Source organism: Nocardia asteroides, assembly GCF_021183625.1.
Lineage (GTDB): Bacteria > Actinomycetota > Actinomycetes > Mycobacteriales > Mycobacteriaceae > Nocardia > Nocardia asteroides_A.
On sequence record NZ_CP089214.1, the window covers coordinates 4,508,625 to 4,622,770 of the forward strand.

A 114,146-nucleotide genomic window follows, 5' to 3' on the forward strand; every position below is an offset into this window, starting at 1 on the left:
AGCGGGGCTGGGCCGTCGAACTGAACGCCACCCTCGCCGCCCGCCGGACGCGGCTCGCCGCCGCCCTCGCCGACACCGGCTTCGCCGTGCGGCGCAGCGACGGAGGCTATTTCGTCTGCGCCGACGTCACCCCGTTCGGCACCGCCGACGGCCTCGCCTTCTGCCGCGAGCTGCCCGCGAAGCTCGGCGTCGCCGCGGTGCCGGTGAGCGTCTTCGCCGACGATGCCGCCGCCTGGAACCACCTCGTCCGGTTCACCTTCTGCAAACGGGACGAGACGCTGGACGAGGGGGTCAAGCGGCTGCGCGCGGGCGTCGGAGCGACTTCTCGATAACACTGACGCTCCCTGTCAGGGTTACCGGGGAGCCTTACCGCATGACAACGACCAGGTTCTACACCGCCACCAGCCTCGACGGCTACATCGCCGACCCGGACAACAGCCTGGAGTGGCTCTTCGCCGTCCCCGGCGCGAGCACCGCGGAGGAGGACACAGCCGAGCTGGTCGCGCAGACCGGCGCGATGTGCATGGGGGCGACCACCTACGAGTGGATGCTCGCGCACGACGAGCCCGGGCAGTGGGAGCAAAACTATGGCGAACGGCCGTGCTGGGTCTTCACGCACCGCACGCTGCCCGCGCTCCCCGGCGCGAACCTGCACTTCGTCGCCGACGATGTGCGCACCGTGCACGCCGCGATGGTGAAAGCGGCCGGAGGCCGGGACATCTGGGTGATCGGCGGCGGCGACCTCGCCGGTCAGTTCGCCGACGCCGGGCTGCTCGACGAGGTGGTTGCCGCGGTCGCGCCGGTCACGCTCGGCGGGGGCGCGCCGCTGCTGCCGCGCCGCCTGCTCAGCGACCGGCTCACGCTCACCGAGGTGCGGCAGATCGAACAGTTCGCCATGCTCACCTACCGGGTGGGCTGACCGTCAGGCTGGAACCGGCCGGGCCCGGTCGGTGGCGAGCAGCACCGCGATCGCGCCGAGCATGGTCCCCATGACGTAGCGCTGCGCCCGCAGCCACAGTGGCCGCCCGGCCAGGAACCCGGCGATCCCGCCCGCGCCGAGCACGATCAGCCCGTTCACCGTCAGCGCGACCGCGATCTGCACCGCGCCGAGGGTCAGGCTCTGCGCCCACACCCCGCCCGCGCCCGGCTCCACGAACTGCGGGATCAGCGCCATGTACATGATCGCGATCTTCGGGTTCAGCAGGTTGGTCAGCAGCCCCATGGCGAACAGCCTGCGCGCCGGGTCGGCGGGCAGGGTGCTCGGCGCGAACACCGACACCCCGCCCGGCCGGACCGCCTGCCACGCCAGCCACAGCAGATACAGCGCCCCCGCCACCTTCATCCCCAGGTACAGCCCCGGGACCACCGCGAATACCGCCGTGATCCCCGCCGTAGCCGCCGCCAGGTACACCCCGAACCCGGCCGCCACCCCGCCCAGCGAGATCAGCCCCGCCGCCCGCCCCTGCGAGACGGTCCGCGACACCAGATACATCATGTTCGGCCCCGGGGTCAGCACCATTCCGAGTGCCGCCAGCGCCACTCCCACCACCGCCGTCGTCGTCACCATGTCTCGATGGTGGCGCGGTTCTGCGGGTGTTGTCGCGGGCCAGTGGGAAGGTGCTGGACGGGCTACTCCGGCGCTCGGACGAAGTACGGCTTCGTCAGTCCGGGGTCAGGCTGGACGGAGAGCAAGCGCGAATCCGGGGTCAGGACGACGTCACTGGGCACACTACGGATCAGTTCGGAGCCGGGAGTCTCCGTGACCACCTGCCGAGGCGTGTTGCCGAGGAGGAAAAGGCGGTAGCGCTCGGCTGTCCGATCAGAATAGAACTCCGGCAGGTTCTCCCAGCAGAATCCGGCCGGGGTGCCCGCTACGGCGTCGAGCCGTTCCCGCTGAACTCCGGAGGCCACCAGCACGAGGCGATCCCAGCCGGTGTTGTCCCACGCCGCGTTCGCGGTGAGTTCGCCCAGTGCAATCGTGCGCGGCTCTTTCGCCGCGGCTGCCATTGTTTTCTCGAGCGTGGTCTCGGAACCAAGCGGCTCGTCTCGCGAACGGAAATCGAAGCTGCCGGCACAGTCCGCCCGGTCATCGGGGGTACCGCACGCGATGACCGCGAGCCCGATGCAGATCGTCAGCACTAGTCGAACGACTTTTTGCATGTCAGGCACCGCCGGGCAGTGGTATCTCGACATTCACGGGGTGTCCGTTCTCGCCTACTCCGACGCGATTACTCCATTCGATCTGACCCTGCTGGTCAAGGACGATCGCGTCACCGGCACGAATTCGATCGCTGATCAGGTTCTGCAGTTCGGCGGGCGAGGCATCCGGTTTGGCGAGTGCCACCTCCCTGCCGATCGAATTATTGTGCAGGTCCATCGCCTCCCTGGTCGGCGGGCTCGCGCCCAGTTGCTCGTGCGCGGTCCCGTAGCGGTCGTTCCAGTCCTCGCCGTACCGCTGGGTCATGAGCGCATTCCAGTACATGTGCCGGAAGGCGTCGCCGTGGCCGTCGGACAGTGCGGTGGAATCGGGATAGGTCGCGTTCGCGGCGGTCTCCGCCTGGGCCTTGATATCGAAGAAATCGGAGATATCGCGGACCGCGAGCGGGCCGGAGGTCCCCATTCGCGCGGTGAGCAGGTCGATCTCGCCCGGCGTCATCAGAATCGGCTGGAAATCGGGGCTGATCGCCCGGATCCGGTCGAGCACGATTCCGCTCGGCCACAGCTCGGCCGGTTCCGCGGAGGCCGCGGTCTGGTATTTGCGCAGAATGTCCGCGAGTACGGGGTCGGAGGGCATCGGCGTCGCCCCGTACTTGACCTCGGGGGCGAGATTCTCCAGGTGGCGCTTGATCTTCTCCGCACCCTCCAGATCGACCTGCTGGATCGCGGTCAGCGCCGTCCGGATCTGCGAAGTCAGGAAGTATTCGTACCCCTCCTTCTCGGCCAGCCCGGTCGGGCCGAACTTCAGCAGCACCTCCGCGTTCGACATGCGGGAGTCGACCGCGCCGTCGTCGCGGACGAACAGGTCGAAGCCGGAGGACTCGGCCTCCGCCTTCGTCTCGCGCAGCAGCGCCACGTAGTTCGACATCGCGTCGAGCTGGGTATAGATCTCCTGCTGGATATCGGTGAAGACGTCAGCCGATCGCCTGGCGATGACGCGGTCGGCGGCGGCCCGCTCGCGGACCGCATCGCCTGCGGCGCCGACGAAGTACTCGTGCGTGGCCTCGGCCACCCGGGCGATAGCTTCGCTGTGCGTGTCGATCGTGGTCCCCGCCTCCTGGAAATTCTTCGCGACGGCGATCGTCGCGGCCGGATTCCAGGACAGGACGGTGGAGACCGTCAGCGGCGTGGTGTAGCTGCCGCCGCTCATCGGGGGCCGGAGCCTTCGAGTTGCTGGGCCGAGCGGGACTCCTGACTCAGCGCTTCAGCGAGCGCGCGGTCCACCACACCGGCGAAATCGCCGAACCGCGCGGCGTGGTAGCGAACGACGCTGTCGAGCGCCTCGGCAATGCCCTTCGTGACGTCTGCGATCTGCGAGTCCGGCATCGTGCCGTCTATCGTGGAACCGTCCGCGACCGGCTCGATCGCGCCGATCGACTCCGCTTCGGCGCGGACCGTTCTTGCCAGCGCGGCAACGCGCTCGGGATCGAATCCGGGATTCCCCACCCTGCCCCCTTCCTCCGGAGGGGACCTTACCGCGCCACCCCGCACGCGACGCTGGGACAATGGAGAGCAAACCGAGGGCGAGGAGGGACTGTGACCGACGGTCCGCTGATTGTGCAGAGCGACAAAACGCTGCTGCTCGAGGTCGACCACGAGTCGGCGGGTATGGCGCGGATGGCGATCGCGCCGTTCGCGGAGCTGGAGCGCGCGCCGGAGCACGTGCACACCTACCGCATCACCCCGCTGGCGCTGTGGAACGCGCGGGCGGCGGGGCACGACGCGGAGCAGGTGGTGGACGCGCTGGTGCGGTTCTCCCGGTACGCGGTGCCGCAGCCGCTGCTGGTCGACATCGTCGACACCATGGCCAGGTACGGGCGGCTGCAGCTGGTGAAGCATCCGGCGCACGGGCTGATGCTGCTGAGCAAGGATCGCGCGGTGCTGGAGGAGGTGCTGCGGCACAAGAAGCTGGCGCCGATGCTCGGCACGCGGATCGATGACGACACCGTGCAGGTGCATCCGTCCGAGCGCGGGCGGATCAAGCAGATGCTGCTGAAAATCGGCTGGCCGGCCGAGGACCTGGCCGGGTACGTGGACGGCGAGGCGCACCCGATCGAGCTGGACACCGCGACGAACGCCTGGCACCTGCGCGACTACCAGGAGATGGCGGCCGACTCGTTCTGGGCGGGCGGCTCCGGGGTGGTGGTGCTGCCGTGCGGCGCGGGCAAGACCATGGTCGGCGCGGCGGCGATGGCGAAGGCGAAGGCGACGACGCTGATCCTGGTCACCAACACCGTGGCGGGCAGGCAGTGGCGCCGCGAGCTGCTGGCGCGCACCAGCCTCACCGAGGACGAGATCGGCGAGTACTCCGGCGAGCGCAAGGAGATCCGCCCGGTCACCATCGCGACCTACCAGGTGATCACCAGGCGGACCAAGGGCGAGTACCGGCACCTGGAGCTCTTCGACAGCAGGGACTGGGGGCTGGTGATCTACGACGAGGTGCACCTGCTGCCCGCGCCGGTCTTCCGGATGACGGCGGATCTGCAGTCCCGGCGCAGGCTCGGGCTGACCGCGACGCTGGTCCGCGAGGACGGCCGGGAGGGCGATGTCTTCTCGCTGATCGGCCCGAAGCGCTACGACGCGCCGTGGAAGGACATCGAGGCGCAGGGCTGGATCGCGCCCGCCGACTGCGTCGAGGTGCGGGTGACGCTCACCGACGCCGAGCGCATGGCCTACGCCGTCGCCGAGCCGGAGGAGCGCTACAAGCTCTGCTCGACCGCGCACACGAAGGTGGCGGTGGTGCGCTCGATCCTGGCGCGGCACGCCGGGTCCCAGTGCCTGGTGATCGGCGCCTACCTGGACCAGCTCGACGAGCTCGGCGCCGAGCTGAACGCGCCGGTCATCCAGGGCGCGACCAAGGTCAAGGAGCGCGAGGCGCTGTTCGACGCGTTCCGGCGCGGCGAGATCCCGGTGCTGGTGGTGAGCAAGGTCGCGAACTTCTCCGTCGACCTGCCGGAAGCCTCGGTGGCGGTACAGGTCTCGGGTACCTTCGGGTCGAGGCAGGAGGAGGCGCAGCGGCTCGGCAGGCTGCTGCGGCCCAAGAAGGACGGCGGGCAGGCGCACTTCTACTCGGTGGTCGCGCGCGACACGCTCGACGCCGAGTACGCCGCGCACCGCCAGCGTTTCCTGGCCGAACAGGGGTATGCCTACCGCATCACCGACGCGGACGACCTGCTCGGCCCGGCGATCGGCGACCAGAGCCAATAAGTGGAGGCGCGTCCTCCGATAGCTGTGCTAGGAATGACGACGTGCGACGCTTCGAATTCGCGGTGGACCACCGGCACGCGCACGCGGTGAACGAAGTCGCGGCCGAGCTACGCAGGCGGCGGGTGCTCGCCGCGATCGGCGCCGTGCTCGCCGGTGCGGCGACGGCCTGGCTGGTGTGGCTGAACCACCCCTGGTCCTACCTGCTCGCGGTGGCCTTCGCGCTCGGTTTCGTGGTCGCCGTGTGGGTGGTGCTGTGGAGCGCGCGGCTCGGCACCGTCGACCGGCTGTACGAGGGCGAGCTGGTGCCCGCCGTCGTCTCCGCGACGCTCACCTCGGGGCTGGTGCTGCTCGCACTGGTGAACGTCGCCGGGCCGGAGGCGCCCGGCCCGCGGTACGCCCTGGTCACCCGCAAGGTGCGGGTGCTACCGGGGCACCGCGCCGCCGAGGGCGAGCGGGTGCCCGCCATCGCGGTGCGCACCGACGGCGCGCCGCGCCAGGTGGGGCAGCGCTGGTCGATCGTGAGCGTCATGCCGATCGCCTGGGGCACCGGCGACACCGCCGTGCTCGAGCGCGCCCGCGACGCCATCGGCGAGGCCGAGTGGCGGCTGCTCACCGACAACCTCGAGCTGGCCGCCAAGGTGCGCAGCAGCACCTTCAAGCGGCTGCTGCTCGACCCGCAGCAGCTGCCGGACGAGCTCGGCGCCTGAGCCGGAAATCGCTCGGCGCGTGAGCCGGAAATCGCTCGCCGCCCGCTCGGGCCGAACCTAGACTGCCGCCATGATCCCGGCCGCCAACCTGCTCGCCTTCCTCGCCGCCGCCACCCTGATCGTCGTGGTGCCCGGTCCGGGGGTGCTGTTCACCATCGGCCGGGCGCTGACGCTCGGCCGCCGCGCCGCGCTGATCTCGGTGTTCGGGCACGCGCTCGGCGTGCAGGTCGCGCTGGTCTTCGTCGCGGTCGGGCTCGGCGCGGTGCTCGCCGCCTCGGCGACGGCGATGGCGGTGGTGAAGCTGGCGGGCGCGCTCTACCTGATCCACCTGGGGATCCAGGCCATCCGGGAGCGCAGGGCGCTGCGCGAGGTGCTCGGCGCGCGGCCCCCCGCCGCCTCCGGCACGCGGGTGTTCCGGCAGAGCCTGCTGGTCGGGGTGACCAACCCCAAGGCGATCGTGTTCTTCGCGGCGGTGCTGCCGCACTTCACCGACCCGGCGGCGGGCGGGCTCGTGCTGCAGCTGCTGGTGCTCGGCTCGATCTTCCTGGTGATCGCGCTCGTCTGCGACAGCGTCTGGGCGCTGCTCGCGGTCTCGGCGCGGGGCTGGTTCGCGCGCTCGCCGAAGCGGCTGGAGGCGGTCGGCGGGGCGGGCGGGGTGCTCATCGTCGGGCTCGGCGCCTCGGTCGCGGTGGAGCAGGGGCTCGCCGCGCGCTGAACCGCGTACGCTCGGCAACATCACGGCGGGCGGAGGAGGGGTATGCGGTCGACGGGCGCGGCACTGCTGGCGGTGACGCTGTGTGTGCTGGTCACGGCCGGTCCGGCGGCCGCGCAGCCGGACCCCTTCGCCGGCGCCCCCGGCCTCGGCGACCCGTACTACCCGCTGGACGGCAACGGCGGCTACGACGCGGTGCACTACGAGGTCGAGCTCGGCTACGATCCGCCGAGCCGGGTCCTGGACGGCACCACCACCATCGACGCCACCGCCACCCAGCCGCTGCGCGCCTTCCACCTGGACTACACCGGCCCCCCGGTGCGGATGGTGACGGTGAACGGCCTGCCAGCCGCCTTCCGGAGCCAGGACGAGCAGGAGCTGGTGGTCACCCCGCTGCTCCCGCTGCTGCCCGGGCTCCCGTTCCGGGTGATCGTCGACTACGGCGGCCCGATGCCGGACACCGAGGGCGAGGGCTGGACCTACGCGCCCGGCGGCGGCGCCTTCGCCGCGGGCGAGCCGCACTCGGCGCGCACCTGGTACCCGCTCAACGACACCCCGCTGGACAAGGCCACCTTCACCCTGCGCGCCACCGTCCCGGCCGAGTGGCAGGTGATGGGCAACGGCGTGCGCACCAGGGACGAGGTGATCGCCGGGCAGCGCCACGTGGACTGGGAGAACCGGCACCCCACCATCGGCTACCTGACCACGGTCGCCATCGACCGCTTCGAGTTCCTGGAGCAGACCGCGTCGGACGGCACCCCGATCCTGAGCGGTTTCGCCCCCGGCGCGCTCCGGCACCGGGAGCTGGAGCAGCGGCTGCCGGAGATCCTCGACTTCTCGGCCGGCCTCTTCGGCCCGTACCCGTTCGAGGCGGTCGGCGGCATCTACCTGGACACCGAGCTGCCCTTCTCGCTGGAGACCCAGACCAGGCCGACCTACGCCGAGTGGGTCGACCTGAACACCGTCGTGCACGAGATCGCGCACCAGTGGTGGGGCGACTCGGTCTCCATCAGCTCCTGGGCCGACATCTGCCTGAACGAGTGCTTCGCCTCCTACACCGCCGACTACCTGTGGCCGGAGCGGGTCGACGGCACCGACGTGGACGCCGAGTACCGCGACACCGTGCAGCGCTTCCGGGACGAGCCGCGGTTCTGGCAGGTCCCGCTCGGAAATCCGGGCGCCGGAGCCGAATTCACCTCCGTCTACTACCGTGGCCCGCTGTTCCTGCACGCCCTGCGCCGCACCGTCGGGGACGAGGTCTTCTTCGCCGCGCTGCGCGACTTCCCGTCCGCCTACGCGGGCGGCAATGCCTCGATGGCGGACTGGCGGACCTTCGTGCAGCGCCGCGCGCAGTTCCCGCTGGACGGCTTCTTCGACGCCTGGCTCGGCGGCGAGACCCCGCCGCCGGACGAGTACCTCTTCCCCGGCGGCCTGCGCGGCTAGCGCGGGGCTATTCGCACCGGCGCCCGCCCGCGCTGGCATGATCTCCGCAAACGAGTTGTCTCCGCTGATGGGAAGTGGCCGTGTCGTTCGCTGGTGGTCTGCGGAAGATGCTCTGGTATCAGGTGGGGGAGCGCCCCTCGGTGCTGCTCGCGCACGGGGATCCGACGCAGGCGGGCAGCACCCCCGCGCTGACTCCGATCGCCGCGCCGCGCCCGCCCGCGGGCCCGGCGCAGACCGCGGTGACCTGCGCCCGGTGCGGACAGGCGGTCCGGGTGGAGATCGCGGGCGCCGCCGCGGCCAGGCGCCGGGTCGCCGTCTGGCAAGTGCTGATGTGGATCTTCAGCGTGGCACTGGCCGCCTTCCTCACCTACATGGTCGTCGGCACGTTCACCCGCCCGCGGGACGAACGGCCCAGCGAAGCACTGTGGTTCGCCTACCTGCCGCTGTTCATCGGGTTCGTCGCCGTGGTCTCGCGGTTCGAACGGGCCGACGGGGTGCGGCTGCTCGACCGGCAGGATCACGAGCTGTTCCCCGCTCCCGACGCGGTGCCCGGCGGCCCGCCGACCGGCACGCAGAAGCTGGCGGCGGCGCTGCTCGTCGGCGCCGGGCTGCTGCTGGCGGGCGCCGGGATCGCGGCGATCGCGCACGAGGTGACCTCGGTGGACGAGGTGCTGTGCGGCGAGCGGGTGATGGCGCCGGGGACCACCTGCGCCGCCGACGCCGCCGCCGCGAAGCTGAAGGTCGGTAAGCCCTATCGGGAGGTCGAACTCGAGCAGATCGCCAACCGGGAGAGCCTCTACAACGTCGCCGGTGCGTTCGTGCTGGTGTGCGGGATCGGGACGGCCGGGGTGGGTGGTTACCGGCTGCGAAAGATGGCGGGCTCGACCGTCGCTCCGCCGGTGGCCGCTCCGAGCGGGCCGCGGCGGGGTCAGGATGCGCTGATGCGCATCGACCTCACCCTGGCCGAGTGCGGCACCGGCGCGGTGGTGCCCGTCACCGTCGACACCGCGGTGGCCTGCACGGCCTGCGGCGGCACCGGCGGGGCCTGCGCGCCGTGCGCCGGTGACGGCCGCGTGCGCGCGCGGCGCACGGTGCAGGCCCGGATTCCGCCCGGAGTCGCTGCGGGGCAGCGGATCCGGCTGGCCGGACAGGGCGAGAAGGGTCCGGCGGGCGGCGATTTCGGCGACCTCTACCTGGAGGTGGCCGAGCGCCCGCACCCCGGGTTCACCCGGGAGGGCGCCGATCTGCGCACGGGCTTCGGGATCTCCCAGGCGAACGCCGTGCAGGGCGGCCCGATCACCGTGTCGACGCTGCTCGACGGGGAGGTGCCCGCGATCGTGGCGCCGAACACCGCGCCGGGCACGGTCATCACTCTCGCCGGCCTCGGCATGCCGGTGCTCGGCTCGGCGCAGCGCGGCAACCTGCACGTACGCCTGCACACCTACTGAATAGAGCTGTCCCGCGCCTTCGCCAGCCTGCGACGGGCCCGCTCGACCTCGGTCTCGGCGGCGCGCAGCGTCTCCCGCGCCGCCTTCTCGGCGGTGCGGGCGAAACGGTGCCGCTCCTCGGCGGCGGTCAGCTCCCCGCGCAGCTCCTCGATGCGGGCGGCGGTGGCGCGCACGGTCTCCGCCGCTGCGGCCGCGGCCTTTTCGGCCGAGCTCCGCTCGGAATCCGCGGTGCCGAGTTCGGCCTCGGCTTCGGTGATTCGCCGCTCCGTCGCTCGCTTGCGTTCGGCCGCCGCGTCCTGTTTCCGCGTCTTCGCGGAATCGCGCTGCGGGGCAGCTTTTTTCGGGACGGCCCTTTTCGGGGCGGGAACGGCGGCGAGCTCCGGCGCGGCGGGGCCGAAGCCGTCGTAGCTCGTGGCACTGGAGAGGGTGCCGAGGCGGACCTTTTCGGCCACCTCCGGATCGGCCAGTGCTGCGGTCAGGGAGTTGCCGACCTCCCGGAGCACCGCGTCGCCGACCGGTCTGCCCCGCTCGGCGGCGAGCTCGGCGGCCCGCCTGGCCAGGGCGTTCACCACCTGCCCGCGCTGCGCGGTGAGCGTGCGCAGCTGCGCCCCGGCGAGCTCGCGCTGGGCCGTGCGCAGCGCATCGCCGAGCGCGAGCAGCGCGCTGACCTCATCCGATGCCGAACGTGCCAGCAGGTTCACCACCCACGCGGCCACCGTCGGCCTGCGCAGCGCCCCGATCGCGGCCGCCAGCTCCCTATCGCCGGCCGCCTTGGCGGCGGCCACCCGCTCGGCCCTGGCTGCCACGAATTCGCCGGGGGCGAGATCGTACAGCTCGACGGCGACGTCGCTGAGGCTCATACTTCTCGAGCGTAACGACCGGATTCCCCGGTTCGACACGAATCACGAATTGCTCGATTGCTCGACCTGAGCTCTGCGGAAGGTATGCCCTGTGGAAACCCCTTACTCGTCCCTGGCCCTGCTCGGACAGCTTCTCCCGAATATTCTCCGCAGCAGCATGCTCGCGCTCTGGGCCCTGGGCTGACCCCGCCTCCACGTTCGATTCCCGGCCGGAGATGTCGTTAATGCGCGGCTCCGAGCCTGACGATAGTCTCACCGAGTTCGCGAACAGCGCGAACATTCGGTGAGAGAGGTCTATTCCGTGAAGTTCCCTGCGACGAGGCGGTCGGCACGTGTCGTGCTCGCACTCGTGTCGGCGGCCGTTGCCGCGGTTGCCGTTGTCGGTTGTTCGTTCATCGAGGACGCGGGCAAGTCCGACACCGCCAAGGCGGCGGTCGGCGACTGCATCAACGTGATCGAGGGCTCGGCCGTCGACTCCAAGACGGAGCCGATCGACTGCTCCTCGGACAAGGCCGTCTACAAGGTCGTCCAGACCTATGACACCAAGACCGAGTGCGCGGCCGACTACACCTCCTACGAGGAGACCCTCGGCGACAGCACAACGGCCTTCCTGTGCCTCGCGCCGAACTTCAAGGAGGGCAGCTGCTACGTGGACAGCATGCTCACCGGGTACAAGTTCGCGGACTGCGCCTCCACCGAGGCCACCTTCAAGGTGGTCAAGCGGATCGACGGCCAGGTCGACGAGCTGCTGTGCGGCGAGGACGCCGACAAGTTCATTACCGTGAACGACCCGAAGGTGACCTTCTGCCTCGGCTCGCCCACGGCGGCCTAGTCACTCCAGGAGTGCGACGTCACTCCAGGAGTGCGACCGACGCGATCCGGTGCAGCGTGAACTGCCGGACCGCGCCGGTCACCGGGTCCAGCGCGTCGAGCTGACCGTTGCCGACCTTCAGGGGTTCGACCACCCGCTGGGTGGCGACCCCCGCGGCGTCGACATAGCCGATATTCACCGAACGCCGCACTCGCGCGGCCAGCTGCAGCAGCGCGAGGGTGGCGGCGGTGCTCGTTCTGGTGCCGTCGGTGCGCACCGAGCGCCCCGACCTGGCCCCCGCCGCGCGTTCCCCGGCCCTGAGCTCGGCCACCAGCTGCTCCAGCTGGTCGGTGTTGGGCGGGGTCGGGCGGTAGCCCTGCCTGCCGTTGCTCCGCGCCGGGACGCGCGCCCCGCGCGGGCGCAGGTCGAGCACCGCGCCGGCGGAATCCTCGCCCGCGGGTGCGAAACCCGCCGCGCGCAGCCGCTCCAGCACCTCGCCGAGCGGAGCCTGTGCGATCGCCACGGTCGGGGCGAGTCCGCGCAGCGCGAGATCGGCTGCCACCGGTGCGGCGAGCACCTGCGCGAGCAGCGCCGGATCGTCGCTGCGCAGGAAGGACTGCGCCATGCCCGCACGAAGCCTGCCGTGTCTGCGCGCGACATCGTCGATGAGGTAGGTGAGCGCCTGCGGCACCGGCGTGCGTGAGTGCGTGCCGAAGAGCGCGTGCAGCTCGGCCGCGGTCAGCCCGGCGTCCAGCGCGCGCCGCACCGACGCCTCGCCGACCCGGTAGACGGTGGCGGCGCCCGCCGACTCCACGTCCGCGGTGAGCGCGATGCGCTGCTCCAGCTCGGGCAGCAGCGGCCCCGGCGCGACCACCGTCAGGTCGGCCTGCACCAGCACGTGGTCGACCGGTGCCGGCAGCGCGGCCGCCATCTCGGCCTCGGCGTCGCCGTCGGCGCTGCCGTGCAGCAGCGCCCGCCCTGCCGAGCTCAGCGCACCGCGGCCGATCACACCGAGCGCGGCGGCCTCCGCCAGCGTGCGGGCGACCGCCTCCGGGCGGTACTGCCTGCGCCGCCGCGGCTCCCGCCAGGCCAGGATCCGGGAGATGTCGGCGGCCGGGATCGCGGTGCCGGGCGGGAACTCGGCGAGCAGCCCGAGGATCGCGCGCCGGTCGCGCACCGCGTGCGGGCTGCGCAGCTCGAGGGCCAGCGCGGGCAGCGGCTTGTCGGCGGCGTCCCTGCTGCCGATCAGCCACGGCATCCGGTCCAGCTCCAGCCAGGCCCTGGCCAGCACGGCCCAGCGGCGGGCAGGCGACGCCTCGCCCCAGCCGTCGGCCTGCGGGGTCGGGCCCCAGAAGTCGTCGGTGGCGTCGAGCTCGGGGGCCGGGTCGGGCAGCCCCTTCTCCAGCAGCTTGGCTGCGGCGAGCACCTCGACCAGCAGCCCGGCCCTCGGCTCGTTCATCCCGGCCTGCTTGCAGACCCGGCGCAGCTCGCGTACCCCGAGCCCGCCCGCCCGCAGCGCGGGGGCGGGCATCGTGCCGAGCGCGGCGAGCACCGCGGCCGCGTGCCGCAGGAACTCGCCTGCCTCGCCGGCGGCGGCGGCGTTGGCCTCGGCGGGGGTGTACTCGGTGCGCGCGGGCACCGGCGGGACCAGCACGTGCGGCCGGGTGACGGCCTCGTTGCGGAGCAGCTGGCCGACGGTGAGCGGGATCTCGACGGTCTCGTCGTCCACCCGGTGCAGCAGCCCGGCGGCGAGCAGCCGGGGCACGGGCCGGTCCGGGTCGGCGCCGGGGGCGGCGTCCCTGGTCCGCCCGCGCGGGCCGGTGCTCGCCAGCTTCTCCAGCAGGCCGCGCTCCGGCTCGCCGAGCCGGGCCAGTGCCGCGGTGACCTCGGGTTCGGTGAGCTCGTCCGGGATCTCGGTGGCGCTGCCGATCGGCCAGGGCAGCCCGTCGGCGGCGGCCGGGACCAGGTACAGGTCGTCGCCCTCGTCCCGGACCAGGGCGCGGGCGGTGAGCCGGGCCAGCGCCGCGTCGATCGCGGCGGCGCCGACGCGGTCGCGCAGCCGCTCGTGCAGGGCGGTGCGGGTGAGCGGGGTGTGGTCGCCGGGGGCGCGCTCGGTGCCGTGCCTGGCCAGCACCTCGACGATCGCGAACTCGAGCGTGTTCAGCTCCTCGGTGGCGCGCAGCACCGAGGCGCGCTGCTCCACCCGTGCGGCGAGCACCGTCATGGACGAGGGCAGCGGCACGGCCAGATCCGGGCGCAGCTCCAGCAGCTTGACCAGCGTGGCGTCGTCCCTGGCCGAGAGCCAGCCGGTGAGCGAGTCGATCGTGGACATCCGATTCAGCCTACGGGTGCGGCGATGCGGTGTCCGCACTCCGATGTCGCCGGGAATCTGCCAGAATGGGACGCGTGGTGAACAAATCGAAGAAACCGTATGTCGACAACGGCTGGCCCCAGGTCGCCGACGGCGAGCACGCCGTGACCGAACTCGCCGCGGCCCGATCCGGCAACCTTTCGCCGTTCGGTGAGGACACCGAGTTCCCGCTCCCCGTCGAGGACCTGCCCTACGTGCACCCGCACACGGTGGTCAATCGCTGATCAGGGTTCGGCAGCCCGCACCGGGCAGCCGAACGAGAACGGGCCCCGCATCCGAGGATGCGGGGCCCGTGAACGTTTGCGGCTCAGGAGGGCAGCATGCCCTTGTTCGCCTCGTAGAAGCCGACGAGCGCCGGGTCGAGCTGAGTGTTCTGCGCCTTCGCGGCGTTGAAGAGATCGAGCGCCTGCTGCGGAATCTGCACGCCCTGCGCCTGCACCACGGCGACCGCCCGGTCGACGGCGGTGAAGATCTCCTGGCTCGGGTCGGCCTGCGCCTGCGCCTGCTGCTGCGGCGCGACCTGCTGGGCCCAGCCCTGGGACTCCACCGGGGCCGAACGCTGGCTCGGCGCGCTGCTCAGCCCGAGCTTGGACGAGCAGGACGGCCAGGCGCCCCAGCCCTGGGAGGCGAGCACCCGCTCGGCCACCACGATCTGCTCTTCGCGCGAGGCATTGTGCGCGGACGCGGCGTACTCGCCGCCACCGTGCGCCTTCCAGGTGCTCGGCGAGAACTGCAGCCCACCCTGGAAACCGTTGCCGGTGTTGATGCCCCAGTTGCCGCCCGCCTCACACGTCGCCAGGCGATCCCAGTCGGAATCTGGCGCGGCGGCGGCGTTGCCCGCGAGGGCCACACCCGCGCTGCCGATAACGGCGCCGGTCAGGGCCACCTTGGCAACGGTGCGCCCCGTGGAGGTCGGCTTGCGATGGCGTCCACTCATGTCCGGTGTCTTCCTCTCGTCCGCACCTGTGGGCCGGTGCCTGGCGAACTGCTGGAGTCCGTCGGTCCGATCGCCTGCGAACTTCGCCCCTGAGCTTGGGTCGGCTTGTTCCGTTCCCGCGGGGCGAAGCTCGGTGCGGCGGGTCCGGCACTGCCGGAATGTCTTCCGGCTGTGCGACAAACGGTACGACGGATTCGGGGAAAAATCACTATTTGGTAACCGCCGCGCGTCGGGGGTCTCGAAGCCGCATCGCGTCCGTGCTCGCGCGTCCGCCCAGGTGATCGGCGTTAATAGGGAGCCGGTACCGATCGTCACCGCTTCGTTATCCCGCCGTTATGTGACGAGGATCACAGCGCTTGGCGGGTAACGAAAAACGGACCGCCCCGGTTATCGCGCCCGGCGCCCGGAGCGGAGCGCGTAGACCAGCGCGAGCAGGAAGCCGAGCGGGGCCAGCATCGCGAGCAGGTAGAGCGGGAGCCCCGGCTCCGCGTCGCTGACGATCGGGGTGAGGAAGATCGCGATGATCGCCAGCAGCCCGATGCCGAAGAGCGCGAGCGCGACGTGCAGCAGCCGATCGCCCGGCCTGCGCGGGCTGGAGGGGGAGGTCACGCCGTCGACCGTAGAACTCGGGTGCTGGGGGCACCCGCACCGGGGTAGACTCGGCGGAACGGTCGCGTCCCACGGGTGTGGGGCGCGTATTTTTCGCACCGGGGCGTCCCCCGGCAATTCCGAACATGAACGGGTGAGCACAGTGCCGACCGGCAAGGTGAAGTGGTACGACGTCGAAAAGGGCTTCGGCTTCCTCTCGCAGGACGAGGGTGAGGACGTGTACGTCCGCTCGTCCGCGCTGCCCGACGGTATCGATGGGCTCAAGCCCGGCCAGCGGGTCGAGTTCGGTATGGCCGCCGGTCGGCGCGGCCCGCAGGCGCTGAGCCTGAAGCTGCTGGAGGCGCCGCCCTCGGTACGGCAGGGTCAGGAGCGCGCGGGCCGGAGCGAGCGGCGCGAGCCGGTCGCCCGCAAGCACACCCCGGACGAGCTGCACGGCATGGTCGAGGACATGATCACGCTGCTCGAGGCGACCGTGCAGCCGGACCTGCGCAAGGGCCGCTACCCGGATCGCAAGACCGCGCAGCGGATCTCCGAGGTCGTGCGCGCGGTGGCCCGCGAGCTCGACTCCTGAGCCCGCCTCACTCCGCGGGCCGCCCGCGCTCGTCCGGCGCCGTGTTGATCGACCAGGCGGCGTGCGGCACGTAGAACTCCCTCCCGGTCTCGTCCCTGGCCAGGATCGGCAGCTGGATCTCGACCCCGACCAGTCGCAGGTTCGGCTCCGGCCGGGAATCCAGCGTGACCGCGAGCGCCTCGTCGCCGAAGTCGTCGTGGGCGACCAGCCGGTCCACCTGCTCGCCGTCCGGCCGCTCGTAGATCAGCTGGGCCAGCCACGGCGCCTCGGCGATCTGCGGCGGCAGCGAGAGCTGTAGCGGGTAGCCGGCCGGGACGGCGAGGTCGACGGTCTCGCCGTAGCGGCAGTCCGCCATCGAGACCGAGCAGTAGAGGAACGGCGCGACGGTCACGGTGCGGCCGTGCGCGTACGCGGTGACCGCCGGGTCCTTGCGCGGGGCGTCCCGGATCAGCACGGCGAGCACGCCCGCGTAGGCGGTGACCGCCACCAGCAGGGCGACGGCGGAGATCGCGACGACGGTACGGGTTCTGGTCGACACCAGCGGGGCTCTCCTCAGCGAGTGGGTGGCGGGCCGGGATCGACCCTGGTGGCGTGCGGCACTTCCTGCTCCGCGTGCTGCGGCCGGTTGCCGCCGAGGCCGGGCAGCAGCGAGTGGCCGCGGTGGCTGAGCACGGTCTGGACCAGCCCGAGCAGGACAACGCCGGACACCACGGCGAAACCCTTCCACCACTCGGTCGGCAGCAGCACACCGCCCGCCCCGCCGATCACCCAGCTCAGCTGTAGCACCGTCTCCGACCTGCCGAAACCGGAGGCGATGGACTCCGGCGGCAGGTCGTCCTGGATCGCGGCGTCCAGCGAGACCTTGGCCAGCGCGCTGGCGGCCGAGGCGATCAGCGCGGCGATCGCCGCGCCGAGCAGGTTGTTCAGCAGGATGGCGAGCACCGCCACCACCGTGCACGCGGTGGCGCAGTACACGACGATCAGCGCGGGCTTGCCGAGCTGGATCCTGGCGCCGCTGGCATTGCCGGTGAAGTTGCCGATCGCGGCGGCCGCGCCGACCGCGCCGAGCATGGCCGCCTGCCGCACCGGGCTCTCCCCGCTGCCCTTCGCCACGAACGCCACGTAGAAGGTCAGGAAGCCGGTCAGCACCCGGATGGCGCTGTTGCCCCAGAGCCCGGTGACCACCGAGCGGCCGAGCGGCTGCCTGCGCTTGCGCGCGGGGACGGCGGCGGCGGCGTCCGGCGCGAGCACCTCGGTGGTGGCGTCGGCGCCGTGGTAGCCGAGCGTCGCGGGCACCTCGCCCTCGGTGACCTCCACCCAGGACGGGATGCGCAGGCTCAGGTAGACGCCCGCGGCGGCGATCAGCGTGGCGAGCACCAGCGCGCCGTTCGAGCCGAAGATCGCCGCGGTGCCGCCCGCCACCGCGCCCGCGCCGAGCGTCCCGCCGACCAGCCCGAAGACCGTGAGCCGGGAGTTGGTGCGGACCAGGTCGATCTCCGGTGGCAGCACCCGCGGCGTCACCGCGCTCTTCAGCACCGCGAACGACTTGCTGCCGATCAGCATGCAGAGCGCGAGCGGGTAGAGCCCCCAGGTGTCGAACTCCAGGATGAGCAGTACCGCGATCACCGCGCGGAAGGCGAACGAGGAGGCGAGCGCGAGCCTGCGCCCGCGCTGCAGCCGGTCCAGCAGCGGGCCGATGAGCGGGGCGATCACCGCGAACGGGGCGATCGTGATCAGCAGGTAGAGCGCCACGTTGGTCTTGCTCTCCGCGGTGGCGCTGGCGAAGAACAGGGTGTTGGCCAGCGCGACCGCGATCGCCGCGTCCAGCGCGAAGTTCGCCATGGTGGCGTAGGTGAGCGCGGTCAGCCCGGACTCGTCGGCGCCGTTCGCCTTCGCCGCGCGCTGGAAGGTCGCGATGCCGCGCTCGGTGAGCTGACGGCCGCGCATGGCGGCGACCCGGGTGACGGTGAGTTTGCGCGGGGTCCGCCGCGGCTCGTCGCCGGGCGGTTGCTGCTCCGGCGGCGCGGCGTCGGTCTCGAACGGGATGGTGGTCGGGCGGGTCGTGCCGGGGCGGTCCACCCGCGGGCCGGTGCGCGGGGCGCGCTTGCGGATGAACGGGCGGGTGCGCGGCGCCGCGTCCACCCGGCGGCGCGGGGGCAGCGGTCCGCGGGAATCGTTCGGCGGGGGATACCGGTCGAAGCCGGGGTGGCCCGGGGTCGTCTCGTCGTCGCCGTCCCAGCGACCGCGGTTGGCACCGGTGGGTTCGCGGGGAGTGGTCACGCCCTCAATTCTGGCGCATCCGCGCCGGTGCCGTTCACCGGCGGCGTGCTCACCCCTCCTGGACGAACCGGACCTCGAAGACCGACGGCCAGTATTTGCCGGTGATCAGGAAGCGATCGGTGCCGGGCAGGTGCGCGATGCCGTTCAGCACATCGGCGCCTGCGCGCTGGGTGGCGGAGAGCAGCCCGGAGCCGTCGATGGCGGCGAGCACCGCGCCGGAGCCGGGGTCGATGCGCAGGATCTCGTTCGTCGGCCAGTTGTTGGCGTACACCGAACCGTCCGGCGCGCAGTCGAGTTCGTTCAGCCGGGCCTCGTTGTGGCCGGTCAGCCTGGTGCTGCCGATGATGTCGAAGGTGGCCGGGTCGCGCAGGGTCAGGGTGTCCGAGCCGTTGCTCATGACCAGCGTCCCCTCCCTTGCGCAGAGCCCCCAGCCCTCGCCCTCGTAGCGCACCCGGCGGCGCTCGGCCAGGGTGCCGGGGTCGCGCTCGACGGCGACGCCGTCCTGCCAGGTGAGCTGCCACACGGAGTCGTGCACGGCGGCCACCCCCTCGCCGAAGAGCGGGGCGGGGAGGTCGGCGCGCGCGAGCTCGGCGCCGGTCTCGAGATCGGTGGCGCGGACCCAGGACTGCCCCGGTTTGCCGGTGCCCTCGTAGAGCACCGGCCCGGCCACATCGAGGCCCTGGGTGAAGGCGCCGGGGTCGTGCGGACGGGTGCCGACGACCTCGATCCGCCAGCGTGGCGTTTCCTCACCCGCGCCTCCACACGCGGCCATGGCGAGCAGAGCGAGCGCGAGCAGGGCAGCCGACGTACGCCGGTTGGGGTTCATGCGGCAAAATGTAGGCCGTGAGCGCAGTTTCTGTTACGGAGGCCGGCGTACGGCCCCTCCTGGCCGACGCCGTCGAGCTGGCTCGACGTGCGCTCGTGGAGCTGGAATCGACCGGCGTCGGGCAGCACCTCGGCGTCAGTTCCGAGGACGAGGCCGCGGCGACGCACCGCTTCGAGGCCACCCTCCCCGGGTACCGGGGCTGGCAGTGGGCCGTCGTCGTGGCCGCGGCGCCCGGCGACGACCGGGTGACGGTGAGCGAGTCCGCCCTGCTGCCGGGGCCGGACGCGCTGGTCGCGCCGGACTTCGTGCCGTGGGACCAGCGGGTCCGCCCCGGTGATCTCGGGCCGGGTGATCTGCTGCCGTCCATCGAGAACGACCCGCGGCTGGTGCCGGGGTACGTGCTGAACGGTGACCCGGCCGTCGACGAGGTGGCGCGGGACATCGGGCTCGGGCGCCCGAGGGTTTTGAGCCTGGAGGGGCGCGAGGAGGCGGCCGAGCGCTGGTTCGGCGAGTTCGGGCCCGGCGCCGACATGGCCAAGGCGGCGCCGTCGACCTGCGGGCTCTGCGGGTTCTTCCTGCCGCTGGCCGGGGCCATGCGGGCCGCGTTCGGGGTCTGCGGGAACGCCATGGGGGCGGACGGGCGGGTCGTGCACACCGGGTACGGGTGCGGGGCGCACTCGGACATCGAGTTCCCCTCCGGTGGCGGGTCGGCGCGGTACGAGGCGTACGACGACGCCGCGGTCGAGTTCGTCTCCATCGCGCCGCCTGCCGCGGCTCCCGTGGCCGAGGGCGAGTCGATCGCGGCCGACGGGTCGGCGGTGGCGCCCGCGCTGACGCCGGACGAGGCGGAACGGGCGGCCGAGCCGGGATCGTGGAGCTGACCGGGGACGACCCGTTCGGCACGGCGGCACTGCGCGCGGCGGTCCTCGCGGCCTGGCGGGATTCGCCGACCCGGCTACGCGAGGACGCCGCCTCGGAGGCCGACCTGGTGGTCGCCGGCTACCGCGACCGGCTGCTCACCGAGCTGGCGCAGAACGCGGCGGACGCCGCCGCGAAGGCAGGCGCCGACGGTGTGCTCACGGTGTGGCTGGACGGCCGTTCCCTGCACGTGGCGAATACCGGTGCGCCGCTCGACATCACCGGGGTCCGCGCGCTGACGGCGCTGCGGGCCTCGGACAAGGCGGACGAGAGCGTCGGGCGGTTCGGCGTCGGCTTCACCGCGGTGCGCGCGGTCGCCGACGAGATCGAGGTGCGCTCGCGCACCGGCGGCGTGCGCTTCTCGCTGGCCGAGACCCGTGCGGCTACCGCGGCCACCGCCCCCGGGCACCTCGCCGAGCTGGCCGGGGTGCCCGTGCCGGTGTTGCGCCTGGCCTGGCCGGTCGATACCGCGCCCGCGACCGGTGACACCGAGGTCGTGCTCACCCTGCGCGCGGATGTCGACCCCGCCGCGCTGCTCGCCGGGTTCGCCGCCGAGGCGGCCGAGCTGCTGCTCGAACTGCCCGCGCTCGCGGTGCTGGAGATCGCGGGCGTCGGGTACGCCCGCACCGAGCGCCCGGCCGGGCCGGGGCTCACCGAGCTCACCATCACCGGCGGCGCCGAGACCGGGCGCTGGTGGGAGTACCGCACCGCGCGCGGCCGCTGGCTGGTCCCGCTCCGGGACGGCCGCCCGCGCCCCGCCGCGCCCGACGTGCTGCGCGCCCCCACCCGCTCCGACGAGGAGCTCTCGCTCCCCGCACTACTCATCGCCGATATCCCCATGCAGCCGGACCGGCGCCGCCTGCTGCCCGGCGTCGCGCTCGCCGAGTACGCCGCGGGGTACGCCGACTTCGCGGCCGCGCTGCCGCCGCGCGACCGGCTGGTGCTGGTTCCCGAGCCCGGGTTTCCGCTCGGCGAGGTGGATGCCGTGCTCCGCGAGGCCGTCGTGCGCGAACTCCGCACGCGGCCGTGGTTGCCGGTGGTCGCCGTTCCCGACGAGTTGGCAGGGCCGGGCGAGGGTTCGACCTCCGCCTACGCTCCGGCGCCGACGGAGTCGCTGGTCGTCGACCCGTGGGACCTGCCCGAGCCGGAGCCGTCCGTCGCGGCCGCACCGCCGAGCGGGGCCACCGAGCCCGCGGCCCTGTGGCCGGGCACCCCGGTACCCGCTGATCCAGCCGCCGATCGCGCCCCCGCGCAGATCCCCTCGCGGACCCGGGTCCTCCCCGACCTCACCCGGGAACTGGCCGACCTCCTCGCCGGTTTCGCCGGCCCCCTGGTGATCCCGGAGCTCTCCGACACCGCCGCCGTCCGCGCGCTCGCCACGCTCGACGTCCCGCTGCTCACCCCGGCGCTGATCGCCGAGCACAGCTCCGGCCTGGAGCGCCCGGCGCGCTGGTGGCACCGGCTCTACGCCGCGCTCGAGCCCTACGTCACCGACCCGCGCACGGCCGAGGAGCTGGGCGCGCTCGCGGTTCCGCTCGCCGACGGCAGGCTGGTGACCGGGCCGCGCACCACCGTGCTGGACGAGGAACTCACCGTGGTGGTCCCGGTGCACTGGTCCCGGCTGGTGCACCCGGAGGCGGCGCACCCGCTGCTCACCCGGCTCGGCGCGCGCCAGGCCGACGCGCTCGACCTGCTCACCGACCCCGCCCTGCGCGCCGAGCTCGACGACACCCCGGACGACGAGGACCTGGTCGACGCGGTGCTCCGGCTGGCCGAGCTCACCACGGTCCCGCTCCCGCGCTGGATCGGCCTGCTCGAGGTGCCGGACGAGACCGGCGACCCGCGCCCCGCCGACGAACTCCTGCTGCCCGGCGCCCCCCTGCGCGAGGTCCTGGTCGAGGACGCCCCGTTCGGCACGGTGGCCGCCGCGGTGGTCGAGGGGTACGGCCCGACGGCCCTGCGCGCGGTCGGCGTGAGCTGGGACTTCTCCGTCATCACCGAGCCCGACCCGACCGGCCCCGACCACGACCTCGACGACGAGGACACCTGGTGGGACGGGCTCGCCGAGGACCCCCCGCTGCTCGCCGCGGTCCGCGACCTGGACCTGGTCGCGGACGACGCCTGGCCGCGCGCGCTCACCCTGCTGCTCGACGGCGAGCGCACCTGCCCGCTGCTCGCCGACCGCGACGGTTACACCGCCTGGTGGCTGCGCACCAACGCGCGCTGGCGGGGCACCCCGCTCGGCCTGCACCGGCACCCCGCCGACCCCGCCTTCGCCGGGCTGCTCCCGGTCTTCGACCCGCCGGAGCTCGCGACCCGTCGCGACGCCCTGCGACCCCTGCTCGCCGACCCCGCCGCGCTGAACCCCGAGCTGGCGAGCGCCCTGCTCGCCGCACTGGCCGACCCGGAGCGCACCCCGCTGCCCGCCGTGATCGCGCGAACCCACCGCCTGCTCGCGGCCGCGGTGGCCGCGGAGACCCTCGACATCGAAGACATCGAGCTGCCCGAACGGGTACGCGCACTCTCCGGCGCGGTGCTGGAGCCGAGCGCGGCGCTCGTGCTCGACCTGCCCTGGTTCGGCTTCGCGCTTCCCGCCGACCGCATCGTCGCGGGCGACCCGGCGCAGGCCGAAGCCCTGGCGAACCTGCTCGACCTGCCGCTCGCCTCGGTTGCCGTGACGGCCGAGGTGCTCGGCGCCGGCCGCGCGGCCGAGTGGGACACCGAACCCTTCGCGACCCTGGCGAGCAGCCTCTACGCCCTGCCGGAGCGCACCGGTCCGCTGGTCCTGCACGAGGACGACCTGCGGGTCCGGCTCACCGGCGCGCTCGAGGCCGAGGCGTCGGTGCCGTGGTGGTACGACGGCGCCACCACGCACCTGCGCGCCCCGCGCTGACGCTCACACCAGATCGCGCGGAATCCGGCGCTGCCAGTTCTGTGAGTACACCCGGGTGCGCACGGTGCGCGGGTCGTCGCCCGCGTCCGCCAGCTCGTAGGCGTCCAGTTGGGCGTCGATGACGAAGGCCGTCGCATCGCAGCGCAATATCGTGCTGGTGGTCACCTCGGTGCGCCACTCGTCCCGCTCCAGGCGGCGCACCGTCCTGGTCTCGCCGCGCACCGAGCCGACGTCGTTGCCGCGGAAGCTGAACCACTCGGTGGTGGCGCGGCGGACCACGGTGCCGACGTCGTCCAGCCGGATGGTGCCCTGATCGTCCTCGATCTCCAGCGTGGAGACCCCGCTGGCCAGGTCGCGCTCGACCTTCCAGTGATGCCTGCCCGGTCGCAGCCGGGTGGCCGGCGCCTCCGGCGCGGTCTCCGGCGGCTCGAATCCGCGCAGCGCGGAGTCGGATTCGCGGGCCGGGCGGTACGGCAGCGTGAGCGCGCTCGCCCCGGTGGTGACGGTGAGCATGGCCGGTTCCGGAGCGGGCCAGGCCAGCGGCCAGTACGACGAGGAGAGCGAGAGCCGGATGCGGTGCCCCGGCGGGAAGGAGTGCGCGATCCCGTTGAGCGGCAGCCGCACCCGGTACGGCCGCCCCGGCTCCAGCGGGCTCGGCGTGCTGCTGCCGTCCCGGTGCGTGAGGTTGAGCAGCCCGTAGGTGACCCGGGTGGCCTCGCCGTTCGGCGCGACGTCGGAGATCCGCGCCGCCACCATCGCCACCGGGCGGTCGGCGGCGATCTCCAGCTCCACCGCGGGCAGCCCGAGCACCTCGAAGGTGCCGGTCAGCGCCTCGGTCTCGAAGACCAGCGAGCCGCCGTCCTCCTCGCGCTGGTCCGATGGCAGGTCGGGGGTGGCGGCGTAGGAGGCCCACTTGCCGGCGAACATCCCGACGCTCAGCGGTGACTGCACCCGCACCTCGTGCCGCACCGGGTCGGCGACGTCTTCCTCGAGGGCGTAGCGGGTCAGGGTGAAGCGGCGCTCGGTGATCTCCGGCGCCGGCCAGCTGTGCTCGCCGACCCAGCGGCCGGGGCGGTCGGCGTAGGAGGGCTGCGGCGAGATGCTGTCCTGCATCCAGGCCCGCAGCACGGGCTCGTCCAGGATCCCGGTGTCCCGCCCCTTGAGCCAGTGGTCCCACCAGCGCACGACCTCCTGCAGGAAGCCGATGGCCGGGCCGGGGACGCCGAGGTGCGGGTACTTGTGCCCCCACGGGCCGATCAGCCCGCGCCGCGGCACCTCGAGGTGCTCGAGCAGCCGGAACACGGCGTTGGTGTAGCCGTCGGCCCAGCCGCCGACCGCGAGCACCGGGCAGCCGACGGCGCCGTAGTCCTCGTTCACCGAGGCGCGCTTCCAGTAGTCGTCCCGGTGCTGGTGCTCCAGCCACCGCTCGATCCACAGCCCGCTGCCCGCGAGCCGCTCGTGCCACATGTCCCGCCAGCGGTCGCCGACGATCGCCGGGTCCGGCGGCAGGCTGTTGAAGGCGAACATGACGGTGGCCTCGGAGAGGTTGTCCGAGAGCAGGCAGCCGCCCATGTAGTGCATGTTGTCGACGTAGAGGTCCTCGGTGGCCGATGCGCTCACGATCGCCTTGAGCGCGGGCGGGCGGCGCGCCGCCACCTGGAGGCTGTTGAAACCGCCCCAGGAGATCCCCATCATGCCGACGTTCCCGTCGCACCACGGCTGCTCGGCGAGCCAGGCGATGACGTCGCAGGCGTCGTCGTGCTCGGCGCGCAGGTACTCGTCGGCGAGCACGCCGTCCGAGTCGCCGCTGCCGCGCAGGTCGACCCGCACCGCGACGTAGCCGTGGCCGGCCAGGTAGGGATGGTTCAGCGCGTCCCGCGCACGGGTGAGATCGCGTTTGCGGTAGGGGATGTACTCGAAGACCGCGGGCAGCGGCTCGTCGGTCACCGGCCGCCAGATCCGCGCCGCCAGCCGGGCGCCGTCTCGCATCGGCACGAAGACGTTCTCGATCTCCTCGACCCGGTACGGGAACTCTGCCACCGTCCGCACTCAGCCGACCTCCTCGAATTCGAACGGCAGCAGCTCGAGGCACTCCCGGTACCGCCGCTCGAGTTCATCGTGGTCACCGGCGCCGAGGTAGAGGGTGGCGAGCTTGTAGCGGTAGGAGTCCTGGTTGGGCAGCTCGGAGAGCCGGTCGCCCACCCGCACGTCCACCTTCACCACGGTGTCGGGGAAGCGCCGCCGCAGCGCGGCGACCTCATCCCCGTCGGGTACCCGCGTGACGATGCCGTCCTCGTACCGCGGCACCATGCACTGCGCCGCCACCGCGAACGGCCCGTCACCGTGCGGGAACCGGGGCGGCACACCGAGCGCGACATCGATCGCGACGGCATGGTTGGAGACCCCGTCGACCTTGGCGAACAGGTCGCTGTGCGACTGCGAGATCCGGGTGTTCACCTCGATCAGCCAGAGCCGGTCGGTCTCGGCGTCCCACATCCACTCCGAGTTGAAACAGCCGTTGTCGAAGCCGACGTGCCGCAGGTAGCGCTCGGTCAGGTCGACCATCCGCTGCCGCACCCGGTCGGGCACGGTCCGCGCGGGGTAGTCGAGGTGGTCGAAGCTGCGCCCGGCCTCGTCCTTGCGCATGTCGAAGACGCCGTGCACCCGGTACTCGCCGCGGAACATCGAGCCCTCCGGCGCCGCCTGCACGCCGGTGACGATCTGCTCGGCCAGGCAGGTGCGCCCGCCGGCCACCCGCACCCGATCGGGCACCTCGACCCGGCTCAACGCCTGGTCGAAGGGGTCGGCGATGCGGCCGATCTCGGCCCGGATCCGCTCGACGGCCGCCGTGAAATCCGCGGCACCGCGCACCTCGAAGCCCAGCTGCGACGAGTGCGACTTGATCGGCTTCACCCAGAACGGGAACGGCAGGTCGATCGCGGCGAGCGCGTCCGGGTCGAACGGGTCGAAGGCCGCGAAGGCGGGCACGCACTCCGGCACCGACTCGCGCTGCAGCACCCGGCTCCACAGCTTGTGCTCGGTGGCGAGCACGCTCTCCAGGCTCGGCGTCGGCAGCCCGCGCTCGGCCGCCAGGATCGGCACCAGCACGCTGGTGGGGAAGTCCCAGTGCGCGATCAGCGCGTCCACCTCGCCGATCGCGTCCAGCTCGGTGCGCGCCCGCGTCAGCAGCGCGTCGAAGTCGTACTCCTCGGCCGCGATGAGGGTGGCGTAATCGAGCAGGCCGTGCACGCGCAGACCACCGGGTACCTCGACGGTGCCCAGCTCTTCGCGCTGCAGGTCGGTCAGGGCGGGAACAACAACACTCTTGGTCACCCGGCCCGGCTTTCCAGCCGGGACGGGCCGAAACCTCGCGCCGGCTACTCGGCCTTGCTCGCCACCAGCTCCGCCAGCAGGTCGAGCTGGGTGCGCGCGGCGGCGCTGTCGCCGTCCACCAGCCAGCGCAGCACGAGGCCGTCGATCAGGTTCAGGGTGAAGCGGCTGAGCGAGGTGACCGGGGTGGTCCAGCGGGTGCCGGTGGCCTCGCGGGCGTTCTCCAGCACCGCGCCGACGGTCGCGTCGTTGAAGGTGTACTGCTCGCGGGCGATGATCAGCTTGGCCGGGGTCTGCTCGCCCTCGCGCAGCGCGTAGGTGGTGGTCTCGTAGCTGAGCATCTGCCGCTCCGGCGTCGACTCCACGTTCTGCCAGAGCAGCTCGAGCCCGGCCCTGACCAGTTCGCGCAGCGCCCCGGTACCGGAGCCCGCGCCGTTCCAGATGGCGGCATTGGTGTCGATGGAGTCGCGCAGCTCGGTGGAGAGCGCCTTGACCAGCTCGGTCATCAGCGCGTCCTTGTTCTCGAAGCAGTAGTGCACCACCCCGAGCGAGACCCCGGCGGCCTGCGCGACATCCCGCGTCGTCACTCCCGCCACGCCCTTCTTCTCGGCGAGACCGATGGCGGCCTCGATGAGATGGGCCCGTCGTTCTTCGACGCTCAATCGGGAGGACACACCGGCAAGCAAACCTGCCGCGGCGGTCCCAGTCAATTTCACCGCGCTGTCCGTACCCCCTGGACGGTTGTCCAGTTGTATGGTTCCCTCGCAGGACAGCGAAGGGAGACGTGGATGTCGGTGGCACGCAGGACCGTTCTGCACGGCGCGGCGGCGCTGCCCGTCGCGGGGCTGGCGGCGGGGGTGCTCGCCGGGCGCGCCCCGGCCCGCGCCGAGCCGGGCGGATACCTGGTGGGCGCGGGCATCTCCGATATCACCGGCCCCGCCGCGGAGTGCGGCATGATGGGCTACTCGCAGCAGGACCAGCAGACCGCTGGCATCCACCTGCGGCCGCGCGCCCGCGCCTTCGCGCTCGCGCACGGCGGGCGCCGGGTGGTCTTCGTGGTGGCCGAGAACGGCATGATCTTCCAGTCCGTGCACCGCGGCGTGCTGACCGAACTCGCCCGCCGCTTCGGCGATCTGTACACCGAGCAGAACGTCGTGCTCACCTCGACGCACTCGCACGCGACCTGCGGCGGGTCGAGCAACGACTACGCCTACAACCTCTCCGTCCTCGGTTTCCAGCAGCAGGTCTACGACGCCGAGGTGAACGGCATCGTCGAGGCGATCGCCGCCGCGCACGACGATCTCGCTCCGGGCACACTGGAATTCGGCCGCGCCGAGCTGCGCGACGCCAGCGTGAACCGCTCCCGCGTCGCCTTCGAGCGCAACCCCGAACCCGACCGGGCCGAGTTCCCGGACGCCATCGACCCGGCGGTCACCGCGCTGGCGCTGGTCCGCGGCGGCAGGCGGATCGGGGTGATCACCTGGTTCGCCACGCACAACACCTCGATGACCAACAGCAACCGGCTGATCAGCTCGGACAACAAGGGCTACGCCGCCTACACCTTCGAGCACGACCACAACGGCGTGCGCTACCTGGACGGCGCCCCCGATTTCGTGGCCGCCTTCGCGCAGACCAACGCGGGCGACATGTCGCCGAACCTGAACCTGCGCCCCGGCTCCGGCCCCACCGAGGACGAGTTCGACAACACCAGGATCCTCGGCGAGCGGCAGTATGCGGCCGCCGAGCGCGCGCTGGCCGCCGCGGCGCCGTTCGGCGGCACGGTGGACTCGCTGCTCTGCTACATCGATCTCGCCGACACCGCCGTCGACGGCCGCTTCACCCCGGACGGCCTGCCGCACCGCACCGCGCCGGCCGCGGTCGGGGTCTCGCTCTTCGCGGGCAGCGTGGAGGACGGGCCGGGGCTGCCCGGCGGGCCGGTGCCGGAGGGGGTGCGCAATCCGCTCGCCGACGCGCTCGGCGGCGCCGACACCCCCGTCCCGGCCTGGCTGGCCGACGCCCAGGCGCCCAAGCTGATCGCGGCCCCGCTCGGGCTGATGCCGCCGGTGCCGTGGGTGCCGAATGTGCTTCCGGTGCAGGTCGTCCGGCTCGGCGAGCTGTACCTGGCGGCGGCGGGTGCGGAGTTCACCATCGTCTCCGGGCTGCGGATCAGGCGCACGGTGGCCGCCGCGCTCGGCGTCGACCCGGCGCTGGTGCTGATGCAGGGCTACGCGAATGCCTACGCGCAGTACGTGGCGACGCCGGAGGAGTACGACGCGCAGCAGTACGAGGGCGGCTCGACGCTCTTCGGCCGCTACACGCTCTGCGCCTACCAGCAGGAATTCGACCGGGTGGCGCGGGCGCTCGCGGCGAGGCAGTCGGTGGGGCGCGGCCCGGCCCCGCGCGACGTCTCGAACCTGCAGCCCAATCTTCAGGTCGGTGCGGGCCCTGACCCGCTGCCGGCCGGGCTCGGCTTCGGCGATGTGCTGGTGCAGCCGGCGCCGAGCTATCCGGCCGGAACGCGGGCCGAGGTGGAGTTCGTCTCCGCGCACCCGAAGCACAATCCGCGGCGCAACGGCACCTTCCTCGAGGTGCAGCGGCTGGGCGCCGACGGCTCCTGGCGGCGGGCGGCCAACGAGGGGGAGTGGGAGGTGCGGTTCCACTGGCGGCGCGGGCCCTCCGGCGAGTCGGTGGCGCGGTTCCTCTGGGATATCCCCGCCGGCACCAGCGGGCGGTTCCGCTTCGTGCACTTCGCCGACGCGCTCGCGCCGGACGGCACGATCAGCCCGTTCACCGGCACGAGCACCGAATTCGACGTCGGCTGAGTGACTTTCGGAGGCCCAACCGCCCCGCGGGCCGACCTGGCCAACGCCGGTGGCCGCCGCCGAACACGGCCGCGGCTCCCGGCTACCGTCCGGTCGGCACCGGCTACAGCCCGGTCTGGGCGCCCTTGTCCCCGCGCCGCGCCCCGCGCAGCTGGATCAGGTAGATCCCGAGCGCGAGCGCGCCGACCAGCAGCCCCATCAGGCAGAGCGGCCGCGCCTCGGCCCACCGCCCACCGCCCGCCCACACCACGATCGTCGCGACCAGCCACAGCGCACTGCCGACGGCGAGCACCGGCCTCGGGTCGGTGAGCCGCTGCGGGATGGCGGGGACCTGCTGCGTCACGGCTCCACAGTAGCCGTCCGGCGAAACCGGCAGCGGCCCCCGCCGGTCACGTATCGTTCACCACTGTGACAACGCCAACGGACGTCCGCGCCCTGGCCGGCGAGCTCTCGCTGGCGGTGGTCCGGCTGACGCGGCACCTGCGGGGCAGGCGCGCCGACTCGCAGATCTCGCTGACCCAGCTCTCCGCGATCGCCACCCTGCTGCGCGACGGCGCCATGACCCCGGGCGCGCTCGCCGCCAGGGAGCGGGTGCAGCCGCCGTCGATGACCAGGGTGATCGCCTCGCTCACCGAGCTCGGGCTGGTCGAGCGGAAGCCGCACCCCACCGACGGCAGGCAAATCATCGTCTCGCTCTCGCCCGCCGGGCAGGCGCTGCTCGCCGACGAGGCGAGCGCCCGCGAGGCGTGGATGACCGAGCAGCTCTCCGGCCTCGGCGGCGACGAGATCGACGTGCTGCACCGCGCCGTCGGGATCATGAAGAAGATCGTCGCGGAAAGTGATTAGCGGGTCGCGGGGGTGAATGCGCCCGCTCCGCGGGCGCCGAACGGCTGGTCGCTGTCGACGATGTCGCGCCCGAGCGGGAACAGCGAGAGCGGGATGAGCTTGAGATTGGCCCAGCCGAACGGGATTCCGATGATCGACACGAACAGCGGAATGCTGGTCAGCAGGTGCCCGAGCGCCAGCCACCAGCCCGCGACGACGAACCAGATGACGTTGCCGATCAGCGACCCGGCGCCCGCCCCCGGCTTCTCCACCGTGGTCCGCCCGAACGGCCACAGCACGTACACCGCGATCCGCAGCGAGGCGACGCCGAACGGAATCGGCACCACCAGGAAGAAGAGCAGGAAGCAGAGCAGCGCCGCGGCCAGGTAGCCGAGCGCCAGCCAGAATCCGCTGAACACGAGCCACAGGATATTGAGCACCAGCTGAATCGGCTTCATAGCACCAGAATGCCAGAATCGGACATGGGTGGTCAGAATCCCCAGCCGAGCACGGCGTCCAGGGGCCAGGCGAAGGCCCGTTCCAGCGCGCGCAGCGCGCCGGGCGCACCCCGCAGCCTGCCCGCCGCCGCGAAGGCGCGGGCCGGATGGGCGCCCAGATAGATCGCGCCGAGTACATCCAGCCCCATGGACAGCTCCGGCTCGGCCGTCGTCGGCGCGCACTCGGCGACCCCGCCGGAGATCCGCAGCGCGAAGGTGCCGCCCGCGTCGAGGAGGGGATCGTCGACCGCGACAACGGTTTCCAGGTCGGCGTCGTAGCGGCGGCCGGTGAGCGCGGCGGGCACGTCCATGATCCGCAGCCAGAGGGTGTCGTAGCCGCTCACCGTGCGCACCTGCCTTGGGTCGGTGAGCAGGTAGGGGAGCGGGTCGTCGGCCGGGAGCCCGGCGACCAGGTCGTGGCTGAGGTCGCGGCCGCAGAGCGCGCGCCAGAGCGCCGCGTGCGCGTCGGCTGTGCGCGTGCGCAGCTCCTTGACCTCGATCGAGCGGTCGCCGTGGTGCCGGTAGAGCGCGTAGCCGTCCGGGTGCAGGAAGGCGAAGAGGTCGCCGCCGCCACCGCGCATCCGCACCGGGTCGGCGAAGCGCAGCGCCCAGGCGGCGTCCGGCCGCTCCTGGGCACCGGGGGTCACCCGGCGCCAGGTCTCGTAGATCCGGCGGATCTCGGGTTCGGCCTCGGGCACCGGCACCTGGTGCACACCGCCGGGATCGGGCGCGGTCGGCAGGAAGCGCGCGAACCGGCGGTCCAGCCTGATCTGGTTCTCGCGCACCGACGAGCCGTAGCCGAAGCGGCCGTAGATGCCGCCCTCGCTGGCGGTGAGCGCGGCCAGCGGAACGCCGTCGGCCGCGATCTGCCGGTGCTGCTCCAGGCACAGCGCGCGGAGCACGCCGCGGCGGCGCTGCGGGGCGGCCACCGCGACCCCCGAGATGCCGATGGCTGGCAGCTCGCCGCCGGGAACGGTGATCGTCATGGGCCCGGAGTGCGTGTGGCCGACCACCCGGCCATCGGCCTCGGCGACCAACGCCCGGTCCAGCGGGAAGAGCGTCCAGATGTGCTCCGGCTCGCCCGCCTCGAAGCGGGTGCCGAAGGCGGTCTCGATCAGCAGCCGGATCGCGGCCAGATCGGCCTGCTCCGCCGGGCGGATACGCGCTGCGGGATGCGACGTCATGCCTCGACCCTCGCACGCCGCGCTGCCGCGCCGCATCGGATTTTCGCCCGCCCCGCCGAGCGGGCAGGATGGTGCGGTGGCCGAAGTGATCGACCTCGCGGACCCCGCCGACCCCAGGCTGGACGACTTCCGCGATCTCAAGGACGCCGACCGCCGCCCGGATCTGCCCGGCCGCAAGGGGCTGGTGATCGCGGAGGGCACCATCGTGGTGCGGCGCATGCTCGGCTCGCGGTTCGCGCCGAGCGCGCTGCTCGGCGTCGCCAGGCGCTTCGAGGAGCTGGCGGGCGACCTGGCCGGGGTCGAGGTGCCCTGCTACCGCACCTCGGCCGAGGTGATGGCGGAGGTGGTCGGGTTCCACCTGAACCGCGGGGTGCTCGCGGTGGCGCGCAGACCCGCCCCGTTCTCCATGGCGGAGCTGCTGGACGGCGCGCGGACCGTCGCGGTGCTCGAGGGCGTGAACGACCACGAGAACCTGGGTTCGATCTTCCGCAACGCGGCCGGGCTCGGGGCGGACGCGGTGCTCTTCGGCGACCGCTGCGCCGATCCGCTCTACCGGCGCTCGGTGCGGGTCTCCATGGGGCACGCGCTGCGGGTGCCGTTCGCGCCGGTTCCCGAGTGGCCGCACGGCCTGGCCGAGCTGCGCCGCCGCGGTTTCCGGACCATCGCGCTCACCCCCGACCCCGCCGCCGCGAACCTCGCCGCCGCCATGTCCGGGGAGCGGGTGGCGCTGCTGCTCGGCGCGGAGGGGCCGGGGCTCACGCCGGATGCCATGGACGCCTGCGATGTCAGGGCCCGCATCCCCATGTCGGCCGGGACCGACTCGCTGAACGTCGCCACGGCCGCCGCCATGGCCTTCTACGAGCGGGTGCGGACCCGATGATCGAGCCGCCGCCCTACCGGCCCCCGACCCCGTTGGCCGCGGGCGTCGCGGTCGGCGCCCTGGTCGGGGCGCTCACCGCGGTCGCCGTCTTCGCCTTCGGCGCCGCGCTCGGCGCCGTGCACCCGCTGCTCGCCGTCGCGGTGAACCTGATCGCCGCCGGCGGCGCCGCGCCCACCGCCTGGCGCTGGCGGCACGCCCCGGTCACCCGCTGGGTGCTCGGCGGCGGCGCGGTCGGCGTCGTCCTCGGCTGGATAGCCCTTCTCCTCGCCGCACTCGGCAGTTGACCCCCGTGGTGCTCTCTCGGCGGGTTGACCCGGTGTTGCTCTCGGGCGGTCGACCCCGCGCCGCGCTCGGGCGGTCGACCCCGCGCCGCGCTCGGCCGGTCGGCCGCTGCTTGCGGCCGCGCCCGGACTCGCGGAGCCGATTCAACGGGGGTGCTGCCCGCGCAGCCGGTCGAGAAGACCGCGCCCGCGCGGCCGGGCGGAGGCGGCGACGGGCTGCGCCGGCGCCTCCCCGCGCGGGAAGAGCGTGAAACCGCAGAGGGTGACGTCGACCGAGGTCAAGGCTCCTTCCGCGGGCGCGGAGCGGTAGTGGAACCCGAGCCACTCGTTGTTGGCGGCATCGGCGAAGTCCGGCGGGTCGAAGGGGAGCGACCCCGGGTCGGGTAGCTCGCCCGCGCGCCAGCGCACCGGGTGCTCACCGGCCCAGTACGGCCGCTCCCAGACCAGCGGCAGCCCCTCGTCCTCCAGGATGTGCAGCCTGCTGGAGCTGAACGAGCGGCGGAACTCCCCGCGCTCCCAGTGCGCGAAGGCGCCCCAGCCGTGCGCGCTGTCGAACGACACCAGGTAGGTGTGCTCGGAGGCGAGCGGGCGGACCAGCAGCTCGGGCAGCGCGGTCGGCCGGATCAGCGCGGCCCGCGCGGTGCAGAGCACGGTGACCCCGGGCAGGGAGGCGATGAAGACCTCGTTCGCCGCTGGCCCCGCCGACCCGGCCAGGGTGCCGTCCAGGTGCGGCACCACGTCGCAATCGGCGTAGAGCAGCCGGGCCAGCGCGAGCGCGGCGGCCCGGTCGGGTTCGTGCCCGGCGCGCAGCACCGCGAGCGGGTCGGCGGCGTCGATGTACCAGAGCGTCGACGCCTTCCCGGACGACGGCGGTTCCAGCGCGGCGGCTCGGCTCGGCTCGGCGACCCTCTTCAGCTCGGACACCAACCGATGGTGGCACGAAACGGCCGTCCGAACCCCTGAGCAACTCCGATGCGCGCCGAAAGAGTTCCGCCCTGCGGTGGTGAAACCCGCGCGCTACGCCGGTCAGTGGCCGGAGCTGCGCACTCCGAGCAACACGTCCTCCCAGGACGGCATGGGCGCCTTGCCACGCTTGGTCCTGGCGGGCTTGGCGGGCGGCTTCGGCGCCTGCTTGGCGGCGGGCTCCGACTTCTCCTCCGGCGCAACCGGTTCGGCGGGCTCCTCGGTGACCTCCGGCTCCGCGACGGGCGCGGTGGCGGCCTGCGCCTGGCGGCGGGCCGGTGGCCTGCGCCGGGCGGGCTGCTGCGGCGCCTCGGCGGCCGGGGCCGCCTCGGCCGCGGCGGGCTCCGGTGCGGGCGCCTCAGCGGTGATCTCCGCCTCGGCCGCCTCGGCCGCCTCGGCGGCGGGCTGCTGCTCCGGCGCCGGCTGCTCGACCGGCTCCTCGGCCTCGGCGCGCTGCTCGAAGAACTCGGTGTCCCGCGCGGTGGCCGCCTGCTCCCGCGGCGCGGGCTCGTGCCGCGGCTCGGGGACCGGCTCCGGCTCGGGCTCGCTCGGCAGGATGGAGGCGAGCCCGCGCAGCGCGCGGCCGAAGTCCGGATCGATGAGGTCCGAGGCCGGGTCGTCCAGCGGCGAGACCGAGCCGCCGTGCGCATCCGGCTGATACCGCCAATGCGCCGCGATCTCGGAGCGGCCGTTCTGCCACTGCAGCTGGGCGACCCAGAAGCCCTTCTCGTCCTTCCAGGCATCCCAGACGGCATGGTCGAGGGTGTGCCCGCGGGCGGTGAAGGCGGCGGTGACGATATCGATGAGGTTCTCGACGGCGGGGCCGTCGGCGCGCACCGGGTGCGCCTTCTGCGCGAGCTCGGCGGCCCGTGCGCGCTCCAGCAGCACCGGGTAGGCGAAGCGATCGACCTTGCTCGCGGGCATGCCGGATTCCAGAGTGACCTGTTCGACGGAGGCACCGGCGCGGATACGGGCCTGGATATCGCGAGGACGCATGGAAGCTTCCATTTCGATCTCGATCTGGCCGAATCGTGCAAGGTCGCCGCGCGCCGCCGCACGCAGTTTGTCGTCCGCGGGCAGCCGGAATTTCTGACCGGACTCGGTATCGACGCAGACGATGTGGGTGGAGTCGGGCGTCACCCCGATCACTCGAAGTTCACGCACCGGTTGCCTCCTCACCGCGTCGACTCGCGACAGCGCCCACTTTCCGAAACAGTAGTGCACTCCTGGGGTTCTCGAGGCCAGACACGCGGGGCGGAAACCTGGACGAGGATTCCCGCCCCCCGATAATCTGCTCTGTTCGCCGCACTCAGCCGAGCTGCTGAACGACCCAGTCGATACTCTTCGTGAGCTGGGTGACGTCCTCCGGATCGATGGCGGGGAACATGCCGACGCGCAGCTGGTTGCGGCCGAGCTTGCGGTACGGCTCGGTGTCCACGATGCCATTGGCCCGCAGAATTTTCGCGACCTGCGCGGCGTCCACCGATTCGGCGAAATCGATGGTGCCGACCACCTGCGAGCGGTGCGCCGGATCGGTGACGAACGGGGTCGCGAATTCACTCGACTCGGCCCAGGCGTAGAGCCGCGAGGAGGAATCGAGGGTGCGCTTGACGGCCCAGTCCAGGCCGCCGTTGCTGTTCAGCCATTCGATCTGGTCGGCGAAGAGCAGCAGCGTGCCGACCGCGGGGGTGTTGTAGGTCTGGTCCTTGACGCTGTTGTCGATCGCGATCGGCAGCGAGAGGAATTCGGGGGTCCAGCGCCCGCTCTCCTTGATCTCGGCGACCCGCTGCAGCGCGGCCGGGCTCATCAGCGCGACCCACAGCCCGCCGTCGGCGGCGAAGCACTTCTGCGGGGCGAAGTAGTAGACGTCGGCGTCCGCGGTGTTCACCGGGAGCCCGCCCGCGCCGGAGGTGGCGTCGATCGCGACCAGCGCGTGCTCCGAGCCCGCCGGGCGGCTCACCGGAATGGCGACACCGGTCGAGGTCTCGTTGTGCGCCCAGCCGATCAGGTCGGCCTCGGGGTCCGAGGTCGGCTCCGGCGCGCTGCCCGGCTCCGACTTCACCACGATCGGGTCGCCGATGAACGGGTTGCCCTTGGCGACCGCCGCGAATTTGCTGGAGAACTCGCCGTTGCTCAGGTGCAGCGAGCGCTCGCGGATCAGGCCGAAGGCGGCCGCGTCCCAGAAGGCGGTGGTGCCGCCGTTGCCGAGCACCACCTCGTACCCCTCAGGAAGGGCGAAGAGCTCGCGCAGGCCGGAGCGCACCCTGGCCACCACGTCCTTGACCGGCTTCTGCCGGTGCGACGTTCCGAATACCGAACCGCCGACCTCGACCAGGTTGCGCAGCTGCTCGGGCCGCACCTTGGACGGACCGCATCCGAAGCGACCGTCGGCGGGCTTGAGATCGTCGGGAATCGTCGGGAACGCAGTGGTCATGGGCAACAGGGTAGACGGTGGTACTGCTGTGTCCGGGACCACACTCCGGCTAATCTGACCGCCATGACGGCGTGGTCGGCGAATTCGGGGTGGCGGGTGCGCGGGCGGCGTACGGGGGCTTTCGGGCTACCGGTGGGGCCGCTGCCGGAGGCGGCCCGCACGGAGCTGCACCGCCGCGGCGTGCGCGGCACCGCGACGGTGCTCGGCGTGCGGCCGCGGCGCGGCGAGCCCGGCCACGTGTTCTGGGTGCGGGTGGCGATCGAGGGCGAGCAGAGCTACGAGGTGCGGATTCGCCAGTGGGTGTCCGACACCGAGCTGCACTGGATGAGCCCGGGCGACGTGGTCGGCTGCCGGGTCGATCCGGGCGACCGGGAGCGGCTGGTGCTCTTCGTCCCCGACCCGGTCGAGTCCGGGCGGGTCGGGCAGGCCGCGATCCTCTCCGACGGCCGCCGCGCCGAGGCGACGGTGCTCTCCGCGGCTCCGGTCGCCGCCGACTACGCGGGCCGGGACGACCCGGTGCTCCGGCTCGACCTGGAGCTCATCGCCTGGGACGAGCCGAAGCCGTGGTGCGTCCGGCTGGTGACGCCGGTACCGCTGGCCGCGATCGGCGCGGTCGACCTCGGGGCCCGGCTCCGGGTCGGGTTCTTCGAGGTCGACCGCGGCGAATCGGTCGCGGTGGACTGGGCCGCCTCGCTCGACGGGGGCTGAACCCCGCGCGCTCAGCGGTGCTGGATGGTGCTCCAGCCGGGGACGTCAGCGGGCTGCCTCGGGTCGGGGCCGGTGTAGATGGCGGCCGGGCGCACCAGCTTGCCGAGCTGCTTCTGCTCCAGCACGTGCGCGCACCAGCCCGCGGTCCGGCCGCAGGTGAACATGGCGGGCATCATGTGCGCGGGCACCTCGGCGAAGTCGAGGATGACCGCGGCCCAGAACTCGACGTTGGTCTCGATGGCGCGGTCCGGGCGGCGCTCGCGCAGTTCGGCGAGCGCGGCCTGCTCCAGCGCGGCCGCCACCTCGTAGCGCGGCGCGGCGAGCCGCTGCGCGGTGGCGCGCAGCACGCGGGCGCGCGGGTCCTCGGCCCGGTACACCCGGTGGCCGAAGCCCATCAGCTTCTCCTTGCGGTCCAGGATGCCCTTGACCAGCGCCCGCGCGTCGCCGGTCCGCTCGACCTCCTCGATCATCGGGAGGACGCGGGCCGGGGCGCCGCCGTGCAGCGGGCCGGACATGGCGCCGATCGCGCCGGACAGCGCGGCGGCCACGTCGGCGCCGGTGGAGGCGATCACCCTGGCGGTGAAGGTGGAGGCGTTCATGCCGTGCTCGGCGGCGGAGACCCAGTAGGCGTCGATCGCCTCGGTGTGCTTCGGGTCCGGCTCGCCCTTCCAGCGGGTCATGAACCGCTCGGTGACGGTGGTGCACTGGTCGATCAGCTTCTGCGGCACGGCGGGCTGGTAGATCCCGCGCGCGGACTGCGCGACGTAGGAGAGCGCCATCACCGAGGCGCGCGCCAGGTTGTCCCGCGCGGTCTCGTCGTCGATGTCGAGCAGCGGCTGGTAGCCCCAGATCGGGGCGAGCATGGCCAGCCCGGCCTGCACGTCGACCCGCACGTCGCCGGTGTGCACCGGGAGCGGGAACGGCTCGGCGGGCGGCAGCCCGCGCCCGAACTCCCCGTCGACCAGCAGTGCCCACACGTCGCCGAAGGTCACCCGGCCACCGACCAGGTCCTCGATGTCGACGCCGCGGTAGCGCAGCGCGCCGCCGTCCTTGTCCGGTTCCGCGATGTCGGTGGTGAAGGCGACGACGCCCTCGAGGCCACTCACGAAGTCGCTGGGTACCGCGGGGCTGGTAGTCATGGTGTGACTCTCCTTGCACTTCGGGTCGCAGGCCGGCGCCGGGTGACGCGCCGAGCACAGACGGATCAGCAGCACCTTAGCCCTCGGCTACCGCGGAGTAACGTCTGACCCATGCCCGACCAGCAGAATGTCGACGAACTCGCCGCCATGCGAGTCGAATACGCCGCCTCGCAGGCCGACGGCGCCGGTGACCTGGACGAGACCTGGGTCGCCGACGGCTGGGCCCCGCTGCTCCGCCGCTGGATCGACGAGGCGCGCGCGGCCGGTGCGGTCGACCCCAACGCCATGGTGCTCGCCACCGTGCGCGAGGTCGACGGCACGCCGCGCCCGGTCGCCCGCACCGTGCTGTGCAAGGGGCTCTCGCCGGAGGGGATCGACTTCTATACCAACTACGAATCGGCCAAGGGCAGGCAGCTCGCCGCGGTGCCGTTCGCCGCGGCGACCTTCCTCTGGCAGCCGGTGTCGCGGCAGGTGCACCTGCGCGGCCCGGTCGAGCGGGTGGCGTCCGAGGTGACCGAGGCGTACTGGCGGTCCCGGCCGCGCGATTCCCGGCTCGGCGCCTGGGCCTCGGCGCAGTCCGAGCCGATCGCGTCGCGCGCCGCGCTGGACGCGCGGCTCGCCGAGGTCACCGCCCGCTTCGCCGGCACCGACGACGTCCCGCTCCCGCCGTTCTGGGGCGGCTTCCGGCTGCGCCCGGAGGAGGTCGAGTTCTGGCAGGGCAGGCGGGGCAGGCTGCACAACCGGATCGTGGTCCGGCTCGGTGCGGAGCCGCAGGTCGGCCGGGTACAGCCGTAATCGTCCTACCTTTAAGCTCTGCTCGGTGAGACTGCTCGCCGATACCACCCCGCTGCGCACCCCCGCCTACCGGCGGCTCTGGACCTCGAACGTGGTCACCGTGATCGGCGCGCAGCTCTCGGTCGTCGCCGTTCCGCAGCAGATCTTCGAGATCACCGGCAGCTCCGGCTACGTCGGGCTCGCCGGGCTCTTCGGGCTGGTGCCGCTGGTGGTGTTCGGGCTGTGGGGCGGCGCGCTCGCCGACGTCATGGACCGGCGGCTGCTGCTACTGATCACCACCGCGGGCACCGGGCTGACCGCGCTCGCCTTCTGGGCGCAGGCCGCCGCCGGGCTCGGCAACGTCTGGGTGGTGCTGCTGCTCTTCTCGGTGCAGCAGGCATTCTTCGCGGTCAACCAGCCGACCCGCAACGCCGCCATCTCCCGGCTGCTCCCGCCCGAGCAGATGGCCGCGGCCAGCTCGCTGAACATGACCGTCATGCAGACCGGCGCGATCGCGGGGCCGGTGCTGGCGGGCATGTTCATCCCGGTGGTCGGGCTCGCCACGCTCTACCTGATCGACGCCGTCGCGCTGCTCGCCACGCTCTGGGCGGTCTGGCGGCTGCCGGCCATCCCGCCGACCGGGGCCGTGCGCAGCGCCGGATTCCGCACGGTGCTCGAGGGTTTCGGCTACCTGGCCGGGCAGAAGATCCTGCTCGCCTCGTTCGTCGTCGACATCATCGCCATGGTCTTCGGCATGCCGCGCGCGCTCTTCCCGCAGATCGCGCACGAGACCTTCGGCGACCCGGCCTCCGGCGGGGTCGCGCTCGGGCTGCTCTTCGCCGCGCTCTCCGCCGGTGCGGTGCTCGGCGGGGTCTTCTCCGGCTGGATACCGCGGATTCGGCGGCAGGGGCTGGCGGTGATCGTCTGCATCGTGCTGTGGGGCGTCGCCATGCTCGGCTTCGGGCTGGCGGTCGGGTTCGCCGGGCACGTGTTCGGGCTCGGCGTCTGGCTCTGGATCGCGCTCGGCTTCCTCGCCTTCGGCGGCGCGGTCGACATGGTCTCCGCCGCACTGCGCACCGCGATGTTGCTGACGGTCGCCACCGACGAGATGCGCGGGCGGCTGCAGGGCGTGTTCATCGTGGTCGTGGCCGGTGGGCCGCGGATCGGTGACGTTGCCCACGGTTTCGCCGCCGCCTCCCTGGGTACCGCTGTGGCGGCCGCGGGCGGCGGTGTTCTGGTGGTGCTCGCGACGGTGCTCGCCGCGCTCGCCTTCCCCGCCTTCATCCGCTACCGGATCACCCGGTCCGCGCAGGTACCCGCCACCGGCTGAGCCGGAGAACCCTCACGTGACGATCCTCGGAATGTGAGGTCGGTGCCCGGGCACCCTCGTGCGCCGCAGTCGGCGGAGTGCGACTAGCGTCTAGGTGATCGCACCGACGTGCCGAGGCGCACTCCGATGCCGACGGTCCTAGCCTGAGAGGGATCCTGCCGTGCCCGTTGAGAACAACTCCAAGGTCGACAACGACGCCAAGCCGGTACTCGAGTACCCCGGCGGTCAGTTCCCCATGACGGTCACCCCGGCCGCCGAGGGCAACGACGGCATCGATCTGGGAAAGCTGCTGGCCAGCACCGGGTATGTCACCTACGACCCCGGGTTCATGAACACCGCGCCGACCAAGTCGGCGATCACCTACATCGACGGCGCGGAGGGCATCCTGCGCTACCGCGGGTACCCGATCGAGCAGCTGGCCGAGACCTCGAACTTCATCGAGGTCAGCTACCTGCTCATCTACGGTGAGCTGCCGACGCAGGCCCAGCTGGACGACTTCACCGACAAGATCCGCAGGCACACCCTGCTGCACGAGGATCTCAAGCGCTTCTTCGACGGCTTCCCGCGCAACGCGCACCCGATGCCGGTGCTCTCCTCGGCGGTCAACGCGCTCTCCGCGTACTACCAGGACTCGCTGGATCCGCGCGACCCCGAGCAGGTCGAGCTCTCCACCATCCGGCTGCTGGCCAAGCTGCCCACCATCGCCGCGTACTCCTACAAGAAGTCCGTCGGCCAGCCCTTCCTCTACCCGGACAACTCGCTCTCGCTGGTCGAGAACTTCCTCCGGATGACCTTCGGCTTCCCGGCCGAGCCGTACGAGGTCGACCCCGAGGTCGCCGCCGCGCTCGACATGCTGCTCATTCTGCACGCCGACCACGAGCAGAACTGCTCGACCTCGACGGTGCGGCTCGTCGGCTCCTCCGACGCCAACCTGTTCACCTCGGTATCCGGCGGCATCAACGCGCTCTGGGGCCCGCTGCACGGCGGCGCCAACCAGGCCGTGCTGGAGATGCTGGACGGCATCAAGCAGTCCGGCGGCGATGTCAACGAGTTCATCCGCAAGGTCAAGAACAAGGAAGACGGCGTGAAGCTCATGGGCTTCGGGCACCGCGTCTACCGCAACTACGACCCGCGCGCCGCGCTCGCCAAGAAGCACGCCGACCGCATCCTCAGCAAGATCGGCGGCGGCGACGAGCTCTTCGACATCGCGCAGGCGCTGGAAGAGGCGGCGCTCACCGACGACTACTTCGTCGAGCGCAAGCTGTACCCGAACGTCGACTTCTACACCGGCGTCGTCTACAAGGCGATGGGCTTCCCGACCAGGATGTTCACCGTGCTCTTCGCCATGGGCAGGCTGCCGGGCTGGATCGCGCACTGGCGCGAGATGCACAGCGAGCCGCTGAAGATCGGCCGCCCGCGGCAGATCTACACCGGGTACGGGGCCCGCGACTACAACGACATCACCACCCGCTGACAACTATCGAAGGGGATAGCGAATGACCAAGCCGGAGATCGAATTCCAGGCCGGCCCTGCGCCCACCGAGCTCGTGATCAAGGACATCATCGAGGGGTCGGGGCAGGAAGCCGTGCCCGGTGGGACCGTGGAAGTGCACTACGTCGGTGTCGAGTTCGATTCCGGTGAGGAGTTCGACTCTTCCTGGGGCCGTGGGGAGTCGATCACTTTTCCGCTGCGCGGGCTGATCCAGGGGTGGCAGGACGGGATTCCCGGGATGAAGGTCGGTGGACGGCGTCAGCTGACGATTCCGCCGGAGTTGGCCTATGGGCGCGCCGGTGGTGGCCATCAGCTGTCCGGCAAGACGCTGGTCTTCGTCATCGATCTGCTGAACGCGAACTGAATCTTTCTCGGCAAGGGGCCCGCCACTGACGTGGCGGGCCCCTTGCCGTTGGAGGGGGGTTTTGCACCCCCTCCGGGGGTGCATCCCCATGACCCTCCCGGGTGACGGGGTCAGTCGCGAACTACCTCGACGGGATCGGTGAGGGCAAGGGCGATCGCCGACTGCTGGGCCGCGCCCCGTGCTGGGAGCGCCGCCACCGCGGCGCCGGTTTGGTCGTTCAGGTTGCCGACGACCGTGCGGAGCTGGGTTATTCCGGCGGTGAGCTGGGCGATGGCGTCGAGGAGCTGGGCGCCGCCCTGTTCGGCGAGGCGGGGGAGGTCCTTGGCCAGTTCGGCGCCCTGGCCGAGCTGGGTGCTCGCCTCGCGGAGGCGGGTGACGACGGTGCGCAGGAGGGTGCCGAGGTCGGTGTCGGGGTTCACCGCGCCGCCGACGAGTTCGCCGAGGCCGGTGAGCTGGGTTCCGGCCTGGGCGGCGATTCCGCGCAGCCCGTCCAGTTTCGCGATGATCTCGGCCAGGGCTGGGTCGTCCGCGAAGGGGAGCGCCCTGAGCAGCGGGAGGACCTGGTCGAGCCCGGTGCCGACGGTGGTCGCGGTGCCCTCCACCTGCGCGATGGTGACGCCGGTGGTGTCCAGCGCGCCTGCCAGTTGATCGGCCTGCGCCGCAGCGCCGTCGACCGTCTCGTTCAGCAGCGCGACGGCCGAGGTGAGCGACGCCGCACCGGTTTTCGCGAAGTCCAGGAACCCGAGCAGCTGCTCCGCGCCACCGCTGAACTGCTCGGCGCCGGTCGCCGCCGCGTCCACCCCCGCGTTCAGCAGCTGCGCGGTGAACTGCACCCCGGTCATCCGGCTGCGCGCGTTGGCGGTGGCGGCCAGCGCCGCGTCCACCCCGGCCGCGCCGATCCGGTGCGTCACCAGATCGACCGCCGCGTCCACGAATCCGGCGTCGGCGTCCGGGTGCGCACGCACGTTCAGCGTGGCCCGGTGCGGTCGATCGGTGGCCAGCGTGCCCATGGCCTCGGTCAGATCGGCGGGCAGCGTGACCACCGCGGCGAACTCGCCCGCGTCGGCCTCGCCGGGGGCGAGCGCGGTCCAGCTGTACCCGCCGCCGTCCTGCTCGAGTTGCTGCGCGATCTTCGCTCCGGTCGGGCCGGTATCGGCGTTCACCAGCGCGATCCCGGTCGGCGCGGAATCCGTTCCGGCGCAGGCGACGGCGGCGCCGGCCAGCAGGACACCGGTGAGCAGCAGGGGGAGGTGGGAGAGCTTCACGGACCCCGACCGTAGCCACGAAATGTGGCGCTACCGCCGGGAAACTCTGAGAGTTCAGTGAGGTTCGCGCGGTGGCAGATCCAGCACCAGCCGGACCCCGCCCAGCGCGCCGTCGTCGAAATACGCGCGCCCGCGGTGCAACCGGGCCTGCTGCGCCACCAGCGCCAGCCCCAGCCCCGAGCCGCCCTTGCCCGCCGCGCTGCCCCGGAAGAAGCGGGCGAACACCCGCCCGCGCTCCGCCTCCGGCAACCCGCTGCCGTTGTCGTCGACGGTCAGCACGATGTGCCCGTCCGCCCGCCGGTGCGCGGAGACCAGCGCCTCGGTGGCGCCACCGTGCCGCACCGAGTTGGCCAGCGCGTTGTCCACCGCCAGCCGGAGTCCGGCGGGCAGCCCGGTGGTGACCAGCTCGGCATCGGTCTCGATCCGCACCGTGAGCCCGGGGAAGTGCCGCATTGCGTCGTGCGCGGCTTGGTCGCAGAGCTCGGCGACATCGGTTGCCACGTGGTCGCGGTCCTGCACCAGGTCGCCGGTGGCCAGCCGCTCCAGCGCGGCCAGCGTGGTCTCCACCCTGGTCTGGCCGCGCTGCAGGTCGTTCAGGATCTCGGCGCGCTGCGCCTCGTCCAGGTCGAGGGTGCGCAGCACCTCCAGGTCGGTGCGCATGGCGGTCAGCGGGGTGCGCAGCTCGTGCGCGGCGACGGCGGCGAAATCGCGCGCCGTCTCCAGCGCGGCCGCGGTCTCGGCCTGGGCGCGGTCCACCCGCTCCAGCATGGTGTTCACCGCCTCGGCCAGCTTCTCCGCCTCGTGCACCCCGTCCGCGGACACCGGGTGCGCGGCATCCGGGTCCGGGAAGGCGCTGCGGGCGCTGACCTGCCCGGTGAGCCGGGTGATCGGCCGCACCGCCGCCCCGGCGAGCAGCCAGCCGAGCGCCGCCGCCGCCGCGATGGCCAGCAGTGCGCCGCCGAGTACCCAGCGCTGTTGCTGCGCGGTCAGCTCGGCGGCGTCGGCGGCCGGGATGCCGATTGCGACCACCCGGCCGCTCGGCTGATTCGCGGAGGTGGTCAGCACCCGGTAGGGCACCCCGCCGACCTCTTCGGTGCCCGAGCCGAGCGGTAGCTCCGGCAGCTGCGGCGGGCTGGCCGCGGTGACGCTACCGCCGTCCCGCACGGTCACCGAGAGATCGGCGCCGAGCCCGATCAGCCCGAGGAAGTTCACCGCGACCACCGGCTCGATCAGGATGATCCGGGAGGCGATGCCGAGCTGCTGATCGATCTGCTGCAGGTTGTTGCGCTCGATCGCGCGCAGGCTGATCAGGCTGATCAGGGTCACCACCACGATCGCGCCCGCGGCGGCCGAGCCCGCCACCCGGGTGCGCAGGGAGAAGGAGCGGCTCACCGGGGCGGGCGCAGCACGAAGCCGACGCCGCGGATGGTGTGCAGCAGCCGCGGCGTGCCGTCGGCCTCCAGCTTGCGGCGCAGGTAGCCGACGAAGACGTCGACCACGTTGGTGTCGGCCACGAAGTCGTAGCCCCACACCAGCTCGAGCAGCCGCTCCCGGCTCAGCACCACGCCGGTGTTCCTGGCCAGCGTGGAGAGCAGCTCGAACTCGCGCTTGGTCAGCTCGACCTCGTCGCCGTGCAGCAGCGCGCGGTACCCCGCGACATCCACCTCCAGCGGGCCGATCGTGATCGCGCCCGGCGCGGAGGGGACGACCGGGTCGGTGCGGCGGCGCAGCAGCGCCCGGATCCTGGCCACCAGCTCGGCCAGCACGAACGGCTTGACCAGGTAGTCGTCGGCGCCGGATTCCAGGCCCGAGATCCGGTCGTCCACCGAGGCGCGGGCGCTCAGCACGCAGATCGGCACCTCGTTGCCCATCGCCCGCAGCGCCGTCACCACCCCGGCGCCGTCCAGCACCGGCATGTTCATGTCCAGCACGATGGCGTCCGGGGTGTGCTCGCTCACGCTGCGCAGCGCGAGCGCGCCGTCCCTGGCCACCAGGACCTGGAAGCCGGAGAGGCGGAGGCCGCGCTCCACCGAGGCGAGTACATCTTCGTCGTCGTCCACCACGAGCACGGTCGGGGAGGTCATAGGGTCCATTCTCCATGGACAGCAGAACGGCCGGGCCCATCGGACCCGGCCGTTCGCTGTGTGTCAGTACTGCTTGCAGGTGTCGGCGACCCGCTGGAGGACGCCCGCGAGCTGCTGGGTGCGAGGGTCGTTCTGGGCCTGCTGGGCCGCCTCCGGGTTCTCCTGGATGGCGCGCTGGAGCTCGGCGCGGCGCTGCTCGACGGGGACGTCGAAGCGCTCGGCGAGCTCGGCCTTCTGGCTGGGGTAGGAGTCGATCAGGGCGGCGAGTTCCGGGGCCTGGTCGTGCAGCGCGGCGTCCACCTGGGCGAAGCTGCAGTCGGAGCGCAGCAGCGGCTCGGCCAGCTGATCCAGCGGGGCGGCCGAGGCCACGCCCGACGAGAACAGCACCCCGAAGGCGGCGATGCCGCTCGCGGCGAGGGTGGCGACGATGGGGCGACTGCGGAATGACGTCATGTGTAGCTCCAGATCATCGGGGGTGCGCCGCCCTCGCGAGCGGCGATCACCCGAAGGGTATTGCCGTGGACTGGCATGCCCCTGAAGCGTCTCTGAGGAAACTGTGAGGACGAAAAGTCGCGAGATCGTAAAGTAGTCAGCCGCCCGCGGGCCGGGTGAGCCGCACCCGGTCCTCGAACGCGGTGAGCACCGCCGGGTCCTCGATGGTGGCAGGCACCTCCACGTCCTCGCCCGCGGTGATCTGCCGGATCGTGCGCCGCAGGATCTTCCCGGACCTGGTCTTGGGCAGCGCCGTCACCACGACCACGTCGTGCAGCGCCGCGATCGCCCCGATCTGCTCGCGCACCCGCGCGATCAGCTCGGCCCGCAGCTCCTCCGGCGCCACCTCGACCCCGGCCTTGAGCACCACGTAGGCCAGCGGCCGGTGCCCCTTGAGCTCGTCCGGCACCCCGACCACCGCGCACTCCGCGACCGCCGCGTGCCCGGCCACCGCGGCCTCGATGCTGCCCGCGGAGAGCCGGTGCCCGGCCATGTTGATGACGTCGTCGCTGCGGCCGAGCACGAACAGGTAGCCGTCCTCGTCGAAGTAGCCGGAGTCGCCGGTCAGGTAGTGGCCGGGGAAGGCGGCGGTGTAGCTGCGGTCGAAGCGCTCGTCGTCGTTCCAGAGCCCGGTCAGCGTGCCGGGGGGCAGCGGGAGGCCGATGACGATATTGCCCTCGGTACCCGCGGCGACCGGGTTGCCCTCGGCGTCGAGCACCCGGATCCGGAAGCCGGGCACCGGGACGCTGGCCGACCCCGGCTTGATCGGCAGCTGCTGTAGCCCGAGCGGGTTGGCGCAGATCGGCCACCCGGTCTCGGTCTGCCACCAGTGGTCGACCACCGGGCACTCCGGGTGCTCGGCGAGCAGCACGTCGGCGGCCCACTCGTAGGTGGCCGGGTCGAGCCGCTCCCCGGCGCAGAAGAGCGCGCGCAGCCCGGAGAGGTCGGCGCGGTGCGCCAGCGCGGCCTCCGGGTCGGCGCGGCGGATGGCGCGCAGCGCGGTCGGCGCGGTGAACAGCACCCGCACGTTCTGCTCCTGCGCGATCCGCCAGAACACCCCGGCGTCCGGTGTGCCGACCGGCTTGCCCTCGTACATCAGTGTGGTCGCGCCGACCAGCAGCGGGGCATACACGATATAGGAGTGGCCGACGACCCAGCCCACATCCGAGGCCGCCCACATGACCTGCCCCGGGCCGACGTCATAGATATTGCGCATGGACCAGGCGAGCGCGACGGCGTGCCCGCCGTTGTCGCGCACCACGCCCTTCGGCTTGCCGGTGGTGCCCGAGGTGTAGAGGACATAGAGCGGGTCGCTCGCCGCGACCGGCACCGGCTCGGCGGCGGGCGCGTCGCGCACCGTCTCCGCCCAGTCCAGCCAGCGCCCGCCCTGGTCCGCGAAATCCCGGGCCGGCCCCCACTGCGGCCGCTGCTTGACGATCACGGTGGCCGCCGACCCGGCCAGCTCCAGCGCCCGCTCGACGATCGGCAGGTAGTCGATGTTGCGGCCAGGCTCCAGCCCGCCGGAGGCGGTGAGGATCAGCACCGGCTCGGCGTCGGAGATCCGGGCCGCCAGTTCCGGCGCCGCGAAGCCGCCGAACACCACCGAGTGCACCGCGCCGATCCGGGCGCAGGCGAGCATGGCGACCACGGCCTCCGGGATCATCGGCAGATAGATCACGACACGATCGCCCGCCCGCACGCCGAGCCCGGCCATGGCGCCCGCGAAGCGCGCCACCCGGTCGAGCAGCTCGGTGAAGGTGAGCGTGGTGGTGACCAGCTCGCCGGGTTTGGTCATCGAGGAGACGTGGATCAAGGCGGGTAGATCGCCGCGGCCGGCCGCGATGTGCCGGTCGAGAGCGTTCACCGAGGTGTTCATCGTGGCGTCCGGGAACCACTCGGCCACCGGCCGGTGCGCGGGCTCGACGATCTTGCCGGGCGGGACCACCCACTCGACGTGCTCGGCGGCCGCCGCCCAGAACTCCGCGGGATCCACCAGGCTGGTCTGGTAGACCGGCCGATATTCGTGTTCGGTGCTCACCGGTGCTCCCTCGTTCGCCAGTCCTGCGATGTCTACTCGGTGACCTTCCGCTCGGCTGCACCCGCCTCGATAGATCAGCACGATTGTGGCAGACTTCACGCGACGCCCGGACGGGTGCCGCGACCTCCGGTTTTGCCAGAAACAGGCGATACCGAGCCGGTACCTGTAGACGGCGTCACCCGAGACGTTATTGATCCGTTAGAATCCGATGTCACTTGTTTGGGCCGTCGCAGACGCAAATTCTCGGCCAGCCGCACCTCTGGGCCAGCTCCACTTGTCGAGCCAAGCACGCGATTGTGGAAGTTCGCTGATGGTGCGTGGCGGAGGCCAGTTTGGAAAGTGAGTGGGAGATGCGTGACGCCGCTAGGTCCGGCAAGAAGCGCTGGGCGCTCGGCAACTGGGACCTGCGCTGGAAGGTCACGGCCGTGCTCGCCGTGCCGCTCGCGGTCGCGGTCGGCCTCGGCGTTTCGAGGATCACCTCGGAGTTCACGGAGGCCAACCGGCTCGCCCAGGTGGCCGAGAACGTCACCGCGATTCCGGCCGTCACCGGCCTGAGCGCGAACGTCGCGACCGTCGTCGGTTCCCAGATGGTGTCGCTGATGCCCGGCTCGTCGGTGGTCACCGACCAGAACCTGACCGACCTGGACAAGGCGATCGGCGAGGCCGAGGGCGCCGCGGGCCGCCTGGACGGCGTCACCGGCGCCCGCGCGGCGCTGGACAGCATGATCAACGACGCCAAGGCCGTGCAGACCCAGGGCAAGTCCCCGACGCTGCAGTACTCGGACGGCCTCGGCGTCATCGACCGGGTCCGCAACAACAGCATCCGGATCGTGGAATCGGCCGTCGGCCAGGTCAGCGACCCCGGGGTGGACCAGGCCAAGCTGCGGCTCGTCGACTCGCTGAACACCCGCGCCACCCTGGTCTCCGAGCTGGCGGGCTTCGCCGAGGTGCTGCGCGACCGGGACGCGGGCGTGCAGTCCTTCCTCACCGGCGCCGCCGCCGAGCGGCAGCTGCTGAACGTGCTCGCCAACCGCTTCCCCGCGGGCGACACCTCCATCGCCGACCTGCGCGCGGGCATCGACACCCGCACCGAGCTGCTCACCGGCCCCGCCGCGACCGCGGGCCAGCTGCCCATCGGCGAGCTGAAGAACTCGCTCACCGGCAGCCTCGACGTCTACGAGCGGGTGGTCGCGCGGGCGACCCGCGACATCGACACCGCGATGAACTCGCTGGCCTCGACGGCCAACCGGGACGCCTTCACCTACACCGCCGTCGTGATCGCGACCATCCTCGCCGCGCTGCTGCTCGCCGTCTTCGTCGCGCGCTCGATGATCGTGCCGCTGCACCGGCTGCGGCTGGCCGCGCTGCGGGTCGCCGAGAGCGACCTGCCGCACGAGGTCGCCCAGCTGCGCACCGGCGCCGCCCCCGAGGACGTGCCGCTGGAGCCGATGCCGATCCGCAGCTCCGAGGAGATCGGCCAGCTGGCCCGCGCGGTCGACGACATCCACGGCCAGGCGCTGCGCCTCGCGAGCGACCAGGCGCAGATGCGCTCCCAGGTCAACGACATGTTCGAGACCCTGGCGCGGCGCTCCAAGTCGCTCGTCGACCATCAGCTCAGCCTGATCGAGGCGATGGAGTACGACGAGAAGGACCCGCGGCTGCTGGAGAACCTCTTCCGGCTCGACCACCTCGCCGCCCGCATGCGCCGCAACGGCGACAACCTGCTCATCCTGGCCGGCACCAAGCAGCGCAGGGCCAAGTCGGCCCCGGTCGAGATCGCCGACGTGCTGCGCGCCGCCATCTCCGAGGTGGAGGACTACGAGCGGGTCAAGCTCGGCGCCACCCCGCGCGGCTCGCTCAAGGAGCCGGCCGCCTCCGACCTCGCGCACCTCTTCGCCGAGCTGCTGGACAACGCGCTGCGCGCCTCCCCGCCGGAGACCGACGTCAAGTTCACCTTCGCGCAGGCGCACGACCAGGGGCTGCTGATCGAGGTCGCGGACCGCGGCATCGGCATGCCGCCGCCGGAGATGGCCGAGATCAACCGCAGGCTGGAGAAGACCGCCGAGCCGGGGCCGGACACCGCGCGGCACATGGGCCTCTTCGTGGTCGGCAGGCTGGCCGAGCGGCACGGCCTCACCGTGCGGCTGCGCCCCACCTTCGACACCGCGCGCGACCCGGGCGTCACCGTGACCGTGCACGTCCCGGTCGGGCTGATCGTCTCCGGCCAGGCCGGTGTGCCCAAGGCCGCGCCTGCCGTGCCGTCGCCCGGCCAGCCGCAGCGCCCGCAGCAGGCCGCCCCCGCGGCGCCTGCTCCGGCCGCGCCGATGCAGACCCGTTCCATCCAGCGGACAACGGGCGGAAACGTCATGGTGACCGTCGACCCCGGGGTCAGCGGACCGATCTCCGCCGGCACCGGCGCACCGCCCGCCGCGGCGGGTGCGGGCGGCGGGCTGCCGCAGCGGCAGCCGGGCAATGCCATGGCCTCGGCGAGCGGGCAGCCGGGCGGGGCGAGCCTGCGCTCCTCCTCCGAAGCGGCGCAGGCCGCACAGGCCGCACAGGCGGCGGGGTCGGGGAACACCCCGCAGCTGGGCAAGCTGGCGGCGGCGAACCTGCCGAAGCGCACGGTCGGCGGAGCGGTGCCGCCGCGTCAGCCGGGTACTCCGCAGCCGGCGCCCGGCGGTACGCCGCCGCGCGCGCCAGGGCAGAACGGAACCGGCGGGCTGCCGCAGCGGCAGCCGGGCGCGAACGGTGCGCCCGGGGCCGCCGGTGGCGGGCTGCCGCAGCGGCAGCCGGGGGCCAACGGTGCTCCCGCCGGGGAGCGGCCGGGTGATTCGGCGCCGCCCTCCGGGCCGGTGAACCTGGCGGGTGCGCCCGCCGAGCCGCGGACCGAACGTCCCGGTGGGCTGCCACAGCGGCAGCCGGGTGCCTCGGGCGCGCCGCGGCCGGCGCCGGGGATCTCGCATCCTGGCACCGGAGCCATTCCACAGCGCCGTCCCGGCGCCGAGCCGCCGCGCGAGCCCGCCTCCGGGCTGCCGCCGCGGGAGCCGCGGGAGACGCCGCTGCCCTCGCGTGAGGTGCCGCTGGCGTCGCGGGAGACCGGGTTGCCGCAGCGGCAGTCCGGTGCCGATCGCGGTGCGCCGCCGCAGCGGGACGGGCTCGCCGGGCGCGAGACCGGGCTTCCGCAGCGCGGTGAGCAGGGATCCCGCGAGGGTGGGCTGCCGCAGCGTGGTGCGCCCGGGCTGCCCCAGCGGGGCGAGAGCGGGGTGCCCGGCCGTGAGGGTGGGCTGCCGCAGCGGGACGGTCTCGTCGGCCGGGACACCGGCCTTCCGCAGCGCGGGGAGAACGGTCTGCCGTCCCGCGACGGCGGGTTGCCGCAGCGTGGGGAGAACGGCTTGCCCCAGCGGGGTGAGAACGGTCTGCCCCAGCGCGATGGCGGTCTGCCCCAGCGTGGGGAGAGCGGCCTTCCGCAGCGGGGCGACGGCGGTCTCCCGCAGCGCGACGCTGGTCTTCCGCAGCGCGGCGAGAGCGGGTTGCCCCAGCGGGGCGAGAACGGTCTCCCGCAGCGCGGGGAGAACGGTCTGCCTCAGCGAGGCGAGAACGGCCTGCCTCAGCGAGGCGAGAACGGCCTGCCTCAGCGAGGCGAGAACGGCCTGCCGCAGCGCGATGGGGGACTCCCGCAGCGTGGCGACAACAACCTCCCGCAGCGCGGCGAGAGTGGTCTTCCGCAGCGCGGGGAGAACGGCCTCCCGCAGCGGGGCGACAACAGCCTCCCGCAGCGCGACGGCGGACTCCCGCAGCGTGGCGACAACAGCCTTCCGCTGCGCGGGGAGAGCGGTCTTCCGCAGCGCGACGGTGGTCTTCCGCAGCGTGGGGAGAACGGCCTGCCCCAGCGGGGCGAGAACGGTCTCCCGCAGCGCGACGGTGGTCTCCCGCAGCGGGGCGACAACAGCCTGTCGCAGCGCGACGGTGGTCTCCCCCAACGGGGCGAGAACGGTCTCCCCCAACGGGGTGACAACAGCCTGTCGCAGCGCGGCGAGGCGGGACACCCGCAGCGCGGGGAGAACGGCCTGCCCGGCCTGCCCCAGCGGGGCGAGAACGGCCTGCCGACCCGGCAGCCGGGCACGCAGACCCCGCCCGGCCTCCCGCGCCGTAACCCCGGAGCCATGGTGGCCCCGCACGAGCCCCCACCGCCGAGCGTCGCGCTCCCGCGCCGCGCCCCGGCCGGGCCCACCTCCGGCGCCCAGCCGGAGGTCGGCGCGGAGACCGGGCGGCACAGCAGGGCCAACCCGCAGCGCACCGCCTCGTTCTTCCAGAGCAGGCTGCAGCCCGCCCCCGAGGGCGGCGTCGCGGCAGGCGGTTCGCCGATCTTCGCCGAGATGATGTCGGCGTGGCTCTCCGACCCCGACCCGGACCGGTCCGAGGTCGCCGCCGCGTTCGAATCGCCCGGCGACGAGGGCTGGCTCGCTGCCCGCAGGGCCAGCGAGGCCCAGGCCGAGAACCGCACCGCCGCGGGGCTGCCGCAACGCAATCCGGGTGTCCGGCTCGTTCCGGGCGCCGTGAGCGGCCAGGCCAACCGGACCCCGCCGCGCGATCCCGAAACGATCAGGTCCAGCTTGAGTCGTCACCAGCAGGGCGTCCGGGATGGCCGCGCCATGAGAGCAATGAACCTAACCGGAGATAAAGGAGACCTATGAACCCCGATCTAGGTGGTACGAACCGTCAGCTCGATTGGCTGGTTTCGAACTTCGCCAACGAGGTTCCCGGCGTTGCCCACGCAGTCCTTGTCTCCGCCGACGGCCTACTCATGGCCGCGAGTGCGCAACTGCCCGTCGACCGGGCAGAACAGCTCTCCGCGGTCACAGCGGGCCTGGCCAGTCTCTCGGTCGGTGTGTCGAATCTGTTCGAAGGCGGTACGGTACTGCAATCCGTCGTCGAGATGGAGCATGGCTACCTCCTGCTGATGGCTGTGGGCGACGGGTCGTACCTCGCGGTACTGACCAACACGTCCTGCGACATCGGCCAGGTCGGATACGAAATGGCCTTGTTGGTGGAGCGTGTGGGCCAGACGGTGCAGGCCACCCCACGCGTCACGATGGGTTCCTGATGGTGGGATGGACATAGACGATCACCGCATGGGAGGCGCCGAGCCCAGTCTCGTTCGCCCGTACTCGCTGACCGCGGGCCGCACGAGGCCTGCGGTCGAGTTGGCGTTGGAGGCGCTCGTCGCCTCCCATCCGGTCGCCCTGGAGCGGCAGTTCGAACTGTCCAACATCGAAACGTCCATCGTGGAGTTGTGCAGAGAATCGCCGTCCGTCGCCGAGGTCGCGGCGCGGCTCGGGATACCGATCGGCGTGGCCCGGGTCCTCGTGGCAGACCTCATCGAAGCGGGCCATGTCCGCGTCTCGGCGACTTTGAAAGACGATTCCAGCGACGATGAGCGTCGCGAGCTGATCGAAAGGGTTCTCAGTGGACTCCGGCGTATTTGATTCGACGGCGCAGGTCGACACCCGCACCAGCAAGCCGACGTCGGCGAAGATCGTCGTGGCGGGGGGTTTCGGCGTCGGCAAGACCACCATGGTCGGCGCCGTCTCCGAGATCGTCCCGCTCCGTACCGAGGCGCTGGTGACCAATGCCAGCACCGGAATCGACAATCTGACCGGCATCCCGATGAAGTCCACCACCACCGTGGCCATGGACTTCGGCCGGATCAGCCTCGCCGACGACCTGGTCCTCTACCTGTTCGGCACGCCGGGGCAGTACCGCTTCTGGTTCATGTGGGACGACCTGATCCGCGGCGCCATCGGCGCCGTCGTCCTGGTCGACACCCGCAGGCTGGAGGACAGCTTCGCCGCGGTCGACTACTTCGAGGCGCGCAACCTGCCGTTCCTGGTGGCGCTGAACGAGTTCGACGACTCGCCGCGGTACCCGCTGGAGGACATCCGGCAGGCGCTCGCGGTCCCCGCCGACGTGCCGATCATGTCGATCGACGCGCGGCGGCGGGAGCCGGCCAAGCAGGCGCTGGTCTCGCTCACCGAGTACGCGCTGCGCAAGGTGATGCAGGGCTACTGAGCGCGGCCGCGTGGGCACGTCCGCACGAGAACTCATCGATCGGCTGCTCGACCCGGGTACCTTCGCGAGCTGGGACCGGCCACCCGTGCCGGTGGCCGAATCGCGCTCGTACCGAACGGAACTGGCGAAGGCCGCCGCGGCAGCGGGCACCGACGAGTCGGTGCTCACCGGTGAAGGGCTGCTGCGCGGCCGCCGGGTCGCGGTGATCGCGTGCGAGTTCGGCTTCCTGGCCGGCTCGATCGGGGTCGCCGCGGCGGAGCGGATCACGGCGGCGATCGAGCGCGCCACCGCGCTCGGGCTGCCCCTCGTCGCCTCGCCGACCTCGGGCGGCACCCGGATGCAGGAGGGCACCGTCGCCTTCGTGCAGATGGTGAAGATCGCCGGTGCGGTGGCCGCGCACAAGGCTGCCGGTCACCCCTACCTGGTCTACCTGCGCAATCCGACCATGGGCGGGGTCTTCGCGTCCTGGGGCTCGCTGGGGCACATGACCTTCGCCGAGCCGGGCGCGCTGATCGGCTTCCTCGGGCCGCGGGTCTACGAGGCGCTCTACGGAGAGCCGTTCCCGGACGGCGTGCAGACGGCGGAGAACCTCTACCGCCGCGGCGTGATCGACGGGGTCGTCGGGCTCACCGTCTTCCGGCGGATCGCCTACCGCGCGCTGAGCGTGCTCAGCGGGGCCGTCGTCCCGGACCCTGCCACCGGCAGGGCCGACCGGTTCGTCCCCACGCTCGGTGCGGCCGAAAGTACCGCTCCGGCCTGGGAATCGGTCCTCATCTCGCGCAAGCCGGACCGGCCCGGGCTGCGCGACCTGCTGCGCCACGTCACGCACCGGGTGCCGCTGAGCGGCACCGGGCAGGGTGAGCACGACCGCACCGTCGTGCACGCGCTCGCCCGCTTCCGCGGCCGCCCGTGCATCGTCTTCGGCCACGACCGGGCCGGTCACGGCACCGATGCGATGGGGCCGGCCGCGCTGCGCGAGGCGCGCCGCAGCATGGCTCTCGCGCGCGAGCTGAAGCTCCCGCTGGTACTGGTCATCGACACCGCGGGGGCGGCGCTCTCGAAGGAGGCCGAGGAACGGGGCCTCGCCCCGGAGATCGCCCGCTGCATCGCCGACCTCGTCACCCTGCCGACCCCGACCCTCTCGGTGCTGCTCGGCCAGGGCGCGGGCGGCGGCGCGCTGGCCCTGCTCCCCGCCGACCGGGTGCTCGCCGCCACGCACGCCTGGCTCGCCCCGCTGCCGCCGGAGGGGGCGAGCGCGATCGTGCACCGGGACACCGGGCGCGCACCCGAGCTGGCCGCCGCGCAGCGCATCGGCGCCGCCGAGCTGCTCGCCGACGGCGTGGTCGACCGGATCGTGCCCGAGCTGCCGGACGCCGCCGCCGAGCCGGTGGCCTTCGCCCGCCGGACCGTCGCGGTGATCGCGGACGAGCTGGCCGGGCTCGCCGCCGGGCCGGGCGGCGACCGCGCGCCCGCCAGGTATCGCCGCTACCGGAGGCTCGGATTGCCCGGCTAGGTGGGCCAACACACCGAAACCGTCGTTGACGCCGCTCCCAACTCTTCCTACGGTCGGTTGTGTGACTTTCCGAAGCGATAAGAGCGCCGTACCGACGATCGTCCTGCCCGACGGGAACGTGATCCCGCAACTCGGCTTCGGAGTGTTCCAGGTGCCGGCCGACGAGGCGGCGAGCGTCGTCACCAAGGCGCTCGAGGTGGGTTACCGCAGCATCGACACCGCCGCCATCTACGGCAACGAGGAGGGCACCGGCCGGGCCATCCGCGAGTCCGGACTGCCCCGCGACGAGGTCTACGTGACCACCAAGCTGTGGAATTCCGAGCAGGGGTACGACTCCACGCTGCGCGCCTTCGACGAGAGCCTGAAGCGGCTCGGCCTGGACTACCTCGACCTCTACCTGGTGCACTGGCCGGTGCCGAAGGCCGACCGCTACGTCGACACCTTCAAGGCATTCCAGGCGCTCAAGGCCGACGGCCGGGTCCGCTCGATCGGCGTCTCCAACTTCACCCCCGCCCACCTGGAGCGGATCATCGCCGAGACCGGCGAGATCCCCGCCGTCAACCAGGTCGAGCTGCACCCGCGCTTCATCCAGGCGCCGCTGCGCTCGTTCCACCAGTCGCACGCCATCGCCACCGAGGCGTGGAGCCCGCTCGGCCAGGGGCAGGTGCTGGACGACCCGGTGATCGCCTCGATCGCGAAGCAGGTCGAGCGCACCCCGGCCCAGGTCGTCATCCGCTGGCACCTGCAGCTCGGCAATATCGTGATCCCCAAGTCGGTGACGCCGGAGCGCATCGAGTCCAACTTCGACGTCTTCGGCTTCGAGCTCACCGACGAGCAGGTCGAGGCGATCAGCGGCCTGAACGCCGACGCCCGCATCGGCGGCGACCCGGAGACGCTGACCGCCGGGCTGGACTGACGCCACGGCGAGCCGGGTCGATCAGCCCTTCCGGCCGATGCCCAGGTATTCGCTGAGTTCGGCGGCGGCCGCCCGCCCGGCCCGGTTCGCCCCGACCGTGCTCGCCGAGGGCCCGTAGCCGATCAGGTGGATGCGCGGGTCGGCGGCGACCCGGGTGGCCAGCCGGCCGTCCATGGTGATGCCGCCGCCCGGCCCGCGCAGCCGCAGCGGGGCGAGGTGGTCGATGGCGCTGCGGAAGCCGGTGGCCCAGAGGATCACGTCGGCGCGCTGGGCGCGGCCGTCGGCCCAGCGCACGCCGTCCGGCTCGATGGCGCTGAACATGGGGTTCCAGTCGAGCACGCCGCGGGCGCGGGCGGCGCGCAGCCGGTAGTCCAGCGGCAGGCCGGTCACCGAGACGACGGAGCCGGGCGGCAGGCCGCGGCGCACCCGATCCTCCACCCTGGCGACGGCGGCGCGGCCGTCCGCCGGGGTGAACGGGGTCTCCCGGAAACGCGGGGCGGTGCGGGAGACCCAGGTGGTCGTGGCGACCGTCGAGATCTCGTCCAGCAGCTGCACCGCGGAGATGCCCGCGCCGACCACGACCACGTGCTGCCCGGCGAACTCGCCCGGCGTGCGGTAGTCGTGCGTGTGCAGCTGCCTGCCGCGGAAGGTCGCGGCGCCGGGGTAGTGCGGGATGAACGGGTGCTCCCAGGTGCCGGTGGCGTTCATCAGCCCGCGCACCCGCAGCGTGCCGGCGGTATCGGTCTCCACGGCCAGTTCGGGCGCGCGGTCGCAGACCACCGAGACCGTGACCGGGCGGCACACCCGCAGGTCGAAGCGCTGCTCGTAGCGCTCGTAGTAGCGGGGCACAGCGGTGGCGGCCGGCACGCTGTCGGAGCCGGGCGGTAGGGTCTCGGCGAACTCCATGCCCGGCAGGTCGTGCACCCGGTTCACGGTGCTCAGGGTGAGCGTCGGCCAGCGGAACTGCCAGGCGCCGCCGGGGCCGGGCGCGTGGTCGACGACGAGGAAGTCGTGCTCCGGGCGCAGGCCGCGGCGGCGCAGGTGGTACGCCGCGGAGAGCCCGGCCTGGCCGGCGCCGAGCACCAGGATGTCGTAGTCGGTCGGCACGGCAGCGATGCTATCCGCCGCCGCGGCGTGATCCGGCTCGCGTGCCGGGGTGGCCGGTGATTGCTGTGGCAGAGTTGGAACTGCAGAGAGTGGTCGGTATTCAGCCGGGGAGGACGCATGCTCGGAGTCAACCGCGACGGTGACGTCGTCGGTATCGAACTACAGCGCGAGGATCGCCGGAACGCGCTCAACACCGAACTGGTGATCGCGCTGCGCGAGGCGGTGCTCGCCGCGGTCGCCGACGACGCGCGCGCCATCGTCATCTCCGGGCGCGGCAAGGTCTTCAGCGCGGGCGCCGACCTCTCCGGCATCTACTCGGAGAACTTCCTGGACGAGCTGCTCGCGATGCTGCACACCATCGAGGCCGCGCCGGTGCCGGTGATCAGCGCCATCCACGGCGCCGCGTACGGCGCCGCGGTGCAGCTGGCGGTCGCCTCCGACCTGCGGGTGGTCGACCCCGATGCCTACATCGCGATCCCGGCGGCCCGGCTCGGCGTCAGCGTCGACCGGTGGACCGCGCACCGGCTGGCCTCGCTGATCGGCGGCGGCCCGGCCCGCACCGTGCTGCTCGGCGCCGAGCAGATCTCCGCCGCCGACGCCTACACCTTCGGCTTCGCCAACAAGATCGGCACCGTCGCCGACGCGCACACCTGGGCGAAGTCCATCGCCGCGCTCGCGCCGCTCTCGCTCCGGCACCTCAAGCTGGTGCTCAACGACGACGGGACGAGGCAGCCGGAGAACGCGCAGCAGCGCGCCGCGCTGGCCGCCGCGTGGAGCAGCGAGGATGCCGCCGAGGCCCGACTGGCGCGCGAGCAGAAGCGCGCCCCGAGATTCGAGGGACGCTGATGAAGATCCGTACCGCCGCCGCCCTCGGGCTGACCACCGCCGGGCTGACCTGGCTCGTCCGCGCCGCCTGGGGGCTGCCATCGGCGCTCGGCGCCGGGGCCACCGCCATCCAGCCCATCGCCACCGGCGCGATCGGCTACCGCGACCGCCGCTTCCACAACACCGAGCCGAGCTCGGCCATCGACCCGCAGGACAGCGGCTCGCTGCTGGTCTCGGCGTTCTCCAGCCGGGCGGCCGGGCGCCCGCGCGGCCGGGTTCCGCTGGTCGAGCCGGAGCTGCCGCGCGACGCCGCCGAGCTCGCCGTCACCTGGTTCGGGCACGCGACCGCGCTGGTCGAGGTGGACGGCTACCGGGTCCTCGCCGACCCGGTGTGGAGCAACCGGGTGTCGCCGTCCGAGCTGGTCGGCCCGGCCCGGCTGCATCCGGTGCCCGGCGCGCTGGACGCGCTGCCCGCGCTGGACGCGGTGCTCATCTCGCACGATCACTACGACCACCTGGACAAGGCGACCGTGCTCGGCCTGGTCCGCACCCAGGTCGCGCCGTTCGTCGTCCCGCTCGGGATCGGCGCGCACCTGCGGCGCTGGGGCGTGCCGGAGCACCGGATCGTCGAGCTGGACTGGGGTGGCTCGGTCACGCTGCCCGGTGCGGCAGGCGGCCTCACCCTGACCTGCACCGAGGCCAGGCACTTCTCCGGCCGCGGGCTGGTGCGCAACACCACGCTGTGGGCGTCCTGGTCGATCGTCGGGCCGTCCCGCCGGGTCTACTTCGGCGGCGACACCGGCTACACCGCGGCCTTCGCGCAGGCGGGCGCGGCCACCGGCCCGTTCGACCTCACCCTGCTCCCGGTCGGCGCATACGACGTGCGCTGGCGGGACATCCACATGAATCCGGAGGAGGCCGTGCACGCGCACGCCGACCTCAACCGCGGCGACGCCGGGCACGGGCTGCTGGTGCCGATCCACTGGGCCACCTTCAACCTGGCGTTCCACCCGTGGTCCGAGCCGGTTCGCCGGTTGATTGCCGCGGCCGAGCAGGCGGGAACGCCGATCGCGATCCCGCGCCCGGGGCAGCGGCTGGATCTCGCAAGCCCGGCGGTGGTGGATTCATGGTGGGAGAATGTGGATAAATCAGGCACCCGACCGGAGGAACAGCGATGAGTTTCGCAGACAATCTCAAGGGCCTCGTCAGCAAGGGTAAAGACGCGGCGGCCAAGAACTCCGACAAGATCAACCAGGCCGTCGACAAGGCGGGTGACTTCGTCGACAACAAGACCAAGGGCAAGTACCGCAGCCAGATCGTCAAGGGCAAGGAGGCCGCCAAGAAGGTGGTCCCGCCGCAGCAGCCGCCCGGCGGCCCGCGGCCCTGACCTCCGTCCGAGGTGGTCCGCCGTGAATTCGGTGGCGTCCCGGTCGAGCTGAGCAATCTGGACAAGGTGCTCTATCCGGAGACCGGCACCACCAAGGGCGAGGTCATCGCCTACTACGCGGCCGTGGCGCCGGCGATGCTCCCGCACATCGCCGGCCGCCCGGTCACGAGGAAGCGCTGGCCGAACGGCATCGGCAGCCCGTCCTTCTTCGAGAAGAACCTGGCCGCGCACGCCCCCGCGTGGCTGGATCGCCGCACCTTGAAACACTCCGACCGCTCGGTCACCTACCCGCTGGTCGACTCCGAGGCGGGGTTGGCCTGGCTCGGCCAGCAGGCGTCGCTGGAGGTACACGTGCCGCAGTGGCGGTTCGACGGCGCCGAGCGGGGGCAGGCGACCCGGCTCGTCTTCGACCTGGATCCCGGCCCGGGCGCCGGGCTCGCCGAGTGCGCGCGGGTCGCCTGCCTGGTCCGCGAGCTGATCTCCGACATCGGGCTGCGGAGCTACCCGGTCACCAGCGGCAGCAAGGGGATGCACCTCTACGTGCCGCTGGAGCGGCCGGTCGGCTCGGCGGGCGCCTCCACCGTCGCCAAGCAGGTCGCCACCAATCTGGAGCGGCTGCACCCGGAGCTGGTGACCGCCACCATGGCCAAGTCGGCCCGGCCGGGCAAGGTCTTCCTCGACTGGAGCCAGAACAACGCCGCCAAGACGACGATCGCCCCCTATTCGCTGCGCGGCCGCGCCGAGCCGAACGCCGCGGCGCCGCGCTCCTGGGCCGAGATCGAGGACGCGGAGTCGCTGCGGCACCTGCGCTTCGACGAGGTCCTCGCCCGCTACCTGGCCGACGGCGACCTGCTCGACGGCCTGGACGAGATCGGCCCCGACGCGCTGGCCAGGTACCGCTCGATGCGCGACCCGGCGCGCACCCCCGAGCCGGTGCCCGCCGCCCGCCCGGCGCCGGGGCCGGGCAACCGCTACGTGGTGCAGGAGCACCACGCGCGCAGGCTGCACTGGGACGTCCGGCTGGAGCGCGACGGCGTGCTCGTCTCCTGGGCGGTTCCGAAGGGGCCGCCCACCTCGACCGAGCAGAACCGGCTCGCCGTGCACACCGAGGACCACCCGCTGGAGTACCTGACCTTCCACGGCAGCATCCCGAAGGGCGAGTACGGCGGCGGGCAGATGACGATCTGGGACTCCGGCACCTACGAGACCGAGAAGTGGCGCGACGACGAGGTGATCGTCCGGTTCAGCGGCGAGCGGCTGACCGGCCGCTACGCGCTCATCCGGACCAGGGGCAACCAGTGGCTCATGCACCTCATGCGCGAGCAGCCCGCGGTCGCCGAGCTGCCGCGCGGGCTCGCGCCGATGCTCGCCACCCCCGGCGAGGTCGCCGAGATCGACGGCGCAGACTGGCATTTCGAGACCAAGTGGGACGGCTTCCGGATCATCCTGGAGTTCGACGGCGAGCGGATCACGCTGCGCAGCAGGCGCGGGAGCACGGTGAACGACCGCTACCCCGGAATCGCCGCGCTTGCGAGCGATCTCGCCGGGCACCGGGTGGTGCTGGACGGCGAGGCGGTGGTCTTCGACGAGCACGGGATCGCCAATCTCGCGCTCATGCGGGCGGATCCGGCCGCCGCCGTCTTCGTCGCCTTCGACCTGCTCTTCCTGGACGGCACCTCGCTGCTGCGCAAGCGCTGGACCGACCGGCGGCGGGTGCTGGAGGCGCTGGCCGAGACGGTGCCCGGGCTGCGGGTGCCGCCGCTGCTCGACGGCCCCGGCGCCGCCGCCGTCGCGCACAGCCGGGAGCGGGGGCTCGAGGGGGTGCTCGCCAAGCGCGGCGATTCGGTGTATTTGCCCGGAAAGCGCGGGCACGCCTGGGTGAAGCAGCGCAACTGGCGCACCCAGCGGGTGGTGATCGGCGGCTGGCGGCGCAGCGAGGCGCGCAGCTTCAAGTCGCTGCTGGTCGGGATCCCGCACGACGGCGGGCTCTACTACGCGGGCCGGGTCGGCACCGGCTTCGCCGAGAACGACCTTGCCGACCTCGCGAAACGGCTGAAGGGGCGGGAGCGCCGCACCCCGCCGTTCGACAATCCGCTCACCGCCGACGAGCGCAGGGACGCGGTGTGGGTGGAGCCGGAGATCAGCGGCACCGTCCGCTTCATGGAGTGGACCGAGGCGGGCAGGCTCTGGCACCCGGCCTGGCTCGGCGCGGACTGAATCGGGTTGCTCTCGGTACGCTGTCGGGCACGGTTGTCTCGACGCGAGGAGCGCACGATGGATTTCAAGAACCTGGCCGACCGGGCGCTGGATCTGGCCCGGCAGAACTCCGACAAGGTCGACGACGTCATCGACAAGGCCGGTGACCTGGTGGACGACCGGACCGGCGGCAAGTACGCGGGCCAGGTCGATTCGGCGCAGGACGCGGCGAAGAAGGCTGTGCGCAAGGAGAACTGAACGTCCGGAGCCCGGCACCCCTCTCGAGGTGCCGGGCTCCGTCGTGTTCCGGGTGCTACTTGGTGGCCCACTGGGTGGTGCCGGGCGGGGCATTGAGCGTGTTGATCAGGTCCATGCCCGCCACGATCAGGGTCGGGCCTCCGGCGATCAGGGTGCCGATTATGCCGCCGATGGCAGCGCCCGCCGTGACGGTTGCGATACCTGCCGGGCCACCGGCGAAACCGGCCAGCCCGACCAGTGCGCCGATGGCGGTGCCGATGAAGCCGCCGATCGCGGTGGCGATGCCGAAGTTCGAGAGGAACGCGTCCTGGGCACGGAGGTTCTCGACCGGCGAAGCGACGGGGACCGCCCGCGCCGCCGCCTCGTTCTTCACCGGGGTCAGCTCCAGCACCCGGTCGTCCTCCCGCACGGCGTGCGGCAGCGGGTACTCGGTGGCGTTCTCCCGGATCGCCAGCGGCAGCGATACCAGCACCGCGCCCGCCGAATCCTTGATCTCGACGGTCTCACCGGTGACGGCGAAGGTGCCGTTGGTCAGGGCGGTGACGACCTTCCCGTCCACCATCTTGACCTCGTACCCGACATCCGGCGTCGGCGTGTCGGCGTACGCGACGCCCGCCCCGACGGTGACGACGGTGAGCAGCGGCGCGACGACCGCTGCGATTTTGCGCAGAATCATTCCAGGGTCCCATCTCCAGCACGTATTGAGTGGCGCGCACCACCGCACGACGGATTCCTATCCCCCCGGAATGCGGAATGGAGCCACGAATCAAGCCTGTGAACAGCTACTCCTGAGCGCAACCGTACCCCGGGTTATGGCTCTCGACATACCGAATCAGCGGGTATGTTTCGCCCCCCAAGGCGAGGTTTCGTGGCCCATGGCCGGCGCTCATGGTCGCACGCCGGGTGCCGGTGGCGGGTGGTACCGACCGTGGTCGGCGTGTCGGCGGATAGTCGGTGGACCGGAGGCACGATATGTTCTACGGAGCTCGTACGGCGACGCCACCGGGGATATCGCGTCGGTCAGCTGGGAGGGGATCATGGTTCGGATCACGGACTTCATGGGTCGGGTGGGGGAGCTCCTGCCGGGGAACGACCGGGTCGGGGAGGCGCTCGGCCGGAAGGTCGGGCAGGTCTTCGACTCCACCGTCGACACCTCGGACGCGCAGCGGGACGCGCAGGACGAGGGCAATCGGTCGCGGGATCGGATCTACTCGGAGAACGCCGGGCTGAGCTCCGGGTTCACCGGTGAGTTCGCGCCGCCGGTGCTCGGGCCCGCGGTGCTGGAGAACTTCCTCGGGATGTCGCACGAGGAGATCATGGCGTTCGTGCGGTCGATGCGGCCGGGGGAGATGTACGAGAGCGTGCGCTCCTGGCGGCAGCTGGCGGATGACACCGCCGCCGCGGCCGAGGCATTCCGGGCCGCGATAATCGGCCGGGTGCACGAGGGCTGGACGGGGCTGGCCGCGGAGGCCGCCCAGCTGAAGGTCACCGAGTACGTGAGCGACACCGACCACCTGAAGCAGGCCGCGCTGCTGGTGGCGAACAAGGTGGAGGAGGCGTACTCCGGCTTCAACCAGGTGGTGGCGCAGATGCCGCATCCGCCGGAGCAGCCGGGGTCGATCGCGTCGGCGGTCGTCGGGGCCATTCCCGTCGTCGGCTCCAGTGCGAGCGCCGCCATGTCGATGGCGTACGAGGGGCGGTCGGAGAACGCGCAGAACCGGGCCCGCGAGGTGATGGACACCGTCTACAAGCCGGTCGCGACGCAGTCGGATACGAATGTGCCGCGGATTCCGGGGCCCGCGGTGCCGGGTGTACCCGAGCAGTCCGGTGGTGGGGTGCCGCCGGGGACGCCGAGCGGTACCGGGACGCCGTCCACCGGCACTCCGGGCAGCCCGTCGGAGAACGCCAATCCGGATCAGCAGGACACCGCGGGCACCGATCCCGGCGACGCGCCGTCGACCACGGACGATCCCGGTACCACCACCGGCACCGAGGACGAGAGCACCTCGACGGACACCGACCGCGATACCGACGACAGCTCGACGGATCAGCCGACCAGCCAGTCGCCGGACTCGACGGTCCCCGCCGGCACGGTGCCGACGAGCACGACCCCGACCTCCACCGACCCGACCCGCACCGGCACCCCGTCCAGCCCGTCGACCCCGGGCTCGCCCGGCACGCCGACGGCGACCCCGGCGCCGGGGCGCAGCATCCCGGGCACCGTCGTGCCGGATCAGGCCGCGGCCGCGGCGGCGGCGCGGACGGCGAACCAGACCGGGAACCGGAGCGGCATGATGGGAATGCCGATGTCCGGCGCCCGCGGCAAGGGCGACGACGACCAGGAGCACCAGGCGCCCGACTACCTGCGCCGGGTGCAGGAGGAGCTGCTGCCGCAGGATCAGAAGACGGTGCCGCCGGTGATCGGGGGCGACTGATGCCGCCGAACGCGTGGCGGCTCAGCGCGCTGGAGTTCCATGTGGCGTGGCGGGCCATGGATCGCGACCGGCTGCCCTTCCCGCTCACGCTGACCAGCACCGCCGCCACCGAATTCGAGTTCGAACAGCAGCGGGCCGCCGCCGCGGGGGCGCTCTACGAGCGGCTGCGGGTGGACGACACCATGTTCCGCGCGCTGCACGCGCTGGTGGAGCCGCTGGTGCGGGTGGAGCTGCTCGGGCACCTGCCGGGGGAGCGACGGCTGCGGATGAGCGCGGGGATCGACAACGATCTCGGCGCGCTCGCCACCCAGGACGAGGACGGGTCCGTCGTGCTCGCGCTGCGGCCGCACGCGCACGTGGTGCGGCGGGTGCTCGCGGTGCTGCCGGAGTGCCCGCCGGGGACCGGGCCCGGATTCCGGGCGCACCCGGAGGAGCTGCGGCCGGACGAGAACGGGGCGCGCGGCCGTTCGCACGCGCTGACCCCGCGTGCTCAGGCGGTCCGCCTGCTGGAGGGGCCGCACCGCTGCTACACCGAGATCCGGGTCGACATCGGGCCAGCGCTGGACGGGTGGCAGGAGGGCGGGGAGGTGCTGCAGGTGGTCGACCGCGAGGACGGGCGCTACCTCGTCACCCGGACCCACGTGGTTGAGGCGGTCTCCGGGACGCCGGAGCGGCTCGCCGCCGAGCTCGGGGCGCGGGTCGAGGTGGCGCTGGAGAAGGCGCGAGAGCCATTGCGCCGCTGAGCGGCGGCGCGCGGGCGCGATCGGCGCCGCGCGGCAATCACGGGAGTGGGCTGGCCCGGTGGTCGGCAACGGCGCTGCGTGGGACCGAGCGTGCCCGCCGAGCGGCACGGCGCAGAGTCGCCGGGGCAGTAGCCGGCGTCGCGATACCGGACGATCACAGCGCGAGCGTCAGCCCCACCCCGCCCGCGCAGACCGCGACGACGATCGCGATCGCGATGGCGTCCGCCCGGCCGGGGGCGCTGGGGTGCGCGGTCAGCATGCCGGTGCCGCCGCGCGCGGTGATCGCCTCGCCGAGCTCGGCGGCGCGGCGGGTGGCGACGGCCATGGCTGCGGTGAGGATGTCGACCAGCGGGTTGTCGTCGCCGCGCGGGACGACCGCGGTGCGCGGCCGGAGCCTGCGGGCGGCGCGCAGCACCCGGATCTCTTCCAGCAGCAGCGGCAGGCTGCGCAGGGTGAGCGCGACCACCACGGCCCACTCGTCCACCGGCAACCGCAGGCGACGCAGCGGCCTGCCGAGTTTGGCCAGCGCGGGCGCGATCTCGCCCATCGGGGTGGTCCAGGCGATCAGGAACGACGCCGCGACCAGGACCACGCCGAAGGCGAAGATCTGCAGGTAGCGCAGCACCGCGCTCGCGCCGATCGGCAGGTTGATCAGCGCCCCGGCCAGCACGAGCGCCCAGAACCACCACGGCAGCCTCGGCAGCGTGCGCAGCGGCAGCCGGGCGACCACCCCGATCGCCACGAGGAACAGCACGAGCGCGCCGAGCACCGGCCAGGACGGCAGCACCATGAGCAGCAGGCTGATCAGGAACGCGGCGATCATCTTGGTCCCGGCCCAGAGCCGGTGCACCGGGCTGTCGCCGGGCACCCGGCGGAACAACACGAGGCTCATCGCTGCCCTCCGTCCACGCCGAGCGCGGTGCCGGGCCGGAACTGCGGCGCGGGCGCGGGCACCGGTTCGTGCGCCGTCTCCGGGATCCGGCCCTGCTCCAAGTGCACGGTGCGGTCGCAGACGGCGGCCATGTCGTCCACGTCGTGCGAGATGACGATGAGCGTGTGCCCGGCGTCGCGCAGCCGGGCGAGCAGCTCGACGATATCGGCGCGGCCCTGCGGGTCGAGCCCGGCGAGCGGCTCGTCCAGCACCACCACCTGCGGCCCGCTCGCCACGATGGCGGCGAGCACCACCCGCTTGGCCTGGCCGCCGCTGAGCTCCTCGATCGAGCGCGCGGCCATGGCGCGGTCCAGCCCGACGGCGTCCAGCGCCCGCCCGACCGCGCCGGAGCCGGTGGCCCGGCCGCCCCAGTCCGCGATCTCCTCGCCGACCCGCTGCCGCTGCAGCTGCAGCCGGGAGTGCTGGAAGGCCAGCGCCACCCGCCCGATCTGCTTGCTCACCGCCTTGCCCGCGAGGTCGCAGCGGCCCGCGCTCGGCTCGACCAGCCCGGCCATGATCCAGGCCAGCGTCGACTTGCCGGAGCCGTTGCCGCCGACCACGAGCAGCGCCTCGCCGCGGCGCACGGTCAGGTCGATGCCGTGCAGCGCGGGCGTCTCCCACGGGGTGCCGCGGTTGTAGGTGTGGCGCACGTCGCGCAGCTCGAGCACCAGCGGGCCCATGGGCGCGCTGCGCCGGTCGTCGGCGGGGCGGCGCCAGCTGGGCAGGTGCTCGACGGTGCGGCGCCAGCTGGGCAGGTGCTCGACGGTGCGGCCGTCGGCCAGGTGCACCACCCGGTCGGCGGCCGCGGCATCGGCCTCGTGGTGGGTCACCAGCACGACGGCCATCGGGTGCCGCTTCGGCAGCCCGCCGAGCAGCGCGACGAGTTCGCGCCTGCCCTGCGGGTCGATCATCGAGGTCGCCTCGTCGGCGATGAGCAGCGCGGGCCGTCTGGCCAGCGCCGCGGCCACCGCGAGCCGCTGCTGCTGGCCGCCGGAGAGCGCGGCGGTCTCCCGCTCGCCGAACCCGGCCAGCCCGACCTCGGTGAGCAGCGCGGCCACGTCGATCTCGGCGGCGCGCTCGGCGGAGAGCCCCCAGACCACGTCGTCGGCGACGAGCACGCCGAGCGTCTGGCTCTCCGGCCGCTGCAGCACCAGCGCGGTGCCGCCGAGGTGCCCGAGCCCGGCCGAGCCGGGCCGGGAGACCGCGCCCGCCGTCGGCGGCCTGCCCGCGAGCAGCCTGGTCAGCGTGGACTTCCCGGAGCCGTTGTGCCCGACGACGGCGACGAACTCGCCCTCCGCCACGGTGAGGTCGATGCCGTGCAGCGCGTCGGCGGTGGCGCCGGGGTAGCGGTAGCCGACGCCGTGCATGGTCACCGGCAGCGGCGCGATCGGGCGGTCGTCCGGCGGGGCGTCGAGGCGGTCCCGGCTCGGCAGCCAGGCCAGCCGGTCGAGCACCTCGCCGAGCACGTACCAGGAGAGCGCGGCGGCGGCCAGCATGCCCGCGAGCACACTGACGCCGATGAACAGCCACCACCAGCGCAGCACCAGGTCGGCGCCGTCGGCGATCCACCGGCCGACCGCCTCGGACCAGGGCTGCCGCGCGGTGAGGTTCGCCAGCCCGCGGCTGGTGTTGCGGATGGTGTCGAAGAAGAGCTCGCGCAGCGACGCGAAGAGGAAGAGCATGCCGACCGAGAACGCCGCCCAGACCACCCCGGTCAGCGCGGCGAGGCCGAGCACGGTGAACAGCCCGCCGCCGCGGCGCTTGACGATGCCGATGATGCCGCCGAGCGTCGCGGTCGCGGCCAGCCCGACGGCGGGGGCGACGCCCGCCGCGACGAAGGTCACCAGCGCGGCGGCCACCGAGGCGGTGGCGAGCGCGCGCAGCCGGTAGCGGTGCGCGATCATGCCGAGCGGCACCGCCGCCACCATCTGCAGCGCGGCCGCGAACGGCACCACCGCGCCGACCGTGATCAACCCGACCGTCATGCCGCCGAGTACCGCCCCCGTTGCCAGCTCGATGGGGCGCAGCGGGCCGTGCGCCGCGGGGGTGGCGCTCGGGGACAGTTCGGTCACGGGACAAGTCTGCCAGTCACGTAGGTCTTGCATCCATGCGCATGTACGCATATTTTGGACCGGTGGGACACGATCACGCGCACGGACCTGGGCTCGCACACGCGGAGAGCGCCTCCGCGAAGTACGTCGTGCGGCTCGCGCTCGCACTCGGTATCGGGCTGGCGGTCATGCTGGCCGAGGGCGCCGTCGCGATCGCCACCGGCTCGCTGGCGCTGCTCTCCGATGCCGCGCACGTCTTCACCGACGTGCTCGGCATCGGCATGGCGCTGACCGCGATCCTCTTCGCCAAGCGGAGCAGACCGACCTTCACCCGCACCTTCGGCTACTACCGGGCCGAGGTCTTCGCCTCGCTGACGAACGCGCTGCTGCTCTTCGGCGTCGCGGGTTACGTGCTCTACGAGGCGATCTCGCGGATCGGCGAGCCGCCGGAGGTGCCCGCGGTGCCGGTGCTCGTGGTCGGGCTGATCGGCCTGGTCGCCAATATCGCCGCCTTCCTGCTGCTGCGCTCGGGCGCGGAGGAGAGCCTCGCGGTGCGCGGCGCCTACCTGGAGGTGCTGGCCGACCTGCTCGGCTCGGTCGGCGTCTTGATCTCCGCGATCGTCACGCTGACCACCGGGTGGCGCTACGCGGACATCATCGTCGGCGTCGCGATCGGGCTCTGGGTGCTGCCCCGCACGTACCTGCTGGCCAAGCGCTCGCTGCGGATCCTCTTCCAGCACAGCCCGGAGGGGCTTGACGTCGCCGAGGTCGCCGCGGCGCTCGCCGGCCTGGACGGCGTGGCCGACGTGCACGACCTGCACGTCTGGACGCTCACCTCCGGCATGGAGGTGGCCTCCGCGCACATCACGACCTCGGCCGGGTACTCCGGCGACGACGTGCTGCGGTCCGCGCAGCACGTGCTCGCCGAGCGGTTCCGGATCGAGCACGCGACGCTGCAGGTGGAGAGCACGGACAGCGCGAAGCGGTGCTCCGAGCTGTCCTGGTGAGCACCGATCCGGCCATCCGGCGGACCGGGGCGGGGTTGCCCGGACATAATGTGCGGCGTGGGGCGGGTACTCGATCCGGGCGTTCGGGACTGGAATTTTCCGCGCGGGGTGGCGAGCGTGGCGCTGATGGCCGGCTACGCCGCGGAGCACGGCGTGCCCGCGGCCCGGGTGCTCGCGGGGACGCCGCTCACCCCGGAGCTGGTCCGTAACCCGGACGCGCAGATCGACGCCCGCACCGAGCTCGCCGTCGTGCGCAACCTGGTGCGCGCCTTCGACGATCACCCCGCGCTCGGGGTGCGGGTGGGGTCGCGCTACCGGATCACCACCTTCGGCATCTTCGGCTTCGCCTGCGTCAGCAGCCCGACGCTCGGCGAGGCGATCGAGCTCGCGCTGCGCTACCTGGAGCTCTCCTTCACCTTCTGTATCCCGGTGGCGCACTGGAGCGACGGCGAGTTCGTCGCGGTGGTCCACGACGAGGCGGTCCCCGCCGACGTGCGGCGCTTCCTGGTCGAGCGGGACGTCGCCGCCATGCACCGCATGCTGAGCGACCTGATCGGCCGCCCGCTCCCGCTCACCAGGGCCGAATTCCACTACCCGGCGCCGCGGGATCCGGCGCCGCTGCGCGCCGTCACCGGCATCGACCCGGCCTTCGGCCGCCCGGAGAACCTCTTCGCCGTCGACCCGCGCGTGCTGGACCAGCCGCTCCCGCTGGCCGACCCGAACACCTGGGCCATGTGCCTGAACCAGTGCCGCGACCTGGTGCACCGGCGCCGGGCGCGCACCGGGATCGCCGCCGAGGTGAGGGCGCGGCTGGTCCCCGGCGACGCCGCCGGTTTCACCGCACCGCCCGGGATCGACACCGTGGCCAGGGATCTCGCCATGAGCACCCGCACGCTGCGGCGCAGACTCGACGCCGCGGGAACGAGCTACCGCGCGCTGCTGGACGAGGTGCGGCGGGCGCTCGCGGAGGAGATGCTCACCGCGACTCCGCTGTCGGTGAGCGATGTGGCGATCCGGCTCGGGTACGCCGAATCGTCCACGTTCATCCACGCTTTCAAGCGCTGGACCGGGCTGACCCCCGCGGTCTACCGGCGGGTCCGCTCCGGCCGCGGCCCGCGGTAGGGGCTACGCCCCCTCGCCGCGGCCGCGGCGGCTGCCGGTGTAGGCGATCTCGCGGATCCGGCCCACCGCCTTCGGCACCATCACCACGTTCTGCGGGGCGTTCAGCATGGGGTCGAAGTAGTCGGTGCGCTGCTCGGCGGGCTCGGCGGGGCGCAGCGTGAGGGTGGCGATGTGCTGCTTGGGGTTCCCGAGGCCGGAGGCGTAGAGCCGGAAGGTGGCCAGGTTGTCGCGCAGGTGCTCGGCGAGGTCGGCGATGGAGGCCGAGTTCGGCTGGCCCGGGTCGGGCTCGGCGAAGATCCAGATCGGGTTGGAGTTGCCGAACCGGTACGGCACCAGGCTGCCGTAGCGGGCGCTGCCCCAGCCCCGGGTGAGCGTCACCAGCAGCCGCCCGACCAGGCTCTCGCCGGTGGTGGCGAGCGCGAAGTCCCACGGCTTGTCGTCGTGGTCGAGCACCCGGAAGGCGAGGCCGAGGATGTCCGGCCAGCCGTTCGGGGTGCCGGTGCCCTTGGAGAGCCGCGCGATCACCGCACGCTCGCCGGAGCCGAAGATCGCCTCGAACTCGGGCTCGGCGTGCAGCCTGCCCGCCAATTCGAGGCCGTCCGGGTGAAAGACCCGGGCGTGCCGCAGCCGGGCGCCGATGGCGAAGGCGCCGCGCAGCGCGGCCGCCGGGAGCTCGGCCACCTTGGCTACCGGGGCGGTGGGGGAGGTGAGAGTGGGCAGCGTGAGGCTGGGCATGCTCGGCCCTTTCCGTCGGTTCGGGGAGCGTCGTCGCTGATTCCTCCCCCGATTGCCCCGCGCCCGGAGCGGTAAACGGCGCCGCTCAGTCCGGCTGCACGCTCACCCGGCCGCCCGCCGGGACCGTCCGGAAGTGCGTGACCAGGCGATATGTCCCGTCCTCTGCCCGATCGACGACGTGCAGCGCGTAGCCGGGGTCGGGGGCGTAGTCCATGACGTGGTCCGGGGCTTCCAGCTCCCACGCGCCGCGCAGCACCGAGGCCGTGCTCGGGCCGACCACCAGCGGCTTGCCCGCGAACTGTGCCGCGATCGGGGAGTGCGCGTGCCCGGCGAGCACCCCGGCGACCCGGTCGCTGCCCGCCACGATGGCGGCCAGCGGGGCCGGGTCGGCGAGCGCGATGGCGTCCACGACGGGGCTGTGCAGCCGGACCGGCGGATGGTGCAGCGCCAGCAGGACCGGGCCGTCGCCGTCGGCGAGGGTGGCGCGCAGCCAGGCGTAGGTATCGGCGCTCAGCCCACCGCCCGGCTCGCCGGGGATGGTCGAGTCGAGTACCACGACGGTCAGCTCGCCGATCCGGTGCACCTGGTTCAGCGGGTCGTCCGAGGGGCGGGTGCCGAGCAGGTCGGCGCGGAGCGCGGCGCGGTCGTCGTGGTTGCCCGCGGCGACGACGAGCGGGAGATCGGTGCGCAGCGCCCGCGCGGCCTGGGCGTACTGCTCCGGCTTGCCCGCGTCGGTGATGTCGCCGGTGTGCACGATCGCGGCGGGCGGCTGCCGGAGCCCGGCCAGGTGGGCGAGGACCCGCGCCGCCCGTTCGGCATTGCGGGCGCCGAGATCGAAGTGGGTGTCGCTGACCTGGGCCACCAGGATCATCGGCGTATCGCCTTCCGCGGAAGACCGCATCGTTCGTCGGGAGCCGCCCGGACACCGGGCCCTTCCAGGCTAGAACAGGGGGTGATCCGGGGCCACGGTGAGGTGGGACACGGTTGGTGAGGAGCTGGTCGGGGTTGTGTTTCACTCCTCGCCGCCGAACTCCGGGCTCAGTCGGCCAGCGCTGTCCCGGCGGCGCGGAGGGCCTCGTCCGGCCGCACGCCCGGTAGGGCGAGCCAGAAGTCCGGGCCCGGGTCGGCGGTGAGCTCGAGCGGTGCGGGCGCGTGGTCGAGGTGCAGTCGCCACGAGTGCAGGGCGGTGCGCGGCTCCGCCCCGCCGCGGTCGAAGAGCGGATCGCCGACCAGGGCGTGGCCGATCCAGGCCAGGTGTACGCGGATCTGGTGCCGCCGTCCGGTGATCGGGCGGATCGCGAGCAGGGCCCGCTCGCCCTCCCGGTGCACGGTGTGGAAACGCGTGGTCGACGGGTAGTTCTTGCCGGGAAGGACGTCGCTGTCCGCCACGGACCAGCGATCATCGATCCGCCGGATCGCCTCGCGCGGCGCCGCGATCCGCACCCGGTTCTTCCGGCCGACGCCGAGCGGCAGCTCGATGACGCCGTGCTCGGGCAGCTCGGCGCCGGTGACCACCGCGAGGTACGACTTGACCGCCGTGCGCGCCGCGAACTGCTTGGTGAGCGGCCCGTGCGCGGCGAGCTCCCTGGCCAGCAGCACCAGCCCCGAGGTCACCTTGTCGATGCGGTGCACCGGGTAGAGCGTCTCGCCGGCCGCCCGGGCGAGCTCGACCAGGTCGGTGTCGTGCCGCTCCCCGGTCACCGAGATCCCGGCGGGCTTGTTCAACGCCAGCACCGCGTCGTCCTCGAAGAGCAGGCAGGCGCGTCGCAGGGTCGCCCAGTCGGTATCCATCCGGACGAGCTTAGGATCAGCGCCGTTCGCGGGTGCGCAGCACGTGCGGGCGCAGCCGGTTGAAGCCGCGCACCCGCACGCTGCGCAGGTGCCGGATCGAGTACTGCGGCTCGTCGGCCAGCGCGCTCGCCGTCGCGTCGTCGATCAGCACCGTGCCGGGCCGGGCCACGCCGGTGAGCCGCGCCGCGATGTTCACCACCGAGCCGTAGAGGTCGCCGAAGCGTTGCAGCGCGGGCCCGTAGGCGACCCCGACCCGCAGCTCCGGCGTGCCGCCGACCATCATGGTCGACTCCTGGACGGCCAGCGCGATCTTCGCCGCCTGCAGCGGCGTCTCCGCGGCGAACATGACCTCGTCGCCCACGTTCTTGATCACCCAGCCGCCGTTCTGCGTGATCGCGGCCGTCGTCGTCGACTCGAACGCCTCGAGCAGCATGCCGAGCTCGTCCGGGTGCAGGTGCCTGGTGAGCCGCGTGTAGCCGACCATGTCGGCGAACCCGACCGCCAGCGTCCGGGTGCTGTCCTCGCTCCCGTTCCCGTCCAGCGACCGGGTGATCGCCGCCGCGAGATGCCGCCGCCACGCGTACTTCTGCAGCTCCTCGAACTGCGCCACCGCCGATTCCGTTGCCGCGCGGACACTCTGGGGCGACCCGTCCGAGCGCTCCAGGATCTCCGATGCCACCAGCTCGGCCTGCCACTCGGCCAGCCGGGCCATGCTCTGCCCCAGCGTGCGCGCCGCCGCCGCGGCAGCCCGCGAATCGGTCTCCTCGAATACCGCGAGCCCGCGGAACCCGCGCACCGCGGCGACGTCGGCATCGGTGTACTCCACCGCGTCGTCGGCCCCCGCCGGGAAGCCGAGCGCGCTCCACAGCCGCCGCGTGGTCTCCGGCTCGACCCCGGCCAGCTGCGCGACCTTCGTGCGGTCGTACCGCCGCTCGCCGTCGAGCAGGTACGTCTCGATGATCGCCCGGGCCTGCTCGGAATTCTCGGTGGAGACCATGGGATAACCCTACGGTGCCGGGTGGTCGGTCCGGGAGGGCTCGTGAGAGGTCACTATCCGGCCCACCAGTGCTCGAGTTCCTCGTCCTCCCGGATACCGAGCGGTGGCCGGTAGCCGCTCGGGAGCGGGAATTCGGTGGCCCCCGTCCGGACGGCGATCTCCAGGATCGCGGCTGTGTCCGGTCGTCTTCGCTGTCCGAGAGCGCCGTGAATTCCGTGCCGGCGTCGAGGGTTTCGCGAAGCCGTCGATCAGGTGCATCGACACGCAGGCATTGTGCCGGAGCCCGCCGCCCTTATCGCGGCGGCGGGCTCGCCGCAGGACTACGCCTGGATGACCTCGACCCGCGTCAGCGCGTTGAACGAGTCGCACGCCGCCCACGACTGGTTCTGCCCGTACTGGATCGGCCCGTACTTCCAGTACGTGAACGGCACCGGCCAGGCCACGCAGGTCAGCTTCACCTGATGCCAGGTCGGCAGCTCGCACATGGCCATTCCACCGGTGTTGAAGATGTTGTAGACGCGGCAGTTCGCCTGCCACACCGGCACATCCGCCTGGGCAACGCCGCTCCCGGCGAGCACGGCGGCGCCGGTAGCGGTGGCGACGACGGCACTCGCGGCGAGCCGCTTCACAGAAAGCATGGTCGAACCTCCTGAGTCGATGTTGTCTGGAAGATCGCTGGCAGTTCTCAGATGTTACTCAGAAAGGTGCTGAAGGCTGCGCATCCCGGATTGCCGATCATGCGCCGGTTCGGCGATCAGTGGTCGGTGCTCGGCCGGACGGCCGGAGTGATGGATCCGGGGGCGGTGCGACCCCTGCTGGTAGCCCGCGAATTGCCAGACCCGGTACCGGCGAGCCCGCACGCGAGTAGGCTCGATCCGGTCGGGAGAATTCGACCGGGAGCACCGCTGAGCCCGGTCGTCACTCGGCCGACGAAGCAGGGATCCCTTCTCGCGGGTCCCGGTCAGGAGCGTCATGACGACGCCACAGCTCGAATCCATCTCCCCGCGGCAGGTCACCCGGCTCGCGCTCCGCCCCGCTCCGGAGCCCGCGTCGCACGCATCGGTGGTGCGCCCACCCCGCCCCGGGCTGGTCGACGGCGCCTGGTGGCCGCGTACGCTCGACCTCGTCGCCGAGCTGCGCACCCTCGCGCCCCGCCTCGCCGAACGCCTCGGCGCGGTGGAGCGGATCACCTATGACCTGGCTGCCTGGCAGCCCGCACCGAAGCGGATGCTGCTCGACGGCCGGGTGGTGCGCCTGGACGGGTACGGGTACGGCCCGGCCAGGGGCACTCTCGGGGTGCTCGGCGTCGACCGCAGCCGCGTGCTGCTGCTGGTCGTCCCCGCCGATGCCGCCCCGGCGATCGCCCGCTCCCTGCTGAGCGCGGCCGGTGCGCCGCCCGGGCGGGAGTACACCGGAGCCGAGCTGACCGCCGCAGGCTTCGCCGGTGGTCTCGCTCGGGAACAGGCCGCCACAGCGACGGCCCGCTGGGACAACGAGGGCGGCCACGGCGCGGCCGGAGCGCGGGCATGGACCGGGGGGTGGGGATGATGCCCCCGCCGCACGACGGTGCCGCCGAGCACGGGCTCGGCCGCTCACCCGACGCGGACGGCAGGCAACCCTTCGCGGCCCCGACCCGCACCCCGCGATTACTGCTCCGCGACCGGGACGACCCGTCCGAGCGCGTCGACGGCGCCTGGTGGCCCCGGACCGGAAACCTCACCAGCGAGCTGCACGACCTGATCGCCGTGCTCACCCCGCGGCTCGGCGCGACTCTCCGCGTCGCCTTCGACTGGAACGCGCTGAGCCTCTCCCAGCGGAGCATCGACGCGCCGGACGGGATCGAGGTCGACGGCCCGCTTCCGGACCAACCGGCCGGAGTCATGTACGTCTTCGGCGCCGACGAGGAGCAACTCCGGCTGCTGGTGATCGATGCCGCGACCGAGACCGAGCGCGCCACCGCGCAGCTGAATCGCGCCTCCGGCACATCGCCATCCGCAAGACCGGCCGCGCCGCGCGGCTGAGCGAGCCCGACCCGAGGAGTTCCCCATGCGCGATCCCGGCACCTCCGAGCACGACGACAACGGCTTTGCTCCCGATCGTTCTCGAACCACGAGAAGTCATGCGGGAGAAGGAATTCAGGACGGGTACAACATTCCAGGCATCATCCTGTGGGTGCTCGGAATCGTGGCGCTCGGCGGGAGCCTGACCGCCGCGGCCTACGGATTCACCGGGTGGGCGATCATCGCCGCGGCCCTCTGCGCGATCGGGATCCTCGGTGGCTCGGCGTGGCTGTTGCTCGAGCATCGCCGGATCAAGGCGCGCGAGGGGCTCGCCCTCGCCGATCCGATGGGGCACTGACCCGGTGGCGTGACGTCTATCCCGTGCCTTCGATTTCGGGCAATTGGATTGTGGGCAACTAAAATGTGCGCTACCTTGTGGGAGTGGATGTACTCGCCCTCGACCAGCAGCTCTGCTTCGCGCTGTACAAGGCGTCGCGGGCGGTGACATCCGTGTATCGGCCCGCACTCGCCGAACTCGACCTCACCTACCCGCAATACCTGGTGATGCTGGCGCTGTGGGAGCGGGACGGCCGCGAGGTGCGCGACCTCGGTCACGAACTGGAGCTCGACACCGGCACGCTCTCGCCCCTGCTGCGCCGCCTGGAGCGCAGGCGGCTGGTGCGCCGCGAGCGTCAAGCTGCCGACGAGCGGCGGGTCACGGTGCGCCTCACCGCGACAGGCGCGGCGCTACGAGAGCGCGCGTTCGCGCTGCCGCAGCTGCTGGCACCACGCACTGGGCTCACCGGGGAAGAAGTGGCCGAGCTCCGCTCGACCCTCGACCGGCTGACCCGCACCGTGCACCAGGCGGCGTGACACCGCACTTCGACACCCATCCGACGACAGGAGAACACATGAAAGCCCTCTACACCGCCGAGGCCATCGCGAGTGGCGACGGCCGCAACGGCACCGGACGCACCTCGGACGGCAAGCTCGAGGTGACCCTGGCCACGCCCCCCGAAATGGGTGGTTCGGGCGAGGGAACCAACCCCGAGCAGCTCTTCGCCATCGGCTACGCGGCGTGCTACCACTCCGCCCTGCGCATGGTGGCCAAGCAGGCGGGCGCGAACGTCGACGACTCCTCGGTCGGCGCGCGCGTCGGCATCGGGGCACTCGACGGCGGCGCCTTCGGGCTCGAGGTCACCCTGGAGGTGACGCTGCCGCATCTCGACCACGCCACGGCCCAGAGCCTGGCCGACAAGGCCCACCAGGTGTGCCCGTACTCCAACGCCACCCGCGGGAATATCGACGTCACGATTACCGTCACCGACGACTGACAGCCCCCGCTGCGAGGTCTCCGGCAACTCGGCCGACTCCGGTCGCCGAACCGCCGGAGACCTTGTCGCGTTCGGGACGTCTCCGGTGTCCTTCTGGAATTGTGATCTGGTCGGAACCGTTCCAAGTGTCCCGTAGGTGTCCTCGGCGGGGCGTGTCGAACATGGGAACGGGGGTGATCAGCGGTGGGGCGGCCGATTGGTGGTCCACGCTGAATACCAGCTGTAGGCGCTCGACTCGCTGTCTGACGGTGGGGGCCTCTACTTGCTGTCTCCCCGGAGGTGTTGGCGTAGAGCCGCTGTGGTGACGGGGTCGAGCGCGTCGAGGACCGTGTCGACGGTGTGCTGGTCGAGGTAGTCGCGCTGGGTCGCCAGGAGTTCGAGGTCGGTCGGGTCGAAGACGCCGGTAAACTGCTTCCAGCTGACGGCTGCGCCGACGAGCACGCTGAACGCTTCCCCATGCCTTCCATCCTCCGCCAGCACGCTACCCAGCGCGGTCAACTCCTGAGAAGCGCTGCGTTCGTCGCCGGTGTCGCGGAATGCCTGCTGAGCTTGGCGGTAGTGGTTCTCGGCTTGGTCGAAGCGCCGTTGGTCCTGGGCGACCGTGCCGAGTTGGTGGTAGGTGCGCGCGGCGCTGTGCCGGTCGCCGAATTCGAGTAGCAGGTCGAGGGCTTGGCGGTAGTAGTTCTCGGCTTGGTCGAAGCGCCGTTGGTCCTGGGCGACCGTGCCGAGTTGGTGGTAGGTGCGCGCGGCGCTGTGCCGGTCGCCGAATTCGAGTAGCAGGTCGAGGGCTTGGCGGTAGTAGTTCTCGGCTTGGTCGAAGCGCCGTTGGTCCTGGGCGACCCTGCCGAGTTGGTGGTAGGTGCCCGCGGCGCCGTGCCGGTCGCCGAATTCGAGTAGCAGGTCGAGGGCTTGGCGGTAGTAGTTCTCGGCGTGGTCGAAGCGCCGTTGTTCCTGGGCGGCCATGCCGAGTTGGTGGTAGGTGCTCGCGGCGCTGTGCCGGTCGCCGAATTCGTTTTTCAGGTCGAGGGCTTGGCGGTAGTAGTTCTCGGCGTGGTCGAAGTGCCGTTGTTCCTGGGCGACCCTGCCGAGTTCGTGGTAGGTGCCCGCGGCGCGGTGTCGGTCGCCGAATTCGTTTTTCAGGTCGAGGGCTTGGCGGTAGTAGTTCTCGGCGTGGTCGAAGTGCCGTTGTTCCTGGGCGACCCTGCCGAGTTCGTGGTAGGTGCCCGCGGCGCTGTGCCGGTCGCCGAATTCGAGTAGCAGGTCGAGGGCTTGGCGGTAGTAGTTCTCGGCGTGGTCGAAGCGCCGTTGTTCCTGGGCGGCCATGCCGAGTTGGTGGTAGGTGCTCGCGGCGCTGTGCCGGTCGCCGGATTCGAGTAGCAGGTCGAGGGCTTGGCGGTAGTAGTTCTCGGCGTGGTCGAAGCGTCGCTGTTGCTGGGCGACGATGCCAGCGAGGTGCAGCAGTTGCGGCAATTCGCGGGGGGCGTCCGGGTCGGTGCGGGCAGCGAGGTGAGTGATGACGTGATCGAGCAGTTGTTCATGGGCGCGTTGCTGGCGAGTCTGATCCAGGAGTTCTTCGATGGGTAGCAAAACCGGAAGGGTGGGTTGGTGCTGGTGCAGAGCGGTGTCGATCGCGGCGGTGAAGTTGGCATAGCTCGCGGTGGTGGCGACGCGGGCGGTGGCACGTTGGTCGGCGTTGTTGCCGGTGAGCATCGCGTGCAGCGCGTTTCCCAGGTCGGTGTGGAGGCGGTAGTGGGTGTACTGGGCGGTGGGCCACCAGGTGGGGTGGCGGGTGTGCAGGGCGCGGCGCAGGAAGTAGGGCAGGATCGGCAGCACCTGTACCCAGCCCTGCATGGCGTCGTGGGGTGCGGCCAGCCCGATGTGCATGGCAGCGGCGAGTCCCGCGGCGATGTCGATGGTGCCCCACGGATCCTGGCTCGGTTGGTTCTCGTTCAGCAACTGCTGGTAGCGGGTGAGGAATTCTCCGCCGGGGATGGTGGCGGTGAACGGTGCCAGCAGGGCGAGGCTGGTTTGCAGGGCGGGGTCGAGTTTGGCGTGGCTGTATTCGATCGCCTTGGTGATCAGTCCGACCGGGTCCACGGTCTCGCCACCGGCTTCGAGTTCTTCGAGCACGTGGCTTGGTGGGGTGGAGGCGAGTATGGGCAGTACCACTTCCAGTGGGAGGGGATATCCGCCCAGCAACTTCAGCAGTTCGTCCAGAGCGTCGCGTTGTTCGGGGTCGTCGCGGTATGCGGTGGCGTGGTGGCGGTCGAGGATTCTGTCGGCCAGGACCGAGGCTGCTTGCGGGTCCAACCCGCCGAGCTGATGAGTATTGGTACCGAAACTGTCGGAAGCGATCCACGTTTCGGGTTCGCGTGAACCCCACATCACCAGGGTTCGGCCTGCTCGCAGCCGCGCGGCCCATGACCGTAGTGCTTGTTGTTCGGTGTCGGTGAGGGCGTGCGGGATGGCGGCGGGTGCGGCGGTGATGGATTCGGTGTTGTCTAGGATCAGCAGGTGTCGTTGCGAGCGCAGCGCGCGGGCGACTCGTTCCCGTCTGGCGGTTCCGCCCAGCGAGTCCCAGGTGGCGAACTCGATCTTATCGGGCCAGAGGCGGGTGGCGATGTCGCGGGTTATCTGGTCGACGGTCCAGGCGCGGTGTTCGTAGCTGTAGGTGAAGACTTCCTCGACGAGGCCGGTGCGCTGCCACCACCACCCCAGGTGCGTAAGTAGCGTGGACTTGCCGGCCCCGGCCATCCCTTGGACGAGGACCTGGTTGCGCTCGGGGTCGATGAGCAATCGGCGTTCGATGCCTTGCACGTCCAGGTCGCGGCCGACGAACCCGTACTCCGTGAACGGCTCCTCACCTACAGTGGCTTCCCGCGAGAGAAAGGCCTCTTCCTCGGCGAGTTGCATAGGCCGTACTGCGATGTCGATCGTGTGCTGCCGGAAAGCAACGGGAAGCACCCAGTCAGCAAGCGGCAAGGTCTGATCGAAATAACCCTGCCGGTCCGGGATATCGAAGAGCTGGCGGCGCATCAGCCGCAGCGCGAGTTCCGGGGCTGTTCCGCGGGCGAGGTTCTTGTACAGGATGGGCATGGCCAGGGCCGCTGCGGTGACGGTGACCGAGTAGGCCATGCCGAGCACGTACGGCACCCCGGCTTCGACGAGTTGCTGGGCGAGCGCGGCTTCGCTGCTGGACTGCATCGCCGACTGGCATGCGTTGAGCACCGCCATCGGAACGAGGTGCTCGTCCAGAAGGCCAGCGATCTCGCGGGCCGAGCGGGGATCGGCGACACCGACCCTGCCGGTGTCGAAGAACAAGAACCCCTGCTTGCCTGCGAAGCTCGCCGCATCTCCATCCAGAAGGTAGCGGCCCGCACGGGATTCGTTTTGCATGGTGGACTGGTCGGCGAAGCTGCCGTGGACGTCGAAGTGGACGAGCTGGTACCAGCCAAGGCCGTGTGCCGCGCGGGTGGCTTCCAGATGTGCGCGGAGCCCGGTCCAGGTACCGGGGCGGACGAAGTCGATACGGACCGGGATGTCGGCTTGCCGCACGGCGTCCACGAGCGGGCGGGAAATGGTCCGGTATCCGACATCGTTCGCGCCACCGGGGCGGGCAGTCACCACCAGGATGTTCAGAGTCGGCCAGGGCCCGGCGGTCTCGAACCGAGCCGACCGGGCCTCGACCCCTCGGGTGATCGGTATTCGCAGTGCTAGTGGCGAATCGAGTGCAGGGTCGAACAAGGCTTCCCAGTGCAGACGGTGCAGGCTCGCGCCGCCCACGACCTCGATGCGGCAACCTTCGAAGCCTCGCCGACGCATCAGCTGATACTCCAACCCCGCCGCACCCCCGAAGACCTGAGTGAACAAGTCGCGTCCGTACTCGCGCAGGACTTCGACCGCGGCACGGCGGCGGTCGCCGTCGAGGAACGGGAACCGCAGGTGCTGCTCGAAATACCACGCCAGCAGTTGCTCGTCGTCAGCCGAGGCGGGATCGGTGACTGACACGTCGAACTCGGTGCCCTCACTCGGGTACGAGACCCGCACGAGATGCGACCCGTCCTCATCGACCCCGCGCTCGACGAGCCGGACCACTGACTCCACCACTGCAAGACCTCCCCGCTCAGCACCACCTCACGTCCCCGGCCCGAGTGATAGCTGCGACCTTATCCGCCCCCTTGCTCCCAGACCTGCTGAGAGCAAACAAACCTCGCGCCCGATTCACCCCAGCCCACTCCCGCAAGCGTGCGGTGTCAGGGCAGCTCGAGGTCGCCGGGCCCGGCCGGGACGATCTGGTATTCGTCGGGCAATCCCAGGTCGAAGTCCATGAACCCGCCGCTCGACACCCCGGGGCTCCCGGTCAGGAAGTTGCGTCGGACCGTGAGCGCCTCATACAGAGGTCCGGCGTCGGTGAGTTCCCAGAGCGAGGCGTCGCCGCTGGTGATGGAGACTCCGGTGGCAGCAGCGATGGTCTCGGTCCCGGTCAGTGCGGTGGCTGGGTCCAAGGCGATGCGGGCGGTGGTGCCGCTTTCGCGGGCGATGACAATCGTGCAGGCAGCGAATCGGCGGACGGTGGTGACGATCTGCCACTCGTTGCGCCAGACGTTCGCGGCTGCGAGGGCGAGGAGGGCCTCGCGGAGGGGTGCGCTGTGCCGGTACTCCTCGGTGCTACCGGTGCGGGCGGCGAAGATGAACGAGGACTCCGCAGTGAACCGCAGCGCCGCGCTCGCGCCAGGGATTCCGGTGGTGGCGACGAAGTCGATCGTGGCGCCGCGCTGCAAAGTCACCGCGGCCGGGCCGGTGCGGCTGCTGATGGCATGCCGAGTTCCGGGCGCGAGTTTCGCGAGGGTGGCCTCGACGGTGAGGATCCCGGTCCGCGAGTCCCGGGACACGATGTCACCAACCCGCAGCGGCCGGTCCGGTAGCCAGGTCGCCAGCATCCCCTGGTTGTCGAACAACGCCCGTCCGTAGACGGACCCAGCAGAACGCGCCATCCCCACTCCTCCGCTGCGAGATCAGCCCTCGACCAACGAACAGTGCACCACACCCCAGAACCACGGCAAACCCGCACGAGACAGCTGCAGTATCTCGAAGACGGTTGGGTACGGCTGCTCGGCTGACCGCTACGTTCCCATGTTCGCTGCGCCCTACTACCTCACAGAGGGGAACGCGACTGACCTGCGGTTTCGTGACGGCGGGCTTCGTCGGGCTCGCTAAAATGGACTGTTGACCTGCCAAACCAGTGTCACAGGTTGTGCCCTCGGCAGGACACGCAGAACATGGGCAACCACAAAACGCCTGGTCGTCGTGGATTCCTACTCAATCTAGCAATGCAGGGCCGCTCGTGCGGGCTGGTACCTGGTCCCACCTTCGATGTGCCCGCGCGGCGGGCACGTCGAGCGTGGGAACGGGGCAAACCAACGGTTGAGGGACGGCGGTTGGTTATTCACGCTGAATACCGGCTGTAGGCGAATGACTCGCCGCTCTGACAGCGAGTCGCTGTACTTGCGTGTCTACTTCTGCCGTGCTTATCGCGACGATAGAGACAACTTGTATTCGGCCTCAACCCCGGCGGCTCGACGACATCGGCAGGGAAACCTTAAGTAGCGTCGGTGTACTCGGGAACCGAGGACGTCGTCGTGCTCGGGCCGAGCCATCGGCGATCGTGGTGAGTGAATCGACGTCCTCGGTCGCCTCCACGGAGATCTGGCTGATTCCGGGGAGGTAACGAGCGAGTTTGACGTTGCCAGCATCAAGATCAGGGTGCGATGTCTGAACGGGATGCTGCCCGGCCAGACCGCCCCGAACGCCGGAGCCAACCGCCGCTCCTCCGGACGCGTTGTCCAGGTGTCGGCACTCTCTTGTCCGTGCGCCCCCGGTTCCCGTTCCAGGTGACCATGGGCAGCGACTACGACCTCGCTTCCACTCGGGGTCAACCGCGCGCAGACGGAGAGACCATCCCATCCCCCCATGCGCTGGCTCGACCTGTACTATCCGTTCGTCTTCGGGATACCCTTCGTCTTTGAGTATGCACTTTCCGCCGAACACTGATCGAGGTTACCGCATGAGTATCACCGTTCAGAACGTCAAGGTGCTGTGGGCGAAAGCCTACAACCAATGCGCCTTTCCCAGCTGTCAGCAAGAATTAACGCTGGAGTCGGTGGACGCAACAACGGGTGCGGTGAGGACAACGCCGGTTGGCGAACAAGCTCACATACGTTCCTACAAGCCGGATGGTCCACGGTACGACTCCAGCTATCCAGCCGAAAAGCTCCACAGCTACGAGAATTTAATCTTGTTGTGCCCGACACATCATCAGAGGGTTGATGCGAACGGAGGCGCAGAATTCACTGTCGATGACCTCTTAGAGATGCGCAAGACGCACGAAGCCCAAGCGAAGCGCTGCGACGAGATCGACAGGACTATTCAGAAGTACATGGCGCAACAATATGGTGCCGATAATAAGGTGCTGTTCGAGCAGGTCGACCTCAACGGGCCAAGTGTCGACTCGCTCTTTGTTGACGTTCCGTTCGCCTGTCGGCTGGATGCCAATGTCGCGGAATTAATGCAGTGTATCGCCGAGACTTATCCTGGTGACATCGCGTTCGGTGATGACGCCGACGGGCATATCGTGACCGGTGCAGCTCAAGCGCTGCTGCACCCGGAGTGGCGTGGCAATGCGCTTCTAGTAGGCGGTCCTGGACAGGGAAAGTCAACTTTACTTCAGTACGTCTGCCAGTTCCATCGCGCTCGACTGCTCGCACGGCAAGAATACACCGGTGAAGACCAAAAACTTGGCCAGCTCACGACAGTCTATCGAGTCCCAATTCGGTTAGACCTGCGGAAGTACGCCATATGGGCGAGCCGACACCGTCGCAACCCTTCTACGAAAGGTAGTAAGAACAAGGGTGGGAGAGCCAAGACGAAGACGCTGAGATGGCCCACGATCGAGGAGTACATGGTCGTGGAGGTCTCGCGAAACAGTGGTGGACGTGCGTTTTCGGTGGAGGACTTGGGACTTCTGATCTCCACTCGACCGGCTCTCGTTGCCTTCGACGGCCTTGATGAGGTGGCCAACCTCATGTACCGCGAAGAGGTAAGTTCCCAGATTGTCGACACTCAGCGCCGACTCGCTGTCGACGCAGCTGACCTTCATGTATTAGTTGCGACACGCCCTGGTGGCGCCACCTCGGCGCTTTGGTCGTCGCCCGACTTCCCGCGTCTAAATTTGCAGAAGCTTACGCACGGCCTGCGGGTGCAGTACCTTCAGCGATGGGCGAAAGTCGCAAAGCTATCCATTGAAGCGGCGAATAAGCTACAGCGGACGTTCATGGAGAATCAGAATGTGCCGCATATTCGGGAGCTGGCGTCCTACCCGATGCAGCTGGCCATACTCCTCCACCTCTTGCATCGGCGCCAGCTGCTTCCGCAACGGCGCACAGAGTTGTACGGCGAGTATCTGAAGACGTTTCTGGATCGTGAGCAGGGCGAGGAGAAGGAGCCGCTGCTCGCTGAGGAGCGTCAGGTTATTGAAGACATTCACAGTTATATCGGATGGTACATCCAGACCCAAGCGGAAGAAGGGAAGAGCTCCGGCTCAATTAAGCGCGCAGATCTAAAGGCGCTTCTACGAAAGCATCTCGACGGTCGAGACGACGGGCAAAAGCTGGCGGAAGATCTGTTTTCCGCATTCACCACGCGCGTGCTTTGCCTCGTAGAGCGAGACCCCGGTTATTTTCAGTTTGAGGTGCAGTCACTTCGAGAGTATTTCGCTGCGATTTACATTTTCGATGAGGTGGACCGCAACCTGCGTGACGACTGTCTCGTTGCCCTGCTGAAGCGTCCGTATTGGTCCAACGTCTGTCGTTTTCTGGTCGGAAAATACTCCAAGGGCGAGATACGCGGAATGCGCTCTGTGCTACAGGATCTATCAAAAGACAAGAATTTGGGGCTGCACCCATTGTTGCGTTCGACCGCTGCCCTATTTTTAAATGACCGAAGCTACGAGGGGCAAAAAGACGAACCTATCCAGGAGATTGTGGATTTCATACTGTGTGGACCAGGTGTAATCCTGGCCGAGGATGGACTTCTCGATGTCGCAGGGTCGGGGCTTCATCTATCGGAACGGGCTGGTCGCATTCAAGCTGTGCGGCACCTCAAGGCGCGATTGGAGGCCGAAGCGGAGCCCCAAACTCGTGCAGCTGCGGCGGCCAGTCTGCGCCGTCATGCCGAGGGCGACGACCTAGCGAGCTGGTGGTGGGAACGATTCAACTCGACCTGGAGGTGGCTGCAGACAGCGAGCCACCTCTACGTCCTCGGTGGGCTTCTCCCCGATGCCGAGGCACGGCTAGCGCAGCTATTAGCAACGAGCGACTCGGGAGAAGACTGGGCAGCGCAGCTTCTGGTAGCAGGCGGCTTCGACGGTTCGTCCGATGACGTGCTTCGAATCGTGATGCGAGACGTTAACGACGGCGCGGTTGAGGTGCTCAAATTAGTTGACCGATCTACCCCGGCCGGTCGCATACTGACCGGCGCAAAGATGGCGACGCTCCGCCGACCGGGCGGCGGTGGAGCGGCGGCGACCAGGACGCGGTTCCGAGGAAAAGGCGAAGCGTTGGTGCTCTCCTCGGTAACCGACGTGACTGCGGCGCTGCGTGATTGGTCTCCTGTTACGGCAACGGATAGTGAATGGCTCCAGCAACTGATCCGTATCGCCGATGTTTGGAGCGACGGTTGGATCTTGCGGCAGGCAATCGCGGCGATGCCAGAGGGAACCTCACTCAGCACGATGGCCTTGGCCATAGACTCTAGGCACCCTGAACTACAGGTGGCGCTCAATACAGAAGCTGAGGCACGTGACCACCGGGGTGATCACGAATGGTGGAGGCAGCAACTCCTCGCCGCTGTCGATGACTTTGCGGTGCGCCACTGGGTCTTCTCCCTACTGACGTGTGCTCACTCTTCTGTGGTTATCGCGTTGGCAACCGACCTTAGTGAAGTCGTCGACCGCATCGCGGCGAAGTATTATACGGCTATCTGGACAGCGGTCCATGCATCCTGCCAAGTGTTGGTAGGTCGCAAATTGATGCTCCATGAAGCATTGCGGATGAATCGGGTAACCTTCTCGGCTAAGACGCTCTGGTTACTATACGCGGCATCGACTGAGGAAAGCGCCGAGCAAATTAGCAAACGCCTGGCTCACTCGTTCGAAGCGCTGCTAGAAGCTGATGTAGGTGACGTGCGTGAATTTATATCCATCGTTGGCAACATGAAACTGCTCAAATTCGAGGTATTTCGTAAGCATCGCACATCACTTCCGATTGCCGGTTGGGCGAGCAGCGTGAAGATCGGGGTGTTGAGCAGGAACGTTGCTGACGAAGTTCTGCGTCGACCGCAGGAATGGCCAAGCGACCTGGTTCAACGTGCCGTAGAGGTCATTGAAGACCGGGTGCTGGCCGAGCTCACTCCGATTGCCCAGGTTGCCGAGGCTGATAACTGGTTCGGAAATTGAAATAGTTGACGGCGATGATGGACGGGATCGCTCGGCGAGCTGCTGTAGCCAGATTTCAGACAGCGATCTTTTCGCGTCTTCTGCCCTTGCCTCCTATTAGCGGATTGCGAAAGGAATGCTGAAGAATTGAAGCCTGAAACCACTTCATACGCAGAAGGGGTAGCCAGTGCCTCTTATTATTGGTATAAAAAAGCTGCAATCAAAGCGAGGCGATTACATAGAGTCAGTGAGCTGTCTCAGCTCATACTGTCTGCGGCAATACCAGTTTGTGCCGTTATTCTTGAGGGGAATACGATACTATCAGCAGTCTTGGGCAGCCTGCTGGTAGTCATCACAGGGCTAAAATCGTCTTTCCATTGGCACGACGACTACCTGCGTTTCAGCCAAGCGCGGGAGGCGGTGGAGGCGGAGCGGCGGCTGTATGCAACCGGTTCTGAACCATACGACGATGTCAGCAAACGCGATCAAGTTCTCGTTAAGATTCTTACTTCTATTGAACAAAGAGAAATGGGTTTCTGGTTACGCAAAGCGAAATCTCGTAAAGCTGCTGCTGATTCTCCTTAGATTGTATTCTGGCCTTCGTCAAGTCCAGGCATGAATCGGTACGAGTTCTCGCCGATCTTTACTAGAGCAGCGACGCGCAGCAGATCGACGCGGTTCTCGGTTGCGACCTTTGCTATGACGCACTTGTCATCGGAATCGACACTGAGTCCGACTATTTTTCCGACTCGATCTTCCTGCCCCTCTCTCGGGATGATCACGTCCGCATCTGCGTAATCGTTGGGGTCTACTAATTCCGACCATTTAGTAGGACGCGTCCGGAGTGTTTCAGCTAGCATGCGCTGACGTCGCGAAGAGACGGTTACCGCCTCCACCAGTCTTCTGGTGTTTGCTGTCGTTTCCTCGTCCCTTCTTTCAATCGCTCGAACTCGTTCCAGAATTTCCGCCAGAATATCCGCATCGGTGCGGGCAGGCACCTTCGCCTTATCGCTGTTTTCGGCCTTAGCTATAATCTCCTCTACCTTGATTTTCAGGTCGGGCCATATCCTGTCGAATACCGGATTGAGTACGTCTATAGACAGGGGACGATTGCAATGCTCATTGATGCTCATAATCAGCGACCAGACATCATCTCGGTCGGTCGCAGTTGTGTGCTGGAACTCCGAAAGGGGTCCCGTGACATCACTTGGCGTTATATCGATAAGTAGAGTGCGGACTCGCGAACCCGTCGCCTTCGCTAAAGCGCCAGCCTCGAAGTTCAACCACTCGGACGACTGGTTATCGCGAGTCACGCAAACTATTGCCTGACCGGTGTCGCCTAGTTTGTTAGATAGTTCCGGACTCCATCTCGCGCCCTTCTCTATCGAACTCTTGGACATGAATGGTTCGAGTTCCTGAATGACTTGCTGAAGCCAGATTCGCAGAAACTGCGCCAACTCTCCTGCGGTGTCACCTGACCAGCTGATGAAGATATGCAACTGTCTTTCTGCCCCTTCTCAGGTCCGCTGTCCACCGTCGTGCGGAGGCTATGATGTGCTTAGCAGTAGCCCCGACACTATCCTCGCACATGCAGAGCGCCAAATTGATGCCTTTCATCTGATGTCCGGTACCGAGTCCTGATCGCGACAGTGAAGTCCGAGTATTTGGGCCTGGCGCTGAAGTCTCAGTAACCATCACAACAGTCGAAGGTGTTAATGGGAGTTTGGGCCCGCCTCTGTCGTGCGCAGAGGCGGGTGGCAAAGATCTTACACGGAGTAGTCACTCGCGGATGTGGGGGATGCTGATCAGACCGGGCCGAAAGCTCTGATCAGCGATTCGCGATACAGTGCTGTCGGCGTAAAGATGAACCTGCTGGTATGTTAAACAAATCGGCTGACCTCGCGCGCCTGGAATCTTGTGGTGGCAACCCTTGTATCGGCCATCATCGGGAATGGCGTGCATACGGAGCGATCTCGGAAACGGTGGCTAATGAGGTGGAAGCGGCGGCGTTGGGGGCGCCGGGGGTTGGTTGTACCTGCTGGTCGCGGAGGCTAGCGAGGCTAATTCGCCGGCCGAGACCTAGAGCTGCCCATAATGTTTCGGCCATCTGCGGAAGGAGGGGAGTGATCAGGAGTGCTGTACCAGTGAGCCAGACGGTCGCTTCGTGCGGGTCGTCGGTATTGAGTGCCTCTGTGAGCATCCACGCGCGGGCTATCGCTGTTGCTTCGGTGAGATCGACGTGAGGCGGTTGGAGGCTGTGGCGCTGCCGGTCTAGCTGGCCAGCGATCAGTTCGAAATCGGTACTGCCGAGGGTGGTCGCTCGGATTGAGCCTAGGGCCGTTTCCAGCCGCCGGTTGTGCCACTTGCGCAGTTCGTTGACCTGCTCTGTGAGGAGAGGGAGGTCGATGTCGCCGACGTAATGGTCAAGGGGGATCTGCGCGAGGGCGTAGCGGAGTTCGTCGGTGGTGATGCTGGTGTTGTCGATAAGGTCGCTGATCCAGATGCCATGTTGTTTGCTGGTGGAGCATTTGCGGCCTTCGAAGTGGACCATGTGGTTGATCACCGTATGGTCGAAGGGCTTCAAGCCCGCTGGCGCGGCGAGGATTTGAGGTGCGACGAGTCCGGCGATGGAGTTGTCGGTGCCGAACAGTCCGACGACGGTGGTCGCTGAGTTCGGGGCGAAGGCGTTGCCGCTCGTGCGGTGGTGGAGTTGGCCGCAGTAGAGGCTGTAGGCGTAGTAGGTGTTGGCCAGCACGGTCCCGGGTTCGAGGTGGTCGCTGGTAATGCCCCAGCTGCCGGGTTGGGTGAGCCGGATTCGCGCAGTGGAGCGCTGCAGGTAGGTGTGGGGCGCGGTGAGGAACTGCTCGGCCAGGCCGGTGGCGCGTAGCCGGTCGATGACGCGGTCGGGATCGTCGGGGTAGGCGAACCAGCTGAGCTGGTCGTCCCAGCGGATCGGTTCGTCGGTGAGACGGCTGTAGGGGTCGCGGAGTTCATCGGGGTGGAAGTGGTCGCCGCAGGTGGTGCAGGTGTTGCCTCCGGCGGGCGCGTCGCAAGTGGGGCAGCGTCCGGCGATCCACACTCCGAGCAGCTGTCGCCCGCTCTCGGCACCGACCGGAATACGTTCGACGCCTTGGCGGGCGGCACCGCTGGCGCGGAGGGTGGCGAGCAGGTGCTCGTGGAGCTTGCGGTAGGGGCCGCGGTGCTCATCCGCGAGCGGGTCGATCCATTGGTCCAGCTCGACGCCGAGCGCGCGCAGGTCGTGTTCGATCCCGGTGTGGTATTCGCGGCAGGTTTGTTCGGGGGTGCGGTCGGAGCTGGTGGCGGCGAGTACCCAGTTCTCGTAGGCGTCGGTGCCTGTGATGATGGCGGCGGTGTGGCCGTCGCGGCGCAAGGCACGTGCGATGGCGTCCGCGCGCAGGTAGGGGCCTGCGCCGTGGCCGATATGTAGTCGTCCGTTGGGTGTCGGGCACATCGGTATGAGCAGCCAGTCGGCCACAGCACAGCCCCCCTGTGTTGTGTTCGGTTCGGTGGGTTAGCGGACGGTGACCGACTTGGCCAGCGAGCGCGGTTGGTCGATCTCGCGGCCGAGGTCGAGGGCGCAATAGTAGGCCAGGAGCTGGCCGGCGACTAGCTGGATGACGAGGTCGGCGATGTCGTCGCCGTGGTAGGGCAGCGGGAGGTATTCGGTGAAGACGCGGAGGTCGTCGGCGGGTACGTCGGCGGGCCCGATGCCGATCACGGGGCCCTTGCGGGCGGCGATCTCGCTGACCGCGGCGAGGGTTGCGGCGTAGCGGTCGGGGGCGTCGGTGTGCGAGGGCAGCAGCGCGACGGTGTAGAAGTCCTCGTCGATCAGCGAGATGGTTCCGTGCTTGAAGAACCCCGAGGCCATGCCTTCGGCGTGGTGGTAGTTCACCTCTTTGAACTTCAGCGCGCTTTCTTGCGCGGCGGGGTAGAGGATGCCCCGGCCGAGGAAGAACCAGTCCTCGACGTGGCTGTACTTGGCGGCAAGCGCCTGCACCGAGGTCGAGGCGGTCGCGATGAAGGTGGACAGCGTCTCGGGCAGCCGGGCCAGCGACTCCTCGTGCGCGGCGTAGCTCTCGGCACTCAGCGTGCCGTTGGCCCGGCCGGTCTCGAGGGCGAGCCGGGCGAGCAGCACGACCTGGCTGACGATGCTCTTGGTGGACAACACGCAGATCTCCGGCCCCGAGCCCTGCGGGAGCCGGTGGGTGGCGAGGCGTTCCTGGGTGGAGCTGGGCACGTTGCAGATGCTGGTCAGGATTGCTCCGGCGTCGAGCGCTGCCCGGCAGATCTCGAGGGTGTCGAAGGTCTCGCCCGACTGCGACAGCGCCACCAGCGGATCACCGGGACCCAGCACGGCCAGGTACTCGGCTTCGTCCGAAGGCAGCGCGGTCGCGCGCAGCCCCGCGAGGCTTTTCAGCAGGTACTGGCCCATCGAGGCGACATAGAACGCGCTGCCCGCGCCGATCAGGGTGACCGGGCGATCCGCGGGCAGCACGGAGGCGAACCGCTCGGCAGCAAGCTCAGAGGCCGACACTACGGCCGCCGGGGTCTCGTGGATCTCCTTGATCATCCAGTGCGGGTACTCGCCCTTGTCGGCGCGCTCCTGGCGCCCGGCCAAGCGCGTGAACTCCCGGTCCACCGGCGCCAGAGCACCGTCGACGGGGGCGTAGACCTGCGCGGAGTCGGCGTGCACGGCGACGATGTCGCCGTCGTCGAGGAACAGCACGTCGTTGCTGATGCCGTCGAGGGCCATCTGATCGGAGGCCAGGATGCCGCGCTGACCGTCGAAGGCGACGACCAAGGGGCTCTTGTGCTTGGCTCCCCACACGGTGCCGGGCTCGGAGACGCTGATCACCGCGAGCGCGTACTCACCGGAGAGCGCGGCGGTGGTGGCGGCGATGGCGTCGCGCATCGAGGCGCCCTGTTCGAGGTGGCGGGCGATGAGGTGGGCGGCGACCTCGGAGTCGGTGTCGCTGGCGAAGCTCACCCCGCTGGCTTCGAGTTCGCGGCGCAGCTGCAGGTGGTTCTCGATGACGCCGTTATGCACGATGGCCACCGCGCCGTTGTAGGACAGGTGCGGGTGGGCGTTGGCGGCGGTGACACCACCATGGGTGGCCCAGCGCGTGTGGCCCAATGCCAGGGATGCCTCCGGGAGCTCGCTGAGCCGTCCTTCGCGTAGCGCCTTGCCGATGGAACCGGTGTCCTTGACCACGGCCAGGGAGTCGTCGGTGAGGGCGGCCAGGCCCCAGGAGTCGTAGCCGCGGTACTCGAGCACCGCCAGCTGGTCGGCGGTGCGCCCGGTCACGGTGTTCTGGGGTGAGGTCATCCCCACGATGCCACACATATTTGGTCGGTTCCTCCGTCGGTCTACGAGCAAGAATCAGTCTGCGGAACCAGCCGCGACAATGCGGCCCACAGTAACCCCGCGTATGCCTGCGCGGTATCCGAGCCGTCATGGATTGGGCGCGCCGGGTCGCGGTAGAACTGTGCCAGCCGCTCCCACGCCCGCGCGCAGCGGGTGATCCCGTGCCGGTCACTCATCGCATCGAGCAGCCGGAACAGCAGATCCTCCCGGACGGGATTGTCCTCCGGGACCGCGACCAAGGTCTGCAGGATCGTGAACGCTTCTTCGAACGCGCACGCATCGTGGTGAGGACCGTCGAAGCCGAGCTCGAAATCGATCAGGACAATATCAGACCGCTCGGTCACTATTGCGTTGCCCGGCCACCGGTCGCCGATCGCGATGCCGTGGTCGTGGGCGCGGGTCACCAGCTCGTAGTGGCGTAGCACCAGCCCGTTGATCAGGCCGGGGTCGGTGCCGGGATCGCCCAGGACGGTGTGCAGCGCCCGGCCCGGCACCCAGCCCTGGTCGACCGCCTCGGCGCCCTCGACGGGGTAGCAGATTGCTGCGGGCACCCCGATGCTGTCCAGCCGAGCACTCAGCTCGTACTGCTGGCGAGGGCCACGGCCGATCGGCTGCACCCCCGGGGCCGCTGTCCGCAGCAGTGCGTCGACGTAGCCGACGTAGGGGTGGGCCCGGATGTCGCGGCGAACGACACAACGCCGCCCGCCTTCGGAGTGCACGTGCTCCGAGGTGCACACGGTGCCCAGCTCATCAGCGGTGGCGGTGCTGATCGCCGCTACCTGTGACAGCCCTCGACGCAGGTGGGCGACGTCGAGGACCAGCGGCGGTTTGATCAGCAAGCGCCTGCCGCGATCGGTGAGGCGGACGAAGACCCCGGCCTGCCCGGCTTGCGCGGCTACCTGGGCGGCCCAGGTCTCGGCCAGCCGCGGCGAGCCCAGCGCGACCGAGGCGATCAGCCCCTGGCAGCGAACCTCGAAACGGTCGGACGGAAACTGCCCGGCCAACAGGTCGGCGAAGTCCAGTGCACGCTGAGCCAGCTCGGCGCGGCGGGAATCGAGATAGTCCAGCCCGGCCAGCGCCGCCGCGCACGAGACGGGATGGCCGCCGCCGGTGAACTCGGCGTCGTTGTATTGCAACACCGCCCTCAGATCGCGCCGCGCCAACACCGCAGCCAGCGGGTATCCCGCCCCCAATGCCTTCCCAAGGCAGACGATATCGGGCACCACCCCGGTCTGCTCGCTGGTGAACAGAGCCCCGCCCAACCAGCCGAACGACTGGACCTCATCGGTCACCAGCAAGGTCCCGGCCCGGTCGCAGGCCGTCCGTAACCGCCGCAGATCAGCATTGATGCCGTTCTCGGGCAGGCCGTGGGCCACCATCGCGGGGTCCAGCACGACCGCGGCGAGGTCGCGTCGTCCCGCTACCAGGCGGGTAAGGGCGGCGATGGTGGGTTCCTCCGCCGCGACCGACAGCGACCCATCGCTCAAGGCCCGGCCCCGGTGCGAGGTCGCCAGCCCCAGGGTCATGAACGATTCCCCGTGCCACGCGCCCGGAAGACAGCCAATCCGCCGCCGCCGAGTGTGCAGCAACGCCAGCTTGATCGCCGTCTCCACCGCGTCGCTGCCGTTGGTCAGCTTCGCGGCCACCGCATCGACACCAGCGGGAGCCAGGCCCGCCAGCCGGTCGCACAGCTCGAGGAACGGCACGCTCGCGAACCGCGAGGACGCGAACTCCATCTTCTTCGCCTGGCCGGCCACCGCCTCACTCACCGAAGAGAACCCGTGTCCCAGCGCGAGGTTCAAGGTCTGGGCCGATAGGTCGATGAAGTGGCGGCCGTCGGCCACGGTGAACAGCCCGCCGTGGGCCTCCACGATCGGCGGATAGCTCGGCACCAGCGCCGTCACCATGCTCCGGTTCACCGCAAACCCCCTCTTGCCAGAAGATCGCGCCCGAAGTCCTCGAGCGCGGATGTGCTCATCTCGCCATGCGCGGATCCGGCCACGATGTCGCGCAGGGCCCGCTGGTTGTAGTTCTGCCGGGCGATCAGGGAACTGTCGCCGTAGCGGGCGACCAACGCGCAGACCTCGAAAGCGACCTCGGTCGCCGAGCGCGCCACCGCTCGGACCTGCCGGTAGGCGGTTTCGTCCACCCCGCCGGGGCCAGATGCCTGCGACCACAGCTGGGTCACCGACTCCATACCCAGTGCTCGCGCCGCGTCCAGCCGCAACTGTGCTCGTGCCAGCTCGGTGATCAACCCGTCCGGCATCCGCCGGTGAGTCCCGCCATACCGTCCGCCGACGTGGGAGGTGAACGCGCGCATCGCGCCTCGCCCGACCCCCAGCGCGAAACCGAGGTGTTTGATCGCGGCTCGGCGGAATCCGAAGTACATGCCGCCCCGCTCGGGGCTCTCGACCGGGTAGGGCCAGGCCCGCGACCACGGAACCACGAGATCATCGATCCGGTAGTCGACGGTGCCGGTCGCCGCGAGCCCCGCGCCGTCCCAGCAGTCCACGACCTCGAAATCCCGTGCTGGCACAACTGCCGCCAGCTGAGGTGTCTCCGGCCAGGGACAGTACTGCGGTGACGGGCACCGGCCGATGGCCAGCACCCAGTCCGCGTACTGCGCGCCGGTGCCGAACGGCCAGCGGCCCGCGATGCGCACCCCGGATCGGGTCGGGACGAGTGTGTTGCCGAAACCGCGCTCCTGGAAGGCGATCAACGGAAACCGCCCCCCGGGCGGGAACACCGTGTCCACGGCGCTGTCGGGCAGCATCGCCGCCGCACGCGCCGTACTGCCCGCCAACGCCCAGAACAACCACCCCGTCGAACCGTCCACCGCGCTGACTGCCTCGATGAGCTCCAACTCGGTGACCGGATCCACCTGGAATCCACCCACTTCCCTCGGTGCCAGAGCAGCCAGCAAGCCCGACCCGCGCAGCGCCGACATCGCCGGGCCGGGGACCAGGCAATCGTCCTCGCCGCGGTCTGCCGCAGCCGCGAGCACACCTTCGATCTCGGCAACCGCCGCCAACAAAGCGGGGCGAGCAGGGCTGCGCTCGCCGCGAACAGCCGTCATCGACCAACCCCCGTTTCCCCTTCTGAAGAGCACATCATCTCAGCCATAGGTTTTCGTCGTCCTTCGGTTCCGCAGCAGGGCGATGTGACGGCGCTTTCGGTGCGGTGGCACCAGCGGGAGTGGGGGACATGGCTACTGCGCGCCTTCCGGTGGGGTGGCGATCAGGTCGACCAGGCCGGGCCGCGAAATCGGGGGCGCGCCGTGGGAGCGACGCCGGGGCTGGCGGGCGCTGCCGAGGACGAGATTGGTGGCGAGCGAGTCGTAGAGGCGTCCCAGGACCATGAACGCGCGCCCGAACGGTGGCTCGCCGTGGCCGTATGGCCATTTGTCGAGCAGGACCGCATACATCGTGAGCTGATCCAGCATCTCCCCGACAGTGAGCGGCTCGGCGTCGTCGGCGATCAGGATGGCCAGGTCCGGACGGTTGCCCAGGTGCCAGGTGACCTCGTCATCGATAGCGCGAGCGAGTGCTGCGGCGGTCTCGTGGACGGCCTCCCGGTGGGCGGTGAAGTTCCAGTCCCACATCAGACGCAGGTCGACTCCCTCGAACTGAAGGGTCCACAGCGTGATGAATACCCGGGTGGCGTGTTCGAGAGGGGAAACCGATGTCGCCGTCGCGTCCCACACTCCCAGCAGTCGGTCCATGCTCGGCAAGGGGTCGGGGCGATCACGGCGATCAGGGTGTGCCGACATTGCGGTGCGGTGCTCCTTCTACGAATCAACTGGACCGGCTGAACCGAACGTGTCGAGGTGCAGCCGAGCGCGGGCAGGGAGCTGGAGTTCCTCGCTACACCGAGGTCGTGGTCGTGGGTAGGCGGCGTGTTCCAGCGAACAGTTCTGCGACCAGGTCGGTGTAGGCGGTGGCGAGTTCCTCCACAAAGTCCATCGACTCGATAAACACCTCGTCGGAGGAGCCTGCCAGCGCGGTGTAGATGTAGGCGGTCAGCTGTGCGAGGCGGTCGATGACCTGGCCTATCGTCTGGGTATGCACCCGTGCTCCCACGCTCGGTTCGGGGATCACCAGATGAACCCAGGTGTCGATGGTGCTCATCAACAGCGAACGCTCGGCGTCGATCATCCTGAGCGCGCAGTGCGGGATCTGCTCACGCTGCTGGTGCAGCAACGCCAAGTCGGCCGCCGCGTCCAGCACCGGGTCATCGAAGGCCAGCCGGACGCCCCGGCAGGCAGCGAGCAAATCGAGCTTGTCCGGCATGACGGGGCGCATCAGGGCTCGTCCCGGAGGACGGGTAGCCGCAGCGAGCCCTGGATGAGCGCGTCGGCGAGATCGGTGTAGCCCTCGACCATCTCGGCCAACCGGTACCAGGCCGCGTGCACAGGAGGAGCTGCCACATCGTCCACAGTCATCAACAGGCGGTAAGCGCGGACCTGGGTACGAGCGAGGCGGTCGATGATCGAGCCCAACGTCTCGGTGTGCCACCTCGCGTCCTGGCGCGGCGGTGGTAGGTGCGCCGACACCCAGAGGTCGATCGCCAACCTTAGTTCCTTCCTGCGGCAACAACATTCGAGTATCGTCGGCTGCGCTGGCTGGTAGATACCGCCGAACTCACCGGCGAGCTGGGCCACGGGATGTGTGTCGATGTGGTGCCCGCGGACTGCCGAGCACAGCTCCTCTGCCGAGGGCAGCAGCTGCCGGCGTGGGGCTGGTGGGAAGGACATGGTTACCTGCTCGCCGATCGGGAGAGCGGGCCCCGATGCTGACGAATGACGGCGATCACGATGGCGCACGAGGGAAGCGTTGCGATAGCTGACGCCGCGACCTGTTCGGCGTTCACTGCTGCCATCCCGGCCCTGTCACCTGATCGGCCACGCCACCGGACCGCAACCGCTCGCTGGAGCTGTCCATCGTCGCCAGCCCAACCAGTTCCAGAACCGTCAGTCCGAGCAGCGAGGCGTAACCGCCGAGGGCGTCTAGTTCCTCGGCCGCACGCAGAGCAGCTTGGGCCTGGTCTTCCGACAGCGTCCGCCCAGGCAGGAAGCTCACTACCCAGTTGCCATCGCCGACACTTCGGACCGTAGGTCTCGTCTCAGTGCCGATGGGTGCCCGTCCGTTGCCAAATTGCCTGAACATGTGCCACCACCCTGCTGGTCCTGTGAGGTAATCGGCTAGGTGTTGATGTGTCCTATGAAGTAACCAGCACAGGTAATTTATCCGGTATGTATACCAACCGCAATACCTGCGATAATTAGCTCCTTGAGTCCGGTTAAGGTGCTGTCGGACGCCGTTGACAGGGAGGCTGGGATGACCGAATCGCCGCCGGAGCAGGCTCGTCGAGCTGATCCGAATGCGTTGCGGTTCCTGATCGGCCGCGAACTTCGAGATGCGCGCGAGCGTGCGAAGAAGTCCCAGCGGCAGGCCGCGGAGGTTTTAGCCTGCACGCAGACGAAGATCAACTACCTCGAATCGGGCCGCAACCAGCAGCAGCCCGCCGAGATCACCGCACTGTTGACCTTCTACGGCCAGTTCACCGCTGTCGATACGGTGCACGTTGAGCGCCTCGCTGCTCTTGCTACTCAGGCGGACCAGTCCAGCTGGCTCGCGCCGTTCGGTAGCGTCTTCCCGGATTGGTTCAAGATCTTCGTCGGGCTTGAGGGTTTGGCGAGCAGGGTTTTCACCTACGAGCAGACGTTGCTACCGGGCCAGCTTCAAACGCCGGACTACGCTGCCGCCCTTCTCGAGGGGCACCTTCGCGTCGCACCCATCAACGCGCCGCACGTAGTCGCCGCTCGCATGGCTCGCCAACGGCTGACCGGCGGTGCGAATCCGCTCGGCTTCTGTGTTGTCATCGAAGAGGCCGTCCTCGATCGCATCGTTGGCGGGCCCGCTGTCATGGCCGCCCAGCTTGAGCACGTCTTGAACCTGATGGAGCGCGAAAACGTCGAGCTGCACGTCATGCCGATCACCGTGGCTGTGCACGACGGACTCGATGGTGAGGTGATGCTGCTCGACTTCGATGACGCCCAGAGCATCGGGTACATCGAATACCCCGATGGTGCGGTCTACGTGCAGCAACCCGAGCAGGTGGCGCTGTATAAAATGGCGGCTGATCGGCTCTGTCGAGCGGCGCTGTCGGAATCCGACTCTGCGGACCTGATCAGGCGTCGCATCAGCACACTATCGGCAGGTTAGGAGCTTCGGTGAGTACCGGCGACCGCCTTCAATGGCGGACATCCAGCTACAGCGGCAACGGCGAGAACTGCGTAGAGGTCGCCCCTGGTGACACCGCGATCTACGTCCGGCACAGCAAATACCGCGAGGCCGGGATCATAGCCTTCCCTCATGCCACTTGGCCTTCATTCCTTGACGACACTCGTACGGGCACGACCAGCCATAACGCTGTAGTAGCTGTCGAAAAGCGCGGCGACGATACTGTTGTGGAGTCACTTCGTGGTGATGTGCAACTGCGGTTCGATGCCGGTGAATGGACGGCGTTCCGTGCTGGCGTCGTTGATGGGGAGTTCGACGCGACCAGCCTGAACCCGAGCTAAGGGGATGTAGCCTCCTCGTACTTAAGCGCAAGGTCGACGGCCTCCTGTGGCGTCGTGGCCGACATCGCTGCGGTGATGGGGTTGCCGTCCGCATCTTGGACGGTCCAACCTCCAATGCTCACGATGGGGGTCTCGCCGCGGCGGTTGGCCAGTGCGAGTTCGGAGAGGGTGCCCCAGGATCCGCCCACGACGATGACGGCGTCGGCGGACCAGATCAGGATGGCGTTCCGTGCTTCGCCCATGTTGGTGTAGAGCACAGCGGAGAGGCCCTCACAGGCGGCGGAGCGGTCGTCGTCGGGGCGCACACCGATGACGAGACCGCCCGCGTTGGATGCGCCTTCGGCGACCGCTGCCATCACTCCCCGCCCGCCCCCGCAGAGCACCGTCACGCCAGCTTCGGCGAGGAGCTGGCCGATCTGCCGGGCGACTTTGGCGTCGGTATCGGTGCAGTTGCGGGGGCCGCAGACGGCGATCTGGGTGGGCGGCACGTGCGCTCCTAGCTGTGGGCTGCGGTGTAGGTGCTGAATAGCTTGATTCGCTCGGGTAGGTCGCGAGTGGCGCGCGCATTCTGCGCGAGGGTGGCTACCTGCGCGGCGGTGGCCTGGACCCGTTGGATTATCGGGGTGGTGCGGAGTTCGACGGGCAAGGTGAGCACTCGGCTGAGTCGGCCGGCGGCGCCATCGAGGTCGCCCATCGCCAGGAGTGCTCGGGCGGCGTCGAGTTCCGCTGCCGCGGAGAACTCTGCTGGGCTGTCCGGGGTGAAGGTCGCCAGCGCGGAGTCGGCAAGAGTCAGTGCCATCTCGTTGTGGCGTCGGCCGCCGATGGCGAGGTGGGTTTCGGCTGCGTAGTAGAGCGCTTTGCCGGGGTCGAACCACATGACGCCGTGGCCGGACGCGGCGGCCGGGTCGACCTGGTCGATCGCGCTCATCGCGGTGTCGAGTGCGCGCAGTGCGGCGTCGGTGTCGGCGTGCGCCGCGCGGGAGCGGGCAAGCTGGCTTGCGAGGCGTAGGACCGTCGAGGGGTCGTTTTCGTCCGCGAGTCCGATGTCTGCGTAGTCTGCGGCGCGCCGGTAGTCGCTCGCCCAGTAGGCGATGTTTGCCTGTACCCAGCGCACGTAGGCGCGCAGTTGGCTGTTCTCGGCGTAGTCTGCCGCGAACCAGGCTGTTCGCGCGTGGGTTTCAGCGTCGTAGGTGCGGCCGAGGTCTGCGCAGGCGTGGGCCAGAAGGGCGCATATCTGGCCAGCGATCAGATAGAGGTCGGGCAGGTAGCGCGGGCGTTGGCGGCGGTCGAGCAGGTCGAAGATCTCGCGCCGGGCCCGGGTGAGGTCGGGAATCAGCTCCAGCGGTGACTTGGTGAGGTGGTCGGTAGCGAAGCGGCGCACGTCGGCGTGGAGTTGCTCCAGCACGGTGCCGTCGACGCCACCACCGCCACTCTTGATCCAGCGAGCGGTGTCTTCGGTGGACATGGCGATCTCCCGGTTGAGGTGCTCCACCGAGGATAGCGCCGGTGAAGGCTCGGTCGCGGTCGGCGGGGAGACCAGGGTGTCGAAGTCGAGTTGCCAGACGATCGCGGCGACGCGGCGTGCTGCTGGGCGGGCTTCGCGGGTGGTGCCTGCCATCCAGCGGTGAAGTTGGCGCTCGCTGAGCGTGACGGACTCGCCCTGTGCGCGAGCTGTGTGGTTGAAGAACGCGCACCATTCACCGACGGTGCGGGATCCGATGCGTCGGTCGGGCAGGTGTATCAGGGTTTCAAGCACGGTGCGGTGTGAGCTCGCGGCCATCCGGAATCCTCACGCTCGGTGGTGGTCTCACCCTAATCCGCTAGTGCCCCGTCTGGGCTGCTCCGCTCGCAATGTCAGAGTCCCGTCGGAGCAATGGCAGACCGATGACATTGTTGGGGCAGAGCGTTATTCGTGAAGGTAGTCGGCAACGGATCCGCGTGGCGGTTGAGTGCTGGGGGTAGCTGCCGGTGCATGGCTCGCCGCCATCGTTTCTGCGCTTGGGCCGAATCCGGCCTGATTCCGACCATCCGGAGTTCTGCTTTGAATACCGTCACGGCCAGTCCGCGCTCATCGTGTCCAGTCCGAGGTGACCTGGATACCGCACCCCCTGATATTTCTGATCTTCGCCCTGCTGCTCTCGGCGATCCTGCCGACATCGACGGCTTACGAGTCGAGCTGTTCTCGCAGGCTTTCGCTGCCGACCCGCATGGCGCGTATGAACATATGCGGAAGCAGTTCGGGCCGGTGGTCCCCGTATGGCTCGCTCCGGAAGTACCGGCGACTTTGGTGATCGGGTATCGGGAAGCTCTGGCGGTCTTGCACGATCCCGAGCGTTTCCCGGCGGACCCGTCGCGTTGGGAGCAGACCGCGCGCCGTGACAGCGAGGTGTATCCGGTGCTGGCGTCGCGTCAGAACGCCTTGCGGTCGGCGGGGCCCGCGCACGCCCGGTTCCGGGGAGCGATCGTCGGGTCGCTGGCGGGAGTGGACCTGTACTCGGTGGAGCGGGCGGTAGACCGGGCCGCCGAGGAGCTGATCCACCGGTTCTGCCAGCGGGGCACCGCCGAGCTTCGGGCCGAGTACGCCTTCCCGCTGACGGTCCTGGTGATGTGTGACCTGCTGGGCATCGAGCCCGCGGTCGCTGAGCAGGTGTGGCAGGAGATGGCTCGCATGCTCGACGGCGACGGGCAGGCCGGGGCCCGGTTCGGGGCGGCGCTGTACTCGGTGGCCCAGGACAAACGCGCCCGGCCCGGCCCGGACATGATGTCGCGGCTGATCGAGCACCCGGCCGCGCTCAACGACGGGGAGGTGGTCGATCAGACGGCGCTTCTGCTCGGTCCGGGGACCGAGCCGACCTGCAACCTGATCACCAACACGGTGCTGATGATGTTGAGCGATGACCGGTTCGCGGCCGGGGTGCTCGGGGGCGGGCTCTCGATCCGTGACGCGATCGAGGAGGTGCTCGCCAAGGACACCCCGCTGCCGAACTTCTGCATCTCCTACCCGCGCCAGCCCCGGCAGCTGGCCGGGGTGTGGCTGCCCGCCGATGCGCCGGTGGTGATCAGCATGGCCGCGTGCAACAGCGACCCCGCTGCCGCCGCCCCGGCCGCCGATGGGTGGGGTAATCGGGCGCATCTGTCCTGGAGTGCCGGACCGCACGCCTGCCCCGCCCAGGCCGTGGCGGGAGTGATCGTGGCCCGTGCGATCGAGCAGCTGCTCGACGCGCTCCCGGAGCTGGAACTCGCCGCGGACGCGCCCCCGACGTGGAGGCCCGGACCGTTCCACCGCGCGCTGGCCGAACTACCTGTCCGATTCCCCGCCGCCGATATCGGCGAGCTCGCCATGCCCCCGCTCAGGCCACACGAAGGAGCCGCCCGATGACCGACTTGACCTTGACCGGAGTCGATTTCGCCACCGAACTCGCGCAGCTACGTGCCGCCGGTCCGGCAGCACGCGTCGTGCTACCGGGCGGTGTGTGGGCGTGGGCGATCACTGACGTCGCGCTGCTGAAGTCGTTGATGACCGACCCGCGGATCTCCAAGGACGCCCGCCGCCATTGGCCGGAGTTCGATTCCGAGGCGACCCGGGCGTGGGTGATGTATCCGTGGGTGGCAGTGGCCAGCATGTTGACCGCTCACGGTGCCGAGCATTGGCGGCTGCGGACCTTGGTGTCGGCGGCGTTCACCCGCCGACGGATCGAGGAGCTGCAGCCCCGGATCGCCGCGATCGTGGCCGAGCTGTGCGACGAACTCGCGGCGGCCCCGGCCGGTGTGAGCGTGGATCTGCGGGCGGGATTCGCCGACGAGGTCCCGAGCCGGGTGATCTGCGAACTGCTCGGTGTGGCCGCCGAGTCCGCCCGGCGTCTGTGCGAGCACACGACGGCGATTCTCGACACCACCCTGACGCCCGAGCAGGCAGCCACCAACTTCGCCTCCCTGTACGCGGTGCTGGGGGAGGTGGTCGCCGACAAGCGCGCCCATCCCGGTGACGACGTCGCGACCGCGCTGATCACCGCCCGCGATGCCAAGGGTGACGGGCTCAGCGAGCAGGAACTGGGCGACACGCTGCTGCTGCTGGTGACCGCGGGCTATGAGACCACCGCTCATCTGCTCGACCAGGCGATCGTGGCGGTCCTGGCCGACCCGCAGCTGCGGATCGACCTGTTCATGGGCCAGCACGACTGGTCGGAGGTCATCGAGGAGACCCTCCGGGTGAACCCGCCCCTGATCCACATGCCGTTCCGGTTCGCCACCACCGACATCGACCTCGGCGAGGTCACGATCGGCCGCGGGGAGATAGTCCTGGCCTCCCTCGCCGCGGTGGGCCGCGACCCGAGCGTCCACATCGACCCCGATGTCTTCGACCCCGGCCGGGAGAACAAAGCCCACCTGGCCTTCGGGCACGGACCGCACTACTGCCTCGGCGCGCCGTTGGCTCGGCTCGAAGCCGAGATCGCCTTGCCGGCCTTGCTCGCGAGGTTCCCTCAGATGACCTGCGCGGTCGAGCCCGCCACGCTCGTACGCCGCCCGAGCCTCATCGTCAACGGCCACTCCGCCATCCCGGCGCTATTGACCCCGGACCGGGGCTCGGCGGTGACCGGGTGAGCGCCGCCCAGGCCGCTCTCGCGGTGCTGGTCGCGGCTCCTGTGCTGGGGTTCGCCGGGCTGCTGTGGTGGACCCGCAGCCGCCCCAGGAATCCGGCTGCCGTCACCGGGTTCCACGCGGCTCCGGTCTACCAGCTGACCGTTGACGAGGCGTACGAGCTGATGCAGCGCCACCAGCGGTGCAGCGTGATCGACTGCCCGGCCAAGGAAGCCGCCCGCACCGTGCTGGCCGCAACCCAGCCGATAGACCTCGCACTGCAACGGCAGCCGTCGCACTACCCGCAACCGCAGTGGGCGGGCCCGATCGGACCCAGGCTGGGCTCTTGAGGCTGACCTCGAACATCGAAAGGAGTCCCGGTGGTGGACAGTCCACCTGATCTCGGTGTCAACCGTGCTCACACCGCACGGGTGTGCAACCACTTGCTCGGCGGCAAGGACTTCTACGACATGGACAAGGACGCGGCCGAGCAGGTCCTCGCCGCCTTCTCTTCCGCCAGGATCGCCGCGTGGGAGAACCGCGCGTTCATGGCCCGCTACGCCCGCTACCTCGCCCTGGCTGGGATCCATCAGTTCCTCGACATCGGCTGTGGCATCCCGCATCAGCCGAACCTGCACGAGATCGTCCAAGAGGTGAACCCGGGCGCGCGGGTGGTCTACGTCGACAACGATCCGATCGTGCTCGCCCACGCCCGCGCCCTGCTCGTGGGCACCTCCGAAGGGCGCATCACCTGCATCGACGCCGACCTCACCGACTCCGGCTCGATCCTGACCGCGCCCGAGCTAACCGACACCCTGGACCTGAGTGAGCCCGTCGGGGTATCGCTGGGGGCCATCCTGCACTTCCTCGGCGACGAAGAGATGCCCTACGAGATCGTGGCCGCTCTGCGGCGGGGACTCGCGTCGGGCTCGTATCTGGGTCTGTCGCACGCGACCGCCGATTTCGACGAGCCCGGTACCGCAGCGGTAGTGCAGGTCTACCGCAAGCACGGTATCGAGGTCCGCCCGCGTACTCGTGACGAGGTCGCCCAGTTCCTCACCGGTCTCGACATCGTCGGCCCCGGGATCGTGCCCGCGCACCGCTGGCGGCCCGACAACGGCGAGGAACCCACCCGCGGCGAGGATGTGGCGTCGCTGGCGGCTCACCTCGATGCGCGAGTCTCGCTGTACGCGGGCGTGGGACGGATACCACAGGTGCGCCGATGACGATCAGCCCACCTACACCGCTGGCGACGAGACGGCCGCGGTGCGTACCCGGCCCGGCACCGGGCTCGCGATGACCATCTTGGCCACCGGGTGCTTGGTCTGCCTGCTGTTGTGGGGCGGGGCCCGGCTGATGACCTGGGACCCCTTTGGCCAGCGCATTCCGGCCCGCCGACCCGAGCGAGGCAGACACCGCGCGCGCTGGCTCGAGGCCGCTGGACACTCGCCCCGTCTCCGGGACCGCACAGCGACCACCCCCGGGGCCGACACCGGCCAGCGCCGGGGCCGCGTCACCTCGACCCGGGTGATCGTCTCGGTGGTGGCGGGTGTAGCGACCGCCCTCACCGGGGGTGCGCTGCTGGTCGAATCCTGGACCGCCTGCGTGATAGCCACCGGCCCGATCGCGGCAGCGTACATCTTCTGTGCGCATGTGCCCGCGATGACCACGCTCGCCACCATGTGGTGGCTTGTCGTTCATACAATCGCGGTGCGAATCGCAGCACCGGGGCGGGGGCGCACCGTCGGCACGATAGTGGCGGGGTGTGTGGGCAGTGCCGTGCTCATCGGGGTCTATCTGGCCTGGAAGCACGCTCCCGGCGGGGACCTCGTGCCTCTGTTCTGCGGCCCGGCAACGTCTCGCCGCGGTGGACCCGGGCATATCCTGCTGTGACCACACCCGAGACTCCTCCGGGTCGTGCCGGGCCCGCGACGCTGCTACCAGCTCGATCCATAGCCAACGACCACGCCAAAGCATCAAGGAGTCGGAAACCATGAGCGCCAGGGCAATCGGAGTCATCCGCACCGCGGCAAGTGCCGATCGCGCGAGTGATGAGGTCACGATCGCGACGCTGGCCCTCCAAGTCGGCGTGGACCTGCAGACGGTCTTGATCCTTGAGCCCGGAACCTACATGCCCACGACCCTGATGCTCTCGACCTTGCGCGAGCGGGGCGCGAACACCCTGATCGCCCCCGGTGCCGATCACCTCGCCGGAGCCGAGAACGCGGTCGCGTTGATCGCCGACCTCGTCACCCCGGCGGGGGTGGTGGCCCGGCGAGAGGTTCGCTGCTGATTGCGCTGTGCGAGAGTTCCAGTTGCGCGACTTGAGGTCGGTAGCTTCTCGCAGTGAGCGGAGGGCTCTCGGTCGTTCAGCCGACGCCACGCCGGGTCTACTGCACCGCAGGTGGGCCGATCTGCGGGTTTGTGGCCGGGCGCAGCTGGTCGGCTTTCACGGTGGTGGTGAAACTGCCGGTGATCCGGCGGACGCATCCGACGAAGTACAGCTCTACCGGGCCGCCCGCGCTGGCTCGGTAGGCGTCCTCGATGACGTCGGCGTGGCGGACCGCGTCGGGGTCGTCGGCGTCGGCGGGCGCGCCGTGCCTGGTCTCGAACCATTCCACCGGCGTGCCCGGTAGAAGATCGATGGGATCGCTCATGTGGCGAGCCTAGGCACGGTCGATGTGGCGCACCATCCGGGCCTGCGTGTGCTGCGGGCGGGAGTTCGTACGGTTCAGCCTGCGGCTGCGGCGTGGTTGTCGATGCCGACCGCGACGAGGATGTCGTCGCGGTCGGCGACCTCGCTGAGCTGGAAGCTGATCGACAGGGGCTGGGGGCAGTCGAGGGAGAGGGGGCGCAGGGTGGTCGTGCAGTGTCGGTTGTAGCTGACCTGCAGTCTGGTGCTCGCCCAGAGCCGTGCGAAGTCGTCGTCGGTCCGGAGCGTGGTCATGAGGCGTTGTGCCTGTCGTGTGTCGCGGTACCGCCCGAGGGCTGCGCGGACTGCGGTGACGCACTCGCGAGCTTCGTATTCCCAGTGCGCGACGACTCGCCGGCCGGTGCGGGAGAAGAGCCAGAGCGCGAGGTTGTCCTCCGCCTCACCGAGATCGGGGACAGCGAGATGGAAGGAGCGGTTGCCGTGCAGCACGTTCGCCAGCGGGTCGAGGTGTGCTGAGGGGACGCTCCGGAGGTCGAGTTGGTGAAGATGCGCCTGGATTCGTGGGTTGGCGAGGTGATGACGGAGTTCATCGGCGGGCAGCAGCTCGGCGGAGGGCTCCCACAGCTCGCGGGTGTGGCGTCGCTGCCACTGATCGAGCCGGTAGGCCGCGGTGAGGTTGTCGAGGACCTTGCGGGTCGGCCTGAGCTGTTGGCGTTCGATTCGTCTGAGGTATGAGTAGCTGATCTCGGCCTGCCGGGCAGCGCCTTCCTGGGAGAACCCTGCGCGGGTGCGAGCCCAGTAGAGCCACTGGTGGAGGTCCGGCATCGCGGTGTGTGCGGGAGCTGAAGGGGACGGAGTCATAGGCTCGCTTTCGACGTCGATGAACCCCCCACGCGGACATGGCATTCAAGTGAGGTGTTCGGGACGCTTCAAGCGGCATGACATTCGATGCCGACAGGACTCCGCTTCGGTGAGCGGCAGCGTTTGCTGCGGATTCTAGTGAGGCGGAACGCAGGTTGCAATATTGCGACCGCCATATTGCGGAGTCCCAGGAAGCTCGGCTCGCTGGCGCGGCTGGACGCGGTTCCCGGTGCCGGTGCGTCTCCTGCGGGTTCGCGGGATCAGTCTTGCCCATCGGCGGGTGACTGCGGGGTGCCGGAGTTGCCGGTCGGACGCAGCGTGACCAGTGCGGCGGTAGTCGAGAGGTCGAGGTCGATCGGCTTGGCGCTGACTTCGAGGGTGAGCCAGGAGCCGTCGAGGGCGCGCATCCGGACGTGCCCGGTCGACCGCTCTCGGTGGGGTCCGTCGAATAGCGCTCGGGCGGAGACGATGTCGTCGGGGTGCACAGCGGGAGCGGGCTGGCCGGGAAGCCCCTGCCAGGCAAGGCGGGGCAGGGGCGGGCCGACCCAGCGCAGCAGCCGTAGCGTGGTGGGGTTGACGATGGCGTGGTAGTCGCCGTCCGCGGCGATGCCGTCCAGCACGCGGTTGTCGAGGGTGCTCGAGGGGGGCGCGGCGGGGTTGTCGGTGGCGGGGCCGATGTCGTGGGTGATGCCGCGCACCAGGTTGTGCACGGTGCCGTCGAGGCCGGGTTCGCTCATCTGGCGGCACGAGTAGTGCAGGGCGCGCAGCTGCCCGTCCGGGCGGGTCAGGGTCCACAGCGACTGGGTTTCCTGGCCGTCCTGCGCCCGCACGATGCGGGCGAGCGCGGTGCCTTCGTCGCGGTGATTGGAGATCAAGGGAGCGGAGTAGACACCGGCGATCGACTGTATGCGCTGGTCGGGGTGCTGCTCGAGCGGGATGCCGTAGACGGTGAGCAGGTCATCGCTGCGCAGGCTGGTGTCTTCGGTGAGGTCGAACAGCCAGGCACCGGCGGGGTCTCGCGGGGGCACGGCCTCGTCGGGAGAGCCGGACCAGACCATCAGGCCGTGCAGGCGCGACGAGGAGATCGCCAGCGGCACGGCGATGGTGCGGCGTGACCGGTCGGCGGAAACCTGGTCGATCGTGGTGTGCTCGACGGTGACGGCGGCGATCGCTCGCTTGGTCTCGGCCAGCGTCGTGCGGTGGCGAACGATGTTCTCCAGCGGGACGAACCGTTTCGGGCTGCGCCCGACCGCGATCACTGAGGGCTCTGGCTGCTCGCCGAATGTCTCGATGAGCAGCCATTTCGGTGCGGCCACAGGCCCTCCCCCCGGAGAGTTCGATCGACGAACCGGACGGCTCGGCCGAGACCGCTGTCGATCATGAAAGTCTTCCGGCGAGCTTAATGAGCCGCTCGTAGCGTGCACCAGCGAGACGCGCTGTGATCTCGGCTAATTGGGCGTCGGCTCCGACCAACACGCGAGCCGAACCCCGTTCGACCCCGGTCAGGACGACTCGCGCGGCGTGGTCGGGGTCGGTGCGGGCGACGTGCTGTTCGAAGCGGGTCACCGTGGTGTGGCGATCGATGCCCGGTGCCAGCAGGGCAGCGCGGGCGATCGAGGTGCGGATCCCGCCGGGGTAGACCCCGACCACGGCGATCTCGGTGCCGGTGAGGTCGGCGCGCAGTGCCTCGGTGAAGCCGCGGATCGCGAATTTGGCCGAGGTGTAGGGGCCGTGGCCTGCGGCGGCGACCAGCCCGAGCGCCGAGGAGAAGGTGACGATCCTGCCCCGGGTGCCCTGGTCGAGCAGATACGGCAGGAAGGCTTTGGTGACCTGCACGGTTCCGAAGAAGTTGATGCGCAGCACGGCGTCGAAGTCGGTGAGCGGAGAGTCTGCGACCGAGCCGACGTGCAGCACACCGGCGCTGTTGATCACGGTGTCGATGCGCCCGAAGTGCTCGACGGTGCCGGTGGCGTACGCCTGGACTTGCGAGCGGTCGCCGACATCGAAGACCGACACCGTGGGGACATGCGGTCCGGCGCACGCCACGCGGGTGCCCTCGACCGCCTCCGCGTCGATGTCGGCAAGCGCGAGCCGGGCACCGCGGCGACTCAGCTCGAGGGCCAGAGCCCTTCCGATCCCCGCTCCGGCACCGGTGATCGCGACCACTGCCTCCTCGAAGAACGCCGACGAACTCTGCCAACCCCGCAGCGCCGTGACCGCGCCTTCCATGAATCCCCGTACTCCGCCCATGTCCGCAAGCTTACGTAGGCCCAAGCTCGCGAACCCGTTGAGGCGGAACAGCATCCCCTCGCTGCGAGCGCGTCCATGACCGGTGTCCGAGCCTCGCCGCTCAGGCCGACACCGGGCCGAGGTAGAGGCTGGGCAGGGCGGTGCAGAACTGGAGACTTTCCCCGCACATGCCCTTGCCGAGCTGAATGCCCAGCGAGTAGCGCACACCGGTGCCCCGATCGAGCAGATGGACCGGGTTGTCGGGGCCACGGCCGTAGGCAACGGCGACGGTACCGATCCAGCGCGAACTGAAAGCGGCGTCGGCTCGCAGCCGCCGCAGCAGCTCAAGGGCGCGTGGTTCTGCGCGGTGCCGCCCGAGCGCCCCTCGCAGCGCCGCGACGAGGTAAGCGGACTCGTCGTCGCGGAACAAGATCGTCTGCTCCGAGGGCGAGTCGTCCACCCCGGGGTGGAAGTGCCACAGCGCCACGTTGTCCTCGAAGTCCCTGACCCCGGGAAACGACGCGGCGAACTGCATGTTGGCCGCGATCACGTTCCACAACGGGTCGATGAACGCGCACGCCACCCCGGCCCGGTCGAGCCGGGCGAACCTCGCTCGCCACTCCGGTGCACGCGCACGCTCGCGGAGCTCTGCGAGGGGTGCGAGGGGGACCGGCGCCTGGGCGAGTTCGCGAGTGAATCGTTCCTGCGCCCGGTCGAGGTTGTACCCGGCCACGATGCTGGCCAGCGCCGATTCCGAGGGCTCAAGCTGGTTGTTCTCGATCCCTTTGACCGTTCCCTCGCTGATATGCAGGCGCAGGGCCGCCTGCGGTCGGGTCAGTCCGTGTTGAATCCGGAGCTGGCGCGTCCAGCGGCCGATATCGGATATCTCGACCGATATCTTGTTGCGATAGAAGCCCGGTCGCTGAGTGCACCGCGAATCGGGCCTCGGGCGGGAAGTCTCATCCACTGTCTCCCTCTCTTCCTCCATCTCGGGAAACCTCGGTGGTTCCATCGAACGCCTCGCGCCCAACCGGACATTATTACCCGAGATCGAGCACTCCGGCAACGTCGACCTGGCCACGGGGTCGCGGGGCGTCCGAGGTGGCGGCGCGGCGCTCGGGACACAGCGGATCGCTAAATTCTGGCGACTCTACCCGCTCGAATCGTTGCCCCATTGCGCTATCAGTGCAGCTCACAGGCTACATAGATTCGGGTATCGAAATGGTCGGCAATTTCTCTGCCCCTTGCAGCCCTAGTATTCGGGACTTTCCGAGGTTGTGATGGTGAAGCAACTGAAACTGCTCTGAAAGGGACGAACTGTGGATCTGTACGGAATTCTGTCGCTAGTCGATCTCGGCGCATCGGCGCTGTCGAATGTACTGGCGCTGGGCTCCCAGGTGATCAGCCTGGTGCTCCCGTTCCTCTGATCGGCAGCGCGATCCTGCGCTGAACTGAGGAATTTTCCGGCGGGTCGCCCGGCTGTGGTCGGGCAGCCGGGCGACCCGTAATCGGCGTGCGCTTTCTCTCGCACCGCTGACTCTGTTCTTTCATCTTTTCTCCTTTGTCCGAGGGGTTATTCGTCATGCCCGAAAACGGGAAACAATTCATACCTTCCGTCCTGGTCCGGGAACGGGGTTACCGGCCAGCGACCATCCGTCACCGCGGTGAGCGCGGGGTGCGAGTGCTGCGAGGCGGTCGGCTGCTGGTGCTCGGCGCGGTGCCGGTGGCGCTCATGCTGACCGGCCCGCTCGCGAGCGGAGCAACGCTGGACCCGATCGCGGATCAGCCCGGGGTCACCGCCCCGGCTCAGCCCGGAACCACCGCGCCCGCACCGCCCCCGCCGCCTCCGCCGCCCGAGCCCGCGGTGGTCTACCCGGAGCAGCCACCCGAGGTCCGCAACGGGCCCGCCCCGCGTCCCGCGCCTTCGCCCGCTCCCGCGCCGTCGGTACAGGTGATCGAGTTGCATTCTCCGGAGCCGGTGCCCCCGGTCGCGCCGATCGAGCCGCCGCCGGACACGATCCGGGTCGGTCAGTGGCAGGCCCCGTCCCCGGAGTGGCTGCCCCCGGAGATCCGCGACGGAATCAACACCACCGCCGCGAACGCCGAGGCCCAGGCCGCGACGTTCCTGGACTCGGTCGGGCTTCCGGCGGGGCGCTCGGACCGGGTCGCCGGTGCCACGATCGCCGGGGCCGGTGTTGGTGGTGCGATCGGTGGCGCGCTGGCCGGTGCTCCGGCGGCAGCGGCGGGCGCGGTGGCGGGTGGGCTGGCCGGGGGCACGATCGGCGGCATGGCCGGTGCCGCGCTCGGCACGGTGGTCGAGGTGCCGGTCATCGGCACGATCACCTCCGGGGTCGCCGGGACCGCGCTGGGCGCGGCGGCCGGTGCGCTGGCTGGCGCGATCGTGGCCGGGGTTCCCGCCGCCGTCGTCGGCGCGCTGGCCGGTGGCACGGTGGGCGTGGGGTTCGGTGCCGGTGCGGGGGTGGGGCAGCCGTGAGCGGGATCCGGCTGCTCACCGCCACCGTGCTGGCGGCCACCGCGAGCGTGCTGTGCGCCCCCGGTACCGGGGGCGCGCAGCCGCCGACGAGTGGTTCGAGCTGCCCGGCGCTGTGGATCCTCGGGGTCCAGGGCACCGGCCAGTCCTCTCCGCAGGCGTCGGAGACCGCCGATACCGGGATGCTCGGTGCTCTGCTGGGCCCGGTCGTGGCGGCCGTGCCGGGGCTGGTGCAGCGCACCTACATCGCCTACCCCGCCGGGTTCGGTGGCGCGCTGGGCACCGGCGGGGGCCCCGTCCCCTACGCCGACTCGGTCGCCATCGGCCTGGCCGCCCTCGAAGACACCGCCGCCAGGGTCGCCGCCGCGTGCCCATCCACCGCACTCGCCGCGGTCGGCTACTCCCAGGGCGCGCAGGTGGTCTCGCAATTCGCACGCGCGGTTGGTGCCGGGGACGGCCCGGTCGCGCCCGAGCAGGTCGCGGGGGTCGCGCTCTACGCCGACCCCGACCGTGCTCCCGGGACGGCGGTCTTCCCCGGTCGTCCCGGGCAGGTGAGCCCCGACCGGGCCCCCGGAACTGCCGGGTCGGGGGTGGCGGCGGTGCAGATCAGCACCGCCCCGGCCTCGGGCAGCGGGCTCGCTGCGGGCGGCTCCGATTACGGGGCATTGACCGGGCGGGTCGCCGACATCTGCGTCGAGGGCGACCCGAGCTGCTCGGCACCCGACCATGCCGCCCTGCTGCGCCTGGCCGCCGGAGTCGCCGCTCAGGCGGACCTGCGCGATCCGCTCACCGCGCTCGGCTCGCTCCAAGCCCTGCTCTCCGGCGTGCTCGGGGACGCCTGGACCGCCGTCGTGAACCAGGACTTCACGGTTGGGCCTGGCGGGGTCGACTACTCCCCGCAGGCGAGCCTGGCCGCGCGGCTCACCGCAGCTGCGGACTCCCACACCCCGTCTCCGCCGCCGGAGGAGGTCGCGGCGGCCTCGGCCCGGTGGGGGCAGATCACCGCCGTGGTGGCCGAGGACCCGGTCGGGCAACTGCCGAAGCTGGCCGGGCAGCTCTCCGGCGCCTGGAGCCAGTTGCTCGCCGACAACGCCGACACCCTGAATCCGGCAGTGTGGCTGCGCTATTCCGACGCCATCGCCCGCCACACCGGCTACGCCGCCGCCGGGCAACTCGCCAGCGGAGTCGCCTGGCTCATCGCACTCGCCCACGACCTCGCCGGGAGCCACCCATGACCCTCGACCCCTTCTACGACACCCCCGAGCTCGACGGCTACCAGCCCGGCACGATGGTCCGCACCCGCCCGGTGTTCGTACCGCAACTCGCCGACGCCGCCGGGGCCTGGCAGGTCGTCTACACCTCCACCACCTCACGGTCGGAGACCTTCGCCGCCTCGGGCATCGTGCTGCTACCCGAGAACGTCGCCGAAGTAGGCAAGACCGCGATCCTGGCGTACTGCCCGGGATTTCGCGGGCTCGGCGGAGTGTGCGCGCCCTCGCAGATGCTGGCGGTCGGCACCGAACCCGACATCACCGCCATCGAAGCAGCCCTGCAGCGGGGCTGGGTGGTGGCGATCCCCGACGGAGAAGGACTCGGCATGACCGGGCGCGGACCGCACCCCTTCCTCGCCGCACGCGCCGGAGGCCGGGTCGTTCTCGACCTGGCCCGCGCGATCTACCGCGACGCCGACCTCGGCGCGGCGGTCGCGCCGTTCGTGGTGTGGGGCTACGCCGACGGCGGGCGCGTGGCCGCCGCCGCCGGGGAGCTACACCCCTGGTACGCCCCGGAGCTGGACCTGCGCGGTGTCGCCGCCGGAGCGGTGGTCTCCGATCTGGCGGCGCTGGCACCGGCCTTCAGCCGGGGTGTGAGCGCCGGGCTCGGGCTGGCCGCGCTGGTCGGGCTCTCCCGCGCTTACAGCACGCTCTCGCTGCGTCACGTGCTCACCGAGGACGGGATGGCCGCTGCCGAGCAAGCCCAGCACCTCACCGCCGCCGAGCTGCTGGCCCGGTTCCCGCAACCGCTGGCGCATTGGTGCCGTCGCCCCGACCCGTGGAACGACCACTGGTGGCGCCGGGTCCTGGCCCTTGAGACTCTCGCGCATACGAAGCCGCATGTGCCGCTGCACCTCTACCACGGCAGCGACGACATGATCGTGCCCGCCCAAGCAGGACGGCGGACCCTGATCGCCTACCGGCAGCGTGGCACCCAGGTGGACTGGCGCGAGTACAACGACGACCACCGCGCCACCGCGGCGAGCGCGGCTCGTGATGTCCTCGCCCGACTCGGGGAGGACATCGCCGAGCGACCGGCACCCCGCTCGGGGCGGCCGATCGACGAGCACGAGCACCGTGAGCCCGCGCGCCGTCCCTGACTCCCTCCGGAGGGAACCCTGCCCGCACCCTGCTTCCCCGGGGGTGCGGGCAGGCGCGGTCGATCACCCGATCCGGCGACGCTGCCCGAGGAGGCGAGATGAATGACGAGGTATCCCCGCGATCCATCCGATGACGACGACGCCGAGGTGTGGGTCGACCTGCCTGCGTCCCGGCCGGAACTCCACGTCGTCACCGGCCACGGCCCCGGCCCCGCCCTCGACGGGCCCGGCGGATCGTCCTCGCCGGAGAGCCTCTGGTTGGTCCCGCTCCGCGACGCCGACGCTCCCGGCACGGCCGACACCGGCCCGTTGCCCCGATGGCGGGACGGGATCCGGTATCGGTGGCCGCGCGGGGTCTGGGCTGTTGTGGGGGCG

At 70.5% G+C, this 114,146-nt stretch carries 108 protein-coding genes (2 of these 108 cut by a window edge); 55 read left to right on the plus strand and 53 right to left on the minus strand.

Annotation, left to right across the window (positions count from 1 at the left end; all coding sequences use genetic code 11):
- Both LTT61_RS21475 and LTT61_RS21480 read left to right on the plus strand, forming a co-directional pair.
- On the plus strand, positions 1-332 hold the 3' end of the coding sequence (locus tag LTT61_RS21475; RefSeq protein WP_233015859.1) for a pyridoxal phosphate-dependent aminotransferase. Its footprint begins 844 nt before the window's first position; 332 of the gene's 1,176 nt are visible here — the last part of the coding sequence; its start codon lies beyond the left edge, outside the window; it ends in the stop codon at positions 330-332.
- 41 nt (positions 333-373) lie between these two features.
- The gene (locus tag LTT61_RS21480) at positions 374-919 is read left to right on the plus strand and encodes a dihydrofolate reductase family protein (RefSeq protein ID WP_233015860.1); all 546 of its coding nucleotides are present in this window, start codon (positions 374-376) and stop codon (positions 917-919) included.
- 3 nt (positions 920-922) lie between these two features.
- Here LTT61_RS21480 and LTT61_RS21485 read toward each other — a convergent pair whose 3' ends face one another.
- The 4 genes from LTT61_RS21485 to LTT61_RS21500 form a co-directional block, all read right to left on the minus strand.
- Positions 923-1,567: a LysE family translocator gene (locus LTT61_RS21485; protein ID WP_233015861.1), complete on the minus strand. Its 645-nt coding sequence runs from the start codon at positions 1,565-1,567 to the stop codon at positions 923-925.
- A 62-nt stretch (positions 1,568-1,629) separates the two neighbouring features.
- Entirely contained in the window at positions 1,630-2,160 is a 531-nt protein-coding gene (locus LTT61_RS21490; RefSeq protein ID WP_233015862.1) for a hypothetical protein, read from the minus strand.
- 1 nt (position 2,161) lies between these two features.
- Positions 2,162-3,367, minus strand: coding sequence for a DUF6973 domain-containing protein (locus LTT61_RS21495; protein WP_233015863.1), 1,206 nt, complete (start codon positions 3,365-3,367; stop codon positions 2,162-2,164).
- The gene (locus tag LTT61_RS21500) at positions 3,364-3,663 is read right to left on the minus strand and encodes a hypothetical protein (RefSeq protein WP_233015864.1); all 300 of its coding nucleotides are present in this window, start codon (positions 3,661-3,663) and stop codon (positions 3,364-3,366) included. The genes LTT61_RS21495 and LTT61_RS21500 overlap by 4 nt, the downstream gene beginning before the upstream one ends.
- Positions 3,664-3,753: 90 nt before the next feature.
- On the opposite strand from LTT61_RS21500, the gene LTT61_RS21505 reads away from it, so the two are divergent.
- The 5 genes from LTT61_RS21505 to LTT61_RS21525 all read left to right on the plus strand — a co-directional run bounded on the left by LTT61_RS21505 (position 3,754) and on the right by LTT61_RS21525 (position 9,734).
- Positions 3,754-5,424 (plus strand): DNA repair helicase XPB, encoded by a 1,671-nt coding sequence (locus LTT61_RS21505; RefSeq protein ID WP_233015865.1) that lies wholly within the window; start codon positions 3,754-3,756, stop codon positions 5,422-5,424.
- Positions 5,425-5,465: 41 nt separating this feature from the next.
- Entirely contained in the window at positions 5,466-6,131 is a 666-nt protein-coding gene (locus tag LTT61_RS21510; RefSeq protein ID WP_233015866.1) for a DUF3239 domain-containing protein, read from the plus strand.
- Between the two features lie 70 nt (positions 6,132-6,201).
- Positions 6,202-6,846, plus strand: coding sequence for a LysE family translocator (locus tag LTT61_RS21515; RefSeq protein WP_233015867.1), 645 nt, complete (start codon positions 6,202-6,204; stop codon positions 6,844-6,846).
- A gap of 42 nt (positions 6,847-6,888) precedes the next feature.
- Positions 6,889-8,286, plus strand: coding sequence for a M1 family metallopeptidase (locus LTT61_RS21520; protein WP_233015868.1), 1,398 nt, complete (start codon positions 6,889-6,891; stop codon positions 8,284-8,286).
- 80 nt (positions 8,287-8,366) lie between these two features.
- The gene (locus tag LTT61_RS21525; RefSeq protein ID WP_233015869.1) at positions 8,367-9,734 is read left to right on the plus strand and encodes a DnaJ C-terminal domain-containing protein; all 1,368 of its coding nucleotides are present in this window, start codon (positions 8,367-8,369) and stop codon (positions 9,732-9,734) included.
- Here LTT61_RS21525 and LTT61_RS21530 read toward each other — a convergent pair.
- Positions 9,728-10,594 carry a hypothetical protein gene (locus LTT61_RS21530; RefSeq protein WP_233015870.1) on the minus strand — a complete coding sequence of 289 codons (867 nt, stop codon included), beginning with the start codon at positions 10,592-10,594 and terminating at the stop codon, positions 9,728-9,730. The genes LTT61_RS21525 and LTT61_RS21530 overlap by 7 nt on opposite strands.
- Before the next feature lie 337 nt (positions 10,595-10,931).
- Between LTT61_RS21530 and LTT61_RS21535 the strand changes: the two genes are divergently transcribed.
- Positions 10,932-11,426, plus strand: coding sequence for an LppU/SCO3897 family protein (locus LTT61_RS21535; protein ID WP_233015871.1), 495 nt, complete (start codon positions 10,932-10,934; stop codon positions 11,424-11,426).
- Between the two features lie 19 nt (positions 11,427-11,445).
- On the opposite strand, the gene LTT61_RS21540 is transcribed toward LTT61_RS21535, so the two are convergent.
- Positions 11,446-13,737 carry a helicase-associated domain-containing protein gene (locus LTT61_RS21540; RefSeq protein ID WP_233015872.1) on the minus strand — a complete coding sequence of 764 codons (2,292 nt, stop codon included), beginning with the start codon at positions 13,735-13,737 and terminating at the stop codon, positions 11,446-11,448.
- 74 nt (positions 13,738-13,811) lie between these two features.
- Between LTT61_RS21540 and LTT61_RS21545 the strand changes: the two genes are divergently transcribed.
- Entirely contained in the window at positions 13,812-14,000 is a 189-nt protein-coding gene (locus tag LTT61_RS21545) for a hypothetical protein (RefSeq protein WP_233015873.1), read from the plus strand.
- An 83-nt stretch (positions 14,001-14,083) separates the two neighbouring features.
- On the opposite strand, the gene LTT61_RS21550 is transcribed toward LTT61_RS21545, so the two are convergent.
- Together LTT61_RS21550 and LTT61_RS21555 are read right to left on the minus strand one after the other, a co-directional pair.
- A complete protein-coding gene (locus LTT61_RS21550; RefSeq protein ID WP_233015874.1) occupies positions 14,084-14,713 on the minus strand; it encodes a transglycosylase family protein in 630 nt (209 codons plus the stop codon).
- 387 nt (positions 14,714-15,100) lie between these two features.
- Positions 15,101-15,322, minus strand: a complete 222-nt coding sequence (locus LTT61_RS21555) for a hypothetical protein (RefSeq protein ID WP_233015875.1) — start codon at positions 15,320-15,322, stop codon at positions 15,101-15,103.
- Between the two features lie 142 nt (positions 15,323-15,464).
- Between LTT61_RS21555 and LTT61_RS21560 the strand changes: the two genes are divergently transcribed.
- On the plus strand, positions 15,465-15,893 hold the full coding sequence (locus LTT61_RS21560) for a cold-shock protein (RefSeq protein ID WP_233021133.1): 429 nt from the start codon (positions 15,465-15,467) through the stop codon (positions 15,891-15,893).
- Positions 15,894-15,900: 7 nt separating this feature from the next.
- Here the strand turns inward: LTT61_RS21560 and LTT61_RS21565 are convergent, their stop codons facing one another.
- Genes LTT61_RS21565 through LTT61_RS21575 form a run of 3 tightly spaced genes read right to left on the minus strand, consistent with a single transcriptional unit; the run spans position 15,901 to position 18,999 of the window.
- On the minus strand, positions 15,901-16,431 hold the full coding sequence (locus LTT61_RS21565) for a DUF2771 domain-containing protein (RefSeq protein ID WP_233015876.1): 531 nt from the start codon (positions 16,429-16,431) through the stop codon (positions 15,901-15,903).
- A gap of 14 nt (positions 16,432-16,445) precedes the next feature.
- A complete protein-coding gene (locus LTT61_RS21570; RefSeq protein ID WP_233015877.1) occupies positions 16,446-18,173 on the minus strand; it encodes an MFS transporter in 1,728 nt (575 codons plus the stop codon).
- Positions 18,174-18,222: 49 nt separating this feature from the next.
- The gene (locus tag LTT61_RS21575; RefSeq protein WP_233015878.1) at positions 18,223-18,999 is read right to left on the minus strand and encodes a glutaminyl-peptide cyclotransferase; all 777 of its coding nucleotides are present in this window, start codon (positions 18,997-18,999) and stop codon (positions 18,223-18,225) included.
- 17 nt (positions 19,000-19,016) lie between these two features.
- Between LTT61_RS21575 and LTT61_RS21580 the strand changes: the two genes are divergently transcribed.
- Together LTT61_RS21580 and LTT61_RS21585 are read left to right on the plus strand one after the other, a co-directional pair.
- Complete coding sequence (locus LTT61_RS21580; protein WP_233015879.1) at positions 19,017-19,880, plus strand: DUF3027 domain-containing protein; 864 nt, start codon at positions 19,017-19,019, stop codon at positions 19,878-19,880.
- A complete protein-coding gene (locus LTT61_RS21585; protein WP_233021134.1) occupies positions 19,877-22,810 on the plus strand; it encodes a sacsin N-terminal ATP-binding-like domain-containing protein in 2,934 nt (977 codons plus the stop codon). The genes LTT61_RS21580 and LTT61_RS21585 overlap by 4 nt, the downstream gene beginning before the upstream one ends.
- 3 nt (positions 22,811-22,813) lie before the next feature.
- Here LTT61_RS21585 and LTT61_RS21590 read toward each other — a convergent pair whose 3' ends face one another.
- Genes LTT61_RS21590 through LTT61_RS21600 form a run of 3 tightly spaced genes read right to left on the minus strand, consistent with a single transcriptional unit; the run spans position 22,814 to position 26,814 of the window.
- A complete protein-coding gene (locus tag LTT61_RS21590) occupies positions 22,814-24,859 on the minus strand; it encodes a CocE/NonD family hydrolase (protein ID WP_233015880.1) in 2,046 nt (681 codons plus the stop codon).
- Entirely contained in the window at positions 24,860-26,143 is a 1,284-nt protein-coding gene (locus tag LTT61_RS21595) for an ATP-grasp domain-containing protein (RefSeq protein ID WP_233015881.1), read from the minus strand. It abuts the gene before it with no gap.
- A 44-nt stretch (positions 26,144-26,187) separates the two neighbouring features.
- Complete coding sequence (locus LTT61_RS21600) at positions 26,188-26,814, minus strand: TetR/AcrR family transcriptional regulator (RefSeq protein WP_233015882.1); 627 nt, start codon at positions 26,812-26,814, stop codon at positions 26,188-26,190.
- Between the two features lie 114 nt (positions 26,815-26,928).
- On the opposite strand from LTT61_RS21600, the gene LTT61_RS21605 reads away from it, so the two are divergent.
- Positions 26,929-28,962: a neutral/alkaline ceramidase gene (locus LTT61_RS21605; RefSeq protein ID WP_233015883.1), complete on the plus strand. Its 2,034-nt coding sequence runs from the start codon at positions 26,929-26,931 to the stop codon at positions 28,960-28,962.
- 103 nt (positions 28,963-29,065) lie between these two features.
- Here the strand turns inward: LTT61_RS21605 and LTT61_RS21610 are convergent, their stop codons facing one another.
- Positions 29,066-29,305 carry a DUF2530 domain-containing protein gene (locus LTT61_RS21610; protein WP_233015884.1) on the minus strand — a complete coding sequence of 80 codons (240 nt, stop codon included), beginning with the start codon at positions 29,303-29,305 and terminating at the stop codon, positions 29,066-29,068.
- Between the two features lie 65 nt (positions 29,306-29,370).
- On the opposite strand from LTT61_RS21610, the gene LTT61_RS21615 reads away from it, so the two are divergent.
- Entirely contained in the window at positions 29,371-29,808 is a 438-nt protein-coding gene (locus LTT61_RS21615; protein ID WP_233015885.1) for a MarR family winged helix-turn-helix transcriptional regulator, read from the plus strand.
- On the opposite strand, the gene LTT61_RS21620 is transcribed toward LTT61_RS21615, so the two are convergent.
- Both LTT61_RS21620 and LTT61_RS21625 read right to left on the minus strand, forming a co-directional pair.
- Entirely contained in the window at positions 29,805-30,245 is a 441-nt protein-coding gene (locus tag LTT61_RS21620; RefSeq protein ID WP_233015886.1) for a YccF domain-containing protein, read from the minus strand. The genes LTT61_RS21615 and LTT61_RS21620 overlap by 4 nt on opposite strands.
- Before the next feature lie 32 nt (positions 30,246-30,277).
- Positions 30,278-31,468, minus strand: coding sequence for a GNAT family N-acetyltransferase (locus tag LTT61_RS21625; protein ID WP_233015887.1), 1,191 nt, complete (start codon positions 31,466-31,468; stop codon positions 30,278-30,280).
- Positions 31,469-31,544: 76 nt separating this feature from the next.
- Here LTT61_RS21625 and LTT61_RS21630 point away from each other — a divergent pair, with 76 nt between their 5' ends.
- Positions 31,545-32,348: a TrmH family RNA methyltransferase gene (locus tag LTT61_RS21630; RefSeq protein WP_233015888.1), complete on the plus strand. Its 804-nt coding sequence runs from the start codon at positions 31,545-31,547 to the stop codon at positions 32,346-32,348.
- Positions 32,345-32,632 (plus strand): DUF2537 domain-containing protein, encoded by a 288-nt coding sequence (locus LTT61_RS21635; RefSeq protein WP_233015889.1) that lies wholly within the window; start codon positions 32,345-32,347, stop codon positions 32,630-32,632. Before LTT61_RS21630 ends, LTT61_RS21635 begins: the two co-directional genes overlap by 4 nt.
- Before the next feature lie 141 nt (positions 32,633-32,773).
- Here the strand turns inward: LTT61_RS21635 and LTT61_RS21640 are convergent, their stop codons facing one another.
- From LTT61_RS21640 to serC, 3 genes are all read right to left on the minus strand, one after another.
- Positions 32,774-33,553: a DUF6928 family protein gene (locus tag LTT61_RS21640; RefSeq protein ID WP_332909196.1), complete on the minus strand. Its 780-nt coding sequence runs from the start codon at positions 33,551-33,553 to the stop codon at positions 32,774-32,776.
- Positions 33,554-33,655: 102 nt separating this feature from the next.
- The gene (sepH, locus tag LTT61_RS21645; protein ID WP_233015890.1) at positions 33,656-34,756 is read right to left on the minus strand and encodes a septation protein SepH; all 1,101 of its coding nucleotides are present in this window, start codon (positions 34,754-34,756) and stop codon (positions 33,656-33,658) included.
- A 145-nt stretch (positions 34,757-34,901) separates the two neighbouring features.
- Positions 34,902-36,026: a phosphoserine transaminase gene (gene serC / locus LTT61_RS21650; protein ID WP_233015891.1), complete on the minus strand. Its 1,125-nt coding sequence runs from the start codon at positions 36,024-36,026 to the stop codon at positions 34,902-34,904.
- A 63-nt stretch (positions 36,027-36,089) separates the two neighbouring features.
- On the opposite strand from serC, the gene LTT61_RS21655 reads away from it, so the two are divergent.
- A complete protein-coding gene (locus tag LTT61_RS21655) occupies positions 36,090-36,734 on the plus strand; it encodes a hypothetical protein (protein ID WP_233015892.1) in 645 nt (214 codons plus the stop codon).
- A gap of 11 nt (positions 36,735-36,745) precedes the next feature.
- Here the strand turns inward: LTT61_RS21655 and LTT61_RS21660 are convergent, their stop codons facing one another.
- A complete protein-coding gene (locus LTT61_RS21660; RefSeq protein WP_233015893.1) occupies positions 36,746-37,873 on the minus strand; it encodes a citrate synthase 2 in 1,128 nt (375 codons plus the stop codon).
- A gap of 111 nt (positions 37,874-37,984) precedes the next feature.
- On the opposite strand from LTT61_RS21660, the gene pdxH reads away from it, so the two are divergent.
- The 4 genes from pdxH to LTT61_RS21680 all read left to right on the plus strand — a co-directional run bounded on the left by pdxH (position 37,985) and on the right by LTT61_RS21680 (position 41,833).
- The gene (gene pdxH, locus LTT61_RS21665; protein ID WP_233015894.1) at positions 37,985-38,668 is read left to right on the plus strand and encodes a pyridoxamine 5'-phosphate oxidase; all 684 of its coding nucleotides are present in this window, start codon (positions 37,985-37,987) and stop codon (positions 38,666-38,668) included.
- A gap of 25 nt (positions 38,669-38,693) precedes the next feature.
- A complete protein-coding gene (locus LTT61_RS21670; RefSeq protein WP_233015895.1) occupies positions 38,694-39,977 on the plus strand; it encodes an MFS transporter in 1,284 nt (427 codons plus the stop codon).
- Positions 39,978-40,137: 160 nt separating this feature from the next.
- A complete protein-coding gene (locus tag LTT61_RS21675) occupies positions 40,138-41,451 on the plus strand; it encodes a citrate synthase (protein ID WP_233015896.1) in 1,314 nt (437 codons plus the stop codon).
- Positions 41,452-41,473: 22 nt separating this feature from the next.
- On the plus strand, positions 41,474-41,833 hold the full coding sequence (locus LTT61_RS21680; RefSeq protein ID WP_233015897.1) for an FKBP-type peptidyl-prolyl cis-trans isomerase: 360 nt from the start codon (positions 41,474-41,476) through the stop codon (positions 41,831-41,833).
- Between the two features lie 110 nt (positions 41,834-41,943).
- Here the strand turns inward: LTT61_RS21680 and LTT61_RS21685 are convergent, their stop codons facing one another.
- The 5 genes from LTT61_RS21685 to LTT61_RS21705 all read right to left on the minus strand — a co-directional run bounded on the left by LTT61_RS21685 (position 41,944) and on the right by LTT61_RS21705 (position 47,712).
- Complete coding sequence (locus LTT61_RS21685) at positions 41,944-43,098, minus strand: hypothetical protein (RefSeq protein ID WP_233015898.1); 1,155 nt, start codon at positions 43,096-43,098, stop codon at positions 41,944-41,946.
- Between the two features lie 54 nt (positions 43,099-43,152).
- Positions 43,153-44,490, minus strand: a complete 1,338-nt coding sequence (locus tag LTT61_RS21690; protein WP_233015899.1) for a sensor histidine kinase — start codon at positions 44,488-44,490, stop codon at positions 43,153-43,155.
- Positions 44,487-45,182 (minus strand): response regulator transcription factor, encoded by a 696-nt coding sequence (locus tag LTT61_RS21695; protein ID WP_420094678.1) that lies wholly within the window; start codon positions 45,180-45,182, stop codon positions 44,487-44,489. The genes LTT61_RS21690 and LTT61_RS21695 overlap by 4 nt, the downstream gene beginning before the upstream one ends.
- Positions 45,183-45,245: 63 nt before the next feature.
- Positions 45,246-45,635, minus strand: a complete 390-nt coding sequence (locus LTT61_RS21700) for a hemophore-related protein (RefSeq protein WP_233015901.1) — start codon at positions 45,633-45,635, stop codon at positions 45,246-45,248.
- Positions 45,636-45,771: 136 nt separating this feature from the next.
- Positions 45,772-47,712, minus strand: a complete 1,941-nt coding sequence (locus LTT61_RS21705) for an AMP-binding protein (protein WP_233015902.1) — start codon at positions 47,710-47,712, stop codon at positions 45,772-45,774.
- 350 nt (positions 47,713-48,062) lie between these two features.
- On the opposite strand from LTT61_RS21705, the gene LTT61_RS32675 reads away from it, so the two are divergent.
- The 6 genes from LTT61_RS32675 (at position 48,063) to LTT61_RS21735 (ending at position 56,210) form a co-directional block, all read left to right on the plus strand.
- The gene (locus tag LTT61_RS32675; protein WP_269821777.1) at positions 48,063-52,406 is read left to right on the plus strand and encodes an ATP-binding protein; all 4,344 of its coding nucleotides are present in this window, start codon (positions 48,063-48,065) and stop codon (positions 52,404-52,406) included.
- Positions 52,403-52,816 (plus strand): roadblock/LC7 domain-containing protein, encoded by a 414-nt coding sequence (locus LTT61_RS21715; RefSeq protein WP_011207200.1) that lies wholly within the window; start codon positions 52,403-52,405, stop codon positions 52,814-52,816. Before LTT61_RS32675 ends, LTT61_RS21715 begins: the two co-directional genes overlap by 4 nt.
- Before the next feature lie 7 nt (positions 52,817-52,823).
- Entirely contained in the window at positions 52,824-53,198 is a 375-nt protein-coding gene (locus LTT61_RS21720; protein ID WP_067647090.1) for a DUF742 domain-containing protein, read from the plus strand.
- A complete protein-coding gene (locus LTT61_RS21725) occupies positions 53,179-53,781 on the plus strand; it encodes a GTP-binding protein (RefSeq protein ID WP_269821778.1) in 603 nt (200 codons plus the stop codon). The genes LTT61_RS21720 and LTT61_RS21725 overlap by 20 nt, the downstream gene beginning before the upstream one ends.
- A 10-nt stretch (positions 53,782-53,791) precedes the next feature.
- Positions 53,792-55,294, plus strand: a complete 1,503-nt coding sequence (locus LTT61_RS21730; RefSeq protein WP_233015903.1) for an acetyl-CoA carboxylase carboxyltransferase subunit alpha/beta — start codon at positions 53,792-53,794, stop codon at positions 55,292-55,294.
- Between the two features lie 61 nt (positions 55,295-55,355).
- Positions 55,356-56,210: an aldo/keto reductase gene (locus LTT61_RS21735; RefSeq protein ID WP_233015904.1), complete on the plus strand. Its 855-nt coding sequence runs from the start codon at positions 55,356-55,358 to the stop codon at positions 56,208-56,210.
- Between the two features lie 21 nt (positions 56,211-56,231).
- On the opposite strand, the gene LTT61_RS21740 is transcribed toward LTT61_RS21735, so the two are convergent.
- On the minus strand, positions 56,232-57,317 hold the full coding sequence (locus LTT61_RS21740) for an NAD(P)-binding domain-containing protein (RefSeq protein ID WP_233015905.1): 1,086 nt from the start codon (positions 57,315-57,317) through the stop codon (positions 56,232-56,234).
- Between the two features lie 117 nt (positions 57,318-57,434).
- On the opposite strand from LTT61_RS21740, the gene LTT61_RS21745 reads away from it, so the two are divergent.
- Genes LTT61_RS21745 through LTT61_RS21765 form a run of 5 tightly spaced genes read left to right on the plus strand, consistent with a single transcriptional unit; the run spans position 57,435 to position 61,983 of the window.
- Positions 57,435-58,163: an enoyl-CoA hydratase gene (locus LTT61_RS21745; RefSeq protein WP_233015906.1), complete on the plus strand. Its 729-nt coding sequence runs from the start codon at positions 57,435-57,437 to the stop codon at positions 58,161-58,163.
- Complete coding sequence (locus LTT61_RS21750) at positions 58,163-59,320, plus strand: MBL fold metallo-hydrolase (RefSeq protein WP_233015907.1); 1,158 nt, start codon at positions 58,163-58,165, stop codon at positions 59,318-59,320. Before LTT61_RS21745 ends, LTT61_RS21750 begins: the two co-directional genes overlap by 1 nt.
- Complete coding sequence (locus tag LTT61_RS21755; protein WP_233015908.1) at positions 59,317-59,529, plus strand: antitoxin; 213 nt, start codon at positions 59,317-59,319, stop codon at positions 59,527-59,529. The genes LTT61_RS21750 and LTT61_RS21755 overlap by 4 nt, the downstream gene beginning before the upstream one ends.
- A 12-nt stretch (positions 59,530-59,541) precedes the next feature.
- A complete protein-coding gene (locus LTT61_RS21760; RefSeq protein WP_233015909.1) occupies positions 59,542-61,746 on the plus strand; it encodes an ATP-dependent DNA ligase in 2,205 nt (734 codons plus the stop codon).
- 57 nt (positions 61,747-61,803) lie between these two features.
- On the plus strand, positions 61,804-61,983 hold the full coding sequence (locus LTT61_RS21765) for an antitoxin (RefSeq protein ID WP_233015910.1): 180 nt from the start codon (positions 61,804-61,806) through the stop codon (positions 61,981-61,983).
- A gap of 55 nt (positions 61,984-62,038) precedes the next feature.
- Here LTT61_RS21765 and LTT61_RS21770 read toward each other — a convergent pair whose 3' ends face one another.
- Positions 62,039-62,659, minus strand: a complete 621-nt coding sequence (locus LTT61_RS21770; protein ID WP_233015911.1) for an ammonium transporter — start codon at positions 62,657-62,659, stop codon at positions 62,039-62,041.
- Positions 62,660-63,020: 361 nt separating this feature from the next.
- On the opposite strand from LTT61_RS21770, the gene LTT61_RS21775 reads away from it, so the two are divergent.
- Together LTT61_RS21775 and LTT61_RS21780 are read left to right on the plus strand one after the other, a co-directional pair.
- The gene (locus LTT61_RS21775; RefSeq protein ID WP_233015912.1) at positions 63,021-64,418 is read left to right on the plus strand and encodes a PPE domain-containing protein; all 1,398 of its coding nucleotides are present in this window, start codon (positions 63,021-63,023) and stop codon (positions 64,416-64,418) included.
- Positions 64,418-65,161, plus strand: coding sequence for an ESX secretion-associated protein EspG (locus tag LTT61_RS21780; protein ID WP_233015913.1), 744 nt, complete (start codon positions 64,418-64,420; stop codon positions 65,159-65,161). The genes LTT61_RS21775 and LTT61_RS21780 overlap by 1 nt, the downstream gene beginning before the upstream one ends.
- 154 nt (positions 65,162-65,315) lie before the next feature.
- Here LTT61_RS21780 and LTT61_RS21785 read toward each other — a convergent pair whose 3' ends face one another.
- Both LTT61_RS21785 and LTT61_RS21790 read right to left on the minus strand, forming a co-directional pair.
- The gene (locus LTT61_RS21785; protein ID WP_233015914.1) at positions 65,316-66,053 is read right to left on the minus strand and encodes an energy-coupling factor transporter transmembrane component T family protein; all 738 of its coding nucleotides are present in this window, start codon (positions 66,051-66,053) and stop codon (positions 65,316-65,318) included.
- Positions 66,050-68,077, minus strand: coding sequence for an ABC transporter ATP-binding protein (locus tag LTT61_RS21790; RefSeq protein ID WP_233021137.1), 2,028 nt, complete (start codon positions 68,075-68,077; stop codon positions 66,050-66,052). The genes LTT61_RS21785 and LTT61_RS21790 overlap by 4 nt, the downstream gene beginning before the upstream one ends.
- 149 nt (positions 68,078-68,226) lie before the next feature.
- Between LTT61_RS21790 and LTT61_RS21795 the strand changes: the two genes are divergently transcribed.
- The gene (locus LTT61_RS21795; RefSeq protein ID WP_269821779.1) at positions 68,227-69,150 is read left to right on the plus strand and encodes a cation diffusion facilitator family transporter; all 924 of its coding nucleotides are present in this window, start codon (positions 68,227-68,229) and stop codon (positions 69,148-69,150) included.
- Positions 69,151-69,207: 57 nt separating this feature from the next.
- Positions 69,208-70,272: an AraC family transcriptional regulator gene (locus LTT61_RS21800; RefSeq protein ID WP_233015915.1), complete on the plus strand. Its 1,065-nt coding sequence runs from the start codon at positions 69,208-69,210 to the stop codon at positions 70,270-70,272.
- Positions 70,273-70,275: 3 nt separating this feature from the next.
- Here LTT61_RS21800 and LTT61_RS21805 read toward each other — a convergent pair whose 3' ends face one another.
- From LTT61_RS21805 to LTT61_RS21825, 5 genes are all read right to left on the minus strand, one after another.
- Positions 70,276-71,007 carry a phosphodiesterase gene (locus tag LTT61_RS21805; RefSeq protein ID WP_233015916.1) on the minus strand — a complete coding sequence of 244 codons (732 nt, stop codon included), beginning with the start codon at positions 71,005-71,007 and terminating at the stop codon, positions 70,276-70,278.
- 85 nt (positions 71,008-71,092) lie between these two features.
- A complete protein-coding gene (locus LTT61_RS21810; RefSeq protein ID WP_233015917.1) occupies positions 71,093-71,878 on the minus strand; it encodes a metallophosphoesterase in 786 nt (261 codons plus the stop codon).
- Positions 71,879-72,045: 167 nt separating this feature from the next.
- A complete protein-coding gene (locus tag LTT61_RS21815) occupies positions 72,046-72,798 on the minus strand; it encodes an RluA family pseudouridine synthase (RefSeq protein WP_233015918.1) in 753 nt (250 codons plus the stop codon).
- A 16-nt stretch (positions 72,799-72,814) separates the two neighbouring features.
- Positions 72,815-73,795 carry an adenylate/guanylate cyclase domain-containing protein gene (locus LTT61_RS21820; RefSeq protein ID WP_233015919.1) on the minus strand — a complete coding sequence of 327 codons (981 nt, stop codon included), beginning with the start codon at positions 73,793-73,795 and terminating at the stop codon, positions 72,815-72,817.
- A 320-nt stretch (positions 73,796-74,115) separates the two neighbouring features.
- Complete coding sequence (locus tag LTT61_RS21825) at positions 74,116-74,433, minus strand: hypothetical protein (RefSeq protein ID WP_233015920.1); 318 nt, start codon at positions 74,431-74,433, stop codon at positions 74,116-74,118.
- A 334-nt stretch (positions 74,434-74,767) separates the two neighbouring features.
- Between LTT61_RS21825 and LTT61_RS21830 the strand changes: the two genes are divergently transcribed.
- The 5 genes from LTT61_RS21830 to LTT61_RS21850 all read left to right on the plus strand — a co-directional run bounded on the left by LTT61_RS21830 (position 74,768) and on the right by LTT61_RS21850 (position 77,129).
- The gene (locus tag LTT61_RS21830; protein ID WP_233015921.1) at positions 74,768-75,343 is read left to right on the plus strand and encodes a DUF5994 family protein; all 576 of its coding nucleotides are present in this window, start codon (positions 74,768-74,770) and stop codon (positions 75,341-75,343) included.
- Positions 75,322-75,816 (plus strand): DUF5994 family protein, encoded by a 495-nt coding sequence (locus LTT61_RS21835; RefSeq protein ID WP_233015922.1) that lies wholly within the window; start codon positions 75,322-75,324, stop codon positions 75,814-75,816. The genes LTT61_RS21830 and LTT61_RS21835 overlap by 22 nt, the downstream gene beginning before the upstream one ends.
- 25 nt (positions 75,817-75,841) lie before the next feature.
- On the plus strand, positions 75,842-76,153 hold the full coding sequence (locus tag LTT61_RS21840; protein WP_233015923.1) for a hypothetical protein: 312 nt from the start codon (positions 75,842-75,844) through the stop codon (positions 76,151-76,153).
- 83 nt (positions 76,154-76,236) lie between these two features.
- Positions 76,237-76,668, plus strand: coding sequence for a MarR family winged helix-turn-helix transcriptional regulator (locus tag LTT61_RS21845; RefSeq protein WP_233015924.1), 432 nt, complete (start codon positions 76,237-76,239; stop codon positions 76,666-76,668).
- 38 nt (positions 76,669-76,706) lie between these two features.
- On the plus strand, positions 76,707-77,129 hold the full coding sequence (locus tag LTT61_RS21850) for an organic hydroperoxide resistance protein (RefSeq protein ID WP_233015925.1): 423 nt from the start codon (positions 76,707-76,709) through the stop codon (positions 77,127-77,129).
- A gap of 258 nt (positions 77,130-77,387) precedes the next feature.
- Here LTT61_RS21850 and LTT61_RS21855 read toward each other — a convergent pair whose 3' ends face one another.
- A complete protein-coding gene (locus LTT61_RS21855) occupies positions 77,388-81,236 on the minus strand; it encodes a tetratricopeptide repeat protein (RefSeq protein WP_233015926.1) in 3,849 nt (1,282 codons plus the stop codon).
- A 146-nt stretch (positions 81,237-81,382) separates the two neighbouring features.
- Positions 81,383-82,129: a hypothetical protein gene (locus LTT61_RS21860; RefSeq protein WP_233015927.1), complete on the minus strand. Its 747-nt coding sequence runs from the start codon at positions 82,127-82,129 to the stop codon at positions 81,383-81,385.
- A 1,064-nt stretch (positions 82,130-83,193) separates the two neighbouring features.
- Here LTT61_RS21860 and LTT61_RS21865 point away from each other — a divergent pair.
- Together LTT61_RS21865 and LTT61_RS21870 are read left to right on the plus strand one after the other, a co-directional pair.
- Entirely contained in the window at positions 83,194-86,640 is a 3,447-nt protein-coding gene (locus tag LTT61_RS21865) for a hypothetical protein (protein WP_233015928.1), read from the plus strand.
- Positions 86,641-86,766: 126 nt separating this feature from the next.
- Entirely contained in the window at positions 86,767-87,204 is a 438-nt protein-coding gene (locus LTT61_RS21870; RefSeq protein ID WP_233015929.1) for a DUF4231 domain-containing protein, read from the plus strand.
- Here LTT61_RS21870 and LTT61_RS21875 read toward each other — a convergent pair.
- The 9 genes from LTT61_RS21875 to LTT61_RS21915 form a co-directional block, all read right to left on the minus strand.
- On the minus strand, positions 87,201-88,118 hold the full coding sequence (locus LTT61_RS21875; protein ID WP_233015930.1) for a toll/interleukin-1 receptor domain-containing protein: 918 nt from the start codon (positions 88,116-88,118) through the stop codon (positions 87,201-87,203). The two genes, LTT61_RS21870 and LTT61_RS21875, sit on opposite strands and share 4 nt — an antisense overlap.
- A gap of 443 nt (positions 88,119-88,561) precedes the next feature.
- Entirely contained in the window at positions 88,562-90,115 is a 1,554-nt protein-coding gene (locus LTT61_RS21880) for a class I tRNA ligase family protein (protein WP_233015931.1), read from the minus strand.
- A gap of 36 nt (positions 90,116-90,151) precedes the next feature.
- A complete protein-coding gene (glmS, locus tag LTT61_RS21885) occupies positions 90,152-91,966 on the minus strand; it encodes a glutamine--fructose-6-phosphate transaminase (isomerizing) (RefSeq protein WP_233015932.1) in 1,815 nt (604 codons plus the stop codon).
- A gap of 41 nt (positions 91,967-92,007) precedes the next feature.
- Complete coding sequence (locus LTT61_RS21890; protein ID WP_233015933.1) at positions 92,008-93,912, minus strand: aminotransferase class III-fold pyridoxal phosphate-dependent enzyme; 1,905 nt, start codon at positions 93,910-93,912, stop codon at positions 92,008-92,010.
- A gap of 8 nt (positions 93,913-93,920) precedes the next feature.
- Positions 93,921-95,081 (minus strand): hypothetical protein, encoded by a 1,161-nt coding sequence (locus tag LTT61_RS21895; protein ID WP_233015934.1) that lies wholly within the window; start codon positions 95,079-95,081, stop codon positions 93,921-93,923.
- A gap of 132 nt (positions 95,082-95,213) precedes the next feature.
- Positions 95,214-95,726, minus strand: a complete 513-nt coding sequence (locus LTT61_RS21900) for a hypothetical protein (RefSeq protein ID WP_233015935.1) — start codon at positions 95,724-95,726, stop codon at positions 95,214-95,216.
- 142 nt (positions 95,727-95,868) lie between these two features.
- Positions 95,869-96,306, minus strand: a complete 438-nt coding sequence (locus tag LTT61_RS21905) for a DUF4254 domain-containing protein (protein WP_233015936.1) — start codon at positions 96,304-96,306, stop codon at positions 95,869-95,871.
- Positions 96,306-96,665 (minus strand): DUF4254 domain-containing protein, encoded by a 360-nt coding sequence (locus tag LTT61_RS21910; RefSeq protein WP_233015937.1) that lies wholly within the window; start codon positions 96,663-96,665, stop codon positions 96,306-96,308. Before LTT61_RS21910 ends, LTT61_RS21905 begins: the two co-directional genes overlap by 1 nt.
- A 205-nt stretch (positions 96,666-96,870) precedes the next feature.
- Entirely contained in the window at positions 96,871-97,083 is a 213-nt protein-coding gene (locus tag LTT61_RS21915; RefSeq protein ID WP_233015938.1) for a hypothetical protein, read from the minus strand.
- A gap of 258 nt (positions 97,084-97,341) precedes the next feature.
- On the opposite strand from LTT61_RS21915, the gene LTT61_RS21920 reads away from it, so the two are divergent.
- On the plus strand, positions 97,342-98,229 hold the full coding sequence (locus LTT61_RS21920; RefSeq protein ID WP_233015939.1) for a helix-turn-helix domain-containing protein: 888 nt from the start codon (positions 97,342-97,344) through the stop codon (positions 98,227-98,229).
- Between the two features lie 8 nt (positions 98,230-98,237).
- Entirely contained in the window at positions 98,238-98,588 is a 351-nt protein-coding gene (locus tag LTT61_RS21925) for a DUF397 domain-containing protein (protein ID WP_233015940.1), read from the plus strand.
- On the opposite strand, the gene LTT61_RS21930 is transcribed toward LTT61_RS21925, so the two are convergent.
- Together LTT61_RS21930 and LTT61_RS21935 are read right to left on the minus strand one after the other, a co-directional pair.
- Complete coding sequence (locus tag LTT61_RS21930; protein WP_233015941.1) at positions 98,585-99,076, minus strand: LOG family protein; 492 nt, start codon at positions 99,074-99,076, stop codon at positions 98,585-98,587. The genes LTT61_RS21925 and LTT61_RS21930 overlap by 4 nt on opposite strands.
- Positions 99,077-99,084: 8 nt before the next feature.
- Entirely contained in the window at positions 99,085-100,368 is a 1,284-nt protein-coding gene (locus LTT61_RS21935; protein ID WP_233015942.1) for a hypothetical protein, read from the minus strand.
- Positions 100,369-100,983: 615 nt separating this feature from the next.
- Here LTT61_RS21935 and LTT61_RS21940 point away from each other — a divergent pair.
- From LTT61_RS21940 to LTT61_RS21965, 6 genes are all read left to right on the plus strand, one after another.
- Positions 100,984-101,967 carry a cytochrome P450 gene (locus tag LTT61_RS21940; protein WP_332909197.1) on the plus strand — a complete coding sequence of 328 codons (984 nt, stop codon included), beginning with the start codon at positions 100,984-100,986 and terminating at the stop codon, positions 101,965-101,967.
- A complete protein-coding gene (locus LTT61_RS21945; protein WP_233015943.1) occupies positions 101,964-103,190 on the plus strand; it encodes a cytochrome P450 family protein in 1,227 nt (408 codons plus the stop codon). The genes LTT61_RS21940 and LTT61_RS21945 overlap by 4 nt, the downstream gene beginning before the upstream one ends.
- Positions 103,187-103,516, plus strand: a complete 330-nt coding sequence (locus tag LTT61_RS21950) for a hypothetical protein (protein WP_233015944.1) — start codon at positions 103,187-103,189, stop codon at positions 103,514-103,516. Before LTT61_RS21945 ends, LTT61_RS21950 begins: the two co-directional genes overlap by 4 nt.
- A gap of 30 nt (positions 103,517-103,546) precedes the next feature.
- The gene (locus LTT61_RS21955) at positions 103,547-104,392 is read left to right on the plus strand and encodes an SAM-dependent methyltransferase (RefSeq protein ID WP_233015945.1); all 846 of its coding nucleotides are present in this window, start codon (positions 103,547-103,549) and stop codon (positions 104,390-104,392) included.
- Positions 104,393-104,462: 70 nt separating this feature from the next.
- Positions 104,463-105,059: a hypothetical protein gene (locus LTT61_RS21960; RefSeq protein WP_233015946.1), complete on the plus strand. Its 597-nt coding sequence runs from the start codon at positions 104,463-104,465 to the stop codon at positions 105,057-105,059.
- Between the two features lie 100 nt (positions 105,060-105,159).
- The gene (locus tag LTT61_RS21965; RefSeq protein WP_233015947.1) at positions 105,160-105,459 is read left to right on the plus strand and encodes a hypothetical protein; all 300 of its coding nucleotides are present in this window, start codon (positions 105,160-105,162) and stop codon (positions 105,457-105,459) included.
- A gap of 97 nt (positions 105,460-105,556) precedes the next feature.
- Here the strand turns inward: LTT61_RS21965 and LTT61_RS21970 are convergent, their stop codons facing one another.
- The 5 genes from LTT61_RS21970 to LTT61_RS21990 all read right to left on the minus strand — a co-directional run bounded on the left by LTT61_RS21970 (position 105,557) and on the right by LTT61_RS21990 (position 109,897).
- A complete protein-coding gene (locus LTT61_RS21970) occupies positions 105,557-105,823 on the minus strand; it encodes a hypothetical protein (protein WP_233015948.1) in 267 nt (88 codons plus the stop codon).
- 74 nt (positions 105,824-105,897) lie between these two features.
- Positions 105,898-106,644, minus strand: coding sequence for a helix-turn-helix domain-containing protein (locus LTT61_RS21975; RefSeq protein WP_233015949.1), 747 nt, complete (start codon positions 106,642-106,644; stop codon positions 105,898-105,900).
- 296 nt (positions 106,645-106,940) lie between these two features.
- Positions 106,941-107,996, minus strand: coding sequence for a GAF domain-containing protein (locus LTT61_RS21980; RefSeq protein ID WP_233015950.1), 1,056 nt, complete (start codon positions 107,994-107,996; stop codon positions 106,941-106,943).
- Between the two features lie 61 nt (positions 107,997-108,057).
- On the minus strand, positions 108,058-108,909 hold the full coding sequence (locus LTT61_RS21985; protein ID WP_233015951.1) for an SDR family NAD(P)-dependent oxidoreductase: 852 nt from the start codon (positions 108,907-108,909) through the stop codon (positions 108,058-108,060).
- Positions 108,910-109,030: 121 nt separating this feature from the next.
- Positions 109,031-109,897: a helix-turn-helix domain-containing protein gene (locus LTT61_RS21990; RefSeq protein WP_233015952.1), complete on the minus strand. Its 867-nt coding sequence runs from the start codon at positions 109,895-109,897 to the stop codon at positions 109,031-109,033.
- A 687-nt stretch (positions 109,898-110,584) separates the two neighbouring features.
- On the opposite strand from LTT61_RS21990, the gene LTT61_RS21995 reads away from it, so the two are divergent.
- The 4 genes from LTT61_RS21995 to LTT61_RS22010 all read left to right on the plus strand — a co-directional run.
- Entirely contained in the window at positions 110,585-111,403 is an 819-nt protein-coding gene (locus LTT61_RS21995) for a hypothetical protein (RefSeq protein ID WP_233015953.1), read from the plus strand.
- The gene (locus LTT61_RS22000) at positions 111,400-112,635 is read left to right on the plus strand and encodes a cutinase family protein (protein WP_233015954.1); all 1,236 of its coding nucleotides are present in this window, start codon (positions 111,400-111,402) and stop codon (positions 112,633-112,635) included. Before LTT61_RS21995 ends, LTT61_RS22000 begins: the two co-directional genes overlap by 4 nt.
- The gene (locus LTT61_RS22005) at positions 112,632-113,771 is read left to right on the plus strand and encodes a lipase family protein (protein WP_233015955.1); all 1,140 of its coding nucleotides are present in this window, start codon (positions 112,632-112,634) and stop codon (positions 113,769-113,771) included. The genes LTT61_RS22000 and LTT61_RS22005 overlap by 4 nt, the downstream gene beginning before the upstream one ends.
- Before the next feature lie 102 nt (positions 113,772-113,873).
- Positions 113,874-114,146, plus strand: the beginning of a protein-coding gene (locus LTT61_RS22010) for a hypothetical protein (RefSeq protein ID WP_233015956.1). 477 nt of this gene lie beyond the right edge of the window; only the first 273 of its 750 coding nucleotides appear in the window; its start codon is at positions 113,874-113,876; its stop codon lies off the right edge, out of view.

Coding starts and splice junctions, on each gene's coding strand:
- LTT61_RS21720 (WP_067647090.1), top strand. CDS start 52,824: ATGGACATAGACGATCACCGCATGGGAGGCGCCGAGCCCAGTCTCGTT.
- LTT61_RS21745 (WP_233015906.1), top strand. CDS start 57,435: ATGCTCGGAGTCAACCGCGACGGTGACGTCGTCGGTATCGAACTACAG.
- LTT61_RS21480 (WP_233015860.1), top strand. CDS start 374: ATGACAACGACCAGGTTCTACACCGCCACCAGCCTCGACGGCTACATC.
- LTT61_RS21530 (WP_233015870.1), bottom strand. CDS start 10,594: ATGAGCCTCAGCGACGTCGCCGTCGAGCTGTACGATCTCGCCCCCGGC.
- LTT61_RS21865 (WP_233015928.1), top strand. CDS start 83,194: ATGAGTATCACCGTTCAGAACGTCAAGGTGCTGTGGGCGAAAGCCTAC.
- LTT61_RS21550 (WP_233015874.1), bottom strand. CDS start 14,713: ATGAGTGGACGCCATCGCAAGCCGACCTCCACGGGGCGCACCGTTGCC.
- LTT61_RS21680 (WP_233015897.1), top strand. CDS start 41,474: ATGACCAAGCCGGAGATCGAATTCCAGGCCGGCCCTGCGCCCACCGAG.
- LTT61_RS21965 (WP_233015947.1), top strand. CDS start 105,160: ATGAGCGCCAGGGCAATCGGAGTCATCCGCACCGCGGCAAGTGCCGAT.
- LTT61_RS21975 (WP_233015949.1), bottom strand. CDS start 106,644: ATGCCGGACCTCCACCAGTGGCTCTACTGGGCTCGCACCCGCGCAGGG.
- LTT61_RS21970 (WP_233015948.1), bottom strand. CDS start 105,823: ATGAGCGATCCCATCGATCTTCTACCGGGCACGCCGGTGGAATGGTTC.
- LTT61_RS21830 (WP_233015921.1), top strand. CDS start 74,768: ATGACGACGCCACAGCTCGAATCCATCTCCCCGCGGCAGGTCACCCGG.
- glmS (WP_233015932.1), bottom strand. CDS start 91,966: ATGACCTCACCCCAGAACACCGTGACCGGGCGCACCGCCGACCAGCTG.
- LTT61_RS21935 (WP_233015942.1), bottom strand. CDS start 100,368: ATGGCCGCGAGCTCACACCGCACCGTGCTTGAAACCCTGATACACCTG.
- pdxH (WP_233015894.1), top strand. CDS start 37,985: ATGCCCGACCAGCAGAATGTCGACGAACTCGCCGCCATGCGAGTCGAA.
- LTT61_RS21635 (WP_233015889.1), top strand. CDS start 32,345: ATGATCGAGCCGCCGCCCTACCGGCCCCCGACCCCGTTGGCCGCGGGC.
- LTT61_RS21495 (WP_233015863.1), bottom strand. CDS start 3,367: ATGAGCGGCGGCAGCTACACCACGCCGCTGACGGTCTCCACCGTCCTG.
- LTT61_RS21770 (WP_233015911.1), bottom strand. CDS start 62,659: ATGATTCTGCGCAAAATCGCAGCGGTCGTCGCGCCGCTGCTCACCGTC.
- LTT61_RS21820 (WP_233015919.1), bottom strand. CDS start 73,795: ATGGTCTCCACCGAGAATTCCGAGCAGGCCCGGGCGATCATCGAGACG.
- LTT61_RS21810 (WP_233015917.1), bottom strand. CDS start 71,878: ATGATCCTGGTGGCCCAGGTCAGCGACACCCACTTCGATCTCGGCGCC.
- LTT61_RS21575 (WP_233015878.1), bottom strand. CDS start 18,999: ATGAACCCCAACCGGCGTACGTCGGCTGCCCTGCTCGCGCTCGCTCTG.
- LTT61_RS21780 (WP_233015913.1), top strand. CDS start 64,418: ATGCCGCCGAACGCGTGGCGGCTCAGCGCGCTGGAGTTCCATGTGGCG.
- LTT61_RS21490 (WP_233015862.1), bottom strand. CDS start 2,160: ATGCAAAAAGTCGTTCGACTAGTGCTGACGATCTGCATCGGGCTCGCG.
- LTT61_RS21785 (WP_233015914.1), bottom strand. CDS start 66,053: ATGAGCCTCGTGTTGTTCCGCCGGGTGCCCGGCGACAGCCCGGTGCAC.
- LTT61_RS21960 (WP_233015946.1), top strand. CDS start 104,463: ATGACCATCTTGGCCACCGGGTGCTTGGTCTGCCTGCTGTTGTGGGGC.
- LTT61_RS21805 (WP_233015916.1), bottom strand. CDS start 71,007: ATGCCCAGCCTCACGCTGCCCACTCTCACCTCCCCCACCGCCCCGGTA.
- LTT61_RS21660 (WP_233015893.1), bottom strand. CDS start 37,873: ATGACTACCAGCCCCGCGGTACCCAGCGACTTCGTGAGTGGCCTCGAG.
- LTT61_RS21825 (WP_233015920.1), bottom strand. CDS start 74,433: ATGCTTTCTGTGAAGCGGCTCGCCGCGAGTGCCGTCGTCGCCACCGCT.
- LTT61_RS21715 (WP_011207200.1), top strand. CDS start 52,403: ATGAACCCCGATCTAGGTGGTACGAACCGTCAGCTCGATTGGCTGGTT.
- LTT61_RS21815 (WP_233015918.1), bottom strand. CDS start 72,798: ATGGATACCGACTGGGCGACCCTGCGACGCGCCTGCCTGCTCTTCGAG.
- LTT61_RS21485 (WP_233015861.1), bottom strand. CDS start 1,567: ATGGTGACGACGACGGCGGTGGTGGGAGTGGCGCTGGCGGCACTCGGA.
- LTT61_RS21515 (WP_233015867.1), top strand. CDS start 6,202: ATGATCCCGGCCGCCAACCTGCTCGCCTTCCTCGCCGCCGCCACCCTG.
- LTT61_RS21945 (WP_233015943.1), top strand. CDS start 101,964: ATGACCGACTTGACCTTGACCGGAGTCGATTTCGCCACCGAACTCGCG.
- LTT61_RS22005 (WP_233015955.1), top strand. CDS start 112,632: ATGACCCTCGACCCCTTCTACGACACCCCCGAGCTCGACGGCTACCAG.
- LTT61_RS32675 (WP_269821777.1), top strand. CDS start 48,063: ATGCGTGACGCCGCTAGGTCCGGCAAGAAGCGCTGGGCGCTCGGCAAC.
- LTT61_RS21990 (WP_233015952.1), bottom strand. CDS start 109,897: ATGGAGGAAGAGAGGGAGACAGTGGATGAGACTTCCCGCCCGAGGCCC.
- LTT61_RS21655 (WP_233015892.1), top strand. CDS start 36,090: ATGACGGCGTGGTCGGCGAATTCGGGGTGGCGGGTGCGCGGGCGGCGT.
- LTT61_RS21605 (WP_233015883.1), top strand. CDS start 26,929: ATGTCGGTGGCACGCAGGACCGTTCTGCACGGCGCGGCGGCGCTGCCC.
- LTT61_RS21985 (WP_233015951.1), bottom strand. CDS start 108,909: ATGGAAGGCGCGGTCACGGCGCTGCGGGGTTGGCAGAGTTCGTCGGCG.
- LTT61_RS21775 (WP_233015912.1), top strand. CDS start 63,021: ATGGTTCGGATCACGGACTTCATGGGTCGGGTGGGGGAGCTCCTGCCG.
- LTT61_RS21900 (WP_233015935.1), bottom strand. CDS start 95,726: ATGGACCGACTGCTGGGAGTGTGGGACGCGACGGCGACATCGGTTTCC.
- LTT61_RS21850 (WP_233015925.1), top strand. CDS start 76,707: ATGAAAGCCCTCTACACCGCCGAGGCCATCGCGAGTGGCGACGGCCGC.
- serC (WP_233015891.1), bottom strand. CDS start 36,026: ATGACCACTGCGTTCCCGACGATTCCCGACGATCTCAAGCCCGCCGAC.
- LTT61_RS21755 (WP_233015908.1), top strand. CDS start 59,317: ATGAGTTTCGCAGACAATCTCAAGGGCCTCGTCAGCAAGGGTAAAGAC.
- LTT61_RS21905 (WP_233015936.1), bottom strand. CDS start 96,306: ATGCGCCCCGTCATGCCGGACAAGCTCGATTTGCTCGCTGCCTGCCGG.
- LTT61_RS21890 (WP_233015933.1), bottom strand. CDS start 93,912: ATGGTGACGGCGCTGGTGCCGAGCTATCCGCCGATCGTGGAGGCCCAC.
- LTT61_RS21840 (WP_233015923.1), top strand. CDS start 75,842: ATGCGCGATCCCGGCACCTCCGAGCACGACGACAACGGCTTTGCTCCC.
- LTT61_RS21920 (WP_233015939.1), top strand. CDS start 97,342: ATGACCGAATCGCCGCCGGAGCAGGCTCGTCGAGCTGATCCGAATGCG.
- LTT61_RS21625 (WP_233015887.1), bottom strand. CDS start 31,468: ATGACGTCGCATCCCGCAGCGCGTATCCGCCCGGCGGAGCAGGCCGAT.
- LTT61_RS21895 (WP_233015934.1), bottom strand. CDS start 95,081: ATGACGGCTGTTCGCGGCGAGCGCAGCCCTGCTCGCCCCGCTTTGTTG.
- LTT61_RS21765 (WP_233015910.1), top strand. CDS start 61,804: ATGGATTTCAAGAACCTGGCCGACCGGGCGCTGGATCTGGCCCGGCAG.
- LTT61_RS21620 (WP_233015886.1), bottom strand. CDS start 30,245: ATGAAGCCGATTCAGCTGGTGCTCAATATCCTGTGGCTCGTGTTCAGC.
- LTT61_RS21835 (WP_233015922.1), top strand. CDS start 75,322: ATGGACCGGGGGGTGGGGATGATGCCCCCGCCGCACGACGGTGCCGCC.
- LTT61_RS21695 (WP_420094678.1), bottom strand. CDS start 45,182: ATGACCTCCCCGACCGTGCTCGTGGTGGACGACGACGAAGATGTACTC.
- LTT61_RS21520 (WP_233015868.1), top strand. CDS start 6,889: ATGCGGTCGACGGGCGCGGCACTGCTGGCGGTGACGCTGTGTGTGCTG.
- LTT61_RS21750 (WP_233015907.1), top strand. CDS start 58,163: ATGAAGATCCGTACCGCCGCCGCCCTCGGGCTGACCACCGCCGGGCTG.
- LTT61_RS21540 (WP_233015872.1), bottom strand. CDS start 13,737: ATGTCCACGATCGACTCGCTCACCGGCTGGCTCTCGGCCAGGGACGAC.
- LTT61_RS21790 (WP_233021137.1), bottom strand. CDS start 68,077: ATGACGGTCGGGTTGATCACGGTCGGCGCGGTGGTGCCGTTCGCGGCC.
- LTT61_RS21700 (WP_233015901.1), bottom strand. CDS start 45,635: ATGACGTCATTCCGCAGTCGCCCCATCGTCGCCACCCTCGCCGCGAGC.